We start from the raw sequence: 108,607 nt of genomic DNA, 5'->3' as shown, positions 1-108,607 counted from the left end.
GTTATCCATGCTCGCTGTTTTTCATTGATAAATGCTTCTACATAGGCATACTGGCTGTATGTCATAACACCAACGAAAATATATGCATTGATGATTTCTCCGGTATCAGGGTCGGTAATATGAGCGAGATCTCCTGCCCAGTCAACCTCAACCTGTTCTCCAGGTTTACGGTTGATATGCATAGTAGCACGTCGTTTCTGCTCATCCTGTTGGATGTAATAGCAGAATTGAGAATACATGAGCGGTTCTTCACCGTTTAATCGGCAACTCTCCATGTATTCAGTCCATAAGAGTTTTTTACTGACACCGTTTTTAAGCAGCTCTTTCCGGATATATGGAAAATCCGGCATTCGTTTTTGAGGGGTGTCTTTATTGCCTTTATTAAATAATAACTCGGCAAGTAAAACATCTGTCTGGCTGTCATCAAGAGGCCAGGATATGTTCAATTCTCTGGCTCTTTTAACTATACGGTTGACAGTTTTCTTGGATACATTGCAACTATAGGCAATGTTCTGTTGGCTGAACCTCAGACTGTGTAGTCTAAGGATTTCACGGTATTTGGTCATGTAATTGACCTCCTTTTAATGTATTTACACCCATGGTGCATTTATACATTATAAAGTTAAATACCGCACGGTTTCCAGTAGCGGAATCATGGTTTCCATTATGACGGAACTGCGGTTTCCTTACACCGGTCAGATAGTGTAACTTGCTCTGGAATATTCAGCTGAGAAAAAAGCTGTCGGAAATTCAGTCCGGGAGTATGATACGTACAATACGGGGGGCGGGTTATACACTGGTTACCGGGGAGGATGTGAAGTAAATGTTTAAGAAATTGCGCAATCGGTTTCTTTTTCTAAACATGGCGGTTACTTCCCTTGTTATGATTGTCGCGTTCGGTGCGGTATACCTGACCACATATAATAATATCCAAAACGAAAACCAAAGAAAGCTGAGCGGCATGGCAAAATCATTTACAATTTCTTCCGAAAGACCTCTTGAGCAGCCGTACACGCCGCAGGATGGATATTTATCAAATAAGCGGGAACAGGGCCAAATAGTCAGTATGGTTTCATCTGACTATACGCCTTCTTTCACCATATTTGTGGATAAGAACGGCGTCATCATCGATATTGACACCATAATTGACATGCCGGAAGAGAGTTATTCCGAAGCCGCTGGAGCCGCTTGGAAAAAAGGCGGGCAATCGGCAATCATCATGGGAGGGCACATCTGGCTGTATTCCGTTATCCCAGTGAGCGTAACGCAGATATATGAGGATGGGAGCTCTGTTACAAATACGTCCGGCGACAGCTATCAAATCTCATTTTTAGACATTACTGACACACAAAAGACCCTGCGTGATCTATTGATTACCTTTATAATTGTGGGCCTTGCCATGCTGGCAGTCATCTTTCTTATAAGCCTCTATTTTGCCAACCGTTCCATGCGACCAGTTATCTCAGCTTGGGAAAAGCAGCGGCAGTTTATTGCCGACGCTTCACACGAATTAAAAACTCCGCTTTCGATTATAATAGCAAATTATGATGCGCTCTTATCCAATCAGGACGAAACAATCCGGGTCAGCACCGATGGCTTGATTACATGAAAATCGGCACTGACAGAATGGCAAAGCTAATCAACGATCTTCTTTCACTGGCCAGAATGGAAAATGCGAATGTCCAGGTGATAAAGTCACCTTTTAATATAAGCGAGGTTATCGGCGAGGTTATATTATCAATGGAAGCATTGGCAAAGGAAAGGGGATTGTCATTTTCACAGTCCATAGAGCCTGGCATTATAATCAATAGCGAAATGGAAATTGTGAAAAAGATATTTATGATTTTATTTGATAACGCTATTAAATATTCGGATGCGAACGGCAAAATTAGCGTGTCATTAAGAAGAGATAAACACCGCGTTCTGTGCTCTGTCCAAAATAGAGGTAAGACTATCGCGGAAGAAGATTTGCCGAAAATATTTGACAGGTTTTACAGAGCTGATCCATCACGTACAGCAGAAAACGGCGGTTATGGTCTCGGTTTGGCAATTGCCAAAGCGTCGATAGAGCGGCTGGGTGGCAACATATATGTTGAGAATACACCAAGGGGCTTAACAACTTTTACATTTATACTTGGAGATTCCTAGCGGCGTAGCCGCTTTTTATTTTAACTTTAACTTTACTTGTTATTAACTCATTAAATTAATAATATGTGTAAAATTATTTATATAATCTATATTTCTACATAAAGTAGCAATTTCAGACAAATTGGTTTAATAGAATATTTCTTAAAAAAGCAGGAGGTTGCATAATGATTGTATGCGGCATTTACCGCGGAGGAAACGGCCACCTTTGGTACCGATGTACCGTTGGGAAGGCCGGGACAGCCATTTGAACTGGCCGACCTATGTCTTGTTGGCCTCTGACGATGCTTCTGCTATCTCAGGTCAAATTATGTTCGTCAATATGGGATCAGTTGTAACTTAGAATCTCACCCCTGATCAGAGCTCAGATTTACAGACAAGGGAGGCTGTGGTTGGTCTCCCTTATTTTATATGATAAAATATAGTCGGGCACAATTTATAGTTGTAGCGGTTGAACGGATAGGACTTCTGGGAACCTCTGACCTTGCTCGCGAATTGATTACTTTATCGATTATGAGCATAATATGTGATCAAGATTATTATATTAAGAGGTGGCACATGGTAAAAAAGATAAAACAATTTTTTGACAACCCAATATTTATTTTGACAGGTACTGCAATAGGGGCTGTAGCAGGTGGCATTCTTGGCATAATAGCTTATTACGAACAGTTGCTTGGGTAGTTATCCAGTCTGCCATAATGAAAATTTGATGGTAAATGGGTATAAAAATAATTCGTATAATACGAAGGATAAGCAATAAGCCTGAAAAGGAAGGTGATTTTTAATTAACCTTACTGTGATAAAACAAATACTTAAACAGATGTGTGGGATAATCGCACTGGAATATAAATACCAAGGAAAACTTCCAGACAAAGATAATTATTTATGCACCACTAAATATTCTTTGCCTTTCCATGGAGAGTGGACGGTAGTTAACGGCGGAGTAATACAAGAATATTCTCATTCGTGGGAAATTCCAACACAACGATATGCCTATGATTTTATCATCTTAAACAAAGCCGGAAAAAGCTTTGACGGCAAAGAAAGCAATCCCGGTTCCTTTTACTGCTATGGTCAAAATATATTAGCCCCGGCAGATGGAGTTGTCATTGAAGTTGGTGATGGAAATCCGGACAGCAAAATTACTGCGGATAGAAAAGCGATTTGCTCTGGCCGTGATATTCGTGGAAATTATATAGTTATCCAGCATAGTAAAAATGAATACTCTCTTTTGGCACATTTGAAACCAAATAGTATTATCGTTTCTGTCGGCCAGCATGTAATGCGTGGTGAAAGAATAGCGCAATGCGGAAATTCTGGAAACAGCTCTGAACCACATCTTCATTTTCATTTACAAGCAGGAACAAGCTTTTATTCCTCTCCCGGACTTCCTATTGAATTTAATAATATATCAGTAAATCCAACGCCAAATTATGAATTGTTTGATGATAGAAAGGTTATATCGGAAATTATCAATACATATCCGCCTTATATTACCAGAGGGCATAGCGTAAGTAATTTATAGAAATAAAGTCGGTTATAATATAAGCATAATGGATTTTATTGTAAACATAAGGAATGCAGGATACGGGAGATTCGAATATGTTTAAGGAATCAAACATCATGAATTTTTTCCTTCAAAAGAGATTCAGCACGAAACATAAAACTGAAAAGTTTATAGGCTGGGCCCGTGAGAATGCTGTCATGTTTGATTATCTGGACGGTATGAATGCAGATATAGAAAAGCTATCTGTCCTTGATAACTTATTGGCAGATAAGCGTGTAGTTTATTTAGGAGAAGAAGATCACTGGATTCATGAGAAAAATCAGTATCGTATTTTGATGCTGCGCTACCTTTTTTCCCGGGGGTGGCGGTATGTGGGAGAGGAACTCGGATGGTCTGACGGTATCCGCATATCCCGCTATCTTGAAACTGGAGATCTATCACATCTTGATCGTATTGCTACTTTCGGTTATCGCGGAGACGTAAGGGAAGATCGTGAAGATAAGCCCACGGGTATTCTTAAAGACAGCTCGGACAATTATCCGGTGGAAGAATTTAAAGCTGAACAGATTCGTTTTATAAAAGCTCTGAAAAATATTAATGGCAACTGTTTAGAAGGGTCCCGGCGGATTCATTTTTTCGGATTTGATGTTAACGCAGTTCCAGGGGGAGGATATAAAGATATTCAGGAGTTGCTGAGTTCTGTCCAAAATTTATCCGCTCTCTCAGAACTGCAAAAGCTCTAGTATCGTTTTTTCGATAGCAGTTTATTGTATTGCTCACATAGATATTAATAAATATGTAATATTTTCCTGTAAAGGATTTGCTGTTACAAGCTATAGATCGCGAGTGAAACAGTTGAAAAATAGAGGCAATATGCAGCGCAGAGTACAGAAACATTCAAACCGGAAGAATTGCAGGTAAGTGAAATGAATGAATTGAATTACATGGAGCTACAGAGCGAAGTAGTAAAAAAGCTTCAGGCGGAATAAATATTGTACTTGCTACTTGCGCCGATAACAAGGTAACAGCACGAATGATGTGCCATATTAACGACGGTTTAACAATCATGTTTTCAACGAATAAAAACAGCCAAAAAGTTAAGCAAATAGGGAAAAATCCCAATGTCGCTTTAGCTATTGGAAATTTGAAGATTGAAGCAGCTGCAGAACTTTCCGGCCACCCCAGCAGTCATCCTTTTTTCCTTGAAGAATACCCCGGGAAATTTCCTCATCTGGGCAAAATCTATTCAAGCACACCAGATGATCTGCTTATCATTGCCAAGCCGATAAAAATATCGTTTTATAAATTTACGGGTAGGCCTTGCGAGGATGTCCTGGAGATAGAAAATAAACGTGCATATCGTATAGAACTTAATTAACATAGTACGAAGGCCCTTGGATTCCAAGGGCCTCCATCATTTTGCGTGGAAAAACCGCTGGCGGTAGATTTTATTTACCTCAGCCAAGATAACATCTATAAAGTGTGCTTCTAAAAATCAAAGGACCCCTCGCTTTCTCTGTGCCAAATATGTCAATAAGCAAGCTAACACGCTTAATAGAATGCATGCCATAAATGCCGCTGTACCATATGAAATAGGAGTTCCAAAGAAATTGTATATTTTAGACCCGCCGAATATAGATGTTGCCATCGAAAGCGCTCCGAAATTGAAATCCATGATTGGCCAAACTATTTTGCGTATCCTGCCGAGATTGCCGGATGCCATTCCGGCAATAAGTATAGCAATTCCCAACCCGAACGCAGCGCTTTGATTTTTCATCTTTGATGATACAAATGCAAGTGCAGTACCGAATACTGCCGAAACAAGAATAAGCCATATGAAGCATAGGGCGGCTGCACCTCCTGCGGTTGTGTTCAGCAGGGTTGACTCAAAAGCTCCAACGCAGCGGACAGGAGCGTCATAACCGGAAAGATCGCCGCAACCAAAGTAAATTCCAATAAACCAGCCGCCAAGATATACGGCGGCGAGGATGGCTGAAGTCAATGCCGCGCTTAAGAGTTTCGCCGTTACAATCTCCCTGCGACCTTTTTCAGAACATAGTACAATGCTATCCATTTCAGTTTTGACTTCCTGCGTAAACAGCGGAGATATGAAAAATGTTAAAACTATCATGAACATCAGGATAATCAACATTCCGTCAAAGGCTATAAAAAAGAAATTCCACGCTCTCGTATATTCAAAGACAGGTTCGCCGTGAGCAAGCTCCGCTTGAAGCTGCTTCTTATAAAGTCTGTATTCATGGCTGTCTGTCTGCCCGGATGCTTCGAGCTCTGCAATTTTATCTTGAATGGTTTCGACGCGGGTCCGATAGTCAGCCACCTGCTGCCCAAAAGCTGTGTAGATGCGATGAAACCTCAGCTGGGGGTTTCGATTTATTTGATAATTAAGGGGCTCTCCCTCGCCATACTCCCCAATGGCGGCTTCAACTTTCGCTTTCGATTCTTCGAGCTGTACTGGATCAAGCTTTCCGCTGTTTTCTGAAACCAGTTCCATAAATTCGGTAAACGCTACTTTTTCCTGGGCTCTGTCCGCTATTTCAAATTCGCCGCCAGCAGATAATAAAAAACTTATCAAGCCATATAGTACAAACAAAACGCTAAGCAGTATCAGCCGGTTTTTATTTATCAGCAGCTTTCTCATTTCATATTTAAACAATCTCATTTGGAAATGCCTCCTTCAAACTGAAATTCATGCAAATACGCGTCCTCAAGGGTTGGCGGAACGGAAATTGCGTTAAGTGAAGGCTTTTCGTCTGAAACAACCCGAACTTCCATACGGTCGCCAATAGGAAGGACATTGCTGATTATGTGACTGTCCTGATAGGACACCAGCTCGTCTACCGTCATTTTTACGTTCCAGACCTTGCCGGCTATTGCGTCCACAAAGCTCTGCGTGCTTTCCATTCTGCCAACCTTACCGCCTTTTATCATAATGGTTTTCTTTGCAATGGAATCGATGTCGGAAACAATATGAGTGGAGAGCAGCACCGTCCTGTCCCGGGAAAAAATCGAAACAAGATTGCGGAATCTGATGCGTTCGTGGGGGTCAAGGCCTGCTGTGGGCTCATCCAGTATAAGTATTTCAGGGTCATTCAAGAGAGCCTGTGCGATGCCAAGCCGCCGTTTCATGCCTCCTGAATAATTGATACATTTTCTATGCAGGTCATTTGCCAGTCCCACCCGTTCTACCAGAGTTTTAATTTTCTTTTCAGCATCATCTTCTTTCAATCCTTTCAGTACTGCCACAAAGCGGAGATAATCAAGCCCTGAAAATTCTGGATAAAAGTCAAGGGACTGCGGCAGATAGCCCAGTGCCCGGCGATATTCGCGGTCACAGCTTTTTCTGTTTATCCCATTCATGAAAACCTCGCCGCCGCTTGCTCCCATAACTCCGACCAGTATTCGGATAAGAGTGCTTTTTCCAGCGCCATTGGGCCCCAAAAGGCCGTATACACCGTTTTCCATCTCAAAGCTCACACCCTTTAAGGCTTGCTTTTTTCCATAATTCTTACTGATATTCTTTATTGTTAGTTTCAATTCATAACCTCCTTCAACCTGATTTAGCTCTATTGTAAATCGGCACCCTAAACGGACAGATGAAAAGAGATAAACAATTTCTAAACAACAAAGAAATAATAAAAAACGCCATAGGGTTAAGTTTCCATATGGCGTCCATTAACTTTACTATTCAGTTGTTAAGCCGGTACCCCGCTCCCCAAACCGTTTCAATGATTTGGGGTTTTGACGGGTCATCCTCGATTTTTTCGCGGATGCGGTTTATGTGTACCGTAACCGTGGCGCTATCCCCAATATAATCAAAGCCCCATATCTTTTCAAATAGATGTTCCTTTGAAAAAACGATATTCGGGTTTTCGGCCAGAAAGAGCAAAAGCTCGAACTCCCGGTTTGGGAATTTTATTTCGGTATCACCTTTGTACACTTTCCGGCTTTGGGGTGAAATCCTTAAACCGGATATGATTATTGTATCGTCTTTATTGCCTCTCCTGCCGGAACCTGTCAATCTCTCATATCTTCTCAAATGGGCTTTTACCCTTGCAACAAGCTCAGCCGGGTCAAAGGGTTTTGCTATATAATCATCCGCCCCTAAACCAAGCCCGCGAATTTTATCCACCGACTCTGTACGGGCTGTTACCATGAGTATGGGAATGTCTATTTTGTCTCTGATTTCACGGCATATATCATAGCCGCTTTTGCCAGGCAGCATCAAATCAAGAAGCACCAAATCAAAATGACTGGCAAGCAGCACATTTAGTGCCGTTTTGCCATCGCTTACAATTTCGGTTTCAAAGCCATTTATCTCAAGATAATCTTTTTCCAGCATGGCGATTTCTGGGTCATCCTCAATTATTAGTATTTTACTCATTGTCTTCCTCCTTCCTGCAGGGCAATGTGATTTGTACGGCAAGACCGCCGCCGTTTTTCGCCGTCACATGCCCGCCGTGGGCCAGAGTAATGTATTTTACGATATACAGCCCCAGACCGCTACCCTCGTTGTTATGAGTGCCGCGGGATTCATCACCGCGCCAAAAGCGTTCAAACAAGTGTGAAAGCATATCCTCCGGCACACCTTGCCCGTTGTCGGTAAAAAGCAAGTGTTCCTTATCATATTCCTGCCACACGGAAATATGCAATTTTAGAGGGTGTGCATTTGCATAATGCAGCGCATTCTCTGTCAGGTTATAAAGCACCCTGCGCATTTGTTCAGGGTCTATTTTAACCGGGTGAGAAACCGGCGTCACGTCCACAGTCAGCTCAGCGCCTTTTTCCGCCAGTTCAAGCTGTAATTCTTCGGAGGACTGCCGGATGAAATCCCCTAAATCATGAAAGCCAAGCGACAGTGGAAGATTTCCCGTTTCCAGTTTTGAAAAAAAGAACAGTTTTTCTAAAAGTGTATCCATATCGCATGCCTTTTGGTATGCGATGGAAAGATATTGATCTTGTTTTTCCGGCGTATTCGCCACACCGTCGCACAATCCCTTAATGTAGCCTTTCACTGAGGTTAAGGGCGTCCGCAGGTCGTGAGAAATACCGGCTATCATATCAGTGCGGGCCTGCTCATAAGCAGCATTTTTTTCTTGTTCTTCGAGCAAAGATTTCTGCATATGGTTAAAAGCCGCGCATACATGGGCAAACTCATCATCTCCCTCATATTCTATAGGCTGTGAAAAGTCCCCGTTCTTAATCCTGTTGGCTCCGCCTTCCAAAGCGTTCAACGGCCGCAAAACCCGCCATGCCATTTTGCGGATAAACAGCTGGCTGAGTATCAAAATTATAGCGGTAACCATCAAATAAGCAACTATAAATGGCGACATGAAACCAGCCCAAAAATTGTCTTGGGAGGGCGAGCCCTTGATAGCATATATAGAAAAATTGCCGTCTGATTTCGCCGCGACTGCCATATCGCTGACCGAAGCAATCAGAACATTTTGTTTGAGCTTGAGTCTTTTCAGGTTTTCAGTTGTCGCTTCTTGACTGTTATCCAAAGAGGAAAAAACAACACCGTCGCTGTCTGTCACATACAGGTTATAGCCATGCTTTGCAAGATTGTTGCTCAGGTTTCTCCAATCCGAAGTATTTGATTCTTCCACAATAGAACCTGCATAAATAATTTCGCTTTCCATCAAATCAAAACCGCCGCCGCCGTTCCCGGTGGAGAGGATGTAAATGACGGCTATGGCAACAGAAAAAATAGCAAAAATCGAAAAAAGTGCTAGGAATGTACTTGAAAGCATAATTCTATTTATAGTTTTCACCACATCACCTCCATTTTCTGAAATCAAATTATAGCCTGAACACATAAATTTTCAGAGTAAAAAATATAAATTTTTTCTAAACAGATATGAATTTGCTCCCGTACAGCATGCGAAAACTACCAAGTGCATTATATCACACCGCTTAAATTTTGGAAGTCTACTTGCGCTTATCATTTTAAAAGCAAAAGGTCATTTATAGGAACATCAATCATATGTTACTCGGCTTTAACTTGTTAAGATTTGTGATACGATTCCTTTATCGTGCAACTATACGGTTGCTTATACTTGACATGCAACCGTACAGTTGCTTATAATAGATATATGGATAGAAACAAAGACGCTATATTTAAAGCCCTTGCCGACTCGACCCGGCGGCTTATATTAGACGAACTATCCGAACGCAACGAGCAGACGTTGTATGAACTTACGGCACGTCTAATTACTAAGCACAACCTTAACATTTCTCGGCAGGCGATATCTAAACATCTATCTGCATTGGATGATGCAGGGCTGGTAAAATCAAAACGAAAGGGGAAATATCGAGTACTTATGTTCGACAATGAACCGCTTAAAAACTTGCTGAAAGGATGGATAGAGTAATTTAATAAACCAAGTAACAGAATCGAAACAGAACCTTAACGAATGTGTGAGTTATTTTGCTTGCAGCCAGATTGTTACAGAGCACCATGCATCACCAATATCAAAGGAGGAAAAAAATATGAAAATCATTGTTGCCAGTATATTTGTACAAGATCAAGACAAGGCACTGGAGTTTTATTCAGAAAAGCTGGGGTTTGTGAAAAAAGAGGATGAACGCGCCGGAGAATTCAGGTGGATAACAGTTGCTTCTCCCGATGATAAAGATGGTACCGAGCTTTTACTTGAACCGAATGACCATCCTGCCGCAAAGGAGTATCAAAAGAAGATATTTGCCGATGGCATTCCGGCAACAATGTTTGGCGTTGAAGATATCCGCAAAGAATACACACGGTTAATGGAAAAGGGCGTGAAATTTACTATGAAACCCACAGAAATGGGCAAAGTCACAATAGCTGTCTTCGATGATACATGCGGTAACCTTATTCAGATAGTACAGAAGTAACTTCATGGCCGATTCTAAAGGAATTGCCCCGAAAGGCGCAATTTAATGAAAAGCAAAATGGACTTGAACTCACGCAGTCTGAGTTCTTTTTCTTAAGCACCTTTTATGATAAACTGAGCTTGTATAATATTTAATATTAGACGATGGGGGAAACAAAATGTTATTAGAAAAAACGCAACAGCGGTACCGTTGTTTTTGTCTCATCTTCCAGTGCTTCCCCCTACATGGCGCTTACGAGGTTTTTAAAACGTCACAGGTTGAACTCAGCAATACTTTATCCATAGAACTTGAGAATACAAATATACACGTTTATGCCATCGGCCCGGGGCTGGTAAAAACAGAAACAGCAATGAATGCAATCGAAATTGTTGACGGGAGTATGAAAATAAGTACAGATGAGTTTTATCAAATGAACAGCCGGCACATTATAGATGCAGAAAGCGCCGGTGTTGGTTTTGCTCTATCTGTCCTGAATGCCAAAAATTATCACAGACAGGAGATAGGCACTATTCAGGTGTGATGGATTATAATTTGATTCATGCTGATAATTCAGAAGATCAGAAGATACTTAATACGGTAACTGATTTGAAAAAGGATATTTTTGATAAGATCCTGAAAACCTTTGAGGAACAATATAACGGATGGAAAGTAATGAATATATTTGAGCGGCAATGGGTTTTCAGAGATTTTAAGAAAAATATGGGTCAATCCGCAGAACAGGTTTTAGAAAAATTAAGGGAGATTGATAACTATATTAAGATGAATGATTGTCCGCCAGCTATTGGATAGGGTATTCTTTGATAAGCTTAAAAATTCTTGGAAACACCAATTGAAATTACTGCATGGATATCAAAAAAATAAAAATAAGCTGGAAGAACACTCTAAAATAATAGCAGAATGGATTTCAGACATTGAGAAATTATTATCTTGACTAAGAGGATTTCATTCATGGGAAATTCCAACACACCGGTATGCCTATTGCACTGTCGGAAATTCCATATGCTTCTACATTGAATTACACAAATCAAGTTATCGAATATGAGGTTACCATATGAAATTATTGCTTATTACAGCTTCAGCCCATGAAATAAGACAAATCAGAAAAACGAGGGTTATAAATTTTCAACAGGTTACGATGCCTTACCTGGCAGCACTAACCCCTGCTAATTGGGAAGTTGAGCATATAGATGAAGGCCAGGAAAGGATCGATTTTAATATAGAAGTAGATTTAGTGGGTATAACCTTTCATACGCCAAGTGCCAACCATGTGTATGAAATAGCTGCAGAATTTAGAAAAAGAGGGATACCTGTAGCAATGGGTGGTCCTCATGTATCCCTGCTGCCGGATGAAGCTGAAAATCATGCCGATGCCGTATTTATAGGCGAAGCAGAAGATACGTGGAAAGAATTCCTGGCAGACTTTGAGAATAAGCAGTTTAAGAAGCGATATGAACAGAAGAATCCCTCTTCCCTTATTAACCTGCCTATGGCTCGCAAAGATTTGTTTCACAGAAGGGATCACTCCGGCGGCATTATGTTTGCAACCCGTGGATGTCCTAATAAATGCGAGTTCTGTGCTTTAGCAATAATGTATAGCAGCAACTTCAGAAAAAGGCCGGTTGCAGAAGTTGCAAGGGAATACGGTTCTTTCGAGGGGAAAGTTATTATATTCTGGGATGACAATATTGCAGCTGACCCTAATTATGCCAAAGACCTTTTCAAGGCCATAGCCCCTTATAAAAAATGGTGGAGCAGTCAGACCAGTATTCACGCAGGATGGAATGATGAACTATTGGAATTGGCTGCAAAAAGCGGCTGCAAGCAGCTATTTCTGGGATTGGAGTCAGTATCTCAGATAAGCCTGGATCACGCCAATAAATCCTTCAATAGAGTCGAAGATTATTATAAAATCATTAAAAAAATCCACTCCTATGGAATATCTGTGCAAGTAGGGATTATTTTCGGCTTTGATGAAGACGACAAAAGTATTTTTGGTAAAACCATGACTTTCCTTGAAGCTGCCGGAGTTCAAAATGCTACCTTCAACGTGCTTACTCCCTATCCGGGTACTCCTTTATTCAAGCGCCTTGAAAGTGAAGGAAGAATATTGACATATGACTGGAGTAAATACAACGGGAGAAGAGATGTTGTTTTTAAACCTAAAAATATGACTTGTGACGAATTGTTGGAAGGCTTTAAGCGGGTAAACAGTCAGTTCTATTCTCTAAAAAGCACTGGAAAAAGATTAAGCAAATCAACAGCAGGTTTATGGTGGACTCTGCCCTTAAATCTTTCCTACTATTTTTCATATAAACTTTATGGGCCAAAATAGAGAAACTTTTTATACTAACATGAGTAAGGAGGTTGAATAACAATGGCTATAGCAGAACAATATCAATCTGACATTGATGCCATACTGGCAAAACGCTATGATAATGGCGCTGATTATTGGACGACTCCCGACAAGCGCTTATGTAAGGGAAGCCCTTTTTCTGCCCTTAACTGTGGGTTTATGTTGTTGGAATTGGGCATGGAGCCTTCCGATCCTGTATTAATGAAGATTGCCGACTTGTTTTTAAGCTCATGGAGAGAGGACGGGAGGTTTAAGTTATCCCCGCAAGGTGCAATCTATCCCTGCAATACCATTAATGCCGCTAACCTTCTTTGCCATTTAGGCTATGCTTCAGACTCAAGGCTTCGAAAAACCTTTGATCACCTCTTGGAAATACAGCACAGTGACGGCGGCTGGCGGTGTAATAAATTCAGTTTCGGGAGAGGCGCGGAAACAGATTTTTCCAATCCCGGCCCGACGCTGACAGCGCTTAATGCTTTTCGATTTACAGGTTTACTCAATAAAGAACAAGCTCTTGACAGAGCCGTGGAATTCCTGCTTGAACATTGGACGACCCGCATGCCTCTCGACCCTTGTCATTATGGAATTGGCACGCTGTTTATGCAGGTCGAGTATCCTTTTGCTAATTACAACCTCTTTGTTTATGTCTATGTGCTCTCTTTCTATGACAGGGCAAAGCGTGATCAGCGGTTTTTAGATGCCCTTGGGATTTTGCAATCAAAATTGGTGGACGGCAACATTGCAGTGGAGCGGCTTAATCGGAATTTAGCCGGACTTTCCTTCTGCAAAAAGGGAGAACCAAGTGATATGGGAACCATGCGTTACCGTGAGATATTAAAAAACCTTGACTGAAGTCATGAAAATCTCCAGACATTCTTGATACTTTTACATGGGGAAAACCAATGGCATCTTTTTTTGTAGGCCATATTTGGCGGGAAAATACCATGAACATTTTAAGATGATATAGTAAAGGGTATAATTTAGGGGAGTGATAAAAATCACGAAAAATGAGATACTTACAATGCTTCGCGGCTTAGGTAACGAAAAACGAAAACAGATGTATATAAAGAACGGTGCAGGTGAAAATACATACGGCGTTTTACTGGGCGAACTGCGGAAACTGGCAGGCAAATTAGGGACAAATCATGAGCTGGCATTAGAACTTTGGCAGAGTGGAAACACAGAGGCGCAATGGCTTGCATGCATGATGTTTGATGTAAAGAAACTGACCTTAGATGAAATACGGAGTATGGTTTCTCAATTAACGTATTCTGATATTATTGATAAGTTTATCGGTGAAGTTGTCGGCGGCCACAAAGATGCAGATATTCTTGCAAAAGAATGGTCGGAATCTGGTAAGGACAACTTAGGGCGGGCAGGCTGGAATCTGATTGTGCATAAGGTATCCGGCGGCAAATTAACAAATGATGTGCTGGAGGAGCTTCTTACAACAATCAAAGCAGAACTGCAGACTGCGACTCCAGGGAAACAATGGGCAATGAATCACGCCTTGTGCGGAATAGGAATACGCTATCCGCAATTTACAGAGCGGTGTATAACTCTTGGCGAAGCTTTAGGAGTGTATAAGGATTTGAAAGTATCAAAGGGCTGTACTTCCGCCTATGCTCCGAATTGGATTACGGCTGTCGTAAAGAAAAGAAAAAAATAAAGAAAAGGATACATTATTTATATTATTTGATTGGGGGATAAAAATGTTTACAATAGAAAGCATGATGTCAATCGATAAAAGCGGTTTACAGGAAGCATCAAAAGTTATGGACAAAGATGATATTTCCAAGCTTATAGAATTGTTGCCTTTAAAAGACGATAATATAAGATATCAAGCATTCCTCCTGCTTCAAAATCGGTCATTATTTTTTGATGATGTCTATCCATACTGGGATAACTTCCGGAGTAAGCTGAAAAGCGATAATTCTTACCAGAGGAGTATCGGACTTATGCTTATTGCTGAAAACGTAAAATGGGATTCAGAAAACAAGATAGAAGACGCCATTGAGGAATATCTTGAGCTTTTGAATGACGAAAAGCCTATAACCATACGCCAGTGTATTCAGTCATTAGGTAAGATAGTGACATATAAGCCCAGTTTAAGTGATAAAATAGCCAAAAGACTTATTTTCTTTAATCTCATGGGTGTTAAAGAAACGATGCGTAAATCTATACTGCTTGATATATTGAATGCACTTCTCCTAATCAGAAAGGTATTAAAAACAGATGAAATAGAAAGCTTTATTCTGAAGGCGCTATCTGGTGAAATATTAGATAAAAAGTCAAAGAAGCAAATTGAAGCACTTTTATAATCAGATATATTCAATTGATATTTTAACATTTAAGGATGCGATATTGAATCATTATAGGAGGCTGCATAAAGAATGAATATAACTTTCAGACAATGTGTTTCAGATGATATTTATACACTTCAAAACTTTTCTTATAGAACATTTAATGAAACCTACATTAACATGAATACATCATCAAATATGAAGGCTTATTTAGAAGAGGCTTTTGATGTGAATAAACTTAGAGGAGAATTAGCGGACAGTAATTCATTATTTTATTTCCTCTATGCTGACGGGGAATTGGCAGGCTACTTGAAATTAAATGAGTCTGCGGCACAAACAGATATAAATGATTTACAATCAATAGAAATAGAAAGAATATATATAGCAAACGAATTTCAAGGCAAAGGTTTAGGAGGGGTTTTAATTAATAAGGCTATCGATATAGCAAAAATGCGAAAAAAATCATACCTATGGCTTGGCGTTTGGGAAAAAAACGATAAAGCTATTTTGTTTTATAAAAAGAATGGATTTGAGGAAATCGGTACGCACTCTTTTTTTATGGGAGATGAAGAACAAACAGACCTTATAATGCGTAAAATTCTATAAGTGAATAAATTCAATTATTGCCGGGTGCTATAAGTCTTCGATTTTTTTTATATACTTTGGTAATACTATTCTAAAGTGAGCTAAAAGGAGAAGAATATATTGTATCCGGACAAGATTTTTTACGAACCCGCAGTGATTGATTATGAGTTGGGCAGGCAAATGCAGAAAAAGTTTGAGCAGCTTCCATGGATTCCAATTGAAAGCCATAACAACATTGAACAATTGCGCAAAAATGAAAATCAGGAATTTCCCAGAATGAAAAGGCACCTGATTATAGGGGTCAGAAAATCACTCAAATACACGCCTAATCATAAGGTATCCGATTTTTTAGTACCGTATACCTCGTCTGGCTGCAGCGCCATGTGTCTTTATTGTTATTTGGTATGCAATTACAACAAATGCTCTTATCTCAGGTTGTTTGTGAACCGGGAGCAGATGATGAGAAAATTAATAAAAACGGCAAGCGATTCGGAAAAAGACCTTGTTTTTGAAATCGGCAGCAACAGCGACCTGGTATTGGAAAATACCATTACGCAAAATCTGGAATGGACCATCGAAGAATTTTCTAAAAGTAAAAGCGGCTTTCTCACATTTCCGACCAAATTTAATATGGTAGAGCCTTTACTTCCGCTGAACCACCGTGGACGGATCATAATGCGCATGAGCGTTAATCCACACGAAATAATCCAGAGGATTGAGTTTGGCACATCGCCTTTAACTTCGAGAATCGATGCGCTGAATCGAATGAGCGATGCGGGATACAGAACAGGGCTGCTAATTGCTCCGGTCATTCTTGTAGATAATTGGAAGGAACTGTATAAGCAGCTGATTGAACAGCTGTCGGACCGGCTATCACCAAGAACAAAGCAGCAGCTCTTTATTGAAATTATTTTTATGACATATAGTTATGTGCATCGTGCTATAAACAGGGAAGCTTTCCCCAAAGCGATAGAGCTCTTTGATCAAGAGCTGATGACAGGGCGTGGAAGGGGAAAATATTGTTACCGCGAAAATATTCGAGATGAAGGTGAACATTTTTTGAGAGAGCAGCTTTCGGAAAAACTAAACAATGTGCCAATTATTTATGTAGTTTAGTCAACGCCTTTGAGAAGGCACTATTTGAATCAGAAAAAAGGGAATCAATCTAATAGAAGCGGCAATCAAAAAAGGGTTTATATTGGAAAGGCCTTGCTTCGGTAACTTACGACACTAAGATCGAACAGAATACAAGAATATGCTAACCAGCTATAAAAATATCTCAGAAGGGGAGGAAAGACTGCATCAGGTCTTCCTTCTCTTTGATTAATTTTAAAAGCAATAGTTAGCTGAAATTTACGCACGTTTTGATAAATTTAATTTTATAGATCATTTTAATATTCTTTATTTTGATGAGCCAACAGGTTTCTGCCAATATTATACTTGAAATAATACTTCATATTTCTTAATTTGGAATTATTGGGGTGATCTGACACCGATAATAAAGTAAAGATCAGCTAGGATAATAAATTAATATAAAGGTGTTGACTAACTCGTTGCCGCTATTTTTATAGGTATGATATATATCTCCTTGAAACACGATAGCTTCCCCGCTACAAACCTTATAAACGGCATCTTCAATTTCCATCTCTAAACAACCTGTAGATACAAGCACATACTCCTTTACACCTTTTGTATGTGGATTTGACCTGTGAACACATCCTGGTTCAAGCTCCATTTTTAAGACTTCAAATTTAGTATCTGCATCAAAAGGCAGAAAAGAGCCGGATCTGTACCTGCCGCCATCTTCAATTAACAGCTCCGATTTATCGAGAGATATTATCTCAATATGCGATTGGTTATTTTTCATTAGCTCTGAAATTGATACTTTAAGACCGCTGGCAATCTTCCACAAAATAGTTACGCTAGGCGTTTTTTGCCCTTTTTCTATTTGAGATAACATGCCCTTACTCACCCTGGTCAAAGAGGATACCTGATCTAAACTGAGCCCTCTTTCCTTGCGTATTTTTGACAGGTTATTTCCAATCAAAATAATTAAATTATCCATTTTTCCTCCGCATATATTGTGTTCTACGTAAAACTATTGCATACTATAGTTAATAAACTGTATGCTAATGTAAACAATATATATCCTATAGTATACATTACCTTATTATGATTCTGCAATAAAATTACATAAGCTCGGATGATATGTAAAAATATTTAACGGAGGAATTGTCATGTCAGAAATTTTATTACATGGAACAAGGGGAAACAAAGTGGAGAACATTCATAGGGGCGATATTGTTATTGTTGACTATAAAAAAAATATAATTGCTTATTTGGGTGATCCAAACAAAAGAACATTTATGCGCTCATGCGCGAAACCAATCCAAGCACTGTCAGTTATTGAATCCGGAGCAGCAAGTTCATATGATATAAGCCAGAAGGAATTGGCTTTAATGTGTGCATCACATTATGCTGAACAATTTCATGTTGATACAATTGCATCAATACTAAAGAAACTGGGATTACAAGAAGAAAATCTGTTATGCGGACCGACCTACTCTATTAATGAAAAGGTTTCGGAAGCTTTAATCAAAACCGGTAATTCCAAACGCCGGATATATAATAATTGTTCCGGCAAGCATGCAGGGATGCTTGCTATATCTAAATTAAAGGGATATGAACTGTCGACCTATAATGAATTGGAGCATCCTTTGCAGCAGATGATGCTAAAGAGTATATCGGAAGTCTGCGAAGTTGATAAAGAAGATATCGGTATCGGCATTGACGGGTGCGGAGTACCTGTTGTTGAAATTCCCTTATATAATATGGCATTGTCTTTTGCTAAGCTTGCCCATTCATCCATATTTGATACTGTCAGGAGGAATGCTGTAGATTCCGTTGTAGGAGCCATGCTGGAATACCCTGAAATGATTGCAGGCACAGACGGTTTTTGTACGGAATTAATTAAGCATACACATGGGAAGATGATAGGAAAGTTAGGGGCAGATTCAGTTTATTGCATTGGCATTTTAGAGCACGGTATTGGCATTGCTGTAAAAATTGAAGACGGTAATATGAGGGTGCTTTCATGTGCCGTCATGGAAGTACTGAATCAATTAGGTTATATAAATGCTCAAGAAGAGATGGCTCTTAAATCTTTTCATATGATAGATATCATAAACTCCTTAAATCAAAAAGTAGGAGAAGTACAGCCTGTATTTAAATTAAAAACTCCGGTTTCACCAACAGCTGTGTCATAAATAATATGCCATCCAGATAGCTATTGAGTATATAAAAAAGATGTAGAATAAAAAAATAGGATAAATTCCGTACAAATTAAGTTTGTAAGGACGCTGACGGAGGTATGGGATGAATAAAATATTGGTCGTTGAAGACGAAGATATTTTACGTGAAGTGATTGCCGATTATCTAATCGAGGACGGATATCAGGTATTGGAGGCCTCAGACGGTGAAAGGGCATTAGAACTGTTTCTGTCGAATTCGGTTGACCTAGTTATATTGGATATTGTTCTGCCGAAGATTGACGGCTGGTCAGTATGCCGCAGAATACGTAAAAATTCAGGAATCCCTATAATAATTCTGACCGCGCGTTCAGATGAGGATGATTCTCTACTTGGATATGAGTTGGGAGCGGATGATTATCTGATTAAGCCATATAGTCCCCGTGTTCTTATGGCAAAAGTGAAGCGGTTTCTTGAAAAATCCCCGGTTACTATGGATGGAATGCTGACATCAACCGGCGGGATTGTTATAAATATGGGTGCAAGACTTGTTTCTGTAGATGGCGATATAATTAATTTGACTCACACGGAATTTGAAATTCTCGCTTACTTAATGCAAAATAAAGGGATTGTAATCACCAGGGAGCAGCTAATCACTAAGATATGGAGTTATGATTTTTATGGTGACGAAAAGACAATAAACAGCCATATCAGAAATCTGCGTGCTAAGCTGGGCGGTAAAGGCAGCTGCATTGTCACGGTTATCCGTATGGGGTATAGATTTGAAGAGGAACATCTATGAAAAAGAGCATTGTTTTTAAATGGTTTGTGCTGACAGTGCTGTTATTTTCTGCGATGTTTTTGTTCGTTGGAATCACACAAAATTACTTTTTCGAGAAATATTATATAAATAGGAAGACAGATGCTCTCAAAATTCATATGAACGAGTATTTAAGCCTGACAGCGAAAAAAGGAACTGAAACAGCATCCGGGGAACTATATAAAAACAACCGCATATGGATTATTAAACTGGATGAATATGGGCGTATCTGCGATGTGGAGAATTACTATATCGAAGTGAAATTGGAGAATGAATCCCAAAGTGATTTGAGAATACCAATGTATCCCTTCGAAGGAGAATTTTCTTCCGATACACTCTCCTCATTAAAGGTCGGGGACGATGTAATTATTGACACAGTAAATATTGCAGATGAAAGGATACCTTATCTGATACAGACTGATTTGTCGGGAGTCGTAAATTTAAGCATTGCAAACAAGCTGCATGGGCCTGACGCCGATAAAGCTTACAGCCACCTTGATACCGGTTTATACAAGGGAACGATAATGAAGACCGTATTTCCGGAAGAACGGACATATATTCCCTTTCCTTACAATGAACGATATTTTTTAGAAAAAGTAAAAGAATTTCAGGCTGCCCTATTGGCTAATGATGCAAAACTCCTTGAGCATACAGAAGAGCTTAGTGCAACAGAAAATTTTGCGGAATACAAGGTAATAATTGAACCGGTTATTGAAAATGGGGCAGCGGGATATATTTTTGCAATGACCTCCCTTCAGCCGGTAGATGAAGCAATATCGGTTATACGGCAATTTTATCCTTACTATTTTGGATTTACTTTTTTGTGTATTATATTTTTGGCATTTATTTTTATGAGGTGGCTGGCGAAACCTCTGTTATCCATCAATCATATAACAGGGAAAATAGCAAGCATGGATTTTTCAGAAAAGCTGCCGGTTCGTTCAGAGGATGAAATTGGCCAGTTATCCCAAAATATCAATTACCTGTCGAGTCAGATGGAAACATATATTGACCAGCTTAAACAGGATCTCGATAAAGAGAAGCAACTGGAAAATACCCGGAAGGAATTTATTTCAGGAGTATCTCATGAGCTGAAGACTCCTCTTGCAGTTATGAAAAGCTGTCTATCTATTTTAAAAGACGGAATTGCAGCCGAAAAAAAGGAACATTACTTTCAGGCGATGGAAGGCGAAATACAGCGGATGGATTTGCTGGTCGTAAATATGTTGGATCTGGCTAAGTTTGAATCCGGCACCTATAAGCCTGAAATGGCTCCTTTTGAAATAGATAAAGTGATTGCCGAAGTATGCAGTTCGCTGGATGAGCAGATACATGAGAAAAATCTTTCTCTAACATTAAGACTTTGTTCCCAAACGGTAATTGGGCATAAAGGGCTAATCAGCCGTGTTGTTACTAATTTTCTGAGTAATGCAATCAGGCATACAAAAAATGGACATGAAATCGTAGTTGCCGTAAGATGCAATGAACAGACAGCCGAAATCAGCGTAGAAAATCAAGGTAACCCTATATCAGAAGAGGATGCGAAAAAGATATGGAATCAATTCTACCGTGTCGAGGAGAGGACATCAAAAGCCGGTACAGGTCTTGGACTTTCCATTTCCAAGGAAATACTTGAGCTTCACCATTCAATTTATGGTGTGGAAAATACGAAAGATGGCGTCCGTTTTTTCTTTTCACTGCCGGTACAACAACCATAAAGCACTGTCTGTATTTTTGATATTTTATCATAAAAAGCTGTGAAGGATGCTTCACGGCTTTTGTTGTGCGGAAAATTAAAATAAAAATAGTATCTGATTTTTATCTTATCTGCACTTGTTCTGCATTTTGCTGCTGTAATATCTGTGTATTAAATAAAGAAAGAGGTATTTTATGAAAAAAATAATGATTAGTTTCATGATAGGTATTCTTGTGACTGGTATGACTGCCTGCGTGGATATAAATGACGAGAAAGATGTTACAGCTGATTTTAAAAACAGTGTCTTCGTCGGAGATTCCATTACCGAGGGCTTTGCTGTTAATGAAATCCTTCCTCAGGAATGGGTAATAGCAGGGGCGGGAGCTACTGCCGGCTTTACCTATGACGATGTTGATGCCTTGGTTGAAAAGAATCCGGACAACGTCTTTATCATGCTAGGATCGGACGACCTGCTCATGCCTGTGGATGACCCTAAAGAATTGTTCAGGAAGGATTTAACAAAACTGATTAACAAGATAAAAGGGGATTTGCCCAATTGCAAAATATATATCCAATCTATAACTCCCGTAACACAGGAGGCGATAAAACAAGAACCCCGCTATGAAAGAATAGAGGAATATAACGAGCTTTTGAAGGAACTGTCGGGTAATTTAACAGTTAATTATGCTGACATAGGGTCATTGGCAGAGAAAACCCCCGGTTTGTTTGCCGAAGATGGCATTCATTTTAAGAAAGAGTTTTATCAGCTGTGGCTGGATAAGCTTTCTGAAATGTTATAGCGGAGGGGCGTATGGTTTTCAGCAGTCTGTTTTTTACATTTGCTTTTTTGCCGGTCATAGCAATTTTATATTATTTGTCAGGAAAGAATTTGAAAAATATTGTCATGCTTGCTGCAAGCCTGTTTTTCTATGCATGGGGAGAACCGGTCTATGTGTTATTGATGTGCGGTTCCATAATGATTAATTACTGTATAGGAACTCTCTTTGGAAGAGATGACACCGGCAGGCGGAAAAAGAAGATTTTTCTATTAATAAGCCTGGTTTTCAATTTAGGCTTCCTTATCTTTTTTAAATACTTCGGCATGATCATAAGTACAATATCATCGATCGGAAGTTGGAATTTTAATGCGGGAACACCTGTGCTTCCCGTAGGAATTTCGTTTTACACCTTTCAGATACTGTCTTATGCGATTGATGTTTACAGGAAAAAAATAAAGCCGCAGAAGAGCCTGACTCTTTTTGCCCTTTACATTTCTATGTTCCCGCAGCTGGTGGCAGGACCTATTGTGAACTATGCCGACATTGAATCACAGATGGTTGACAGGAGACACTCAATCAAAAAATTTTGCTCCGGGGTACGGCGCTTCCTGTGCGGTCTGGCAAAAAAGGTGCTTCTTGCAAATAATATAGGTTCACTGTGGGTTGAAGTAAAAGCCATGCCATATACAGAAATTTCAGTGTTCATGGCATGGGCGGGGATTATTGCTTTCACATTGCAGATTTATTTCGATTTCAGTGGTTATTCGGATATGGCTATCGGATTGGGAAAAATGTTTGGATTCCGTTTCAGGGAAAACTTCCGGTATCCATATACTTCTCTAAGTGTCTCGGAATTTTGGCGGAGGTGGCACATCTCCCTCGGATCATGGTTTAAGGAATATGTATATATTCCTCTTGGCGGGAGCCGTTCCGGTAAGATGAAACTGGTACGGAATATGGTCATCATATGGTTTCTTACAGGGTTGTGGCATGGCGCAAGCTGGAATTTTGTTTTGTGGGGGCTTTATTTTGGAGCTTTAATATTAATTGAAAAAATGTTCTTGCAGAAAAGCATGGCAAGATGGCCAAAGGCTGTCCGCCACATATACTTATTGCTATCTGTTATTATAGGTTGGGTGATTTTTGAATTTACCAATCTGACGGATATGGCGAGTTTTCTGCGGATAATGTTTGGAGCCGGGGGCAATGTGGCTTTCGATAACCAAGTAATTGCAAAGCTAAATATTTATGCATACCTTTATATTGCTTGCATGATTGCCGCTTCACCTTGGCCGAAGAAACTGGCATTATTATTTAAACGGAGCTATTTCAATATTTACAGAGCAGCAGCAAATGTGTACTATTGTGTACTGATGTTTTTTTCAACAGCCTATATGGTTGGTTCAACCTACAACCCTTTTATATATTTCCGGTTCTAACATGGAGGATTGATATGCGGATAAATAACCAAAAAAGCTCTTCCATTATACAGAATATAGCATGTATGCTTCCGGCTGTATTTATACTTGCTATGCTTGTATTTCATCTGGCCCTGCCGGATAAGACATTTTCGAAAGAGGAGAAGCGTTACTTGACACAATGGCCTGCTTTTCATATTGAAAAAGTATTAGATGGCAGTTATGAGACTAAATTTGAAGCATATTTTTCTGATCAGTTCCCTTTCCGAAATTTTTGGGTTAATATTCAGGAAGGTTTAAATTAGATTTTATTTAAAAAATGATTTATATTACTTCACTGAGGGCAGTAACTCTGCCAACGGCTGACTCAACTTGGGCGATAAATGTTTGTCTCATGGAGCAGTAAGTTTTTAATCTGCAGTTTTAAAAGATATTCCACGCCAAGATCCCACCAGTTTCAGAGGCATCTTTTTTGTATCCTCAAGGCGCGTGGAGCGTGTAGTTCTGATTACGAATAGTGGTTTGAAGGGCAAATGAACAAGTTGACCATTATATGTAGTGATTTTGGAACGGTAAAATTGGGACAAGAAGCACATTTCTTGTCCCAATTCTTTGATTAGTTGCTTGGATTCCAATCCTGGCCATAGTGGTTCAGACACGCACCTGTTCGCCACATAATACGCGACGTTAATTCTCTGAACCTCCACCCGTCGGCAGTACGTACTGCTACCCCTCGAAAACACCTCCGCAACGAAATGCGTTTGTTTATAGATTGATATCGTCCGCATGCCATGCTATTTTGAGATCATTTTCTGTAAAGCATGTTTTTGTGTCCCATCAGCGAGCGGCTGCATCTTTTTCAGAGATAGCTTTTTTTCTTCCGTAAGGCTATTGAGGAAAGCTCTTAACTTTTCGACCAGCTCTGGTGTCAAATAATTACCTTCATTCATTCGAATCAACTCCATTATTTTTAATAATTGGTCTGCACTTATATTTTGGTTAAATGACAGTAGTGTCTGTAGTTGTTCAAGCTCATGGCGCAGTTTTTCCTTTAACTTTATCTGTTCATTTATGATTTCAAGTTGAGCTTGAATTACGAGCATAGGATTATAATTAGGATTTTTAATAAAATTATAGATTTCCTCTAATGAAAGTCCCAATTGTTTTAGAGATAATATCTGCTGAAGTTTTGATACATCAGCCTTTGTGTAAAGCCTATGACCAGCTTCGGTAAATTCAGAGGGCACTAACAGACCTATTTGGTGGTAATGGTGCAGTGTTCTTACTGTTATTCCACACTGGCTTGCAAGCTCACCAATTTTCCAAGAGGTTTTTGACATCTTTTCACCTCGTTTCATACGATTTATTTGTCGACAAGTAAATTATATAACCTGACGTTACGTCGGTTGCAATAGGTTTTTTAATTATTTTGCCTTACTGATAAACATTGATACATATGAAAGCCAAAGGTATTGACAATGTGACTGCGTGGTCGTACAATAAACTTATGATATGACCACGTGGTCGCATACCGAGAAGTAAATTTCTTTATAAATAATATAACTGCCTATTTACTAAAGGAGGACGAAATTTATGCCCAAAAGTACTTTTTATAATTTGAGTGATGAAAAAAAAGGCCGAATATTCGACGCTGCCTTGCAGGAGTTCTCAATCCGGACTTTCAGCCAAGCATCCCTTAATCAGATCATCAAGAATGCAGGTATACCTAAGGGTAGTTTCTATCAATATTTTGATAATAAAGAAGACCTCTATCTCTATATGATAGAAGAAGTTTCAAAAGAGAAGACAGAAATACTCAGCCATATAAAAGGAATGGATCCGGATGCAGACGTTTTTGAAGTTATTAAGCTTAGAACCAGAGAATTCCTTGAACGAGGAGAAGTAAAACCGGGATATGTCGAGGCAGCGATGCTGATGGAGATAGATAACAGTGAATTTATTAAGAAAATCCGTAAAACATCCACTGACAGATATGTAAAAATGCTTGAGAGTGATAAAGAGCGCGGCCTCATCAAACCTGAAGTTGATTCTGAACTTGTTATAAATATGATTTCCACATTCAATTTAAATGAGTATTTCAGGAACGGGTCAGATAAGGAAAGGTATTTAAAGAACCTAGATGATGCTATCAAAATTATCAAGGAAGGAATTGCAGTGTCTAAGGATTGACAGATATGATTACCTGGCCGGTTTGACATTAAAAATAAATAGAAAGGGGAATATGTATGAATCCATATGTACTCAGGTTTAGGGAAATCGATAAAACCAAGCTTGCGCTGGTCGGGGGCAAAGGCGCCAACCTGGGGGAATTATCCGTACTAAATGGAATACAAGTACCAGAGGGCTTTTGCGTTACTACGGTCGCGTATAAAGAAATTATTGGGAATAACGAGGAGCTTAATTCACTGCTGGATCGGTTGTCTCTTCTAAAAGTAGACAATAGGGAAGGTATTGGTGAAATCAGCGCAAAAATCCGGAAGGTCATCGAAGGAATCGCTATTCCGAAAGACATCGATAATGAGATTATCCGTCAGCTTGAACAGCTTGGTGAAAAAAATGCCTATGCGGTACGTTCCAGCGCTACAGCGGAGGACCTTCCGACAGCCTCCTTTGCAGGACAGCAGGATACATATCTGAACATCATCGGAAAGGAAGCTATCTTGAGACACATCAGCAAGTGCTGGGCATCGCTGTTTACCGACCGTGCTGTGACCTACCGCATTCAGAATGGCTTCGATCACCGTAAGGTTCAGCTGTCTGTGGTCATCCAGCGGATGGTATTCCCGGAGGCTTCGGGGATCATGTTCACTGCCGACCCCATCACGGGAAGCAGGAGGGTTACATCCATCGATGCAAGCTTTGGGCTGGGTGAAGCTCTGGTCTCCGGCCTGGTAAACGCAGATAACTATAAGGTACGTGCTGACAGAATCTTTGATAGGAAGATATCCACTAAGAAGCTGGCTATCTATGCCTTAAAAGAAGGAGGAACAGAGGAGAGGAAGATCGAAGCCGAACATCAGAATATGCAGACGCTGACAGACGAACAGATATTACAGCTTGAGTGCATGGGCAGGACGATTGAGGCCTATTTCGGTCGTCCCCAGGATATCGAATGGTGTCTTGCCAGTGGACATTCCTCTGACCCGGAAGCCGGCCAGTTAGATGAGGTGTGTCCCCTTAACTTTTATGTCGTCCAGAGTCGTCCCATCACCACCCTATACCCCATACCGGACGTGCAGGATGGGAAAAACCATGTGTATATGTCTTTCAATCATCAGCAAATGATGACTGACGCCATGAAACCATTGGGGTTATCTTATTTTCAGCTAGGGTTTGGAGAAACTTCATTTACTAATATCGGCGGAAGATTGTACTTCGATTTGGCACACGATTTGGCTTCCCCCATGGGACGAAAAATAATACTCGCTACATTGGGTAAAATCGATCCTCTAGTGCTTAACCCGGTCAAGGATTTGATAAAACGGAAAGACTTTATAGAATCATTGGCACGCGATGGCAAAGGATTCTCCAGTTTGAGTAAAGGGTATTTTTCATTAGGGCTGCTCGTTCAGATTATAAAGATGCTCCGTAACAACGACGCGTCCGTCGTTCAGACTCTGATGTCCCGGAACGAGGAGTCTAACAGAGATCTGCAGCAAAAGATAGCAAAATTGTCCGGCGACGAACTGTTTGACTTTATTATAGAAGAGCAAAAGCAATTGAAAAAAGCAATGTATGATCCGCAAAGCATGGGAGTGGTTTACGCCGGAACATTAGCGTCTAGCTGGATCAATAAGAACATGGAAAAGTGGCTGGGCGAAAAAAACGCTGCAGATTCGCTTTCCAAATCGGTAGTCAACAACGTCACCTCCGAAATGGGGCTGGAACTGTTGGATGTGGCGGATGTCGTCCGGAAATATCCGTCGGTGATGGAGTATTTTAAGAATGCCAATGACGAAACTTTTTTTGAGGACCTGGCCAAGTTGGAAGGCGGCAATGCCGTCGGAAAATCCATACGGGTGTATCTTGGAAAATACGGCATGCGCTGCCCCGGTGAGATCGATATCACCAGGCCCCGATTCAGCGAACAGCCGACCGCCCTCGTTCCCATGATTCTCAGCAACATCAAAAACTTTGAGCCTGGTGCTCATAACGCTAGAACCGAACAGGGCCGGCTGGAAGCAAAACAGAAGGAACGGGATATCTTAAAGCGTTTAGAACAGTTGCCCGGCGGAAAACAAAAAGCCAAAAAGGCCAGAGAGAAGATCAGCGTTTTGCGCAATTTTGCCGGCTATCGAGAATACCCGAAATATATCATGGTCGGATATTACTGGATTATCAAGCAGGCCCTGCTGAAGGAGGCCGTTAAACTCGTGCAAAAGGGAGTTATCCGGGAGAAGGAGGATATCTATTATCTGTCTTTTGAGGAACTCCGGGAAGCCGTTCGTACAAACCGGCTGGATTACAGCATCATAAGGTCGCGAAAAGAGGAATACGAAACCTATGCGAAATTGACACCTCCTCGTATCATGACCTCTGAAGGCGAGGTTATGTCCGGCGAATACGACACCGGCAACATCCCAAAAGGCGCTTTGGCGGGTGTACCTGCTTCATCGGGAACCTATGAAGGCCGGGCACGGATCGTTTTGAGAATAGAGGATGCCGCCTTAGAGGAAGGCGATATCTTGGTCACAACATTTACCGACCCCAGTTGGACACCGGTTTTTGTATCCATTAAGGGCTTAGTGACGGAAGTGGGCGGAATGATGACCCACGGTTCCGTAGTTGCCAGAGAATACGGCCTGCCTGCGGTCGTGGGCGTGGAAAACGCTACCAAGCTGATTAAAGACGGCCAAAGAATTCGTTTAAATGGTTCTGAAGGGTATGTAGAAATACTATAGGCGCCGAGACGATATCTTAAAATCTCGGAAGAAAGGATGGAACAAATGATTGAACAAATGAAAGCTGACATCGCTGCTTTCAAGAAACAACTGAAGGACAAAGGAATGAAAGGATTGGTAATAGACCTTGATGAGACACTTTCATGGACAATCTATTATATGGCCGGCGAACTTGCAAAACTCTATGGAAATCCCCAGAATCTATCAGTAGAAGAATTATGTGAAAGAATGATTGCTCATGATGTTCCTTTTTGGAATATTGAAGAAATTCGAAAGTGGGGGCTACAAGCCCTGGAATCGGAAGCAATGGCGGAAGCATATCCGATTATTGAAGGCGCCGATAAAGCGGTTGAGAAAATAAATCATGTTATCCCTGTTGTAGGTTACCTTACTTTAAGGCAGACGTCAATCAGAAATGCTACAAAGAGATGGCTGAAGAAACATGCTTTTCCTGATGAACCGGTGATAACAAGGCCTAACAATTTAAAGCTTGAAGAAGGAATGAAATGGAAGGCAGATACATTAGCTTATCTCTATCCCCAAGTAATCGGTTTGATTGATGATACCCTTGATATTTTCAACTATTTACCAAGCAGTTATAAGGGAACCATTTTTCTGTATGGTCAGACAGATTACCCCAAAAGCGAGTTGAACATTATTCCCTGTAAAACTTGGGATGACGTTTACAAGAAAGTGGTAGGACACAAGGCCTCGCTTCAGCGAGCAGCAGGAAACCCTACTTAGAACTGGCATGGGAGGCATAATATTTTAGAGCGCAAGAAAGGACTGAGCTAATTTGGAGAAAAACCAGTTTACCATGAATATACCCAATGCGGAGAGCGTGAACCTGGAAAGTTTGGTGGAGTATCAAAGCGGACAGCTGGTTAGCCTAATCATTGCCCAATTACCCAACATCAACGTTATATTGTTTGCTATAGCCCAAGGGGCCCAGGGGGAAGCGGGTAACGCTCACAGCGCGACCGGAGACGCCCTGTTACAGATCTTGGACGGGACCGCAGAGATCACTATCGGTGAGAAAACCTTCTCTGTCAAAAAAGGGGAATCTGTGGTCATGCCAGCCAATGTACCGCATGCTTTGGAAGCAAAAGAACAGTTTAAGATGCTGCTGACCTACCTTTATTAAGTAATGAGAAACCCGGATAAATGGTTCATACCAATCCGGGTTTTCGTCACTCTGGATCTGGACAAAAAATATAACCTAAGTTTCTCACTGTTTTAATATATCGGGGCTTACTGCTATCTAGTTCTAACTTCTTTCGCAAATTGCTTATATGCACGGTAATCGTGCGAGTATCGCCATAGCTTGGTCTATGCCAGATATATTGATAGATTTCCTCCATGTCCAAAATTGTATTTGGATTATTCATCATGTAGTATAGTATTTCATACTCCGTAGGTGACAGGTAATGGCGCTGTCCATTGGCATCAATTGTATGTTCGTGTGTATCCAATATAAAATCTTCAACGCAGAGCAATCGTTCCCCCCGCGGCCTGCTCTGGTCAGTCCGGCGCAGATTAGCCTCTATATGGGCGATTAACAACTTATAGCTAAAAGGCTTAACAATATAGTCATCGCCACCCATTTTAAGTGCATGTATGATATTATCTTCGTCCGCAAGGCAGCTAATAAAAATGATAGGACAATAGATAGCTCTTCGCAATTGAGCACAAAGATTGATCCCATCCATACCTGGGAGCATGATATCGCAAAGAATAATATTGAAGATTTCCGTATCCACAAGCTGAAGTGCATCTTCGGCTGAGTGGGCGACAGTGACTTTATATTTATTTTCTTGTTCTAAGTAAAATTTGATAATTTCTTGCAAATCTAAATCATCTTCAATTAAAAGAATATTAATCATTGGATAACTCCTCGCAATACAGCCTTTATCACATCACCGGAATTTAGTGTATAATATTTCTATGGAAAAGTAAAGGGGAGTCTCTTATGAAGAAAAAGTATTGGGGTGGCATTCTGGTATTAATACTGCTCTGCCCGTTATCCATCTGGATTTTAGCGCAAATAAACAGCAATATGCCTGCTGTAATCGCCCATCAAGGCGTGGCCTATGTAGACGATTCAGTTATGTCTCAAGGCCTATCCATGCTAGGCGGACAGTGGGAACAATTTAATGGAGTACAGGATCCACAGGAGTTGGAAAGCTTTCAGCCTTTCTATGGTAAGCCGCTGCAGTACGCCGGAAGGCTAGCAGATACAACATTAAGGATAAGTATTACTATAGATACTAAAGAGCCACTTTATCTTTTATTTCCCCTGCCAGATGGCATGGATTTATATCTGAATGGTGTGGAAATGTATCCGGAAGGTATAACAACTCAGGATATGATACCGCTCCCCAATGGGCAGACCGAGCTTATTTTAAGCTACGAAGAAGGCAATAATTATCCCAGGTGGGATTTTCATGGCCCGCTCATTGGCACAGGTGCGCAGCTGGAACGGTTAATCCGTATTTGGATGGCCATGGATCTTTTTGCTATCGGCTTTTATTTGTGCCTGCTGATACACGTTATTGTTCTTTATCTCCAAAAACGAAGCGAAAAATACTTGCTTTCCATATCGGCCATGACAATCTGTCTATTAATCCACAACTTTTTCTCCAGTCGATTTTCCTCACTTAGTTATATATTTAACTTAGATATAAGCCGTCCTATCATTAGTTATTTGTTCTTGCCTCTCGAGCGACTGTTATATTTTGAGACATGCTGTCAACTGATTCCGAACATTCTTTCTAGAAAAGCACATAAGTCCATACGCTTTTTGTTGACTGGATATATATTTTTTTACGTTGCAGCTCAGATTTTTGTTTCATTTAAATTCCTTGGCGTTGTCACAGAGGCTCTGTCTATGATGATTTTCGGGGCACAAGGATGGCTGCTGTTCCAGGGATTTGGGAATAAGGTACGGGGGGCAGGTACGATTTTAACAGGCTATATACTGTACTTCTCAATAAGCATTATCTTCTTTCAAGGTATACGATATGGCATATTACCATTCGGCTCTGCAGACATTTTTGCCCACCCTCGTCAATATAGCGTTATGATATACTTATTAACCATATCAATCGTTATTCATGATCTTTTTGCATTAAAATTTAAAGAAGCAGAAGAGCTAACCGTCACGCTTAAACAATTTAATAACAACCTGGAAACTATGGTAGACGAAAAAACCCAGGAAATCCAAACATCCAATGAGAAACTAACGATAGCTTATCAAAAGCTAACCGATATGGATAAGAAAAAAGTCATTCTACTGGCAAATGTGTTCCATAACCTCAGGAGTCCTATTTCTGTATTAATAGGATTTTTAGACATGATGGAAGCCGCTTTGAAAAAAGATGCGGATAAAGCAGCAGAATTTATACCACGGATGCGGCAAAAATGCGAATACCTCGGCCGCCTCTCCGAGGAATTATTCTTGATTTCCAGATTGGAAGATGATAAGGTCGATTTTAATAAAAAATCTGAAGATCTCTCCATCGTTGTAGGCCAAACCATTAATAGCTTCCGAAATGCAATCGACAATATGAAAATCAATTTGACTTATACAAGCAAACCAGCCTTCTGCCATATAGATGTTTTCCGAATGCAGCAAGTGGTGGAAAATCTATTGGATAACGCGGTGAGGTATTGTAATCATGGAGGAGATATAACAATTTCAGTATCTCAGCCGGGGCAGCATGTTATTTTTTCTATTGCCAACACAGGCAAAGGAATAAACGAAGAAGAACAGAAACACATTTTTGAGAGGTATTATATGAATCGAATCGCCAATCAAAATCAGGGTTCGACTGGCCTTGGTTTATATTTATCGAACGAAATAGTATTGCGTCATCAAGGTGCTCTAACTGTAAAAAGTGTCCCAAACGAGCTTACAACCTTCACTGTTACTTTACCGGCAATCAACAGCCAGGCTTATTTGTCCGAAAAGCATATCATACCTCCTTCGTCCTGCATGCATTAAAAATGATTTAGTACTTGATAACTATACAAAGTATCCAATTAAGGGAGAGCAGCCGTGCTGCCGGCAAAGTCACATGCCGGCAGTTTTTTATACTTTAAAAGTTAAGGCCAAAGATAAGCAGAGATAAAAAGTAACCTTTGGGCTATCTTTGAAAACAAATTGAAATTTATGAATTATAATAATATTGTAAAATATTTAACAAACAATAATTGAGGAGGTTGTATTAATGAAGAAAATGAGGTTGTTTATTTTGGCAATCGTACTGATGGCAATATGCCTTGGAATTGCCGGTTGCTCGCAAGGAACAGCGCCTGCACCATCAGACAAGCCTACATCAACAGAGGCAAAAACGGTAGACAAGTATGCATACCACACTCACAACAACGGCTATTATACAGTTGAAGGGAAAGTAACTCTCCAAGGCGATAAAATTGTTGCTGCCCAGATTGATGAACTCAATTCCCCGATTTCCTGGGGGCAATTCAGTCAGAATAAAATCACCGATCAAGAGAAGGCTGCCCTGGGTGATGAGAACATTTTGACAGGATTGGCTCAACTCCATGGTGATCCTGCGGAAAACCAATTTGCTAAATACATCCAGGTGGGTGATGTGGTATTCACGGCAGTGTTAAAACCGGACGGTTTTGTCACTTATTCCGCAGAAGGAATAGACGATATAGTCAAATATTTTGATACCGATGAAGCGAATATAGGCTGGTATTTTGAGCAGATGCGGGCCGGAAACTATTGGATTCTGAAAAAATCCGGCGATAGCTTTGAGAAGGTTGACATAAGCAGATTTACGACCAAGGCGAATGGCAAGGATCCTCTGGCTAAGGGAGAAAGTCAGTCCAAGCGGTTATGTCAACACTGGGATAACTGGATGCCCAACATTAAAAAGACCGAAGATTTCTTCCTCAAGCACGGTGTCATAGAGGGCGAGATCAAACAGACAAGTGATGGCGCCTGGGCCGTTGCCGACACGGTATCGGGCGCAACGGCTACTGAGTTCCCGAATTACCTCGGCATATTGTATGATGCATACAAGAAATAGCTAAATTATAAGTCAATTGCAAATTAGGAATGCCCCCGGGGCATTCCTAATTTAGGTTTTACGCGTAGAGAGTTAAATAAAATATGAAAGATAAGAAAGCGGCCCAATCAAGGATGCTTGCTTAGACAGAAAATGTAATTAAATCCAGCGCTTGCTTTAGGTCTGCGATAATATCTTCGGCATTTTCGAGGCCTACAGCAAGCCTTATTAGGCCGTCGGTTATTCCGCTTGCCAGCCTCTCTTCCTTTGTATAAGGCGAATGGGTCATTGATGCCGGATGCTGGATGAGGGTTTCCGCATCTCCAAGGCTGACTGCCAGCGTGCATAATTTAACGCTGTTCATTATCTTTTTACCTTCTTCTACCCCGCCTCTTACTTCAAATGCAATAACGGCTCCCGGCAAGCTCATTTGTTTTTTTGCCAATTCATATTGCGGGAAGCTTTCAAGGCCGGGATAATATACTCTCTCGACTGCCGGATGGGATTCCAGGAATTTGGCGACTTCCATGGCATTTTTACAGTGTTTTTCCATCCTTATATCCAGTGTTTTAAGGCCTCTTATCATCAAATACGCGTCAAAGGGGCTAAGGCAGGAACCTGTCATGTCCTTTATTCCAAAGAGCCTTACCAGTTTTATATATTCCGCCGAGCCCACTACAAATCCGGATATAACGTCACCATGTCCGTTTAAAAATTTGGTGCCTGAATGTACCACCACATCGGCACCGAGCTCCAGCGGCCTTTGGGTATATGGAGTGCAGAAAGTATTGTCTACTAAAACCATGCAGCCTTCTTTTTCATGGGCAATTTTCGATACTGCTTCTATATCGGTAATTTGAAGAGTGGGATTGTCCGGTGTCTCTAAGTATACTATTTTTGTGTTGCTCTTCATGGCCTTTCGTACATTTTCAGGGTCCGTAATGTCTACGAATGTCACTTCTACACCGTATCTGGTCAATCCATGGTTCAAATATGCAAATGTACAGCCATAAAGCGTCTTTGCAGCCACCACATGATCTCCCGTCTTCAAAATCGTCCAGAATGCCGACGATATTGCACCCATCCCCGATGCGGTTGCTACTGCCGATTCTGCGCCCTCGAGTATAGCTATCTTTTCTTCAAGTACGGCATTTGTGGGATTTCCCACCCTTGTGTATATATATCCATCCTCTTCAAGGGCAAATCTTCTGGCTCCCTGAGCAGCAGAATCAAATATAAAAGTTGATGTCTGATGAATAGGCGTTGAAAGCGCCCCATATTGATCTTTCTTTTTTCCGCCATGTATGGCCTTTGTTGCAAAACCCATGTTTTTTAGTTGCTCCTTATTCATCCCATTTCCTCCTCAAATTATTAATACTATATAATTTAAAAGTAATTCGAAACGTAATCTTATTAATAATATTTGCAATAAATATGCCAAAAATGTTAAAGACAGCCGATAATTTTAAAAACAGCAAAGGTTAAAATATCCGTATGTATATAAAAAAGACAAGCTTTCCTTGTCTTTTCAATACATATAAATATTTTCTTTATTTTATAAAAATAAGAATTTAAGATACAAGTCGATGCTAACCATATCAATTTTATCTTTTGAGTATGATCTTTCTATAGCATACTTTGAATGGATGTAAAAATTCTGAACCATTATTCGTAAAATGGTGTAACGAATCCTTACCGATGGAAATTATTCTTTCCAGTTTATATCGTACTTTTTAATCTTATTTACTATTGTGGTATGAGAAACCCCCAGAAGCTTTGCCGCCTTTCTGATACTTGTGGTCTCATTCAGCGCTCTTATTATGGCTTCCTTTTCACTCTTTTCAACTATCTCAGAAAGCTTCAAGCTGTTTTCAGGTTTTATATCATTTAATATTTCCTTATGCATGTCTTCAAAATTTAAAATCAGGCAGCCGGTATTCAAAGTATTTCCCTGGCATAGATTCATGGACCTCTCAATTACATTTTGAAGCTCCCTGACGTTCCCCGGCCAATCATATTCCATGAGCTTGTTTGTAAAGTCAAGGTCAGCTCCCTTTATTTTTTTGTTGGTCCTTTTATTCAGCCTATCTATGAAAAATCTTACAAGAAGAGGAATATCTTCAACTCTTTCCCTGAGGGGGGGGATATAAATGGGTATTACGTTTAACCTGTAATATAAATCCTCACGGAATGCCTGGTCCTTTATCATCTTCTCCAGATTTCTGTTTGTTGCGGCAATAATCCTTACATCCACTTTTTCTTCTTTGTTGCTACCTATTTTCCTTATGACGCCTTCCTGGAGGACCCTCAAGAGTTTGGCTTGCAGTGCCAGTGAAAGCTCGCCTATTTCATCCAGAAACAAAGTACCATTGTTTGCTTCCTTAAATAATCCTTCCCTGCCATTGCTCGAAGCCCCCGTAAAGCTTCCTTTTTCATATCCGAAGAGCTCGCTTTCCAGAAGATTTTCAGGGAGTGCTGCGCAGTTTATAGTGATAAATCTGTTGTTTTTTCTATTGCTGAGATTTTGCAAAGCTTTCGCAAACAATTCTTTGCCGGTGCCGCTTTCTCCGCGGAAGAGCACTGTAGAATCACTTTTAGCAACGGCATTTACAACCTTTTTTACTCTGTCAATCAAATCACTGTTTCCGATAATATCCTTAAATGCAGTTTCCTCAACGGAGGAAACTGCCGCTACAAGCTCTATGGCTTTGCCGATGTCCTTTATAGATGCAACTGCACCTAAAATCCTGTTCTTATCATCTTTCACCGCTCTTCCTGTGGTCAGGTAATGGCTTTCTCCTCTTTCGTTTTTAACTCTGTATTCAATATTGTCATATTCTCTGCCATTTTTTATAAGGCCTGCCACAGGGGCATTTTCACCTGTGAGCTTCCTTATATCGGTTCCTATCACCTCATCCTTTTTATAGTGGAATACATTTTCGCAATAGCTGTTGAATATTTCTATACTAAAATTTTTATCGACTGCAATTATGCCCTCATCAACAGAATCCATTATTGCATGAAGCCTTCTTTCGCTTTGTTCATGAGGCAAAAGCTCCATATCATTAATTCTTTCTATATCCTCAATCTCATAGAGCTTTGTTTTTAATGATTCTTTTTTTTCTTCTTCTATAGACTCCATTTTAATACATGCCCTTTTGGGGAACACTTCCACGGAAATAAGGTTTATATTGAACTTGTAAATGGTGCTCAATATCTCTGCAGTTATCCCCACTCTATCCTTGGCGATGACTTCTACCCTAACATAATCTTCCATTCAAATCACCTGCAAATTCATACTGTGACATAAGCCAGCAATTTATGTAAAAAACTGCCTACAATAATTTTAGCGTTAATATCTGACGTAGTCAAAAGAAGAAATAAGAAGTCCCAAGAGCAATGAAGAAATAAATACCCGGCTGCATAATTACATCGCCGCAAGATGAAGAGTAGATTTTCAGAATTTGAAGATCATATAAAAAGCACCTGGCTTTATACAATAAAAAAAGATGTAAATACTATTGTAGAAGGGGCTTATAATAATTTGATTAGGTGCAGTGATTGATGTTTAACATGATTAATAGCCGCTAAGCCTAAGAAAAGGGTGATAACTTGAAGAGAAATAGAAAAATAGCTTTAATTCCAATTATAATCACAGCAATTGCCGGGGTAATATTATATTATCTTGCCTTGCCTGCCTTAAGTTTTAAATCAGCCGGGTTTTGGTGGTATGTAATTATACTGCTTTCGTTATTTGAAGCATTGTTAATCATAGCCGGTATTTCAGGCTTCGATAATAATAAAACTATTGTGACTGCAGGAGGCTTTGCTTTAGGTCTATCCTTATTGATTTTTGTCATCATGAGCTTTGCAAGCAGCAGGTTATTTAATTCATCGGATTATGCCAATTTGATGAGGGATAATATAAGAGAGGTTGATTTTTCAACCTATCAGGCAACCTTAGGCAACGTTCCTTTGCTTGACAGGGATTCTGCTATCCAAATTAGCAACAGGGAGCTTGGCAGTCTTATTGATGTAGTATCCCAGTTTGAGCTTGGACAAAATGTGCAGATAACCTTAAAGGGGAAATCAGTGCGCGTATCGCCTTTATACTATGGAAGTTTTTTTAAGTGGAATAATAATAAAAATGCCGGAACGCCGGGATATATAAAAGTAGATATGATGACCCAGGAAGCAGAACTGGTCAGGCTGGAGGAGGGGATAAAATATAGTCCAAGTGAGTTTTTCGGCAGAGACTTGAAAAGATATTTAAGGATAAGGTATCCTTCAGCTGTTTTTAATTGCTATAATTTTGAAATTGATGAGTCAGGAAACCCTTTCTGGATAGTTGCTGTTGAAAAGCATACAATAGGCCTGTTTGGAGGTGTAGATATAGATTATGTTCTCCTGGTTAATGCCGTAACGGGAGAAATCAGTAAATATTCGATTAAAGAGATACCCGATTGGGTAGATAATGTCTACAGTTCAGATTTGATCATTTCGCAATACGATGATTATGGAAGCCTGCAAAACGGATACTGGAACTCAGTATTAGGACAAAAGGGAGTTAAAGTAACAACAGACGGTTACAACTATATTCCACAGAGCAATGACAGCTGGATATATACCGGGGTGACTTCTGCCGGGAGGGATGAAAGCAATATCGGTTTTATACTCTCCAATAAGAGAACGAAGGAAACCATTTATTATCCCATCTCCGGAGCAGAAGAATACTCTGCTATGAGCAGTGCAGAGGGTATGGTTCAACATTTGGGCTATAAGGCAACATTTCCGTTGCTATTGAAGATCGAAGGCCAGCCTACTTATATGATGGCCTTAAAGGATGATGGAGGTTTGGTTAAAATGTATGGGATGGTGAATGTTCAAAAGTATCAAATTGTCGCCACCGGCGACACAATACAAAGCACCCAGCAAAAATACAGGGAGCTTTTAAAAAATAACAGCATGGATGTATCAGAAACCGAAACCGAGCGCATAACCGGAATAATAGAAGCCATCAAGACAGCTGCAATAGATGGGACGACTTACTACTATATCAAGCTGAGATCATATGATGATTATTTCATGTTAAATATAAAAGATAATCAGCTTGCAGTTTTAAAAGAGGTTGGAGATACTATAGCTTTGGATGTTGATAAGGTAAATACTGGAAAAATTAAAAATGCGCTGATGATAGAGTAAGAAGATGGTTTAAACCCCTTGAATTTCATATTATATTACTTCTGAATAGGTATCATCAGTTCGAAAAAACGGTGATATTTTCCGCTTTCATGGGTACGTACCAACAATTCCCCAAGAATGTCGCCGGAGATTTTGTAACCTTTACTCTCCGTATATGATATGGCCGGCTCCAATAGCTGCACAGATAATTCACCCTTTTCTCCGGCATTAACAATCGTAGTAATATATACCTGTTCCGGTAGAATTTTTACATATTCATTTATTGCTAATTTAAATATTTCTGCATATTTTTTTTCTATTGTGAGTGACCATTTCTCACGATTCAAATAATTATAAAAGTCATGGATTGAGGTATGTTTACAAGCAGTAACAAATGGATAGTATTGAAGCCATTGCGAGAATAGGGGGTTGGACAAATCAAAGTCATTATAACTATCGCCATCGCTTTCCACGCAATAAAGATAGTATCTCTCCGGCAATTTTTGTATCCAATAATTGCCTTGATTAAGCGTGATTGTCTCAAGTTTTTTTATTAACTCTTCTAATTTTTCAGCTAAAAGTGTATCATGGCTAATCTTTTCACGAATCTCAAGATCCTTTTCGTTTATCTTATCAAGGATATACTGCAAGGAACCATTATTAATTACCTGGGCAATTTCTTCTAATGACAGGTTGAAACTCTTATACTTCATGCATTGCATCAGATAAAATATATCCCATGTTTCATAAACTCGATATTTACTATTTTCCAGGCGATATGGGCGTATGATATTTTTTGTCTCATAATAACGGATGGTCTCCACTGGCATATTTAACAATTTTGATACATCACCTATTTTATAACCCATGATTGGACCTCCTTTTAAAGTCTATAGTATATACAGAGTATGCCTTTAAAATCCGGTCATTCGAATATTTGTTGAGATTATTATATATTATGAGATTATGGATGTCCATAAAATACAACGGATAACTATAAAATACAATAAAGCCATCCGAATATGCTTATCAGAGTAATTCTTTAATAATTGCCCTTTCCTGGTGAAAAAGTTTTCGAAGCAAATACTTAGATTTATAAATGCAATTTTCTTAAAAAAGTTTTTTGTTGACCCTGAAGTAATTACAGCATTTACAATATTAGATGTAAATAATTGCTGGATAAATAATTACAGGAAGGGTGAAGAAATATGGTTGTGAAAATCAAAAATTATTACCAATTTGAAGAAACATAATTTGCTCATAATTTAAAAGTTAAAAATAAGATGAATGGAGGTAATAATTTATGTCCGAAAATAGTAGGACAAGCAAATTTCATAAGGCATGGCTGATGATGGCTGTAGGTTGTTTGTGTATGGCTTTGCTGACTATGATGGGCGGAATGGCATCTTTTTTAATACAGCCTATAACTTCGGAGTTAGGATTTCAACGCGGAGCATTTACGCTATATATAGGAATACAGGGTATAATCAGCGGATTTACCATGCCAATATGGGGGAAATATCTTCCTAAGATAGGAATTAAGCCTATGGTAAGTATCAGCAGCGTTGTTTGCGGAATTGCAATGGCTCTCTACAGTCAGTGCACAACGCTTACCGGTTTCTACATAATTGCTGTATTCGTTGGCGGATTTTTGCCTGGTTGCACAATATTACCTGCTTCAGTTGTCGTCAATAATTGGTTTGTAAAAAGGAAAGGATTTGCCTTGGGAATAACAATGGGGTTTGGAAGTATAGCCGCTGCAATTATGAATCCAATCATTGCATCTATTACTCCTACATTAGGGTGGCAAAAGATATATCTGATCCTGGGAACCACCATATTAATTGTAGGAATTTTAATTACCCTATTTATACAGGACCATCCATCCAAAGCCGGCTTAAGTCCATATGGAGCTGAAGAAATCGGCAGTACACAAACTAAGCCACAAGAGGTATTAACAGGAGTTACATATAAAAATGCTATAAAATCAATTCCATTCTGGCTGGTCACTATTGGAATAGTATTAGGCATGATAGGTATAACGGGAGTAAATGCACATATACCTGCATTTTTATCGGGGATAGGCCTAGCAGCTTCTGCAGGATTTCTTATGTCAGTATTTTCATTGTCAGGTTTCGGTGCCAGAATCCTGGTCGGCTCACTAAATGATTATTTTGGAATTCGTGTAGCGACTATTGCAACCCTAACTATAGCTTCTATAGGTTTGGTTATGTTTACGTTTATTAAAGGCTTTCCATTTGCCGCCGCAGCATTGATTGTATTTTCCGTAGGAGTACCTATTAATACGCTCATACCGCCATTAATGGTAACGGAAATATTCGGTAAAAAATACTTCAGTGAAATCTACTCTTTGATTGGCGGTATAAGTAATCTTGCCTTTGGGTTTGCTGCGCCTTTTTATGGTTTCGGATTCGATTTAACCGGAGCATATACCATACCTATGTATTTAGGTGCAGCGATGTGTATCGCAACAATGTTTCTAATGTTAACGGCTGTTAAACTTGGGAGTAAATTGCGCAAATCAGACGAATCACCGGAGCCGTCTGCAAATAGTATTGGCTAAGATATAAATTTCAGAAAGCGTACAAAAGAAACTTGTAATTGTACGGGGTTGGTTGTAACCATCGTTTATGAAAATCATAAAAAGGAGTTGTTTATATGGATATTACAACAAACAGGAGGGTTCGGGAGCAAAGCATCCCAAAATCAGAACTTTTAAAAGAGCGGGAAGAAAATTTACTTAAAACAGTAAGAAGGGAAAAGCATGACTATATTCCCACTTTGGCTCATTCAGGCGCAGCTCTTGTACATTACGCAGGAAAAACACTAAGAGAAGTTCAGGAAGACATAGATAAATGCACGGATGCTTTTTTAAAAGCATTTGACGATCTTTATTGTGATTGTTCCATAGCTCTTAGAGTTAACTACTCGATACACAGCAGAGCTTCTCTTGGAGAAAATACCCAGAATTATCTCGGCCCTGACGGTGTTACCATTGAACATGTACAGAAATCTTTTATGAAGGAAGATGAATATCCTCTGCTTATTAAAGATGCAAACAAATTCGTGAAAGATGTTATGGTAAAGCGCAAGTATCCTTTTCTTTATGTAGGGGATTCAAAAAAAGCAGTGAAAGCAATCCAAACTTTAGTTGATGATAGTATCTACAGCAATATTATTTTAGGTCCTCATATGGCAGCTGCACTTAGAGAAAAATATGCTGTTACAACTATGAATCTGGGCTATCTTTTTCAAAATCCCCTTGATTCGATTTTTGACCATTTTAGAGGTTTTCAGGGCTGCCTTATAGATTTAAGGCGCCGTAAGGGTGAGGTCAAAGAGGCCTGCGATCATCTCTGGCAGACAAATAGCAACCGTTTAGAGAAAATAGATCGCACCTATCCATTTGTAACAAATTGGCCCCACATTCCTACCTATTTAAGCCCAAAGCAATTTGAAGAGCTCTACTGGCCATATACCAAGATGGCTATTGAGAATTGTAAAAAGAGCGGTCAAATTTTCTATTTCAGCGCTGAAGGAAGCTGGCTTAAGTTTATGGATTATTTCAGGGATATTCCAAAAGATAGTGTTATTATACACTGCGATAATGACGATACAATTGAAATGTCCAAAAAAATAGGTGACTGGCAGATAATTGCCGGCGGCTGTAATTTAGCAAGGCTGAGAACGTGTTCAAAGCAGGTAAATATTGATTATGCCAAACGTGTTATTGACGAGTGTGCTCATACAAATGCGTTTATATTTACGGCAGACAGGACATGGGTATGCCCGGGAGATATAAATCAAAATCTCCTTGATGTGTATGAGTATGTATACGAAAACGGAAAATATTAAGAACTATCAACCATGAATTATCAAAAGGAAAACCTATCTGTAACAAAATTTTAGAAAGGGGTGTATGATTGCATGGAAGAAAGAACATTTGATGAACTCATTGAGCTGGTTCGCAGCGATGAATCATGGAAACTTCCTGAAGGATTGGAAGGTTTAAAAGATTCTATGCTAAGCTCCATCCACTGGCAATTATTAACTCAATAAATACAGTGTTTGATTAATGGACAAGGTGTTTATTATACGTGCCATAAAAATAATATATTAGGAGGAAATTGTTTTGGTAGATTTAAAAGTATTAACGGCGTCAGTTGGAGAACTGGACGAAGATAAAGTACTTGAAATATTAAATGGTTTCGTGGCATCAAACCTATCGGAAGAAGAAGCACAAAAGGTTGTGGCAGCCTGCCAGAGCGGTATGTCAGTTGTAGGTGACCTTTATGAAAAAGGCGAATACTTTGTAGGCGATTTGATTTTTGCAGGAGAGCTTTTAACAAGCGCAATCAATGTTTTGAAACCTGTTTTAGGCAGTGACAGCAGTACAAGCATAGGTTCCATAGTACTTGGAACAGTCGCCGGCGATTTGCACGATATAGGAAAAAACATATTCAAGAGCATGGCTGAAGCAGCAGGTTTTGCAGTATATGACCTCGGTATCGATCAGCCGGCAAGTGCATTTGTAGAAAAAATTAAGGAAGTAAAACCTATAGTGGTTGGAATGAGCGGTGTATTGACACTGGCGCTGGAAGCTATGAAAGAAACCGTAGATGCACTGAAAGAAGCAGGTTTAAGAGACAGCGTGAAAGTAATTATAGGAGGAAACCCTGTGACAAAAGAAGCCTGCGAGCAGATAGGCGCAGATGCCTTCACAACTAACGCTGCAGAAGGCGTAAAGATATGCCAGGGCTGGGTTAAATAGCTTGTTAATGTAAAAAAGTCACCATAATAATCATTATATAGATTCCGAATAAAGCTGCTGGTATGTATCGGCAGCTTTATTAATTCACAAGCATATATAGTATAATTTATGATATATATCTAAATATCGTACAATAATACATGTTAATGCTACTTTTCCTTCCTCCCGCCTTTTTTTCCTTTGATTTCCTTTACATTCATATATTCCATGGGACCCTTTCTCAAGACGTATTTAAATGATTGTATTCTGTGCTTTGCTCATCTATTTTATGGTATCAAACTAAGAATATGTAGAATGTTTTGTAAAAAGTAACGAAAATTTTGTATAAATTTTTGTTTTTCTGACGATGAAACATTTTGTAAATGTATATATAATTTTACATGAAATATAAGTTATGGGTTAAATGTAAAAATAAATCTAAGGAGGAGAAACATGGAAAAGAAAAACGTCATGACTAAAGTCGCACTGCTATTTAGCGGAAGTACTTACAACATCAACGTTGTTGTATTTGGAGTTGCGATTGGTGCAATTTCAACAAATTTTAGTGCAACATCAACACAGCTTTCACAGATTACAAACCTTCCGGCCCTCTTCATGATTCCTGCAGTTTTAATCAGTGCTAAACTCGCCGAGAAATTCAGTAAGAAAGACATTCTTGTTGTAGCATGGATCCTGTTTATGGCAAGCGGTTTTGTAGCTTCAGCATCAACCTCAATTGAGATGTTGTTAGTTTCAAGAGCTTTTACAGGTTTTGCAATTGGTTTAATATCATCAATCCCCAGAGCAATGATTGCTCAGCTTTATCCTCAGGAAATCGGACAGCTCAATGGTTTTCAGACTTCATGCACAGCAGCAGTCAGCTTTATAAGTTCCCTGGTTGCAGGTGGGCTTGCTGCAATAAGTTGGAAATATCCAATTTACCTCTTCTTCTTGGGTATAGTCTTCCTCGTACTAATTCTAATATTTATTCCGAGAGTACCTGCTGAAAAGAAGGAATATGCTGAAGAAAAGAAAGAAAAGAAGCCATTCGGTGCTATGGTATGGTTAACAGTTCTTTCCGGTACATTTATGTTTATGCTCTTCGTCCCTATTCAAACAAAACTTACCTTGGTTATCCTAAAAGGTGGATTTGGTGATAGTGTTGTAGCAGGATATGCAAGAGCATTCTTAACTATTGGCTCAGTTGTTGGTGGTATTTTCTTTGCTGCACTTGCAAAGAAAAACAAAAAAGCAGTGCTTATCCTTGCGCTGACCCTTGCGACAGTCAGCTACTACTTTTTATCAACAACAGCAAATTTATATGTTCTCTTTGGTTCAATTCTCATATCCGGTATGTCGACGCTCGGTATGACTCTTCCCTGGTTTGGGTCAACAATTGCCCAGTCTGTTGATAGGTCAAGAGTTACAATGTTACTTTCAACATACACCATTTTAAATTATCTTAGCCAGTTCTTAACAACATATATTGTAGCCGGTATGGAAAAAATTGCTGGTAACAGCAATCCGACAACAGCTCTTTTTGGAGTAACCATTTGTTTGCTTATTAGCCTGATTGTAGTTATAGCTATATTTTATATCGTGCCTAAAAAAAGCACAGCAACTACAGGAGTTTCAAATTAAATTTTAATTATTTAGGAGGAATAACTTATGACAAGTATAGCTGAAGAAAGAAAGCAGATATTTACCGATTTGTACAATGGGATTATTCCTAAGAGAGTGCCCATAAGCATCGGTATGGGCACTGAAGTATATGTAGAAAAGGCAGGCCTTCCTGTCGGTAAAACAGCTTGGACACATGAAGGATTGGAACAAGCTGCCGATGATTTCGTTAAGGACTTAAGAGTCGATACATTTCCAGGAGACTCAGTAAGACCTATATCATACTCGGAAATATCAGGCAGCCGGATGTGGAAAATGGGCTCTAACGGATTCATGCAGCATCCTGAATCAGTATTTATTGAACCGGATGATTATGATAAAATTAAAGCAGCCCCATGGGATTATGTCCTTGAGACTTTAATACCTACCATATGTGAAAAGATGGGGGATGACCCTGTTACACGTGCACTTACATTGCATACAGCATTAGCTGCCCGAGGAAATGATGTGGGCGCATTCGGAATGGTAGCTGGAAAGCTTTCAGCAAAGTATGGATTCTTTGCTGTGCCTCCTAATCAGCAGGCTTTCTGTCTTCACCCATTGGATTTTATCGCCAGCAGAGGGAGAGGCTTTACCGGTATTAGTAAAGATATGCGCAGATATCCGGAAAAGGTTTTTGAAGCAGCCGAGTCATTTCTTCCATTGTTTGTGATTAATGCACTTCCGGATGTAATAACACCAATGGGTGCCACAACAATGACATGCCACATGCCGACATTCATGCGTACAAAGGATTTTGAAAAGTATTATTATCCAACAATGTCTAAACTCATTCATGCAACGGCAGAAGCTGGCCAGGCATTCAGTGTGTTCTGTGAAGATAACTGGGACAGGTACATGGATCACCTTCAGGACTTGCCTCAAGGAACAAGATTGCAGTTTGAATATGGCGATCCACAGCTTATAAAGGATAAATTGGGTAAAAAATTCATAATTAATGGACTTTATCCGTCGGTGCTTCTTAAGACAGGTACAAAACAACAGTGCATTGATAAGGCAAAAGAACTTCTTGATGTTATGGCCCCCGGCGGAAATTATATATTTAACTTCGATAAATCACCTACCACTCTAAGCAGCACAAATCCCGAGAATCTTAAGGCGGTCATTGACTATGTTGCCGATAATGGGGCTTATAGCAATGCAGGAGAAAAAACGTGGACTGAAAACCGAGAGGATACAATTCACAAAGTAAAGCACACAATACCAAAGTTTGAATCAAAATACTTTACTGATGCTGAAAAATATCTTAGAAGTTGTTCTTATCCCATTAAGGAACTGGAACCAACAATTGCTAAAATCATTGAGAAGCAAAACATAAAAACCATAAAAGAAATTCTTAGAATGATGTAATAATTTATTACCGATAACATTTCTTAAATATAAAAGTGAATTAAGCCCTTAGGCTTCAAAAATACATTGAAGCCTAAGGCTTACTATAAGAATATAAAAACAAAGTGGGTTATTAAAATGTATGTAGTTAAAATTGATGATGAGCTTACCAAAGAAGAGCATTATGAACTTTCTGAAAAGCTGAATGAGCTTTTGGAGGCTACGTATTCTCAAAGAGGACTGAAACAAATTGTTGCAACAGGGTTTGAAATACTTAAAAATCCATTTTTTATATGCGACCTCTATTTTAATATACTTGATTACACCGACTGTGAAATTGATGAAGAAAGATTAAAATGGAAAGGTATCACTCAAAATGTAATGGATTATAATAGCTTAATGCGTTTGAAAGAAGAGGGTGCTTTCATTCAGGTTTACAGTCAAAATGAACCTGTTGTACACAATTATGCTTTTAATAAGATGCGTTCGATAGCTATGCGGTTGGAGATTAAAGGAAAAGTTGCAGGCCATATCGTCATATATGAATATTTTAAATCTTTTACAAAAGTTGATTATCAGTTTATAAAATATATGGCAGGTGCTATTTCCAATGAGTTGATGAAGGACAGCTCTTACAGTCATGCGGTGACCGACGTTTTTGATTCTTATTTAATGTCATTGCTTAATGAGAGCCTTCCAGCGGATTCATCATATAAAGACGGTAAAATGCTGTATTATGATTTGAAATTTAAGAGGAACCTTTGTGTTTTAGTCATGCAAACAGACACATCAACCTCAAAAAGCTTTTCACTATATTATCTGAAGGAAAGACTTTCTGAGCTTATTTATAATTCAAAGATGGTAGTATATAATAACCGCATTATTGTTTTCATCGAAAATGATAATCAAGAAATGTTAACTAAAAATACTTACATAAAACTAAGGAAATTCATTGAAAGCAATTACATCTATTCCGGAATGAGTAACGTTTTTCATGATATAACAATCATGAAAAAACATTATTATCAATCTTTAGCTGCTATCAGATTCGGACAAAAGTATGAGCATAAGTACAAAATTTACGAATATAAAGAATACTATCTGTACGATATGTTCTATGTAATTGAAGAACATGATGAGCTTTTACATTACTGTGACCCTAAACTTCTTGAATTGATTGAATATGATGAAAAAAATGGAACAAATTATGCTGAAAGTCTTTATACTTATATAAGTTCAGGAATGGACATAGCACAATCTGCAGTTATTTTGAATATTCATAGGAACTCTTTAAGCTATAGAATAAAAAGGATTGAAGAAATTATGTCATTGGATCTAAAAGAAGCTAAATTAGGGTTTAATTTATATTTGTCTTTTCAAATGCTTGCATATTGTGAAAAATATCCTTTTAAAGTGAAGGAATATGTTAACTTCGATCTTAAAAGAAAGGAACAACTGGGCAGATAAAGACAAATAATGTTATTTTCGCTTTATGCTTCAAAAAATTAATAAATTTCAACTATAACATTGCTATGTAGTAATAAAATTCAAATAAAAAATAATAGGAGGAATTAAATTATGGTAGATTTAAAAGTATTAACAGCGGCAGTAGGAGAACTGGATGAAGAAAAGGTTCTTGAAATGCTCAATGATTTTGTAGCCACAAAACCTACGGAAGAAGAAGCGCAAAAGGTTGTTGCCGCCTGCCAGAGCGGTATGGCAATAGTAGGAGACCTCTATGAAAAAGGTGAGTACTTTGTCGGAGACCTGATTTTTGCAGGAGAATTATTAACCAATGCAATTAATACCTTAAAGCCTGTTTTAGGAAATTCAGGCAGCGCGGGAGTAGGCACAATAGTACTTGGAACTGTCGCCGGCGACCTGCATGATATAGGGAAGAATATATTTAAGAGTATGTCAGAAGCTGCAGGTTTCAATGTAATAGATTTAGGAATAGACCAGCCAGCCAGCGCATTTGTTGAAAAAGTAAAGGAAGTAAAACCTGTTGTTGTAGGGATGAGCGGTGTATTGACTTTAGCTCTTGAAGCTATGAAGGATACAGTTGATGCACTAAAAGAAGCAGGTTTAAGGGACAGTGTAAAAGTAATTATAGGAGGAAACCCTGTTACAAAAGAAGCCTGTGACCAGATAGGCGCGGATGCCTTTACAACTAACGCTGCAGAAGGCGTAAAGATATGCCAGGGTTGGGTTAAATAGCATATTAGTTAAATAAAAAAGTTACCATAATAATCATTATATAAATAGACCCCGGATAAAGCTGCTGGTATGTATCGGCAGCTTTGTTCTATAGCGTTTTTAATATAAAAAATAATGAAGCAATGTCTCAGAAAATAAACACTACCTTCTTTATGTTGTTTAGATCAGGCTGTTGATGAAATGCCCTTTTCATAATAAATGAATTATGAACAAAATCGGGGCAAAAGCACTTTTACCCCGATTTTTTCCTATATTTACAGAAGATATTAAAACCTAAAAGAATATTTTACCGATTTCTTTCTGAAACAAGATTATATTCCGGCTTGGGCTAGAATATCCGGCACCTTTGACTCCCAGCCTAAGGCCATGATATGTACGCCCTGACAGTACTGCTTGCATTCTTTAATTAAACGCGCAGAAATTTCAACACCAGTAATGCCGGCCTTGGTTTTTTCCTTATCTTTCTTCAATTCTTCAATCATTTCTTGCGGAACATTGATACCAGCGACATTATCGTTCATGTACTTCGCCATTCCTGCATTTTTCGGAATTACAATTCCAAGCATGACCGGCACGCCGAATTGTTTGGCTTTTTCCATAAACTTAATGAATTTTTCAGGTTCATAAACTGCCTGAGTCTGAAAATATTCCGCTCCGGCTTTAACTTTCCGTTCCATTTTTGCCAGCTGAACGTCAACAGAATCACTGCAGGCTGAGACAACAGCTCCTTTGGCAAATTTGGGAGGTTCTCCTTCAAGGGCGTTTCCGGCGAGGTCTTCGCCCTGTTCCAGTTTTTTAACCATGTGAATTAACGACACAGAATCCAAATCAAAAACAGGTTTTGCCTGCGGATTGTCACCCATCCTGGTATGGTCGCCGGTCAGCAGCAATAAATTCTCAATACCAAGCATTGCTGCGCTTAAAATATCTGACTGCAGCGCAATACGGTTTCGGTCCCGGCAGGTTAATTGAAATATCGGGGTTAAACCTTTATCTTTTAAAGCCTTGCATGTTGCCAAAGAACCAAGGCGCATAACAGATGACTGGTTGTCAGTCACGTTAACCGCCGTCACCCTATCTTTTAAATAGGTCTCCACCTCGTGCAGCAAATGTTCAATATGAAACCCTTTTGGGGGACCCACTTCGCAAGTAACTACAAACTCCCCACGTTGAAATAGCTCAGTAAGTTTCATTTCTTATCGCTCCTTATCATAATTTCTTTATCTAAAAATACAGCAAATATGAGCCCAATACTAAATTTTATCAGTCTACTTTCGGTGGATCTGCGTCAGGATTCCAAAATTTACGTACTTTCGCCGGATAGTTTAACGTATCCAACCGATCCATCTTTTCAAGCTTCCTGTAAATTCGTTCCCACCCGCAATCCATATCTTTGTCGACTTCGCATTTGCCGTTTTTCGAGCCGCCGCACTGCCCGTTGATTAAACTTTTCGAGCATGCGGTAATTGGGCAGATTCCGCCTGTGTAATTCAGGTAACATTCCCCGCACTGTCCGCAGGCGAATTCCAATGGAGTAACTCCCTGGAAGCCGGGTAACGGATAGGTATCGCAACCTGAATACACTTTTTTATCCTCTAAATATTCTGCGACAGTTTGTACTCCGACACCGCAGGAAAATACCATCACTATGTCGGAGGCGTTGATTTTAGCCATGTACTTTTGAAGCTGTAAACGTAAATTGTCGGGATTGCATATATAATCTCTTGTTATAACTTCCATTATGTTCCCAGTAGCTGACAGCTCCTTTTGCAATTCTGCGGCTTCATGTTCAGGGAAACAGACTTCTTTGCATCCATGACAATTTATGATAACGGTTTTCCCTTTTATAAGCGTGTCAATGGTATCTTTTGATTTAAGTTGGGTAATTAACATCTCATTTACCCTCCCTTACAGCTTTTTTCCCGGTTTTTATCATGTCTGTGATTGGAAGTTTTGACGAGCAAATACTTTCGCAACACCTGCATTCGATACAATCCATAACATTTTGTTCTTTCATGCCTTCCCAGTTCTCTGCACCTGCATATTTTGTAAAATACAACGGGCGAAGCTCCATGGGACAGACATCAGCACAACGGCCGCATTTGATGCATGATGCCGGTTCTGTGACAATGGTCTCAACGGCAATGATGCCGTTAGTGCCCTTTATTACCGGCACTTCTATATTATTAAGTTCGAAGCCCATCATCGGCCCCCCCATTTTAATTGTGACATCATCACCTGTCACACCGCCGCAGTAGTCGATAATTTCTTTTACAGAAGTGCCGATTTTTACAATGTAATTTCCCGGCTTGTTCATTCTTTCGCCGGTTACCGTCACAACACGCTCAATTAACGGCATACCCTTTTGGATTGCATCGGAGATGGCTTTGACAGTGCTGATATTACTGACAATTGCACCAACATCAAGGGGCAAACCTCCTCGTGGTACTGTACGTCCTAAAACCCGTTTTATCAGCATCTTTTCCGCGCCTTGCGGGTACTTTGTTTTTGCAACGACCACCTCGATATTTGAAATATCTGCAGTTTTTGACTGGAGCACTTCAATGGCATCAGGTTTATTGTCTTCAACTGCTATAATGCCCTTTGCTGCACCTGATGCTTTGAGCAATGCCTTCAAACCAAAAATCACGTCATCTGCAAATTCCACCATCACCCGGTGGTCTGCAGTCAGCAGCGGCTCACATTCACAGCCGTTTAAAAGGACAGTATCAACCGGCTTCGGTGCTTTAATCTTAACAGCTGTTGGGAAGCCTGCGCCGCCCATCCCGACAATTCCTTTCTCACGGACAATGTCGATAATCTCCTCAGGTGAAAGGCTCTCCAGAGTTCCAGCCGGTTTGACGGATTGGTGTAATGTGTTTTTTCCATCAGATTGAATGACGATAGATAAGATATTAATGCCGGAAACAGGATGTAACCGGGGCTCAACTGCTGTCACTGTACCGCTGACGCTGGCATGTATAGTACTACTGACAACGCCTTTAGCTTCACCAATTTTTTGACCGACCTTAACATGCTGCCCAACTTCCACAACCGGATCTGCCGGCGCGCCCGCGTGCTGTGATAACGGAATGACGACAGTAGTGGGAACCGGGAAATTCACCAAAGAAAGGTGTTCACTGAACTCTTTGCGCTCAGAGGGGTGAATCCCGCCGTAATAGCCCTCAAAGCGCTTCTCTCGGATGGATTTGACGTATTCGTTGATAAACTTGAAACTTACTTTTGAATAGTCACGGATTTGTACCGGCTGGCCTAATAAATCTGCAACCCGCCCTTGTTTTTCCATTTTGTGATATATTTTTTCCCAGGCGCAATCTTTATTTTTATCCACTTCGCATTTGCCATTCTTCGCTCCGCCGCATTGCCCGTTGACCAAGCTCTTTGAGCAGTCAACAATGGGACAAACACCGCCGGTAATGTTTAAATAACACTGACCGCATGCATCGCAGCGAATTGTTGTCAGCGCCATTCCGTGGTGTCCCGTATAGGAAATCGAATCGCTTGCGGCGTAAACCGGCAGCTCAGCTAAGTCAGCAACCGTCTGTATGCCTAAACCGCAGGAAATAACAAACACATTTTCCGTATCCGCCGGCAATATAGATTGAAGCTGCTTCGCTGTCGTCATTTTGTTGCACAAAAAATCAATCTTCGTGCGACCAACGAGAGTTTTTCCCTGTTCACCAGTGATCTCCTCAAATTTTCTGCATTCAGGTTCATCAGCAATTTCGAATTCCTTGAAGCATTTGTTGCAGGCAATGACAAACAGGTTATCCTTATTATCCAGAAACGGGACTAACTCTTCCTTTCTTTTTAACTTAAACTTGGTATAATCCTCCAATTCATTCTCCCCCCTAACTTGTACATTAGATTAACAAGATATTTATTTTCGAAATTTTTGAGAACTACACAGATGAAAACAGAAAAACCAAAGGTTATAGAAAAGATTATGAGAAAATATGTTAAAATTATAACATAAAATGCTGTTGTTTTATAGTCAGATTTAATGAAAAACGGGAAAATCTTGAGTACTATAGATACCTATCCGATTGTTGTAGCATTAAATTTTATAAAAGTTTAGAGAGATAAAAGAGGCCATTTGGTAACGAGACAAAACTCATTATTTTTTGTGAGATAACCTTTAAAATTGTTAAATAATAAGCAATAGTAACTGGTATGGAGTTTAAGATAATTTAATATGAATTTGATACTAAATAGGGGACATCTGAGTCTTTTTAGATTCGCAGATGCCCTTTATTTATTTAATTTTAAATGTCACAGTTTTAATACTTTTGTTATAATAGCTTTTCTGATACTCTAATTGTAGGTAAATACTTTAAGCATTAATGGGAAGCTGCCGATTGAAAACTTTGAACCCTCTTTTTCATTACTATTTGTGCCGCCGCTATTAAATAAGGTGCTGTATTAAGGCAAAATATTAGAATTCGATGTGATAGGAGTGTAAAATGGAAGAAAATAAATCGTATAATCCGGTAAAATACATTATAATAATTTATATTATCTGCTTTGTGTTCAGGACAATTGAATACTTTTCCCTTCGTACGGATCAATCTATTTTCGGCGAGGCGTTTATACATAAATTAGCTGGCATCCTTATCCTTGCATTGGCATTACGGTATTTTTCCTTCAAGTGGTCAGAAATAGGTTTTACAGCCAGAGCGGCAGGGTGGTATGTAATATATGGCCTGCTGCTTGGTGCGGCCGTGTTCGTTATCGCCTATGGAGTTGAGTTTTTGATACAGCTTTCAGCAGGTAACAGCCCTTCATTGCAGTTCTATGTTACCAGCTATGCCATTGAGGGGAATCAGGGAAGGCAATTAAGCCCGTTGTTTTTTACTTTTTGCGTTATTGGAAACATCATCAATGTGATGATGGAAGAAGGTGTCTTCCGAGGCTTATTCATCCGGCTTGCAGAAACAAGATATTCATTTTTAAAAGCAGTTATTTTATCCTCGATACTTTTTGGAATCTGGCATATTGCCGCTCCAGTGCGCAGTCTGATGGACGGAGAAATGAGCGCAGCCGGAGCGGTCATATATTCGTTTATATATATTCTCACAGCCGGCCTGGCTGGTGCAAAGTTCTGTTTGCTGACGAAAATCACCGGTTCGCTTTGGATGCCTATGGCAGACCACTTTCTAAACAACACGATCATCAATATTTTGCATGTTGTTACGGTTTCCGGTGCAGATGAATTGCAATTTATCCGTATTTCGATAGCCCAGACCATATCTTTTCTGACCGTCCTTTTTATTTATTGGAAAAGCGGGGCAGGCAAAAAGATTACATTTCGTAAGGGTTATGCTTCCCATTAAACATGCCGGTCTAAATACTTTGAACACCAGGTTATCGTATTTTAGGTTGGAAATTGTGGATAACCATCTTAATATAAAATAAATTAGATAGGAGAAATAGCTTATGACAAAGAAATTTTTTAATCCAGGCTGTGCTTTAAGTATTTATAAGCCTGAAATGGAAAATAAAATTTTAAAGTTTTTAAATGAAAATTACGGAGAGGTACAGTTGCACAAAATATGCTGCCACCATGATCCACAGCTTGAGGAAGGCTCATTGATTATCAATGTATGCGCCGGCTGTGACAGGCGTTTTCGAAGCTTATATGAGGGAATATCAACAGTTTCTATATGGGAAGTACTTGATGGTTTGGATACATTTGCATATCCTGACTATAAAGGCTTGAAGATGTCGGTACATGATGCCTGTCCTGTGCGTGAAAAACCCCAGGTGCATCAAGCTGTACGCAATCTTTTAGGCAAGATGAACATTAATGTTGTGGAAACTGAATTCTACGGTACACGTTCCATATGCTGCGGAGATGATTTTTATCCGAAGCTTCCCATTGAACAGGTTCACCAGCAAATGAAAAAACGAGCGGATTCCATGCCTTGCGATGAGGTTTGCGTATACTGCGTTTCTTGTATCAAATCAATGTACATTGGCGGCAAAACACCAAGGCATTTGATGGACCTTTTAATGGGTGAAATAACCGAGCCGCAGATATACGATACCGTGCAATGGCATAATCAATTGAAAGAGTATATTGATGAGCATTAAGAATAAAGTTCATGTACCATGCAGGTAAGTATAAGACCGTTTCAAATATATATTTGCGAGGCGAAAATATTGAAGGAGTATTTTATGGAAACGGAACGTATAAGGTTCTCTAAATGGACAGATGATGATTTTTCATTGGCTGTACAGCTATGGGGAAAAGAAGATGTCACACGATATATTTGTGCAAGCGGTAAATTTACAGAACAGGATATACAAAAGCGTTTAAATTTTGAAATCAGCAATCAAAAACAATTTAATGTACAGTATTGGCCTATATTTGGGACCCCGGTAGATGAGTTAATAGGTTGTTGCGGCTTACGACCCTTCAAATCAGAAGAAAATTCATATGAAATAGGTTTTCATCTTCGTAAAAAATTTTGGGGACAAGGGTATGCTTTTGAAGCTGCTGCTTCAGTCATAAAATATGGCTTTACAATAATAAAAGCAGATAAGCTTTTTGCAGGACATCATCCTCAAAATATGAGCTCTAAAAAGCTGTTGCTTCGCTTAGGCTTCAAGTATATTGGAGATAATTTTTATGAACCGACAGGTTTATATCATCCCTCGTATGAAATGTGCAACTGCAGCGGTAATGCTAGATGGGTTACAGATGGTAAATTTTATACTTCATCTGGTGTATCGGCAGGTATGGATATGGCACTGGAGTTTATTGCAGAAAGATTCGGAATAGACAGAACCAATGAAATCGCAGATGGTATTGAATATAATTGGAATAAGGATAAAAATAATGATCCATTTGCACGGTAATAATCACCTGGCTGAGATACTCTGTTTTTTATCCACTCTTAATGAGAATTTATCATTTTTCTCGTTAAGAGTGGATTGTATTTTGTGGGAGAAGATCTCAGGTAGATTGTACAGTTTTTTACTCATCAGCCATCTCAAAAAATATTTACAAATCTCGATTAGATTTATATGATATTGAATATATATTCAATGAATGGAGATTCAATAATGGGTATTCGTGAAGAACAAAAGGAAAAACGACGGGATGAAATACTGAATGCCGGTCTGGATTTGTTTATACGAAAAGGCTATTCCGCCACAAAAATAAGCGATATTGCACGGCAGGTGGGAATGAGCGTCGGATTGCTGTTTCATTATTTCGATTCCAAGGAAAAGCTGTATGAAGAACTGATAACCTTGGGTATTTCAGGACCTATGAGTGTTATGGCCCCTACGGAGAAAGAGCCCCTTGCTTTCTTTGAAGATGCTTCAAGGCAGATTTTTAATTATATTCAGGCCGAACCCTTTACAGCAAAAATGTTTGTGCTGATGAGCCAGGCCTTTTATAACGAAGCAGCTCCCGACTGCGTCAAAGAGATGCTCGCTGGTTTTGACATTTATAAACCGACAGCTGCTCTGATTGCTAAAGGCCAGAAATGCGGTACCATACGAAGCGGCGATCCTTACGCCCTTTCAATCGCTTTTTGGTGTGCGGTTCAAGGCATTGCTGAAGGCATTGCCCTTAACCCAAGTTTACCGCGTCCTGACAGTGACTGGATTGTTGATATAATAAGGAGGAAAGATTGATGAAAAAGGTTATTATTATCGGTGCCGGTATTGCCGGACTGACAGCTGGTGTATATGCCCGCCAAAGCGGTTTTGATGTGACGATTTATGAAGCCCATTCCATTCCGGGCGGTGCGTCCACAAGCTGGAAAAGGAAAGGGTATCTATTTGAAGGCGGCATGCACTGGCTGACAGGTTCTTCTCCGAAAACCGCTCTCCATAAGCTTTGGCGTGAAATCGGCGCATTGGATGACAGCACCGCCGTTTACAACCGCGACCCGTTTTTTGTTTTCGAGCATGAAGGAAAGGCAGCTTTTTTGTACCGGGATATTGATAAGCTGCAAGCTCATCTTACCGAGCTGTCACCGGAGGATAAGAAGGAAATTATCCGCCTTTGCAGGGATTTGAAAAAGTTTATGAAAATAGATATGCCCATTACCGATATTAAAGGCGTAAAGGTTAAAGAAAAGTCTGCCATACCAGTATCAGTACTGATTTCTATGCTTCCCGCATTTTTCAGGATGTCTTTTTATAGCAATCAAACGGCAAAGGAATATGCAATGCGGTATAAAAGTCCTTTGCTGCAGGGGTTGTTCAGAAGTGTCGTCGGCGATGATAATACTGCCATAGCCATGGTGTTTACAATGTCGACGCTTGCAAATGGCGACGGTGGGTACCCCGCAGGCGGTTCTCTTGCCATGGCGGGCCGGATAGCAAAAAGGTTTGAAACTTTAGGCGGTGTGATAAAATACAATAGTAAAGTTGAAAAGGTTATAATTAAAAAAGGCGTTGCTACAGGTATTGTTTTTAACGGTGAGGAATTTTCCGCAGATGCGGTTGTCATCACACAAGATACGCTGGCTGCCATTGATACTCTGTTTGACAAGCCCCTTAAAGAAACCTGGGCGGATAAAATGCGTACTGAAACAAAGCCCATGTTGAATACCTTTATTTGCTTAGGCATCAAAGAGGACCTAGCCGGTATTCATGAGAGTATTGCCTTCACAAGTGATACGCCCTTTACCTGTGCCGGAGAAGAAATCAAGGAAGTCGGGATCAATAATTATGCGGGTTACGAAGGCTATGCTCCAAATGGATGCACTGCCGTCACTTCTGCTGTTGTTGGCGACAGCTATGAATGGTGGAAAGAGCGGAAAATAAATGGCACCTATGAAGCCGAAAAGCAAAGGCTTTCAGAAAGCTTCATTGATGTTTTGGCTAAAAAATATCCTCAGACTGCCGGAAAGGTAGAAGTGTGGGACGTCGCCACTCCCTTGACTTATGAACGCTACCTGCACTCTTACAAAGGTTCATGGATGTCAATTATGAGTAAAGGTGAAAAAATGCAATCCTATCCCTCAAAGCCTGAAAGTATATCCAATCTTTATTTTGCGGGGCACCGGCTTATGATTCCCGGCGGCCTGCCCATCGCCGCTGAAACAGGACGAAAAGCGGTGCAGTATCTGTGCAAGGATACCGATATGATGTTCCGTGGAAATGCTTAGAATAACAAAAGGGACTAATAACTTTCCAATAACTGAAGCCGTCAAATGTGGCGGCTTTTTCATTTGACTTCTGATACTGTTTTTCTCACAGCTTTCTCACACGGCCTGATGAATTCTCACACCGTGCTCACATTGTTTTTATTACAATAATGGGGTGTTGGCTCAAAGGCTTTAAGAGAGGTGAAAATTTGATATAGGCCTATATGAAGCGACACTATTGGCGCAGAATAAGCAAAAGTTTTCGGCACTGCCGGAAGGAGGAACTAATTCTATGTTTTATATTTCTTTAATGGTAGGATTATTTGCGATAGCAGTTGCTTTTGGAATACTGTTTTTAATTAAAAAAGAGCCTAAAGTCTCTTCAAAAATTGCTGAGATTGCAGGCTATATTGCAACCGGTGCCAGAGCATATCTAAAAAGGCAGATAAAAACTATCTCTTTAGTTACACCCTTGCTCTTTTTTATTCTTTTATTTTTGTTTAACTGGAAAGTAGCCGCAGTTTCAGTTTTAGGTGTATTTACTTCACTTTTAGGGTCAATTATCGGAATGGCTTCTTCGACTCTTGCTAACTCAAAGGTAACAAGTGCTTGTGCGAAATCCTCAGATAAGGCCTTTCGTTTAGCAGTATTCGGAGGATCTATTACCGGATTTAGCGTTACCGGATTATCTGTTTTGGTTTTAAGTATTCTATATCTGATTTTTAAAGATTATCAAATAGTGATTGGATTCGGTTTTGGAGCCAGTTTGGCTGCGCTTTTCGCTCAGATCGGCGGAGGAATATATACTAAATCAGCCGATATCGGTGCAGATTTAGTCGGGAAAGTAGAAAATAATCTCCCGGAAGACGATCCGAGAAACCCGGCAGTTATTGCAGATTTAGTAGGTGATAATGTAGGGGACTGTGCAGGCCGCGGTGCTGATTTATTTGAAAGTTTCAGTAATGATATAATTACGGGAACCCTGGTTGCTTCTACTTTACTAAGCCAATACGGTCCGAAAGCAATATTCTTGCCTTTGATTTTACAAGCAACGGGCATATTAGCTTCCATGATTGGAATTTTAATCACGAAAAAATGGGGAAAGAACATGGCCCCTTCTACATCCTTTAATTTAGGACTTATTGTCACTGCGGTTATTGCTTCTTTAGGAGGTTTAATCGTTGTAAAAGCGCTTCTTCCGGATTTGAGCGTTTGGATGGGTATACTTTTGGGAGTGACAATTTCTTTGATTGCAACGGTAAGTACAAGATATTACGCCGGAATGGAAGGAAAACCGGTTAAAGAAATGGCGGAAGCGTCCAAGGCAGGTCCGGCCATCAATATCATTGTCGGATTAAGCAATGGCCTGCAAAGTCCGATTGCTTCAATCATTATGATCGTTATTGCCATCATCGCAGCCTACACTCTATCCGGCGGATCACTTTTTGTAATTGTCGCAGTAAATTTAGGGACAGACTTGATGATTGCATATATTATGGCTGCGGACACATTTGGCCCAATTACTGACAATGCATCAGGCATTGCTGAAATGTCACATGCGCCTGAAGAATTAGTTGAAAAACTTTCTTCCCTTGATTCTGTCGGTAATACTATGAAAGCAATCACAAAAGCTTATTCCATGTCCTCAGGAACCATAACCGCATTTGTAATTTTTACTACCTTCTTTGCTTTAACTAAAAACATAATTACGGATATTTCAAATCCATATACAACTGGATTTATGCTGATAGGTATTTCACTTCCGTTTCTGATTTCTTCATTGGCTATTAAAGCCACTGCCAAGGGCGCCTTTTTAATGGTTGATGAAGTAAGAAGGCAGTTTAGGGAAATCAAAGGTCTTTTAACCGGTGAAGCTAGCCCGGATTACGGTTTATGTATTGACATTACTACAAAAAACGCATTGAAACAGATGATTCTTCCTGGAATTGTAAGCGTTTTTATTCCGGTGGTTGTAGGTTTCACTTTTGGTCCTAAAGCTCTCGGTCCCTTGCTGATAGGATCTGTTTTGTGCTCGGCAGTTCTGGGACCCTTTTTCAATAATACAGGTACTGCATACGATAATGCTAAAAAGACCATTGAATTAAATAGAGAGTTGAAGGGTACCCTTCAGCATCAGGCGGCAGTGATTGGAGATACAGTTGGTGATCCGATGAAGGATGTCGCCGGACCATCAATCCTTATTTTTATGAAACTTGTCGGGATGTCTGCCCTTCTTATAGCTCCTCTTATTATATAAAATATGAATTATCCTGGTTTTAATATTATTGGCATGATAAGATTGTAACCTGTTAAATTTCAAAGATAGCAAGCGGGTTTAAGGGAGATGGTAGTTTTGCGAAACTCCCTCCCGGCTTTGCTATCTGTATCTTTAAAACCGAAGCAAATGATAATATATCCTACAGTTTTTTATCATAATGCCGATACAGTATCTGTCCACCGGCGATTTCAAGTATTAAAATGGACGCAATCAACAACAACATCCATTTGTCAACACCGATTAAAGAAAGTACAAAGACTAATAATGCCAAAATAATTATCGTAAGCGTATACATAATGTGTCCTGATATTCTCTGAATCATAACTTTTCTTTCATCTTTTGCGTTGATTTTTTCATATTTTAATAGTTCCTCATAAGCAGTTTTGTTTTCCGGCTTTGACCAATGAAAATATTTATAAATCATAACTATACCCGGCCCAGTAAAGCCGCCTGCAAATCCAGCAAAATTCGATGTTACACCTTCACCGTCCATTATGATATAAATAATTAGAAAAACCATACCAAGTACAATAAAACCTAAACCGCTATATAACATATCTTTTTTCATTTTTCTTCCTCCTCATAAATAAAAATTTCTTCAATGGTCATATCGAAAAATCCAGCAATTTTGAAGTCTAATAATATCGATGAATGTACCTTCTGCTTTCCAATGAACCTATCATTTGTCTTGATACTTTTAATGCTCATGATAAATCTTCTTGTCTAATAGAGTTTGCTTTCATAATCCTTCTAATCTGTTTTTCATTCACTCATCCATGAAACGGAAAGCTTGCTTTACATTTTTAGTGTAGCACTAACAACTTATAATGTCAAGTTTGCTTTCCATAAAATTCTCAAAAAAAGCAGGTCATAAATCTAACCTGCTTAAACCTAGTATAAATAATGTCTGCGTACCTTAATAACTTAAAGGAGCTGCCTGGCTTCGGGACAAGTTGTCCTCCTCTCGATTTTAAAAAAACCAAGTCAGATGTCGGCGACCAACAATAGCCCTTTCCTTTTACTTGAAAAATATATTATGTCCTAATATACTATTAAGTATGTTAAGAGTTTTTCAGCTTTAATTCTGACTTGCTTACCAGACATGGGATATTTAAATTATATAAAATAGAAAAGCAAGAAAGAGGTGAGCCGCAGATGAATTATATTAGTAAATTCATTGTGAAATACAGAATTTTTAAAAATCAGAGCATCAGTATAAAAATTATCTTTGCTCGCACAGGCATCATGCTCGCCTTTTTATTTGGTGCTTCTGCTATAGGATATATTTTTCATGTAATGAGTTTGCCGGAGGCCGATATTGCAATAGTCTATTTATTAGCGGTTTTATTGACAGCTCGTTTTATAGATGGGTATTTTTTTGGATTTTGGTCATCACTTCTTGCAGCATTTTTCTTTAATTTTCTTTTTATGGAGCCCTACTATGCGTTTTCTGTAAATACTCACAGTTATATTATTACCTTTATAGTTATGCTAATTACTGCGCTGATTACAAGCACATTAACAACCCATGCCAGGCAAAATGCCATAAAAGCTCAAGAACATGAAGCGGAAATGAAAGCCCTGTATACTCTGACAAACCGCCTTACAGACGCAGCTGATATTCATGATATTGCAAGTACCGCAATAAGAACTATCAGTGATATGCTAGGCAGCAACGTAGGTTGCCTATGTTTTGATGAAAATGGAAAGCCGGAAAATACTTTCATTCAGCAGTGTTCACCTGCGAAGCAGATTTGGCGTGAAATTTCCGACCCCGAAGAATTCAGGCTCCGTATTGAAGGATTGCGGACAGGCTGCCATAAAGGGGGAGAGTTTTACGACTGGCCTGTTTATGGAAAAGAAACAACATTAGGCGTTATTCGCATTTCTAAGGAAGCAGCAAAAATGATGAACAGAACCCAGGTCCGTATGCTCCATGCAATGATTGAAAGTACGGCATTGGCTATGGATCGTTTCCGGGCTGCGCAGCAGCGCCAGAAAATAAATGAAGCAATCGTACAAGAGCGTTATAGGGGGAATTTGCTTAGGGCAATCTCCCATGACTTACGTACCCCACTTGCCGGGATCATGGGAACAGCTGAAATGTTATTGAATATGACAGTACAGGATGAGCGGCAATATAATCTTATAAAAGGAATTTATCGGGACGCAGATTGGCTGCATTCTCTTGTTGAGAATATTTTAAGCCTTACCCGTGTACAGGATGGAAAGCTGGTTTTGCATAAACAGCAAGAGGCTGCCGAAGAAGTGGTAGGTGCGGCTATTCTCCATATTTCACGTCTTCATCCAGAGCATGAGATATCCGTTACAGTTCCGGATGAATTGTTGCTGGTGCCTATGGATGCAAAGCTAATAAGACAGGTACTTATTAATCTTCTGGACAATGCGGTTAAGCATACAGCTCCTCAGGATGAGATCAGTGTTTCCGTAAAAAAAGACAATAAGGAGAACTATGCTGTATTTTCGGTTTGTGATAACGGCGAGGGAATAGAAACCGCTGATATTCCAAATATCTTTGAAATGTTCTATACATCCAAGACAAGGCGCTCAGATGCACAGCGTGGTGTAGGGCTGGGTTTAACCATATGTGATGCAATAGTGAAGGCTCATGGAGGAGGTATAAAAGCAAATAACCGGCCGGGTAGCCCAGGGGCAGAGTTTATTTTTACACTTCCATTGGAGGGGAATGATCATGAATTACAGTAATGTCTGTGTTCTCGTTGTGGAAGACGACAAAAAGATACGAAGTTTTATCGGCTATTCTTTAGATAGAGAAGGTTTTAAATACCTTACCACAAGCACCGGGCAGGGTGCATTGAGTACCCTTGTTTCCAAGCAAATTGACGTTATGCTGTTGGACTTAGGCCTTCCGGATTTCGATGGTATGGAAGTAATTAAAAAAATCCGTGAATGGTCAGAAATTCCGATAATCGTTGTTTCAGCACGTGACCAGGATAAAGAAAAAGTTGCGGCACTGGATATGGGTGCAGACGACTATTTAACAAAGCCTTTTTCTGCTACGGAGCTTTTAGCGAGAATACGCGTTGCATTAAGGCATTTATATAAACAAAGCACCGGAGACAGAACGCTGAATATCCTGCAAGTAGGCGAGCTCCAAATTGACCTGGATAAACGCTTGGTCTACTTGTACGGACAGGAAGTTCATGTAACACCTATGGAATATAGCCTGTTGACGCTTTTTTTTAAGAACATCGGTAAGGTGCTGACCACAAAGCAGATACTGAAAGAAGTTTGGGGAATTGGTCATGGAAATGATACGCAGGCTCTCAGAGCCCTCATGGCGGGGCTGAGACGAAAGATCGAAGAGAATCCGGCAAAACCACGCTATATTATAACGGAAATAGGCGTTGGATACCGGCTTGTAGATGAATGAAGAGAGGTGAACAAGTATGATATTTATATGTTACTCTAAATGCACAACATGCCAAAAAGTTAAGAAGTGGCTTGATGAGCGTGATGTCAAGTATGTAGTCCGAGATATTAAGACAGAGAATCCCACCTATGATGAGCTTAAAACATGGTTTGCTGCAAGCGGGCTGCCTTTACGGAGGTTTTTCAATACCAGCGGTTTGCAGTACAAGTCACTGAATTTAAAAGAAAAACTGCCAACTATGAGTGAGGAGGAACAGTTAAAACTTCTCTCGACAGACGGAATGCTTGTAAAACGCCCGATACTTGTAGGTAATGGATTTGTATTAGTTGGCTATAAAGAGAACGAATGGATGGAAAAGATAAGGGTTTAGATAGGCATGATTTTTGTCTGGCGGATGTGGCGGCCATTGTAATTAAATGAAAGGAAACAAAAACATGAAGATTGGACTCATTGTATGTTCTTATTCTGGAAACACGCTATCAGTAGCGCAAAACTTGAGCAAACCATTAGGTCTAAAGGACATGAAATAATACTTGAAAGAGTAGAACCCGTCAATAATAATCCCCGTTCGGGTGATCCTGTAAGGGTTAAGACAGCCCCGGATATAAGCACTTATGATGCCGTTATTTTCGCCTCTCCTGTACAGGCTTTTTCACTTGCTCCGTTGATGAGGCTGTATCTGTCTAAGGTATCCGGCTTAACCGGAAAAAAAGTATATTGCTTTGTCACTCAGCGTTTAAAAAAGCCATGGTTAGGCGGTAACCGTGCTGTACGGCAAATTAAAAAAATATGCAAAGCAAAAGGAGCTGACATTATATTGAGCGGTGTTGTCAATTGGTCGGGCAGCACCAGGGATAATCAGATAGAAGATATAGTCAGCAGGCTTAGTATAATTTAATAAGTAAGGAGCTGAAAAGAATAGGAGAGTGATTATTTTGAAAGAAAAAATCAGAGAATTTATATTATCCTACGGAGCGGACTTATGCGGTTTTGCAAATATTGACCGTTTTAATGAAGCACCAGCTGGATTTAAACCCACCGATATATTGCCTGATTGCAAGACGGTTATTTCATTCGCACTGGCTTTGCCAAAGGGGCTTTCAAAAGTCAGCCCACGCTTTATATATGGATATTATAATAATTTTAGCTGCTCGAAAGTTGATGAAATAGCTTTTAAGGCTGCTGTACAAATAGAGAAGAATTTCAAGCGCAGTTCTGTTCCTATGCCCTGCGACAGCCCTTATGAATATTGGGACAAGGATAATATGGAAGGGCGTGGTTTGCTATCCATGAAGCATACAGCGGTCCAAGCAGGGTTAGGAACTCTCGGGAAGAATACATTATTTATGAATAAGCATTTTGGCAATATGATTACTCTTGGTGCAATACTTACAACATTGGAGTTGGAATCCGATCAGTTTGATGCAACTGTATGTATCAGCAATTGCCGCAAATGCATAGATGCCTGTCCTGTAAGTGCAATAAATAACGGAACAGTTAGTCAAAAACTCTGCCGTACTAATACATATGGAAAAACAGAGCGCGGCTTTGATACTGTTGACTGCAATATATGCAGAACCGTATGTCCGATGAATCACGCAACCCCATAAAGTAAAAGCCTTTATATTTTTGACTAAATTGTTGAAAAGAAACAAAAGCTGATTTCTGAATAAAGAAGCCATATATTGATAAGTCAAATTAATTTATCAATATATGGCTTTTTACTTACAAACTTGACTTATTACCAAAATAATGGTATATTGTTCAGAAAAACATTAGACATTATTTTCGTGAACAAAAGGCGGTGTATTCTTATGAACAAACGTGATTGGATTGTTTTTGCTGTGATTTCAAGAAATGGTTATGGGAATCATCGTGAGATTGCCAAACGCACAGGCTATTCTCTCGGACTGGTGAATTCGTCGCTTAAGAAGCTGATGGAAGAAGGGTATATCGATAACTATTTTTACATTACAGACAAAGGGCGGGAATATATTGAGGCCTCGAAACCCCGCCGTGCAGTTATACTGGCAGCGGGCATGGGGCTTAGGATGGTACCCATTAATAAAACCCCAAAAGGTTTGCTCACAATCAGTGGTCAACCTTTAATTGAGCGTATCATTGAGCAGATGCATGAGGCGGGGATTTTTGAGATATATGTTGTTGTTGGCTACATGATGGAGCGGTTTGAGTACCTGAGGGATAAATATGGTGTTGAGCTTGTTATATCTAAAGAATTTCCTTACCGTGACAGCCTGCATTCTCTTAACTTGGTAGCTGACAAACTGGATAACTGCTATATTGCCCCGAGTAATGTGTGGTTTTCGCGAAACCCCTTCAGCCGCACTGAATTTTTTTCCTGGTATGCAGTTTCCGAATATGTTGATGACGATAGTTTTGTACGAATGAACCGAAGTCTTGAACTTATATACACTGGAGATGAAAAGGGCGGCAATTCAATGCTTGGGTTATGCTATTTATTGAAGGAAGATGCTGAAATAGTCCGGGGGCAGCTTGTAAAGCTGGACAAACAGCGTAAATTTAATCGTGAAATCTGGGAACAGGCGCTGTTTGAAGGAAATAAAATGATACCTTATGCCCGTGTTATGCTGGGGCAGTCAAATTATGCAATAAGGACATATGAGGAGCTTAGAGATCTTGACAGTGAATCCCAGCATTTGGACTCAAAGCGCATTAATCTAATCCGTGAGGTATTTAACGTAGAGATGGATGATATTACTGACATTTCCGCCTTATCAAAAGGTATGACCAACAGGCTGATGCGTTTCTCTGTTAAAGGTAAGCCATATCTGTTCCGTGTCCCGGGTGAAGGCAGCAATGAGCTGACCAGCCGTGCACAGGAAGTGGATGTATACAATTCACTGAAAGAAACAGGGTTGACGGATATTGTCATTTATATGTCTGCTGAAACCGGATACAAAATCTCAGAATTTTGGGAGAATGCCAGAACCTGCGATATCCATAATGATGAAGATGTAAGGGCATGTATTATGCACCTTAGAAAACTTCACAGCATGAAGCTTGAAGTGGGGCATACTTTTGATTTGACTGAAAAACTGGACTTATATGAAAGGCTTCGCGATGGAGAGCCATCTTTCTCAGATTATGATGAGACGAGGGAAAAAGTCGTTGGCTTAATCGCTTTGCTCAATGTACTGCAGAAAGAAAGCTGTCTATGCCACGTTGACCCGGTATCTGATAACTTCCTGTTTGTGAACGGGAAGATTCATCTCATAGACTGGGAATATGCAGGAATGTCGGAGAAGCATATAGATATTGCAATGTTTTGTCTTTATGCCGACTATGACGTAAAATACGTCAATCACCTTATTGATGTTTATTTCGATGGCAAAGCAACTAACCTGGACCGATTCAAAGTTTTCGCTTATGCATCGGTAGGAGGTTTTCTATGGTCGGTGTGGTGTGAGTACAAGGAGAAAAAAGGTGTCAGTTTCAGTGAATATGCCATGCAGCAATATAGATATTCAAAAAAATCATACAGAGAAGCGATGCGGTATTTTAACGCACATGGAAAGGAGTAACTTATGAAAAATAAGAATAGTATTTTATCACAACTTGACTGGCCTCTTATCATCCTCCCCCTTATTGTTGTTGTCGCGTTGTGTGCAGTTTTTATGGTGTCACCGGAAGGCTCAACACAGGTTATGGATTCAATAAGAGGCTTTCTTAGTAACGAGCTTGGATTTTTCTATATACTGTCGGGACTTGGAATCCTGCTTATTACGCTGTACGTTGCATTTTCCAGTTACGGGAAAATTAGGCTGGGAAATTTGGATAAACCGCAATACACGGATTTTCAGTGGGCAACCATGATATTCACCGGTGTTTTTGCAGCGGATATTGTCTTTTACTCCTTTATAGAATGGGCATTGTATGCCGCTGAACCACGCATTGAACAGCTGGGCGGGATTCAGGATTGGGCTGCGACCTATCCGTTGTTTCATTGGGGGCCTATACCCTGGGCATTTTATGTGGTACTGGCAGTTGCCTTCGGCTTTTCTATCCACGTTCGTGGCCGCAGTAAACAAAAATTTTCTGAGGCTTGCCGTCCTCTTCTAGGAAACAGTGTTGACAAAGCACCGGGGAAAATTATAGACTTAATAGCTATTATTGCGCTGATTGCGGGGACAGCAACTACATTCTCCCTTGCAACACCACTTTTGGCATCTGCTCTAAGTCGTGTTTTCGGCTTTGAAGCCAGTACGGCATTGACGGTAGTGGTTCTTGGTATTATTGCCGCAGTATATACCATATCTGTTTTGAGCGGCATGGAAGGCATAATTAAATCTGCGTCCATATGCACGGTATTGTTTTTAGGGATGCTAGCCTATTTCCTATTTGTTGGAGGGCAGACACGATACATTATTGAGACGGGCATTACATCCATCGGAAATCTGATGCAAAACTTCATCGGTCTTTCCACATGGATGGATCCATTGAGGGAATCTGGTGATGGCACTTTCGGATTTGTTCAGAATTGGACTATTTTTTATTGGGCATACTGGATGGCCTGGTGTGTGGCAACGCCCTTTTTCATTGGAATGATAAGTAAAGGAAGAACCATAAAAAATGTTATTCTAGGCACATATGGCTACGGGATTATGGGAACTTTTCTATCGTTTATAATCTTCGGAAATTATGGACTATCGCAGCAACTGGCAGGAAAGGTGGATATAATAGGAATGGTTCAGGACGGTATGGATATCAACCAGGGCATTATTCAGATTTTTGAAACTCTTCCTATGACAGAGATTTTGCTTATAATTCTCTTTGTCATGATGGTGCTGTTCTATTCAACAACCTTTGATTCGCTGACCCTTGTTATATCCGCATATTCCTATAAGAATCTTCCTCCGGGGGAGGAAGCTGCACGTCCTGTGAGAGCATTCTGGGCAATTATGTTCATCATTTTTCCTATTGGCTTGATTTTTGCAGAGAACTCCATTAACAGCCTGCAATCTGTTTCAATTATTGCGGCCTTTCCCATAGGAATAGTTTTCTACCTGATCATTGCAAGCTTTTTTAAAGATGCAAAAAAATATTTGGAGGAGCAAAAGAATATTTAATCAGGTTATAGTACATGCCATACATCAAAATCGTATGGCATGTACTATAACTTAGAATATATTTATATGAAAGAAATACCTTATAGTCGGGGTTAGTCCAATTATAGGTATTTTTTTATTGACTTAATTAAGTTTTATAACATGACATGCTATAGTCAAGTTATATGAGTATAATAAATACGGGGTGATTATATGCAGATAAATAGACTGTTTGAAATCATATATATACTGATGAATAAAAAATCCGTCACCGCTAAGGAATTAGCAGAACGGTTTGAAGTTTCAGTAAGAACAATTTATCGGGATATAGACTCGTTATCATTAGCAGGAATACCGGTCTATGCCAGCCAGGGAAAAGGCGGCGGAATTTCTCTTCTGGATAATTATGTGCTTGATAAGTCTGTTCTTTCTGAAAAGGAGCAAAATGAAATATTGTACGCATTGCAGAGCCTGGCAATAACGCAAGTTCCGGAAGCGGATAAAGTACTTACTAGGCTTGGAAGCCTGTTCAACAAAAATAGCACGGACTGGATAGAGGTGGATTTCAGTCCCTGGGGCAGTGATAAAAATAGCTCGCGTCAATTTACCGAAATAAAAAATGCAATTCTTAATCGCAAAATAGTGGAATTTGATTATTGCAATTCATTGGGAGAAAAAGTCAGAAGAAAGGTGGAACCGGTTAAATTTGTTTTCAAAATAAACGCATGGTATCTACAGGGATTCTGCCTGGCAAAAAGAGCATATAGAATCTTCAAAATCACGCGTATGTCAAATCTACTGGTGCCTAATGAGTTTTTCTCTGAAAGAACCACGGAAGAATTTACAAAAGAGAAGCAGGAACAAAATACTCAGAAATGGATTGATGTACACCTGAAGATATCTGCTAATGGTGCATACCGTGTATACGATGAGTTTAAAGAAAAAGATGTGGTAAAAAATGAGGACGGTTCTTTTAATATCTCTGCCTATTTGCCGGAAAATAAATGGCTCTTGAGATACATCCTATCTTTTGGAGCCGATATTGAAGTATTGGCGCCGCAAAATATACGGGATATGATTCGCAAAGAATTGCATGAAATAATTGTTAAATATTAATTATATAATCTGACACGGTGCCGTCAAGTTATACCTGTTAAAATTGGAGTATAAAAATCATCATACGCTATTAAACAGGAGTATGAGCACAGAGGAGGATTATAATGAACAGGAATTGTCAATTGCCAGAATCAGTAGAAATGCATTTTGATGCGGCCAATACGGGTGATTCGGCTGCGTTTCTTTCGGCATTTCATGATGACGCTACCGTAATAGATGCGGGAAAGGAATATCACGGAAGGAATGAGATAGAAGCGTGGAGCGATGAGATTTATTTTAAGGATAATTTGAGGCTTAAAATAACTAATGCTGTGCAGAACACCAAAGAAATAGTCGTTACAGCTATTGCAGACGGAGATTACGATAAATCCGGTCTGCCTGATCCCCTATATCTTGACTTTCACTTCGTAATAAAGGAAGCCAAGGTATGTCTTTTGCGTATCGTACTTTCATCGAACAGCAGAGCCGTGCCGCTGCCTCAGCCTATTGCTGCATATTACCATGCTTCAGATGTTTATGACAGCGAATTGCTTGCAGCATGTTTCGCACAGGATGCCATTCTATATGATGAAGATATGGAATTTCGAGGGCCTGCTGAAATCAGCCGTCATATTTTAAAAGCAAATAAAGAAGCAAATGTCAGAATGGATATAATGAACCTTGTTGAACAAAGCCGTGAAACTATTGTTACTGCTATGCTGACTGGCAATTTTGAAGGAAGTCCGCTGCCCTTGGATTTTCATTTTACTTTTGATAATGGAAAGATAAAGTCGCTTAATATCATGCTTTCGGAGGAATAACAAATGATCGAGAGCAGATTTATACAGGTTAATCAAGGAAAATGTATACGGTGCCGCCTTTGTATGAAGGCCTGCCGGAGAACTCTTGAAATGTCCACCTCTTCAGCTAATAAGGCTTGCTGATAGAGAACCGCTGCAGATTTCATAGTTATAAGTATTTAATCTAGATTATGACAGATGCCGTACAGTTTTTGTGCGGTATTTTTTTTATCATGCAAATTATTATAAGACTTGTGGCTATTGTATTCAGGAATATATAATTAGAATAAGCTCACAAAATGTAGTAGAAACAAAGGGAGAAAATATGGATAAATTAAAGGTAAAACAGAATAGGTTACTAATGCTGTCTATTGTGCTTGTAATAGCCCTGTCTTTACTTGCGTTGCTTGTAGGAAATATTATGAGCAAGGCGGCTGCATATATTTTTATTTCCATCGTATACTGGGGTGTATTTTGTATTCCCCTGTCATTATATTATCTCGGAGGGGCAAACGGAATAGAAAAGCTACATGAAAAACAGCCGGTTTCAATACCTTCAGGAAAAAAGATGCTCATACATGTATTAGTATTTATGCCTTGTATAGCTACATTGTTTGTTGTATTTATCCCAACAATATCAGTTGCGCCTATACAAGTTTTTGCAATATCCATGTTATATGCAATTATGAATGGAACCATAGAAGAATTATATTGGCGGGGTGTATTTACAAATATATTTCCGGATGATATTTTAAAGAGTTATATTTTACCAACCTTAATGTTTGGACTCTGGCATATTGCTTTGTATTTTATAAAAGGCATGGAATACCATGGAGGGTTGATTGCTCTGGTCGGGGGCGCAACCTTTATGGGGTTTTTATGGGGATATGCGGCATATAAAACAAAGTCCATCAGAGCAGTTACTGCAGCTCACATAATTACTAATTTCTTTGCATTCAGCGGAATGATTTATATGAATTGGTTTGTTTAAAAAATGTCAGGTGAAAGCCGTTTATGCGAACAGAACAGGAAATGTTTAAGTTAATACTTAATATGAAAGATAGTTGGTTATGAAAATAATATTAACCATACAAGACAGTTGAAGGGGCGGGTGCTTGTTGACTCTGACATCGTGTCGTGGTTTATACTCCAATTGTGGATGGAGGTAAGGGAATATGGAAGCGATGACAATTAGCCAGGTTTCAAAAAGCTTTAATGTATCTACAAGGATGCTGCGCTATTATGAACAGGCAGGGCTTATGGAGAGCTGCCGAAAGGAAGATTATGCTTATCGCATGTACGATGAAACTGCTCTTACTAGATTGAGGCAGATTTTGATATTGCGTAAGCTGCGGATTCCCATAAAGCAAATTAAGGATATACTTCAGAAGCCCGATGCCGTTACAGCTATAGAGGTCTTCCAGCAAAATATCAGCGAATTGGATGATGAAATAACCGCGCTGTCCACTATTAAAAGCATTCTAAGCGGATTCGTTGATGAATTGCAGAAAGCAGCCCACATACAAATAAATCGCTTGATTGTGCAAGATGAAATTATATTGGCCGCCATAGAATCCTTGCCGCTGACCAGTATTAATTTTAAGGAGGATAAAACTATGGATAAACTAAAAAATGCAGAGGAGCACTTGTCTAAACTGAAGGATGTCCGGATTGTTTATTTACCGCCCGCAACTGTTGCAGCTGCCCACCACATCGGCAATGATCCTGAGCATCATGCCTATAAGATGATTGACAGGTTCGTACAGGATACCGGACTGTGTAAAATCAAACCGGATCTGAGGCATTTTGGTTTTAATCATCCAAACCCGGTAGACGAGACCGGCTACCACGGTTATGAAATATGGGTGACCATTCCGGATGATATGGAAGTTCCATTACCGCTTATCAAAAAGCATTTTACCGGAGGATTATATGCTGCTCACATGATCCAAATGGGAAATTTCAATGAATGGGAATGGCTTTTAGACTGGGTAAATAAAAATGAAAAATATCAGTTTGCAGGAGATATGCAGGATCAGGAGCATATGTGCGGACTCCTTGAGGAGCACCTTAACTATTTGAGCCATGCATATATGAATAATACCGAACCCGAGGATTTGCAGCTTGATTTGCTTATGCCCGTCAAAGAACGTCTGAAATAATTTTATAAATTTCAAATAGACATTATGATAAGTTACTAAATCCAATAATTGGTGATATAATAATTAAAAGAATATTCAAAGGAGGATTAATTATTATGTGGAACAAATTAAGAACAGATGCGTATGAAGGCATGCTGGCTGAAACAATTAAAATGACCGGATATAATGGAGACAGCATCCATGCATACATTTCACGCCCCCTTGGCGAAGGGCCATTTCCTTCAATAGTACTGGTTCCTCATATGCCCGGCTGGGATGAGTATTGCCGTGAGACTGCACGCCGCTTTACACAGCATGGATACATAACTGTTTGCCCCGACATATATTGCCGTTTCGGACATGGAACTCCTGATGAAATATCATTGAAAGCAAGGGAATCCGGCGGAGTAGCTGATGACAGCGTAATGGGAGACTGTGAGGGAGCCCTTAAATACCTTCGTGATATGCCTGCTTCCAACGGAAAAGTAGGAGTTATAGGTATGTGTTCAGGCGGACGCCATGCCTTTATGGCCGCCTGTAAAGTTAACGGATTTGATGCAGCAGTTGACTGCTGGGGCGGAAGAGTCGTGGTTTCAAAAGAAAATCTGACACCTGCGAATCCTGTGGCACCTATAGACTATACCAAAGATTTAAGCTGCCCTCTTTTGGGAATATTCGGAAATGATGACCAGTTCCCTACGCCCGAAGAGGTAAATATCCATGAGGAAGAGCTTAAAAAGTATGGAAAGGATTATACATTCTACCGATATGACAATGCAGGCCATGGATTCTGGTATTATCATACCGACAGGTATCGCCCGGTGCAGGCCATGGATTCCTGGGAGAAGACCTTCGATTTCTTTGAGAAACATTTAAGGTAGCTTATATGGAACCCTTTGTAGTCATGGCAAAACCGGTAGGCCCCCGATGCAACCTTAAATGCAGCTATTGTTATTATTTAGAGACTGAAAAATTTCATAAAGATTCACAACAGTTAAAAATGTCAGACAGCATGTTGGAAACTTATATACGCCAATACATAGAAGCAAGCCCGGGGCCGGTTATTCAGTTCACATGGCATGGAGGGGAGCCAACTCTTGCAGGACTTGATTTTTACAAGCGAGTGGTAGAATTGCAAAAGCAATACCTTCCGGAAGGCTGGAATTTATGGAATAACCTCCAGACCAACGGAATACTTCTTGATGATGAATGGTGTTCATTTTTGGCAGAAAATCACTTTGATATTGGATTGAGTATAGACGGCACACAATGGCTCCATGATGAATTTAGAAAGGATTATAGCGGAAAAGGTACTTATGATAAAGTGGCAGCGGCGGTTAACAGGTTAAAAGTCCATGGCATCAAGCCGGACTTGCTGTGCACTGTGACATCCAAAACTGCAAAGGAACCGGAAGCTGTTTACAGGGCATTAAGAAACCTTGACACAGGATGGATTCAGTTCATACCTATCGTGCGCCGCGGAGAAGACGGAAAGGTTACAGAAGACTCCGTATCCGGCGAAGAATATGGAAATTTTCTGTGTTCAATTTTTGATGAATGGATCCGTTATGATATCGGACGGTTGGATGTACAGCTATTTGCTGAAATGATGATGGTATGGTCCGGGGGAAATGCCAGTTTATGCTGGATGGCTCCTACCTGCGGAAGGGTGCTTATTTTGGAGCAGGACGGAGGAGTCTACTCCTGCGATCATTTCGTAACACCGGATTATAAAATAGGTGATATTGAAAGCTCTGACTTAGGAACATTAGTAAACTTGCAGATACAGCGCAATTTTGGAAATAATAAAAGGGAAGGCCTGACTATGCAATGCCGTTCATGCAATTGGCTGAATATTTGTAACGGCGGATGCCTTAAAGACAGGTTCGCCCATGATGAAAATGATGAGCTTGGATTATATTACCTTTGCGGCGGGTTAAAAAGGTTCTTTGACCACGCAGAACAGCCATTGAAACAAGTTATGGAGTTCAAAAAACGTGGCTTAAATTCCAACGATATAATGCATAAATTGCGCACTCAGCTAAAAGATAAGCAAAAAAGCCTGGGACGAAACGACCCTTGCCCCTGCGGCAGCGGACGCAAAGCTAAGAATTGCTGTTTTTCAAAGAGAGCATAAAAAAGTAAAAGGACTTAATCTTCCATACTGGTATGGAACATCAGGGACAATTTTAGCAAACTGGTTCTGGACGAAATAAATAAAAAATATTGCCCTGAATATAAGGGTTTTTCCGGGGGAATGAATAGTGAAGACAAGAAAATGTTTTGTGGCTTTTTTAAAGAGGGTATATATGAATACAAGGTCTTTAGCAACGATTTAATTTTTGATGAAGATGGCTTTATTGGAAGAAATATTTCAGCATCATATTCACCTGATCATGGTACAGAAAATTATGAGCCATATACTTTGGATCTTAAAAAGCTTTTTAAAAAGTATAGTAATTCTAGCTATTTACATATGCCCAATTTAACTCGTACATATATTGGTGAAGTATAAAATACTATGACTATAAATAGCTTGCTTGTTTCAGAAGAATATCTGAAGTTATCAAAAGTCAAATATATTTAAAGAAATGCCATATAAAGTTGGCATTATGACGATGCTATGATACTCTTTCATAGGAGTTGATGCACATGGCAAAAAATTTAAAGATAAAAGCAGCATGGGCAGCAAAAGACATGGCACAAAAAGATCTTGCAGATGCAATGGGAGTCGCCCGCCAAATGATGAATGCCATAGAAAAAGGAGATTATAACCCTTCGATAAATCTGTGTATAGCCAATTGCAATAATAAAGAAATTTAATGGCAAGAAGGCAGGAGATGATTAAATGATAGAAACTCAAAGGCTGATTATCAGAACATTTTTACCTGAGGATGCGGACGATTTATATGAATACCTTTCAGAGCCACAAGTTGTTTTTTATGAGCCCTATGAAGTATTCACCAGGGAAGAATGTGAAAAAGAGGCTTTAAGACGTTCAACAGACAGCGCCTTTTGGGCAGTGTGCTTAAAGAAAGATAAAAAGCTCATAGGAAACATTTATTTTTCAAAGCAGGAATTTGATACATGGGAACTCGGCTATGTTTTTAATATTGCCTATCAGGGCAATGGATATGCTGGTGAAAGCGCTATAGCTGTAATAGATAATGCAGTTAAACAATTGAATGCCCGCCGTATTGTTGCCATGTGTAATCCGCAGAATGAAAAGTCATGGAAATTGCTTGAACGCTTGAGAATGAGAAGAGAAGGGTACTTAAAACAGAATATATATTTTAAAACAGATATAAATAATAATCCTATCTGGCTTGATACCTATGAATATGGCATTCTTGCCTGCGAATGGACTGCAGAAAAAGAATAAGCACCAAGCACCAGCAAAAGGAGGCGATGCCTCCTTTTAAGTTTTTTGAAAGAGTTATAAAGAGGCTTTCAGAGGCATCATTCTGTATAAAAAAGGTAAAACAGTATTGACCTTAATGTTACATTAAACTTTATACTTAAATTATATATTGATATTTGAATAATCTAGTATCCCTTATTCACAAACCTGTAACTGAGCTTGAAAAACCGTTCTAAGCTGCTTAGTTAAAAGAAGTCTCCCCCTTTTGGCTTCCCTACTCTCAAAACATAGCCGGTGGGAGCATATCAACATGTCGAATTTATTAACATATCAATAGATCATTCTAAATTGGAATAGCTGCTATGAATAATAGTTGTTTTACACTTTGAAAACTTGCATTTAATCTGTAATTAGAGGGATAAGTTTGTATTGGTCTGGAAGGTGATTAATATGAAAAAATACCGTATAGGGGAAATGTCGAGTTTAGTTGGTTTGGCTCCGCATGTGATTCGCTTCTATGAGACCCAGGGAATAATAAATTCAAGCCAGCGCAGTGAGAATAACTACAGGTACTATGACTACCATGACTCATGCAGGCTTATGTATGCTAAGCTTTATCGAAGCCTGGGCTTTTCACTATCCGAATCTGCCGAGTTAATCGGTAAATGCAGCCGTGAACAGCTACTTGAGCGCTTTGACAGGCGGAGCGATGAAATTGATAACGAAATATTAAGACTCCAGCATCAGAAAAACAGGCTTAGGGTAATTCAAGATAATTGCAGAATTATGGAAGATTGTATGACAGAGTATAGGATTATCCAAAGGCCAGGTTTTTATTGGGTAGGTGGGGGAGACAAGGAAGAAATTTTTATAGGGAGTGACATTGAAGAAATATACAGGTGCTGGATGGAAAAGTTGCCTTCTGTGTATTTTTTTGGGGTGATTCCCATGGAAGCCCTTCTAAAGGAAACTGAGCTTAGGTATAGCTACGGCATCGCATTAAATGAAGAAAATATCAAGTATCCGGAACCTGATAATAGGCTTCAGATAAAGTACTTTCCAAGCTGCAGCGCCTTATATGGAGTTATAGAGAAAAATGAGACCGGCCCGTTTCGAATTGAACATTTTAAAAAACTGCTTAACTACATTTCCATAAATAACTTGATAATTGAGGGGCCAGCACTGATAGAACTTATAGGAATCATTTATGAAGGCGGAATGAAGTGTAACAGATTTGGTATAAGTGTTCCGATCCATAACATTGCATAAAAGAGTGCTGGTAATAAAGAACCTCTGCATATATCTGCAGGGGCTCTTGTCAATGAGCCTATCATGGTCGACAGCAAGTTGCTAAATAAAATAATTATTAAGTTCCTGGCTGATTATTAAAAAAGGTTATTGACTTTAATGCTACATTAAACTTTATACTTAATTATACATTGATATTTAAATTTATCGACATAATAACCTATTACCATTTTAATTGTTAAATATAGCATATAATGAAGTCATAATATCTTGAAAATAAAGAATTAATGAAGCAGTAAACAATTTTACCTATATTTGGTATGATTATATGAGAATGCATATATTTAATTAGTGGGAAAACTTATTTAAAGACTTCAGTTTTATTGGCTATGATTTAACTCATGCTTCCAATATGTCAGTCAACAAGGCAGAATAATTGCAAGATAGGCTGTTGAAGAATGACAAATACGAGGAATCAAATTAATAAAGGAGAGAAACCGAAATGTCAGAAATACTGGATGTTGTTATTATAGGAGGCGGTCCGGCAGGGTTATCGGCGGGTTTGTATGGTTCAAGGGCTAAACTTGACACTCTGGTAATTGAAAAATCCAAATATGGAGGCCAAGCAGCAACAACTGCAGAGCTTGAAAATTACCCAGGCTCGGAGCATGAAGCAACAGGACCGTCCATCAGTGAAAGGATGAGAGAACAAGCCGAAGGATTCGGCACAAAATTTGTTAAGGATGAAGCAGTCGGCCTGGATGTAACAGGTAATATTAAAATAGTCAAATGTAAAAATGGAGAATATAAGGCTAAGACAATAATAATAGCCACAGGTGCAGAACCAAAGATAGCCGGGTTTAAAGGCGAAATGGAATTCAGGGGCCGCGGTATATCCTATTGTGCAACCTGTGATGCCGACTTTTTTACCGATCTTGACATAGCACTTGTAGGAGGAGGAGATTCCGCCCTCACTGAAGCATTGTACTTAACAAAGTTTGTAAATAAACTCACTATTATACACAGGAGAGATGAGTTCAGAGGGGCGAAATCCATACAGGAGAAAGTATTTGCTAATCCTAAAATAGAAGTTATATGGAACAGCGTGCCTGTTGAAGTAATAGGGGATGAAATAGTAGAAGGATTAAGAATAGAGAATAGGAATACTAAAGAGATTACAGAATTGGAAGTAAACGGAGTATTTGTATTTGTAGGACTGGATCCTATTTCTTCAGTATTTAATGGAATAGTAGATATGGATGAAAGAGGATACATTATTACAGATGCGGATATGAAGACAAATATCCCCGGAGTATTTGCCGCAGGTGATATAAGGCAAAAAACATTAAGACAGGTTGTAACTGCGGCAGCTGACGGTGCTATCGCTGCCACTTCCGCAGAAAAATATATATACGACAAATTTGAATAAAAAATATAACGGGGACATTTCACCGCCTATCACGAATTTTCCTAAAAGAGGAGAAGTATCCCCTCAACGTCAATTAAGGAGGTAATACAATGATAGAGCTTAATAAGGAGAATTTTGAAACTGAAGTTGTCAATTATGGAGAAAAGCCGGTATTCGTAGACTTTTGGGGAGACAAATGCGAAACCTGTATTGCAATGATGCCGGATGTCCATAAACTGGAGGAAAAGTATGGAGACAAAATCAAATTCTGCAGCTTAAATACCAGTCAAAACAGAAGGCTTGCAATAGGGCAGAAGGTTTTAGGGCTTCCGACCATGGCAATATATAAAAACGGTGAAAAGGCAGAGGCACTGACGCCGGACAAGGTTTCGGTAGGATCTATCGAGGAAATGCTGAAAAAGTATTATTAATGCAATAAGCGGTTTAATTATGTGTTCATAATTTAATTAGAAAGAGTTAATTTATAGAAAGGATGTTTAATATGTTAAAGGATAAAAAGGTTATTTGTATAGGGGACAGGGACGGAATACCCGGACCGGCTATAGAAGCAGTTGTAAAGAGTGCAGGAGGAGACGTAGTATTCTCATCTACCGAATGTTTCGTTTGAACAGCCGCCGGTGCAATGGATCTGGAGATCCAGCAGAGAGTTAAAGATATTACTGAAAAATATGGCGCTGAGAATGTAGTTGTCGTCCTCGGCGGTGCCGAAGCGGAGGCTTCAGGGCTTTCAGCAGAGACGGTTACAGCCGGTGACCCAACATATGCAGGCCCTCTTGCAGGTGTCAGCTTAGGCCTTATGGTTTACCATGTCGTGGAACCTGAAATTAAAGAAGAATTTGATGCAGCAATATATGATGAGCAGTGCGGTATGATGGAAATGGTACTGGATATAGATGCAATCTGTGCAGAAGTCAAATCCATGAGGGACCAGTACAGCAATTTCAAATAAAACTAAAGGGCAGTAAAGCGCTGCCCTTTTAATATATGGAGGTGGAAAAAATGGTTTATCCCGTTATCAAGGGAGCAAGTTACATACTTGTAAATACTCCCGACCTGATTGTCAATAACGGTACAACCCAAACGCTGGAGAAAGAAACAAATCCTGATTCAGAATATCTGAAAAAGCTGAGAGATCATTTAAGACCCTTTGACGAAGTGGTGGCATACCCTGTAAATCAGGTATACATAGGAAACATGACTCCTGAGGAGCTTACAGATATTTCAAAGCCCTGGTACACTAAAAAGTATGAAGGCTCATCAAGATGGGGTAAATTCGGTGAAATCATGCCTCAGGATGAATTCTACGGCCTTTTAAAAATATGCGATTCTTTCGATTTAGTCCTCCTTGAAGAAGAGTTTATAAGGAGTGTAAAAGAAAGACTTCAAAATCATCCCTTGTTTAAAGAAAGCATAGATAAACTGGGAGAGGGCTTTAAAGTAGAAGAGATTGAAAAGTACATCAATCAATCGGGAGCGGAACATCTGGAGATGGACGGGAAGCTTGTGGGCTGCGTTAAAAGAGCCCATGAATTTGACAAAAACCTTTCCTCCCATGTAATGCTTGAGAACCTTTCCGTTAAGGCATCAGGGGTACTTGCCCTCATGCATCTTATAGAAAAGTCAGGTATTCCGGCTGGTGAAATCGATTATATCATAGAGTGCTCCGAGGAAGCAATCGGAGACATGAATCAGAGGGGCGGCGGAAACATAGCAAAGGGTATAGGTGAAATAGCAGGCTTAAAAAATGCGACAGGCGTAGATATGAGGGCCTTTTGCGCGGGACCGGCTCATTCCATAATCAATGCCGCATCGTTGGTTCAGTCGGGGATATTTAAAAATGTGGTGGTTGTAGGCGGAGGAGCAACTGCCAAGCTTGGTATGAACGGTAAAGACCATGTTAAAAAGAACATGCCGGTTATGGAGGATATACTTGGCGGCTTTGCCATATTGGTATCGGAAGATGACGGTATTAACCCCATAATAAGGACAGATGCAATAGGTAAGCATAACATAGGCTCAGGCGCATCTCCACAGGCTGTTATTGAAGCGCTGGTTACAACTCCTTTAGATAAGATAGGATATAAAATAACCGATATTGATAAATATTCTCCTGAAATGCAGAACCCTGAATGTACGGAACCTGCCGGCGCCGGAGATGTACCCACATCCAATTTCAAGATGATAGGGGCCCTGGCAGTTAAAAAAGGACAGCTTGATAAAGCACAGCTTTTAGAATTTGTGAAAAAGCACGGGTACCCAGGCTTTGCACCAACTCAGGGTCATATTCCTTCAGGAGTTCCCGTCATGGGATTTGGAAGGCAGTTTATCCTTGAAGGAAAGCTTAAAAATTTCATGGTTGTAGGCAAAGGCAGCTTATTTTTAGGGCGTATGACCAATCTTTTTGACGGAATTTCTTTCGTGATAGAAAAGAATGCAGGAAAGAAAGAGGAAAAAGGCACAATATCCAAGGATGAAATAAAGAGCATGGTGGCTGAAACCCTCAGGGATTTTGCATCCCATCTTCTTTCGGATTAGAGGTGGAGTATATGTCACAGGAAAAAGTGAAAAGATTAATCGGTGAAGTTTTTAATGATATTGCCGATGCAATAGAGAGCGGCAGCTTCGGGAAAAAAGTAAAGGTAGCATTGACTTTGCCTGAAAGCGAGCATGGAGCGGGGGAGCTTGTCAAAGCCGCTAAAATGGCTATGGAAAAATATCATGATTTCGAAGTTGTTTTAATAGGGCCAAAGATTGATGGGGATTTTAAAATATATGAGGCAGAAACCCTTGAAGAGAGCCACAAAGTCATGGAAAAGCTCCTTGATGAAGGGGAAATAGACAGCGCGGTAACCCTTCACTATAATTTCCCGATAGGTGTATCCACTGTGGGTAGAGCTGTAACACCAGGAAGCGGAAAAGAGATGATGCTTGCCACAACAACAGGCACATCATCTTCTGACAGGGTGGAAGCTATATTTAAAAATGCATTATACGGCATAATTGCTGCTAAAGCAATGGGAATCACTGAACCAAGTGTTGGAATCCTTAATGTGGATGGTGCAAAACAGGTGGAGCGGGCGCTAAAAGAGCTTTCAAAGGGTGGATATGAAATAAATTTTGCAGGTTCTGTAAGGAAAGACGGCGGCTGTGTAATGAGGGGCAACGACCTTTTAGCCGGGGTTCCCGATGTAATGGTTACCGATACGCTGACAGGAAACCTGCTGGTAAAGATACTAAGCTCCTATACCACAGGGGGCAGCTATGAATCCTTAGGTTACGGTTACGGCCCGGGAATAGGCGAGGGGTACAACCGTATAATTTGCATAATATCAAGGGCATCGGGGGCTCCTCTTATCCGCGAGGCATTAAGATATGCCGCCACTCTTGCGCAAAATAAATTGCCTGATGCAGCTGACAGGGAATTCAAAGCGGCAGCCAGGGCTGGTTATAATGATATACTAAAAAGGTTGGCTGCCACTGCCCAAGGAAAAGATACTGCAGAGGAGGTTAAAGCTCCTCATAAAAGGGTTGTTACCTACTCCATCGCGGGAATTGATATTTTAGAGCTGGAAGATGCCGTTAAAGAATTATGGAAAAATGGTATATACTCTGAAAGCGGCATGGGCTGTACCGGCCCTATAGTCCTTGTTCCCGAAGATGAAGGAGCTAAAGCAGAGGATATACTCATTAAAAGCGGCTATCTTTTAAGATAAGGCAGCGCGTATACAACTATAATAACGAACTTAAAAGTCTATGAACAGAGATAGAAGACCTGTGTGGAATCAATTATTCCATGCGGGTTTTCTTTTTATGCATATTATGAATTTTACCGTGTAAAATTGATGAGAAATGATTTCATGTGAAATCATTATATCATAATATAAGAAAATGACTGCTCATATACATGAAGGGGAACCACTTTTTTTTAAAATAATTTGGATGTTTTATAAAATAATTATTTAAAAAATTTTTGAACAAGTTATTGACCTTAATGTTACATTAAACTTTATACTTAAAATGCAGGTATAAACAAAACCTATTGATATATGTTTTTGTATTTATAAAATCTATTACGATGTAAAAACAAGGAAATCATCGCGGCAGCTTGAAAGCAATGAGTCTAATTTAAGGAAAATTCAATAAATGATACTGCAAGTTCTTAATGGTTTTGCTGCAACTAATCCTTATATTGTAAGAATGTATATAATGAAGAATTATATAAAACCCAAATTACAAAATCAGGAGGCGTTCTTATGAAAAAACCTTTAAGCAAGTCTTTGAAAACCTTTTATGGTATAGGAGACTTGGGATTTTCTCTCATGACCAGCGTGGGTATGTATCTTCAAACCTACTTCTTAACCGACGTTGCAGGATTCAACCTTGCCCTTGTTGCACTCATTATTACTCTTCCTAATACCATCGATGCCATATTCTCTGCTGTATACGGTGCCATCATCGATACCATAAAACCTATGAAATGGGGCAAATTGCGTTCATGGCTAATTGTCACGCCGCCCCTTGTCGTATTATTCATGACACTGCAGTATACAAAAATAGGTTCTGACTATGTGGCAGCCATAATCATCATTGCCAGTGCCATTATATCAAAGCCGCTGCTTAATACTCCCTGGGTGGCAAACCTTGCTCTCATTCCGGTATTAGCCAGCAATACACAAGAAAAAGTACTGCTTTCTTCAAGAAGAATGTTCTGGTCCAGTATATCAAGATTATTTTTCTCCTACATAAGCACACCCCTAGCCATATTTTTTGGCGCAATATCTGGAAGTCTGATCTTTGGATATACTGTACTTCAATTCTTAATGGCAGCAAGCATGTGGATAGGTTATTTTATCATCTTTAAACTGACAGACGGATATGAAGATCTTCCGGCTGAAGGTGCGGCTGTAAATCAAAGCAAAACTGCAGTCAAAAAGAAAGAAAAAGCCTCACTGGGTGATATTTTAAGAAACCTATTTCAAAATCCACCTCTTTTATTTCTCTTGCTTGCCGATTACGGAAGAAATATTGCAGTTTTCATAATGTCAGGAGCCGTTGCATACTATTATACTTACGTGGCTGAAAATATGGCTCTTATGCCTTTGCATATGCTTGTTACATCCATAGGAACATTATTAGGAACACTTGCCTCACCGGCAGTAAGCAAAAAACTAAATACGCGCTCCATGACAATTATCGGAACCCTTACATCTGGGGCGATATATCTTGTTGCAACCTTCATAGGTCTGAACACTTATTTGTTTATTGCAGCCTTCACGGCAGCAGCCTTTGTAAGCGGAATATCCGGTTCGTCAAACGTTGCCCTCTATAGTGATACAATTGTTTACGGAGAATGGAAGACAGGGCAAAACACTGCAGGATTCATTATGGGTCTTATGAACCTTCCTTTAAAGGTTGGCAAGATGACCAACGGTGTTATAATGACTTCCGCCCTTGCATCCATTGGATTTGTCGCAAAAATGGCACCTACACCGGCGTTGAAATCCGGTATTATAAACATAATCGCTATGGTTCCTGCTTTGGGGCTTATTTTCACTGGTCTGGTACTGTTATTCGGATTCAGGCTTAACGAAGCAAGAGTAAAACAAATGCAGGAAGAAATAAATATGAGGAAGCAGGAGACAGCAACCGTTTAAGATGGTTGGGTCATTGATACTGGGACATTTTTAATAAATAATCTTAATATAAGTTAAAGACGGGGAAATATCCTTACCCGTGTATTTGATAAAATAGCAAGGAGGTATATATATGCATCTTGAGAAAAGGTATGTAGACGTGCATAAAATAGTTTTTGATGAAAAGACCTATATCGAAAAGGGCGAGCTGCATGTCTGCAAAAAAGAACTTGTAGATCTTGCAATGGATTTTCACTTTGAAAGTATTGATTTCGAACTGGCACATCCCGGCGATAGCTGCCGCCTGTCCAATGTATGCGACTGCATACAGCCTATGTACAAACTTGGAGAAGGCTCATCGACTTTCCCGGGTATAGTTGATGAGGTAAAGCGTGTAGGCACCGGTTCAAGCGTCGTTCTTCGCGGCGTCAGCATCACCGAAATCCTTCTGTTACCTACGGGAAGCCAGACCCTGGATATGTCGGGTCCGGGAGCCGAAAAATCTTTGTTATTGACCGGACAGGCCCATATATGCATACTGGCCAAAATAGCTGCGGGAGTTCAGAACAATGCATATTTTAATGCATTAAACATAGCATCAAAGAAGGTGGCAAAGTATATTGCCCAATGTGCAAAAGACTGCATCCCCGATGAAGTGGAAACCTTTGAATTAAAGAAGGAGGGTTTGGAGAACCTGCCAAGGATAGCTTATATATATCAGGTATTCTCCCACGCCCCTTTAAACGATACCGCTTATTACGGCGATGGCTGTGCAACCATGCTGCCTACTATAGTACATCCCAATGAAATACTTGACGGAGCCCTGGTATTCCGCGATTACCATTCTACTTCCAATTCGGCGCCTACCTATGCTATTCAGAATCATCCCGTTATATTGGAATTAATGGACCGCCACGGGAAAGATATAAACTTTATTGGAGTTATTCTGTCCAATACTCCGGCGGAGGTCATTAATAAAAATAGAAATGCCATGATGTGTGCCGGCCTTGCAAAATATCATCTTAATGCAGATGGGGTCATTATCACAAAGCAGGGCGGTGGTCATCCCCAGATAGATACAGGTCTAAACTGCGATTACAATGAAGAGCTGGGCATAAAGACTGTATTACTGCTTACGGAATTCCTATCTGCTAACAGCCCCATTGAGGAACTGGTGTTATTTTCTACTCCAAACGCAAATGCTATGGTCACCAACGGTTGTCTTAATTTTGTGGACCTGCCGAAGGTAGACCGTGTAATTGGCCCAACTGTAATGCCGGGACGGGTCCAGGGGGATGTATACGGCCCCTTAACCCTTAGTATAAACTCAATAAGAGAATCTATCAGCCAGATTGGGAATACCAATTTAACCACTGTAGTCTATTAAGAAAGGAGAATAGCAGTAATGGAAAAGACTAAGGTTGTATATTATATTAACCAGTTTTTTGGCCAGGAAGGCGGCGAAGAAGCCGCCAGCACAGGTATAAAGGTCCATGAAGGCTCATTTGGTGTGGTACAGAGCTTTAAAGAAGCTTTCGGTGAAGACTGTGAAGTGCTGGCAACTATCGTTTGCGGAGATAACTATATAGCTGAAAAGCTAGAGGAAGTAACTGCAGAAATTGTTAAGATAATAGAAGGCTACAAGCCTGACTTGTTTGTTGCAGGCCCTGCTTTTGGTGCAGGCCGTTACGGAGTAGCCTGCGGTTCTCTTTGCTCTGCCGTTACCAAAAAGATGAAAATTCCGGTAGTTACTGCCATGAATGAAGTAAACCCTGGCGTAGAATTATACAGGAAAGATATTTATATTTTAAAGACCGGCACCAATGCAAGGACTATGAAGAATGATACCGCTAACATGGCCCAATTTGCCAAAAAGCTTTTAAATAAGGTTGAGCTTAAATCACCGGATGAAGAAGGCTATTTTATGCGGGGCTTTAAAAGGAATGTGGTTGCAGAGAAAAAGCCTGCAAAGCGTGCAGTTGACATGCTTCTCGATAAGGTTCACGGCCGTGAGTTTAAGTCCGAAATTCCCCTTCCGGTGACGGAAGACATCAAGAAACCTGAGCCGATTAAAGACCTTAAAAAGGCTACCATAGCACTGGCGACCGACGGCGGCTTATATCCGGCTGACAACCCGGATAAGATGCCCAGTGCAGCCGCAGACCGTTTTTGTGCATATGACATTTCAAGTGTAGACTCTCTGAAGCAAGGCGATTATATTATACGTCATGGCGGCTATGATCAGACCTTCAGCAATGCGGATCCCAACCGCCTTGTGCCGGTAGACTCCATGCGTGTACTTGAAAGGGAAGGATTTATTGGAAAGCTGCATGATAAGTTTTTAGCCACTACCGGTTTGGTCGCACCAGTTGAATATGCCACTAAGACCGGCAGGCAAATGGTTGAATACGTAAAGGACCACAACATCGATGCTGTTGTCTTAACTTCCACCTGAGGCACCTCAACTCGCTGCGGTGCAGTGATTTGCAGAGAGCTTGAGCGTGCGGGTATACCTGTAGTACAGGTGTGTAATATGACTCCGGTAGCCAATGCAGTTGGAGTCAACCGCATGTGGACTTCTTCAAGCATTAAATATCCCCTTGGGTTCCCGGAGATGACGCCTGATATTGAATTAGAAGAGCGTATCAGAAAAACCAGAGAAGTCTTAGAATATCTGACAAAATAATATTAAGAACCGTTAAAAAGGGCCGGCTCAATTTTGAACAACCTTGGATGTTCAAAATTGAGCCGCCTTTTTAATTTTTTTAAAAGCTATTGACCTTAAGGTTACATTAAACTCTATACTTAATATTGTTATTTAAATAACCAATTACAATATATATTATTATTTAAAAAAGCTATTACAATGTAAAAATGAGGAAAACACTATGGCAGCTTGAAAACATTGACAGTAATGTCGGATAAACATTATAAAAAAGCACTGGAGGTTATTAATGCTTGTATCACAACTAATCCTTAATTGTAAGTATATAATGTAATGTTATATAAAATCAAAATATTACAAAAGTAGGAGGCATTCTTATGAAAAAACCTTTAAGCAAGTCTTTAAAAACATTTTATGGTGTGGGAGATTTGGGATTCTCTCTTATGACCAGTGTCGGCATGTACCTTCAAGCCTACTTTCTAACCGATGTTGCAGGCTTCAACCTTGCACTGGTTGCACTTATTATTACTCTTCCCAATACCATTGATGCCATATTCTCTGCCGTATACGGCGCGATTATTGACGGCGTTAAACCAATGAAGTGGGGAAAATTACGTTCATGGCTTCTCGTTGCACCTCCATTTGTTGTGATATTTATGGCCTTGCAATATACAAAGATAGGGCCTGATAATATCGCAGCGGCAATTATCATAGTAAGTGCTCTTATATCAAAACCATTGATGAATACTCCCTGGGTAGCCAATGTAGCTCTTATTCCATTGCTGGCCAATAATCCTCAGGAAAAGGTCCTGCTTTCTTCCAGAAGAGGATTTTGGTCAAGCCTTTCCAGGTTATTCTTCTCCTATATAAGCACACCGCTGGCTTTATTCTTTGGTGCCGTAACCGGCAGCCCGATACTTGGTTATACAATTCTTCAGGGGCTCATGGCATGCTGTATGTGGTGGGGCTACTTAGCTATTTTTAAAATGACGGATGGATATGAAGAGCTTCCTGTTAATGGTGCAGAAGTTCAACAGACAAAGGCTGCAGCTAAAAAGAAAGAAAAAGCCTCAGCCGGTGATATTTTGAGAAATTTATTCCAGAATCCACCGCTGATAGCCCTTTTGCTTGCTGATTATGGCCGGAATATTTCAACCTTTATAATATCCGGAGCTGTTGCTTATTATTACACTTATGTAGCTCAAAATATGGCCCTCATGCCCCTCCATTTGCTTATTACATCTTTTGCGGCAATTTTAGGCACACTTTCTACGCCTGTATTAAACAAGAAATTAAATACGCGTACAACAACTATTATCACAGCTTTAGCAGCCGGCGGTTTTTTATTAATTGCGAAGTTTATGGGATTGCAAACTTACCTGTTTATAGCAGCTTGTTCATGCTATTCCTTTGTTAACGGGATAGTAACCTCGACATTTGTTGCCTTATACAGCGATACAATTGTTTATGGCGAATGGAAAACTGGGCAAAATACCGCAGGATTTATTATGGGTCTTATGAACCTGCCTTTAAAAGTAGGTAAAATGACAAATGGAGTTATAATGACTACTGCCCTTGCAGCCATCGGATTTGTTGCAAAAATGACACCTACGCCGGCGTTAAAATCAGGCATTATCAATATTATTGCGTTGGTACCGGCTATAGCATTAATATTTACCGGTATGGTAGTACTTTTTGGGTTCAGGCTGACTGAAGCCAATTTAAAACAAATGCAGGAAGAAATAAATGCAAGAAAGCAAGAAGTAATGGCCGGCTAAGACAAATTATTGTTTTATAAATATTCCTACATTCATGTATCTTTAATAAAAAAAATTGACGAAACATTCTTAACCATTTCGTCAATGAAACTGCGAGGAGGCATAATATGCATTTAGAGAAAAGGTATGTAGATGTGCATAAAGTGGTTTTTGATGAAAAAACTTTCGTGGAAAGGGGTGTACTGCATGTCTGCAAAAACGAACTAATTGATATAGCAATGGATTTTCACTTTGAAAGTATAGATTTCGAATTGGCACATCCCGGAGAGAGCTGCCGCTTGTCTTATGTATGCGATTGTATCCAGCCCATGTATAAGCTGGATGGTGCATCAACTTTCCCCGGCATAGTTGATGAAATAAAGCGTGTGGGTACCGGTGCCAGCGTTATATTGCGCGGCGTCAGCGTTACTGAAGTCATGACTCAGCCGACAGTGAGCGTATCAACCCTTGATATGTCAGGGCCCGGAGCCGAGGAATCCTTTGTACTGCCAAAGCTGGTTCACATTTGCATGCTGGCTAAGATTGCTCCCGATTCACAAAAAGATGCTTATTTAAATGCAATAAACATAGCATCAAAGAAGGTGGCAAAATATATTGCCCAGTGTGCAAAAGACTGCATCCCCGATGAAGTGGAAGCTTTTGAATTAAAGAAGGAGGGTTTGGAGAACCTGCCTAGGGTAGCTTATATATTTCAGGTATTCTCCCATGCTCCTGTGACCGATACCGTTTATTACGGAGACGGGTGCGCAACCATGCTTCCCACTGTCGTGCATCCAAATGAAATACTGGATGGTGCACTGGTATTCCGCGATTACTATTCGACTTCTAATGTATCGCCTACCTATTTCTTTCAGAATCATCCTGTTATCCGGGAATTAATGGGACGCCACGGCAAGGATCTGAATTTTGCCGGAGTTATTATATCCAATACACCTGCCGAGGTTGTCAATAAAAACAGAAATGCCATGATGTGTGCCGGCCTTGCTAAGAATGTCATTAATGCGGACTGTGCCATTATCACAAAAATGGGCGGCGGACATCCCCAGATAGATACGGGCTTAAACTGCGATTACTGTGAGGAATTGGGAGTAAAGACGGTGCTCCTATTAACGGAATTTTTGTCTGCACAAAGCCCCATTGATGAGCTGGTGCTATTCTCCACTGAAAATGCAAATGCTATGGTTACCAATGGCTGTCTGGTACATGTAGACTTGCCAAAAGTAGACCGTGTTATCGGCCAAACCACCATACCCAACCGCGCCACTAACAGCGCCATTGATGTGCATGGCCCGCTGACACTCTTGACAAGCGCAATCAGAGAGTCTATGAGCCAGATTGGATATACCAATCGTTCTTCAGTAGTCTACTAAGAAAGGAGAGAAACAGGTATGGAAAAGACTAAGGTTGTATATTACATTAACCAGTTCTTTGGCCAGGAAGGCGGCGAAGAAGCTGCCAGTACGGGGATAAAAATACACAGCGGAGCCTTTGGTGTGGCTAAAAGTTTTGAAGAGGCTTTCGGTGAAGAATGTGAAGTACTGGCAACTATAGTTTGCGGAGACAACTATATTGCAGAAAGGTTGGAAGAAGTAACATCAGAAATTGTTAATATAATAGAAGGCTACAAACCTGACCTTTTCGCTGCAGGACCTGCTTTTGGAGCAGGCCGCTACGGAGTGGCCTGCGGTTCTCTTTGCTCTGCCGTTACCAAGAAAATGAAAATTCCGGTAGTTACTGCTATGAATGAAGTAAACCCGGGCGTGCAGATGTACAGGAAGAATATATACATTTTAAAAACCGGTACCAATGCAAGGACAATGAAGAATGATACCTCCAATATGGCACAGTTTGCCAAGAAGCTTTTAAAAAAGGAGGAGCTTAAATCTCCTGAAGAAGAAGGCTATTTTATGCGGGGTTTTAAAAGAAACATATTCGTGGATAAATATCCTCCCAGGCGTGCAGTTGATATGCTCCTTGATAAGTACTACGGCCGGGAATTCAAGTCTGAAATTCCTCTGCCTACATCGGAGAAAATAGAAAGGCCTGAACCTATTAAGGATCTTAAAAAAGCCACAATAGTATTGGCAACAGACGGAGGATTATATCCTGCTGATAATCCTGATAAGATGCCTACCGCAAGCGCAGACCGTTTCTGTGCATATGATATATCGGGAGTTGATTCCTTAAAGCAGGGGGATTATATTATACGCCACGGCGGATATGACAATACCTACAGTAATGCAGACCCCAACCGTCTGGTACCTGTGGACGCTTTTCGCGCCCTTGAAAAGGAAGGATTTATAGGAAAGCTTCACGATAAATTTTTATCCACTACCGGTTTGGTGGCGCCGGTTGAATTTGCGACAAAGACAGGAAAGCAGATGGTTAAATACGTTAAAGACCACAACATAGACGCTGTTGTTTTAACTTCCACCTGAGGCACCTCCACTCGCTGCGGTGCAGTGATTTGCAAAGAGTTAGAGCGTGCAGGCATACCTGTGGTACAGGTGTGCAATATGACCCCGGTAGCAAATGCTGTGGGAGTAAACCGTATGTGGACTTCCTCCAGTATTAAATATCCTTTAGGATTTCCAGAAATGACACCGGATGTTGAATTGGAGGAGCGTGTAAGAAAAGCAAAAGAAGTGCTGGAATATCTGACAAAGTAATGAAAAAGGGGTTAAGCTTAACCCCTTTTATTTTTTCTCTTATTTTTTTTCTTGAGTTCCTGGGACAGCAGTGACAGAAAAACGGGAAGAGCCGGATTTTTGTTTGTATTAAGCCAAACTGCATCTGTTCCTACTGTAGCCATATCTATATCAGGCGGCAGTTGGATGGAATCAATGGTTTCCTTTCCTAGGAAAATCTGGCTTTCTCCTAAAAGTGACACTCCGGAATTGGCTTCTAAATACAAAAGTATTGCGCTTAATGAGTTTGTTTCAATAATTTTCTTCACGGGAAAAGGGAGGTGTTCTAAATAATTATAAGTTCTCAATACCGGGTCAATATGAAATTGAATAAACGTATCTTCAGAAAAATCATATACAGATAAATTTTCTTTCTTGTATAAAGGGTGTCTCTTGGAAAAATAAATGCGGGGGAGTGTACGTGTAACAGCCATTCTCCTCTTGGCAGGATGCTTAATGTCATACATGGAAAACATAAAGCATAAATCAATTTCACCTAAGCTTAACTTTTCAAATAATTCTCTCGGGGAATGAACTACCAGCTGAATGTTTAAGCTTGGCTCTTCAATTTTAAATTTTTTTATGAACTCGGGTAAAATCCGATTTATATCCATAGTTTCGCAAAAACCTGCTTTGATTGTACTGCGTATTTTAGTACCGGAATTTTGAACATTTACTATGAGATTTTCCATTTTGGGCAATATATCGGATAAACCTCTGGATAAGATTATGCCGCTGTCAGTAGGAGCAACACCTAAAGCAGACCTTTCAAATAGCTTTACTCCCAACTCGCTTTCAAGCTGGGATATTTTTTTGCTTATATTTGATTGAGAGGTGAACATAGCTTTAGCAGCCTTTGTGATATTCATATGCTCCATTACGGCCATGAAATATCGCAGTTGTAATAATTCCATTTTATCCCATCCTCAAATCTTATTAGGAAACAAATTCAGCATAATGCAGGTAAGTAAATTTAATTGAAAAATAATAATATTATATATTCGAAAACTTTATGTTAAGAAGTGCTCATTTTCAGGGTGCTATAAGGATATATTACAATAAAAATTGAATTATTCAGATAGAAATCAATGTTATGAATATTAAATATACTTTCATATTATTATGTTCTGTAAAATTAAGACCGAGTCTATTATAAAGGATTATTGCTCTAAATTCAAGGATGGCTATTTCTTTACTAAAAAAGGTCGCTCTAAACCAATTTAGCATATGGTTATAGGGCGGCTATTTTTATGATTTTATATCTATTCTAAAGCAGCCGGAAAAACAATAATTATTAATATAGCCGGATATTACTGCCATATAATTCCTGCTATATACTTAAATTGAGATAAGCTTAAAAATTTAATAAGGGGGTTTGTATGTTATGCATCTTGAGAAAAGATATGTAGATGTGCAAAAGGTGGTTTTTGATGAAAAAACCTTCATTGAAAAAGGCATACTGCATGTATGCAAAAAAGAACTTATAGCTGAAGCCATGGATTTCCACTTTGAAAGCGTGGATTTTGAACTGGCGCATCCCGGTGAGAGCTGCCGCTTAACTTATGTATGTGATTGCGTGCAGCCCATGTACAAAACAGGTGAAGGTGCGGCAACTTTTCCCGGAATTGCTGACGAGGTTAAGAGAGTAGGAAATGGGGTCAGCATAGTATTAAGAGGCGTGTGCATTACTGAAATAATGGCTGTTTCAGCCGGAGGAGTACAAACTCTTGATATGTCAGGGCCTGCTGCCGAACAATCCTATGCTTTGCCCAAATTGATTCACGTATGCCTGTTAGCCAAACCGGCGCCCGGCGTGCAAAATGATGCCTATTTCGATGCTGTTAACATTGCATCCAAGAAAGTGGCAAAATATGTTGCAAAGTGTGCAAAAGATTATACTCCCGATGAAGTTGAAACCTTCGAGCTCAAGAAGGAGGGCTTGGAGGATCTTCCGAGAGTGGCTTATATATTTCAGATATTCTCCCATGCTCCGTTGAATGACACAGCTTATTACGGTGATGGATGCGCTTCAATGATGCCCATTGTGGTACATCCCAATGAAATATTGGACGGAGCATTAGTTTACCGTGATTACTATACAGCAGGCAATTCATCGCCCACTTACTCCCTTCAGAACCATCCCGTCATATTGGAACTTATTAAGCGTCATGGCAAAGATATAAATTTTGCGGGAGTAATCATGTCCAATACCCCTGCAGAGATTGTAAATAAAAACAGGAATGCTATGATGTGTGCCGGCCTTGCAAAATATCACTTAAATGCAGATGGTGTAATAATAACAAAACAGGGAGGCGGACACCCGCAGATAGACACAGGTTTAAATTGTGACTATTGCGAGGAATTGGGAATAAAGACAGTGCTTTTATTAACGGAATTCCTATCTGTAGGAAATCCAATTACTGAGCTGGTGCTCTTTTCCACTAAAAATGCAGATGCCATGGTAACCAACGGCTGCATATCAATGGTGGATTTTCCTAAAGTTGACCGCGTAGTGGGCATCCCCACGATGATAAACAGAAATACTCTAAGCTCCATGGATTTGTATGGGCCTTATACCATGGCAGCCTATTCCGCCATAAGGGATTTTATAAGTCAGATTGGAAATACCCATTTTACTTCTGTAGCTTATTAAGAAAGGAGAGTATCAGATGGAAAAAACCAAGGTTGTATATTATATAAATCAGTTCTTCGGTAAAGAAGGCGGTGAAGAAGCTGCCAGTATGGGGATAAAGATTCATGAGGGAGCCTTTGGTGTATCACAGAGCTTTCAGGAAGCCTTTGGTGAAGTATGTGAAGTACTGGCAACCATCGTTTGCGGAGACAACTATATAGCAGAAAATTTACAGGAAGTAACGGCAGAAATTCTTAAAATAGTAGAAGGCTACAGCCCTCAATTGTTTGCCGCAGGGCCAGCCTATGGCGCTGGACGCTATGGAGTTGCCTGCGGTTCACTTTGTTCTGCAGTCACAAAGAAGCTTAAGATCCCCGTAGTGACTGCCATGAATGAAGTGAACCCTGGCGTTGAGATATACAGAAAGGATATTTATATTTTAAAGACGGGGACCAATGCCAGGACCATGAGAAATGATACGGCCAATATGGCACAGTTTGCAAAGAAGCTATTAAATATGGAGGAGCTTAAATCCCCCGATGAAGAAGGATATTTTATGAGGGGCTATAAGAAAAATGTTGTTTCTGCAAAGCTTCCTCCCGAACGTGCCGTTGATATGCTTTTAGATAATATTTACGGCCGCCAATTCAAATCCGAAATACCTCTTCCGGCAAAAGAGGATATCCAAAAACCACAGCCGGTTTTAGATTTGTCAAAAACCACCATAGTGCTGGCAACAGACGGAGGCCTGTATCCTGCCGACAATCCCGATAAAATGCCCAGCGCGGCAGCAGACCGTTTCTGCGCTTATGATATTGACGGAAAGGACAGCCTTAAAGCCGGTGACTATATCATACGCCATGGAGGCTATGACAACTCATTCAGCAATGCGGACCCCAACCGCTTAGTACCGGTAGATTCCATGCGTGAACTGGAAAGACAGGGAGTTATAGGAAAGCTTCATGATAAGTTCTTAGCTACTACCGGCCTTGTTGCACCCGTTGAATATGCGGAAAAAACAGGAAGGCAGATGGTTCAGTATGTGAAGGACCACAATATTGACGCCGTTGTCCTAACCTCCACTTGAGGCACCTCTACTCGCTGCGGTGCAGTGATTTGCAGAGAGCTTGAGCGTGCAGGCATCCCTGTAGTCCAGGTGTGCAATATGACTCCGGTGGCTAATGCTGTGGGAGTTAACCGTATGTGGACTTCCTCCAGTATAAAATATCCCCTTGGCTTTCCGGACATGACCCCGGACGTTGAAAAGGAAGAGCGCATAAGAAAAACAAAAGAGGTATTGGAATATCTGATGAATTAAAAAGAAAAGAGCTTCAAGCTTGTGTTATTAGCTTGAAGCTCTTTTCTTTTTAATTTAATTCTTCCTATTAAAACTTTTGCCGCCCTTATGATGTCTAATAAGTGAGAGGAGGAGATTTAGTGCAAAAAAACAAACAGCTGTTTGAAAAATTTATTAATCAAAATATCGATAATGCATATCGTTTTGCATATTCTTATGTAAAAAATCAGCAATATGCGGAGGATGTTGTCAGCCAAAGCGTAATTAAGGCATTGTCTGCCTTGGATAAGCTGAAAGAACCTGAATTCATGAAGAGCTGGTTTTACAGGATTATTATAAACACATCAATAACATATTTAAATAAAAACAAGAAAAGCATTTACATAGGCCTTGATGACGTGGAGGATATTGATAATGCGGTTGACACATACGAGAATATCGATTTAAAAGAGGCCATAGAAAAGCTTCCTGAAAAGTACAGAAGCATTATAATACTTCGCTATTTTGAGGATTTTTCTCTGAATGAGATTGCAGATATAACGGGTGAAAATCTAAATACTGTCAAGACCAGGTTATATAAGGCTCTTAAAATTCTTAAATTGGAAATGGAGGATACGGAACTATGATGACTCGCCGGTTGGAAGAACTAAAAACAGAATATAAGAATATAAAAGCGCCGGAACGATTAAAAGTGAGGATCAGCAGGATTATAAAAATAAGGTTTATTATGAAAAAAGTTATAAAATCAGCTGCGTGTGCAGCAGTTTTTCTGGGAGTATTTATAGGAGCGCTTAACGGAATTCCGGCTTTTGCAAAAAGCATGGCAAGTATCAGCGGGATGGAGCCTGTAGTTAAGATATTAACCTTTGGAAGATATCAGATAAATGACGGCAATTTTTCAGCGGATGTTGTTACACCTAAAATAGAAGGTCTGCTGGATAAAGAGCTGCAGGACAGGATTAATAACGACTTTAAGGAAAATGCAAATCTTATTATTTCAGAGTTTGAAAAGGATTATAAAGAAATAAAAAAGGCAGATCCAGAAGCTCATATGGGTATAGAATATAATTATCAAATTTTAACGGATAACGATAATATTTTAGCAATTGATGTGTATTTGCTGAATACTGTGGGCTCATCGTCGACAATTCATAAATTTTATACCATAAACAAAAAAAACGGAGAGCTTTTAACATTGCCTTCATTATTTAAAGAAAACGCCGATTATGTAAACGTATTAAGCCAATATATCCTTTCCGAAATGAAAAGGCAAAATGAGGCAGGAGAAAATATGTTCTGGCTGGAAGAAGATAGCTTCGCCGAACCCTTTACCCAAATTAAGCCGGACCAGAATTTCTACATTGATAATAGAGGAGATTTGGTAATATGTTTCGATAAATATGAGGTGGCACCGGGTGCCTCAGGTTCTCCCGAATTTATTATTCCAAAGGATATTATAAGCAATATTCTGGAATAAATCTTAATTATTATAAAACCTTCATTCTTATTTTTATGCGTTATTTTTCAGCGTCATCTATGATATCCGGGTATAAAATAAAAACAAATATGCAAAAAATAGGTTTGGAGGTGTGATATTATGGATTTTACTTTATCAACAAAAGAAAGAATGCTCTTAGAAGATGAAAAAAGCCATGAGCAGATGTGCATTGAAAAGTATACTAACTATGCAAATCTTGCAAAAGACGTTCAATTGCAGCAATTATTCAATACCAATGCCCAGGCTGAACGAACACATTTAGATACCATAAATCAATTGCTAAGCGGAACAATTCCTCAAATGAACCAGCAGCAAAACCAAGGCTCACAGCAGCAGCCGGCAAACCAGAACATGAACAATAATGCCCAGGCAGGCGGAATTAACTTTTCTGATGCCAGCATGTGCAAGGATTTACTGATGGCAGAAAAATATGTTTCGGGTACTTACGATACTGCAATTTTCGAGTTCAGGGATCCAAGAGTCCGCGATGTACTGAACCATATACAAAAAGAAGAGCAAAAACATGGTGAGTCCATATTTAAATATATGGAAAGCAAGGGAATGTACAACGTCCAATAATCATAAGGGAGCCTAGGCTCCCTTATATTAATGTTTAATTTTATTTCATAATGATGGTATAATAGTTTAAACGAAATGATTGGAGTTGAGAATCATGGGAAAACCTTCTATCATAGCTATTGTAGGTTCATTGAGAAAAGACTCATTCAATAGACAGTTAGCAAAAAAAGCCAAGGAAATTATAGGTGGCAGAGCAGAATTCGAGATCCTTGAATACTCAGATGTACCCCTTTTCAATCAGGATACGGAGTTTCCTGCACCGGAAGCCGTGAAGCGCGTTCGAGATATTGTCAAGGCGGCAGACGGTATATGGTTTTTTACACCCGAATACAACCACTATTTTCCGGGAGTATTGAAAAATTTAATTGACTGGCTTTCACGGTCTGTAAGCCGTGACATACCGCCTCTTTTATCGGGAAAGCCGGCGGCAATAAGCGGTGTCACACCCAGTATGTCAGGTACGGGAATTGCCCAGGATCATCTGGTTACTCTGATAAGCTTTTTAAATATGCACATAATGAATGTCCCTCGCTTGACTATACCCAATGTTATGCAGCAGTTGGATGAAGGTGGGAATCTATTATTGACTGCCAGTGCTCCTTATCTTGAAAAGCAGGCCGATGCATTTATTCGTTTCATAGAAGAGAAAAAGAAATAATTTATAAATATCATAAAAAACTGCCCTGAAGGGCAGTTTTTTAATGTCTGCACCAATTTGTACTGAATAGATGGGTAATTTCAGCACAAAATAAAGGTAATATAAATTGAGGGAGGTTATTTAATGAAAAAACCTGTACTATTAATTACATTTCTATATTTATTTACTTTAACAGGCTGTAGTGAACGAGTGGGGACCGGCAATAACAATGCGGCTAATACCGAAGTAAAATGGACAGAAGTTACACGCTTTGAGGGAAATAGCATAAAAGATACCGGAACCTTTGAAATAACCTCATCCGAATGGAGAATATCCTGGGATACAAAGCCCGGAGACTATGGAGCAATGAACTTTCAGATATATATCTACAAACCGGATAAAAGTTTGGTTGACGTGGCGGCAAATGTCATCGGGGAATCCAAAGACAGCAGTGTTCAAAGAGGCAGCGGCGAATATTATCTGACCATTAATTCTGCTCAGCCCTATACCGTTATTATTGAGGAAAAAAAGTAAATATGATTTTATAAAGGATTTCTACCTTTGGGTGCAAGTCCTCTTATTTTGTTATACTTAATATATAAATTACTTTATATTAATGTTGGGAGATGTTATTTTGAAAAAATTGATTTTAATAAGCGGTACAATGGGTGCCGGCAAAAGTACAGTAAGCAGCGAGCTTAAAAACATTTTGCCCTGCAATGTGTTTCTAGACGGTGACTGGTGCTGGGACATGCAGCCCTTTACGGTAACAGAGGAAACTAAGGAAATGGTCCATGATAATATCGCCCATATTTTGAACAATTTTATAAAATGCTCTGAGTATGAAAATATAATATTTTGCTGGGTCATGCATGAGCAAAGCATTATCGATGAGGTTTTATCAAGGCTTGATACATCTGGTACATCAGTAAAAGTATTTTCATTGATTGTAAATGAGAAAGCTTTAACAGACAGGCTTTTTGAAGATGTGAAAAAGGGAATCAGGACAGAGGATATAATTAAAAGAAGTATAGAGAGAATCCCTTTATATCAAAATCTTGATACTATAAAAATAGATGCCAGCAATATTTCAGCTAAAGAAGCAGCACAGCTTATAAAGGATAAACTAAAATAATAGAAGTTCATGAAGGAATACGAAAGTATTCTTTTTTTATTCAGCCAAAATTCACATTACCGACAATTAAAATACATATTGAACACTTATACTTATCCCATACAAGCTAAGGAGGTTGTTTGATTTGAAAAATAAAAGCCTATTGATGCTGTCCTCTTTTATAATTAGCGTTGCAGTAATTACATCCTGTACTGCTGCTAATACCGGAGGAGAAGGCAGTAAAAATTCAAATACCAATAATATTGAAGCAGAAAGCACTGTAAATGCTATACAGGCCGTGACAGTTGAATATGAAAAGGATGATTATTATTTTGATTGGAAGAGCGGAAGCTATGAGACAATCGATTTAAGCAAGGGCTCGGCTTCAATTGATAAAAGCGGCATATACGAAATAACCGGCACCTTGAAGGAAGGAAGCCTGACAGTTGAAGTCGATAAAACCAAGGATGAAGGAACTGTATTTTTGATATTAAATAATATCAATATTTCAAATTCGGCTTCAGCCCCTATATATATAAAAGAAGCCAAAAAGGCTGTGCTTATTCTGGAAAATGAAACCTCAAATAATGTTTACCAGGGGAGCGAAAGTACAGCTGATGAGAACGGTGAGCCCAGTGCCGCCATTTTTTCAAAGGCGAACCTTACAATAACAGGCAGCGGTACCATAAGTGTCACCTCTGATTACAATGACGGTATAACCAGCAAGGATGACCTTAAAATAACAGACGGTACTATTAAAATCAATTCAAAAGCCGATGGTATCGTAGGCAAGGATATTCTAGCTATAGAAAAGGCCGATGTGACAATTATTGCTGGCAAAGACGGTATGCGTTCCACAAATGACACCGATGAAAATAAGGGAAACGTGATAATAAAGGAAGGGGTATATACCATAACCGCAAACAACGATGGTATACAGGCCTATAGTACATTACAAATAGACGGAGGTATATTCAATATAACCACAGGGGGAGGATATACCGGCAAAGTCATTAACGAGAATACAGAATGGTCGGGAAGAATTGGAAGGGAACTCCAGCAGACTCAAGATACAACCCCTAATGAAGACTCAGACAGTATGAAAGGCTTAAAAGCCACTGGCGGAATGATTATAAACAACGGCACCTTTACTTTATCAAACAGCGATGATTCTATCCACAGCGGCGGTAATATCATAATAAACGGAGGAACCATTGCCGCAAGTACAGATGATGACGGAATACATTCAGATGCCGGTATTACCATTAATGGAGGCATCATCGATATTAAAAACAGTTATGAAAGCATCGAGGGTGTAGATATAACTGTAAATAGCGGCAAAATCAATATGAATGCAAGGGATGACGGGTTTAATGTAAACGATTCTTCGGGGCTTTTGACATTAAACGGCGGGGAAATATATTTAAATTCCGGGGGAGACGGACTTGATTCCAATGGTTCCGTCAATATGACAGGAGGGGCAGTTTATGTAGAAGGTCCTGTAAACAGCGGTAATGGTGCCATTGATTATGACAGGCAATTTACCATAAGCGGAGGAATACTCATAGCGTCCGGCAGCAGCGGTATGGCCCAAACTCCTGATACAAGCTCAACTCAGCCTTCAATAATGATGTATTTTTCAACAGTACAGCAAGCAGGTACAAAAATCACATTAAAAGATGATAACGGTAAAGAGATTATATCTTTTGCTCCGGCAAAGCAATTCGGGACTATTGTAATATCCGCACCGGATTTAAAAACCGGCTCAAACTATACCCTGTACAGCAACGAAAGTCAGATTGTTTCATTCAGCTTATCGGATACGGTTACTTACGTAAATGAATCCGGAGTGACAACCAATCAAAGCAGGGGTCCGCAGGGAGGAAACCCTCAAGGCGGAGGCTTTAATACAGGAGCACCCGGCAGTGAAAGGCCTCAAAGGCCGGAGGGTGCAAGACAGCCGGGAGCTTGAGCAGTCTAGGATATAAGGATGTAAAGGGTGATTTAATATGTCAATCAAAACTTTTAAAAGAAAAGAAATAAAATACCGGATTAATTTTGAGCAGTTTGAAGCCTTATGCAAGGTACTTGAAGAGTATATGGTTCCGGATAAATATTGCCGGGATAATAAAAGCTATACCATATATAACCTGTATTTTGACACAGAGGATGATGAAATTATAAAGCATTCCATAAGCAAGCCGTATTTCAAGGAAAAATTGAGGCTCAGGACATATGAAATGCCGACAGAAGGCAGTGATAAGGTATTCTTCGAATTAAAAAAGAAAATAGGCGGCACCGTGGCAAAGAGGCGTGCTACTATTCCCTATGATGCTGCTATGAAATTTATAAATACAGGCATATACTCTGAAACGGATAATTACCTTGACAGACAGGTGCTGGAAGAAATAAAGGAATTTCTAAGGATAAATGATGCAAAGCCTAAGGTATTCATAAGCTATGAAAGAATTGCCTTTTTTGATAAGCAAAATAAAGACTTCAGGGTGTCCTTTGACAGAAATATTTTGACCAGAAGAGATAATTTAAATTTCACCGGCGGTAATTTCGGAAGTAAACTAATCGATGATGATGAATATATCATGGAGATAAAATTGGGTTCGAGTATACCTCTCTGGCTGTGCAGATGCCTCTCGGAAATGAAAGTTTTCAGCACTAGTTTTTCCAAATACGGGAATGAATACAAGCGATATATAAAAAAGATTGATTTTCAAGGAGTGATTTAAATGTTGGATATGTTATTTTCAAATTCAGTCAGCGAATCCCTTACATTCAATGGAACAATAGCCATTATAATAAGCGCACTTTTGCTGGGAGTATTTATAAGCCTGGTGTATATGTATACACATAAAAAAGAAGAATACAACAAGAATTTTACAGTCACCCTTATAATGCTCCCTGCCATTATAGCTATGATTATACTATTGATAGGCAACAATGTGGCGAGAGCTTTCAGCCTTGCAGGCGCTTTCAGCCTGATACGTTTCAGAAGTGCTCCCGGAGATTCCAAGGATATAGCATATGTATTTTTTACTCTGGGCACAGGCTTGGCCTGCGGGATGGGGTATATAGGCTATGCAGCCCTTTTTGCCTTCGTACTGTGCCTTGTGATGATAATTCTTAATAAAACCAATTTTGGCGGAAGAAATAATAAGTACATGAGGCTGAAAATCCTTGTTCCCGAGGATATGGAGTATGAGGGTGCCTTTGAAGAAATATTGAATGAGTACACAAGCACCTTTGAATTATATAAAATAAAAACAGCAGAGTATGGCACTCTCTTTGAATTATCCTATAATGTAGTTTTAAAGGATATGAAGAATTCCAAGCGCTTCATGGACAAATTAAGATGCAAAAACGGCAATTTAAACATTGCTCTGCAGGTGATTAATTATGATAATGCTTCATCTTTCTGATGAAGCATGTTTAATAAATGGATTTTGTGTGATATTATAACATCGAGGTGGGTTATGATGGCTAAAGTTTTAATATGTGATGATGAAAGCGCCTTAAGATCCGTTTTAAAAAGGTATGCCATATTTGAAGGCCATGAAGTTTTCGAAGCCGGCGACGGTATGGAAGCCGTTGAAATGTGCCAAAAAATTCAGTTTGATTTAATCATTATGGACATAATGATGCCTGACCTGGACGGTTTTTCCGCAGTGAGACGGATAAAAGAGTTTGGGGATGTGCCTGTACTCATGCTTTCTGCAAAAGGAGAGGAATATGACAAGCTTCGGGGATTTGAACTTGGAATAGATGATTATGTGGTAAAACCATTTTCTTCAAAAGAGGTCATGATGCGTGTAAATGCCATATTAAGGAGAGCTGCTAAATCAGCTGTACAGGAAGAAAAGGACGATCATGAAATTTTTATAAAAGACGGCTTTGAAGCTGATATGACTGCTTACAGGGTATTTATAGATGGCAGGCAGGTTAATCTGGCACCAAAGGAATATGACCTTCTTTTTTTCTTAATACGCAATAAAAATATCGCTGTAGCAAGAGAGAAACTTCTAGATGAGGTATGGGGTTACGATTACTATGGAGATGCCAGAACCCTCGATACCCATATAAAGCTTTTAAGGCATTCATTGGGTTCATATGCCGGACTAATCACTACGATACGCGGTGTGGGATACAGATTTGAGGGATAAATTATGAATATAAACAAACTGCACTTAAAGTGGAAAGTATTTTTATTTTTGTCCGGTTTTTGTGTCCTTCTTCTAACGATTTTATGGATGTTTCAAACGGTTTTTTTAGATTCCTTTTACAGGAATATTAAAATAATGCAGATAAAAAGCGGTGCCAATTCCATAGTTGATAATATAGACAATAAAAATCTTTCAGAGCTTATCACCGGCATATCCAAGGACTTTAACGTAAATATAGAAGTCATTGATGAAAAGGGCCATATTTTGTATCTGTCCGATGTACTAAATGACAGTGTGATTTTCAAGATGTCGGATTTGGATAGGCTGGCTTTGATTTTAGGCGCTCAGAATCAAAAGGGTGAATTTTATGAATATGTGACTGTACAGCCGCCCCGCCGCCCCGGGAGGAACGAGGGCTTTACAGGAAGGCTGCCTTTTCATGAAGAGCGAGCCATGCAATCCCTTATATATGTAAAACTGGCAGTTGATTCCTCAGGGCAAAATATAGCTGTTTTTATGGAATCTGTTATCACCCCTTTAAATGCTACAGTCCAGACCTTAAGGTATCAGCTTTATTTTATCACCGTCATTATGATAATACTTGCAACCATACTGGCTTTGATTATAGCAAAACAGGTATCAAAGCCCATAGAGGAAATAAATAAAAGTGCTAAAGAGCTTGCAAAGGGAAATTACGGTATACATTTTGACGGCAAAGGATTCCTTGAGGTAAGCGAACTTTCAAATACCTTAAATACCGCAGCCCACGAACTAAAAAAGGTGGAAGACTTGCGTCAGGAACTGCTGGCAAATATTTCTCATGACCTTAGAACCCCCTTAAGCCTTATATACGGCTATGCCGAAGTTATGCATGATTTTCCAGATGAAATAACAAAAGAGCAGACGCAGATTATAATGGATGAAACTCAAAGGCTTAGTTCACTGGTTAACGATGTGCTGGACATTTCAAAAATGGAATCGGGGATGCAAAAGATAGACAAGGTTCCGTTCAATCTAACAAAAAGGGTAAAAGAGACAATAGAGAGAATTGCCGAGCTTACAAGAAAAGACGGCTATCAGTTTAATTTTAAATATGAAGAAGAGGTCATGGTATTTGCCGATGAAATCAGCATAATTCAGGCCTTTTACAACCTCCTTGTCAATGCTATTAACTACACCGGTGAAGATAAGGTTATTGAAGTTGACCAGGTTATATCAAATGAAACCGTGAGAATTGGAGTTTCCGATACGGGTAATGGAATTGCATCTGAGGATTTGCCTTATATCTGGGACAGGTATTATAAAGTTGATAAAAAACATAAGAGAGCAGTGACGGGAACGGGACTGGGGTTATCTATTGTTAAAAAGATAATGGGCTTACATGACGGAAGCTATGGCGTAGAGTCTCAAAATGGACAGGGCAGCACTTTCTGGTTCAGTCTGAAATATGAAAAGATAATGTAGAAAGAAGGTTATACAATGGACGAAAATATTTTAATAAGAATGGCATCTTCAAAGGATGCAAAGGAAATTTTGGATATTTATGCTCCTTATATAAGGGATACTGCCATCACCTTTGAATATGATGTGCCCACAGTTGATGAATTTGCACAAAGGATTAAAGACACTTTGAAAATGTATCCTTATATAGTTGCAATAAAAGATGGCAATATAGCAGGTTATGCCTATGCCTCTGAATTTAAAAAGAGAGCTGCCTATGACTGGGCAGTTGAAACCTCCATATATTTAAAGCAGGGTTACAGCGGCAAAGGTCTGGGCAAAAAACTGTATCTTGCCTTGGAGGAAATTCTAAAAAAGCAGAATATAATAAACTTAAATGCCTGTATAGCTTATGCATCGGCTGAGGATGCCCATCTTGGCAATACCAGCATGAAGTTTCATGAGCATTTGGGATATAAATTGACAGGTCATTTTAATAAATGCGGCTATAAATTTGGTACCTGGTACGATATTATCTGGATGGAGAAAATTATCGGAGAGCACTTTGAAAATCCTGCGCCTGTAATACCCATAACTCAGCTGAAGGTATTTTAATTAACTAAATGGAGGATACAATCTTTATGAAATTGCAGTTGATAAGAAATGCCACCATGGGTATTGAATATAATAAACACTTATTTTTAACAGATCCTTATTTTGCTGAAAAACTGAGCATGCCGACTTATGCAGGAAAATCAAAAAATCCTTTGGTGGATTTGCCTTTTTCCACGGAAAAAATAATGGAAGGGGTGGAAATAATTTTACTATCACATGTTCATTCCGACCATTTTGATCAAACAGCACAAGCTGTAATTCCAAAAGAATTCCCTCTGCTATGTCAGCCCGATGATGAAACACGCCTTAATGGAAAAGGCTTTTTAAACGTAAATCCCATATATGACAAGTGTGATTGGAAGGGAATTTCAATTAATAGGGTATATGGTAGGCATGGGACAGGCGAGGTTTTAGAGGAAATGGGACCTTCGTCGGGATATCTTTTAAAAGCAAAAGGAGAACCAACAGTATTTTGGGCAGGAGATACTGTTTTGTGTGACGAGGTAAAGTCATTTTTAATTGAAAATAAACCGGATATTATAATTGTACATGCTTGTGGTGCTGAATGGGGAAATCATGTAAAAATAGTGATGGACGAATATCAGACTGAAGAGCTTTTAAATTTGCTTCCTCAAAGCATTGTTATTGCAGTACATATGGAAAGCGTTGACCATGCAACAGTATCAAGAAACCGCCTTTGTAAATACGCAAAGGAGAAGGGAATGGATAAAAATAAGCTTCTCATACCTCAAGACGGAGAAGTAATTGACATTACTATTTAGAGATTATTTATATAAATTAGAATAAATATGTTACTCATGACTAATTTTATATAATAATCATATTTAATGCAGCTCTCTGAAATGTATTTAAATTTAAAAATAATATATTATGTTGCTTTATATTCGCAATGTATGGAATATGACGGGTTTTCATTTTGTATAATAATTCATGCTAATAATTGTTGAAATTACTTGGAAAAAATTATACAATTAGTATAAATTATGTATAACTAAACTTACAAAGCATAATTTAAGCCTGCCGTTTTCCATATTCAATTATGATTAAGAAAATAGATTCCGGACTATTATAGAAATCATGATTACAATTATAAAAATCTGTTTAAGAAGGAGGGATAAAATAGCTGAATCCGGATATCCGAATGGACGGCAGGAGGATGGAACTTATGATGAATTAGAAACGGTTGAAAGTAGTTTTATCATAGGAAACATCGCAACAGCTGAAGAAGGCATATTCCGCTTTATAATGGACCTGGTACTTTAGTAACGTAATAATGTACGAATTTCATATGTTCTTTTGCACCTATTCTAATGAAAAATATAAGAATATTATTTTATTAGGAGGTCAATATGGATAATTTAGTAAAAGAAACTAATACCAATGACCGGCAAGAGAAAAGGGATAAGCTGACCAGAAACTTATACAGCCTGCCTGCTTTCGGCTCGGCAGCCAGCATGGCATTTTTTTCTTCATATCTTGGAATGCTTTTCACGGACATTTATATGATCCCAGTAGTTTTATCGGGGGTGCTGGAAATGATGAGGTCATTGATCGGATGGTTATTCGGCCCCACTTTCGGAATTTTCTTAGACAGGGTAACTTTAAAGATAGGAAAATATTGGCCCTGGGTTTTAGCAGGTACCATAGGCACAAATGTACTGACAGTTATAACCTTTGTATTGCCTTCAATGACGGACACACCTCAAAAATTTGCTTTTCTGGTATTTGTACTTGGCATATTGATAGCATTATTCACTCCACTGCTCTCTATTTCCTTAGTATCCTTTTACCCCAGATTGTCTTCCGACCCTAAAGTAAGATCCTATCTTGCAATAGGTCAAAAAGTAGGTCGTGACGGCGGAAAAACCATATGGGGCTTGATCGTCCCGGTGCTTTTGGTACATTACACCAAGGCAGGCGGTTCAGATGCTGCTGGATGGGCATCAACGGCATATGTAATCGGCGCCTTTACAATTATTCTTAACGCCGGGTATGCATTTATATTAAAGGGCTCATCCATTGAAAAAGAAGCAATTGCAGCAAAATATGATGCAAATACAAAGAAAAAACCTCAGATCCCCTTGTCAGCCATGTTAAAAGGTATAGTAACAAATAAAGCACTCCTTTCGATGTTCTTATTTCTTTCTATTCACAAGATTTATTACTTCTTTCAGATTCTCACAGCTTCTTATTTCTTTAAGTATGTGACGCAAGACTTTTCTTCCATGGGAACATTCATGCTGTCCTTCAACCTCTGTGCAGTGGTAGGAGCGGTATTCGGAGTAGTGTGGGTAAAGATATTCAAGGATTCCAAAAAGGCATTTGTGGCAGGAGGCGTAGTCCACATAATCATTTTAGGTTATATGACATTATTTTATAAAGGCATGTCAACAGGTGTCTTTATTATAGTTGCAGGAGCTGCTAGCTTCTTTGCCGGAGTAATAGAAGCTTATCTTATGCCAATGTTTGCCGCAGCCTCTGACTGGGGAATGTGGAAGACCGGTGTCAGGTCTGACGGTATCAGCATGGCTGTATTTTCATTGTGCATAACCGTTGCCACCTTTTTCTCAACCCTTATAAGAACAGCTCTTCTTGCGGCAGCAGGATATGACGGCGCAGCCTATGCACAGGGAGCAATGCCAAATGAAGCAGTTTTGAATGTCATTGGAAACTTTCAGACCTTATATCCCTTCATACTGGGCATAGTGGCCTTTGGCATAGTATTGTTCTTCTATCCAATGGATGATAAAAAGCTTGCAAAAATAAAGGAAGAGATAGATGCAGGCAGAGTAGGAGAACTTGCCAATAAGGATGCCATTAATATTGCATAAATTATTTTAAAACAAAAAGGAGGAATTGATTTGAATTGTGATGTATTAGATGTATTAACAGAAACCTCACAGGATAAGAATCAGAATTTTATCGATGTCTATGAAGGAAGAATTCCTAAAAGGATACCAATGTCCG

105 protein-coding genes and 2 pseudogenes (1 of these 107 only partly in view) are annotated in these 108,607 nt (G+C 39.6%); 90 read left to right on the top strand and 17 right to left on the bottom strand.

The genetic code is table 11. From position 1 onward, the window contains the following. Nucleotides 1–566: pseudogene (locus OXPF_RS12600) on the bottom strand (IS21 family transposase); the annotation flags it as partial. Between the two features lie 257 nt (nucleotides 567–823). Between OXPF_RS12600 and OXPF_RS23130 the strand changes: the two are divergent. The 6 genes from OXPF_RS23130 to OXPF_RS12575 all read left to right on the top strand — a co-directional run bounded on the left by OXPF_RS23130 (nucleotide 824) and on the right by OXPF_RS12575 (nucleotide 5,030). Further along, a complete protein-coding gene (locus tag OXPF_RS23130) occupies nucleotides 824–1,609 on the top strand; it encodes a histidine kinase dimerization/phospho-acceptor domain-containing protein (protein ID WP_242854403.1) in 786 nt (261 codons plus the stop codon). Further along, on the top strand, nucleotides 1,606–2,148 hold the full coding sequence (locus tag OXPF_RS23125; protein WP_242854402.1) for a sensor histidine kinase: 543 nt from the start codon (nucleotides 1,606–1,608) through the stop codon (nucleotides 2,146–2,148). Before OXPF_RS23130 ends, OXPF_RS23125 begins: the two co-directional genes overlap by 4 nt. Before the next feature lie 408 nt (nucleotides 2,149–2,556). Then, entirely contained in the window at nucleotides 2,557–2,826 is a 270-nt protein-coding gene (locus tag OXPF_RS22505) for a hypothetical protein (RefSeq protein ID WP_054875555.1), read from the top strand. A gap of 115 nt (nucleotides 2,827–2,941) precedes the next feature. Next, the gene (locus OXPF_RS12585; protein ID WP_242854401.1) at nucleotides 2,942–3,670 is read left to right on the top strand and encodes a M23 family metallopeptidase; all 729 of its coding nucleotides are present in this window, start codon (nucleotides 2,942–2,944) and stop codon (nucleotides 3,668–3,670) included. Nucleotides 3,671–3,747: 77 nt separating this feature from the next. Then, a complete protein-coding gene (locus OXPF_RS12580) occupies nucleotides 3,748–4,395 on the top strand; it encodes a TraB/GumN family protein (protein ID WP_054875553.1) in 648 nt (215 codons plus the stop codon). 191 nt (nucleotides 4,396–4,586) lie between these two features. Next, a complete protein-coding gene (locus OXPF_RS12575; RefSeq protein WP_341442462.1) occupies nucleotides 4,587–5,030 on the top strand; it encodes a pyridoxamine 5'-phosphate oxidase family protein in 444 nt (147 codons plus the stop codon). A gap of 117 nt (nucleotides 5,031–5,147) precedes the next feature. On the opposite strand, the gene OXPF_RS12570 is transcribed toward OXPF_RS12575, so the two are convergent. From OXPF_RS12570 to OXPF_RS12555, 4 genes are all read right to left on the bottom strand, one after another. After that, nucleotides 5,148–6,332: an ABC transporter permease family protein gene (locus tag OXPF_RS12570; RefSeq protein ID WP_054875551.1), complete on the bottom strand. Its 1,185-nt coding sequence runs from the start codon at nucleotides 6,330–6,332 to the stop codon at nucleotides 5,148–5,150. After that, the gene (locus tag OXPF_RS12565) at nucleotides 6,329–7,207 is read right to left on the bottom strand and encodes an ATP-binding cassette domain-containing protein (RefSeq protein WP_054875550.1); all 879 of its coding nucleotides are present in this window, start codon (nucleotides 7,205–7,207) and stop codon (nucleotides 6,329–6,331) included. Before OXPF_RS12565 ends, OXPF_RS12570 begins: the two co-directional genes overlap by 4 nt. 151 nt (nucleotides 7,208–7,358) lie before the next feature. Beyond that, nucleotides 7,359–8,054, bottom strand: coding sequence for a response regulator transcription factor (locus tag OXPF_RS12560; protein WP_054875549.1), 696 nt, complete (start codon nucleotides 8,052–8,054; stop codon nucleotides 7,359–7,361). Continuing rightward, nucleotides 8,047–9,444, bottom strand: a complete 1,398-nt coding sequence (locus OXPF_RS12555; protein ID WP_054875548.1) for a sensor histidine kinase — start codon at nucleotides 9,442–9,444, stop codon at nucleotides 8,047–8,049. Before OXPF_RS12555 ends, OXPF_RS12560 begins: the two co-directional genes overlap by 8 nt. A gap of 321 nt (nucleotides 9,445–9,765) precedes the next feature. Here OXPF_RS12555 and OXPF_RS12550 point away from each other — a divergent pair, with 321 nt between their 5' ends. From OXPF_RS12550 to OXPF_RS12505, 10 genes are all read left to right on the top strand, one after another. Beyond that, nucleotides 9,766–10,044 (top strand): ArsR/SmtB family transcription factor, encoded by a 279-nt coding sequence (locus tag OXPF_RS12550; protein ID WP_054875581.1) that lies wholly within the window; start codon nucleotides 9,766–9,768, stop codon nucleotides 10,042–10,044. A 118-nt stretch (nucleotides 10,045–10,162) separates the two neighbouring features. Then, complete coding sequence (locus OXPF_RS12545) at nucleotides 10,163–10,546, top strand: VOC family protein (protein WP_054875547.1); 384 nt, start codon at nucleotides 10,163–10,165, stop codon at nucleotides 10,544–10,546. 157 nt (nucleotides 10,547–10,703) lie between these two features. Continuing rightward, nucleotides 10,704–11,066, top strand: coding sequence for a hypothetical protein (locus tag OXPF_RS12540; protein WP_054875546.1), 363 nt, complete (start codon nucleotides 10,704–10,706; stop codon nucleotides 11,064–11,066). Beyond that, a complete protein-coding gene (locus OXPF_RS12535; RefSeq protein WP_054875545.1) occupies nucleotides 11,066–11,335 on the top strand; it encodes a hypothetical protein in 270 nt (89 codons plus the stop codon). Before OXPF_RS12540 ends, OXPF_RS12535 begins: the two co-directional genes overlap by 1 nt. 262 nt (nucleotides 11,336–11,597) lie before the next feature. Then, entirely contained in the window at nucleotides 11,598–12,878 is a 1,281-nt protein-coding gene (locus OXPF_RS12530) for a B12-binding domain-containing radical SAM protein (protein ID WP_054875544.1), read from the top strand. A 42-nt stretch (nucleotides 12,879–12,920) separates the two neighbouring features. Beyond that, nucleotides 12,921–13,751, top strand: a complete 831-nt coding sequence (locus OXPF_RS12525; protein ID WP_054875543.1) for a prenyltransferase — start codon at nucleotides 12,921–12,923, stop codon at nucleotides 13,749–13,751. A 136-nt stretch (nucleotides 13,752–13,887) separates the two neighbouring features. Beyond that, nucleotides 13,888–14,568, top strand: coding sequence for a DNA alkylation repair protein (locus tag OXPF_RS12520; protein ID WP_242854400.1), 681 nt, complete (start codon nucleotides 13,888–13,890; stop codon nucleotides 14,566–14,568). Between the two features lie 43 nt (nucleotides 14,569–14,611). Beyond that, the gene (locus OXPF_RS12515) at nucleotides 14,612–15,220 is read left to right on the top strand and encodes a hypothetical protein (protein WP_054875542.1); all 609 of its coding nucleotides are present in this window, start codon (nucleotides 14,612–14,614) and stop codon (nucleotides 15,218–15,220) included. Nucleotides 15,221–15,292: 72 nt separating this feature from the next. After that, entirely contained in the window at nucleotides 15,293–15,808 is a 516-nt protein-coding gene (locus tag OXPF_RS12510) for a GNAT family N-acetyltransferase (RefSeq protein WP_054875541.1), read from the top strand. A gap of 99 nt (nucleotides 15,809–15,907) precedes the next feature. Beyond that, entirely contained in the window at nucleotides 15,908–16,903 is a 996-nt protein-coding gene (locus OXPF_RS12505) for an SPL family radical SAM protein (RefSeq protein ID WP_201779716.1), read from the top strand. 394 nt (nucleotides 16,904–17,297) lie between these two features. Here OXPF_RS12505 and OXPF_RS12500 read toward each other — a convergent pair whose 3' ends face one another. Next, nucleotides 17,298–17,852 (bottom strand): helix-turn-helix transcriptional regulator, encoded by a 555-nt coding sequence (locus OXPF_RS12500; RefSeq protein WP_054875539.1) that lies wholly within the window; start codon nucleotides 17,850–17,852, stop codon nucleotides 17,298–17,300. A 172-nt stretch (nucleotides 17,853–18,024) separates the two neighbouring features. On the opposite strand from OXPF_RS12500, the gene OXPF_RS12495 reads away from it, so the two are divergent. The 6 genes from OXPF_RS12495 to OXPF_RS12470 all read left to right on the top strand — a co-directional run bounded on the left by OXPF_RS12495 (nucleotide 18,025) and on the right by OXPF_RS12470 (nucleotide 24,053). Then, nucleotides 18,025–19,053 carry an asparaginase gene (locus OXPF_RS12495; RefSeq protein ID WP_054875538.1) on the top strand — a complete coding sequence of 343 codons (1,029 nt, stop codon included), beginning with the start codon at nucleotides 18,025–18,027 and terminating at the stop codon, nucleotides 19,051–19,053. A 109-nt stretch (nucleotides 19,054–19,162) separates the two neighbouring features. Further along, nucleotides 19,163–19,837, top strand: coding sequence for a response regulator transcription factor (locus OXPF_RS12490; RefSeq protein ID WP_054875537.1), 675 nt, complete (start codon nucleotides 19,163–19,165; stop codon nucleotides 19,835–19,837). Next, nucleotides 19,834–21,573: a sensor histidine kinase gene (locus OXPF_RS12485; RefSeq protein WP_054875536.1), complete on the top strand. Its 1,740-nt coding sequence runs from the start codon at nucleotides 19,834–19,836 to the stop codon at nucleotides 21,571–21,573. Before OXPF_RS12490 ends, OXPF_RS12485 begins: the two co-directional genes overlap by 4 nt. 172 nt (nucleotides 21,574–21,745) lie before the next feature. Further along, on the top strand, nucleotides 21,746–22,351 hold the full coding sequence (locus tag OXPF_RS12480; protein WP_054875535.1) for a GDSL-type esterase/lipase family protein: 606 nt from the start codon (nucleotides 21,746–21,748) through the stop codon (nucleotides 22,349–22,351). Nucleotides 22,352–22,362: 11 nt separating this feature from the next. Then, complete coding sequence (locus OXPF_RS12475) at nucleotides 22,363–23,769, top strand: MBOAT family O-acyltransferase (RefSeq protein ID WP_054875534.1); 1,407 nt, start codon at nucleotides 22,363–22,365, stop codon at nucleotides 23,767–23,769. A gap of 14 nt (nucleotides 23,770–23,783) precedes the next feature. Further along, entirely contained in the window at nucleotides 23,784–24,053 is a 270-nt protein-coding gene (locus OXPF_RS12470) for a DHHW family protein (protein WP_054875533.1), read from the top strand. A gap of 489 nt (nucleotides 24,054–24,542) precedes the next feature. Here the strand turns inward: OXPF_RS12470 and OXPF_RS12465 are convergent, their stop codons facing one another. After that, on the bottom strand, nucleotides 24,543–25,088 hold the full coding sequence (locus OXPF_RS12465; protein WP_054875532.1) for a MerR family transcriptional regulator: 546 nt from the start codon (nucleotides 25,086–25,088) through the stop codon (nucleotides 24,543–24,545). 253 nt (nucleotides 25,089–25,341) lie between these two features. On the opposite strand from OXPF_RS12465, the gene OXPF_RS12460 reads away from it, so the two are divergent. The 4 genes from OXPF_RS12460 to OXPF_RS12445 are packed head-to-tail and all read left to right on the top strand — an operon-like array spanning nucleotide 25,342 to nucleotide 29,814. Then, complete coding sequence (locus tag OXPF_RS12460; RefSeq protein WP_054875531.1) at nucleotides 25,342–25,938, top strand: TetR/AcrR family transcriptional regulator; 597 nt, start codon at nucleotides 25,342–25,344, stop codon at nucleotides 25,936–25,938. A 56-nt stretch (nucleotides 25,939–25,994) separates the two neighbouring features. After that, nucleotides 25,995–28,670: a phosphoenolpyruvate synthase gene (gene ppsA / locus OXPF_RS12455; RefSeq protein WP_054875530.1), complete on the top strand. Its 2,676-nt coding sequence runs from the start codon at nucleotides 25,995–25,997 to the stop codon at nucleotides 28,668–28,670. A gap of 45 nt (nucleotides 28,671–28,715) precedes the next feature. Further along, complete coding sequence (locus OXPF_RS12450) at nucleotides 28,716–29,414, top strand: S41 family peptidase (protein WP_242854399.1); 699 nt, start codon at nucleotides 28,716–28,718, stop codon at nucleotides 29,412–29,414. Between the two features lie 52 nt (nucleotides 29,415–29,466). Continuing rightward, complete coding sequence (locus OXPF_RS12445) at nucleotides 29,467–29,814, top strand: cupin domain-containing protein (RefSeq protein WP_083479904.1); 348 nt, start codon at nucleotides 29,467–29,469, stop codon at nucleotides 29,812–29,814. 46 nt (nucleotides 29,815–29,860) lie between these two features. Here OXPF_RS12445 and OXPF_RS12440 read toward each other — a convergent pair whose 3' ends face one another. Further along, nucleotides 29,861–30,553: a response regulator transcription factor gene (locus OXPF_RS12440; RefSeq protein WP_054875528.1), complete on the bottom strand. Its 693-nt coding sequence runs from the start codon at nucleotides 30,551–30,553 to the stop codon at nucleotides 29,861–29,863. Between the two features lie 86 nt (nucleotides 30,554–30,639). Between OXPF_RS12440 and OXPF_RS12435 the strand changes: the two genes are divergently transcribed. Together OXPF_RS12435 and OXPF_RS12430 are read left to right on the top strand one after the other, a co-directional pair. Beyond that, nucleotides 30,640–32,673, top strand: coding sequence for a sensor histidine kinase (locus tag OXPF_RS12435; protein WP_054875527.1), 2,034 nt, complete (start codon nucleotides 30,640–30,642; stop codon nucleotides 32,671–32,673). 226 nt (nucleotides 32,674–32,899) lie between these two features. Beyond that, on the top strand, nucleotides 32,900–33,727 hold the full coding sequence (locus OXPF_RS12430; protein WP_054875526.1) for a hypothetical protein: 828 nt from the start codon (nucleotides 32,900–32,902) through the stop codon (nucleotides 33,725–33,727). A 121-nt stretch (nucleotides 33,728–33,848) separates the two neighbouring features. Here the strand turns inward: OXPF_RS12430 and megL are convergent, their stop codons facing one another. After that, entirely contained in the window at nucleotides 33,849–35,057 is a 1,209-nt protein-coding gene (gene megL, locus OXPF_RS12425; RefSeq protein WP_054875525.1) for a methionine gamma-lyase, read from the bottom strand. Between the two features lie 354 nt (nucleotides 35,058–35,411). Continuing rightward, a complete protein-coding gene (locus OXPF_RS12420) occupies nucleotides 35,412–36,983 on the bottom strand; it encodes a sigma 54-interacting transcriptional regulator (protein ID WP_054875524.1) in 1,572 nt (523 codons plus the stop codon). 335 nt (nucleotides 36,984–37,318) lie between these two features. Here OXPF_RS12420 and OXPF_RS12415 point away from each other — a divergent pair, with 335 nt between their 5' ends. Beyond that, a complete protein-coding gene (locus OXPF_RS12415; protein WP_054875523.1) occupies nucleotides 37,319–38,908 on the top strand; it encodes a hypothetical protein in 1,590 nt (529 codons plus the stop codon). 35 nt (nucleotides 38,909–38,943) lie between these two features. On the opposite strand, the gene OXPF_RS12410 is transcribed toward OXPF_RS12415, so the two are convergent. Continuing rightward, nucleotides 38,944–39,756, bottom strand: a complete 813-nt coding sequence (locus OXPF_RS12410; protein ID WP_054875522.1) for a MerR family transcriptional regulator — start codon at nucleotides 39,754–39,756, stop codon at nucleotides 38,944–38,946. A 434-nt stretch (nucleotides 39,757–40,190) separates the two neighbouring features. Between OXPF_RS12410 and OXPF_RS12405 the strand changes: the two genes are divergently transcribed. The 8 genes from OXPF_RS12405 (at nucleotide 40,191) to OXPF_RS12375 (ending at nucleotide 48,884) form a co-directional block, all read left to right on the top strand. Next, entirely contained in the window at nucleotides 40,191–41,471 is a 1,281-nt protein-coding gene (locus tag OXPF_RS12405) for an MFS transporter (protein ID WP_054875521.1), read from the top strand. A 95-nt stretch (nucleotides 41,472–41,566) separates the two neighbouring features. Continuing rightward, on the top strand, nucleotides 41,567–42,763 hold the full coding sequence (locus OXPF_RS12400) for a uroporphyrinogen decarboxylase/cobalamine-independent methonine synthase family protein (RefSeq protein ID WP_054875520.1): 1,197 nt from the start codon (nucleotides 41,567–41,569) through the stop codon (nucleotides 42,761–42,763). Between the two features lie 72 nt (nucleotides 42,764–42,835). Then, complete coding sequence (locus OXPF_RS23395) at nucleotides 42,836–42,967, top strand: hypothetical protein (RefSeq protein ID WP_278308396.1); 132 nt, start codon at nucleotides 42,836–42,838, stop codon at nucleotides 42,965–42,967. 73 nt (nucleotides 42,968–43,040) lie between these two features. Next, complete coding sequence (locus tag OXPF_RS12395) at nucleotides 43,041–43,679, top strand: cobalamin B12-binding domain-containing protein (protein WP_054875519.1); 639 nt, start codon at nucleotides 43,041–43,043, stop codon at nucleotides 43,677–43,679. Between the two features lie 432 nt (nucleotides 43,680–44,111). After that, nucleotides 44,112–45,299, top strand: coding sequence for an MFS transporter (locus OXPF_RS12390; protein ID WP_054875518.1), 1,188 nt, complete (start codon nucleotides 44,112–44,114; stop codon nucleotides 45,297–45,299). Nucleotides 45,300–45,326: 27 nt separating this feature from the next. Then, nucleotides 45,327–46,688 (top strand): uroporphyrinogen decarboxylase family protein, encoded by a 1,362-nt coding sequence (locus OXPF_RS12385; protein WP_054875517.1) that lies wholly within the window; start codon nucleotides 45,327–45,329, stop codon nucleotides 46,686–46,688. A 117-nt stretch (nucleotides 46,689–46,805) separates the two neighbouring features. After that, entirely contained in the window at nucleotides 46,806–48,134 is a 1,329-nt protein-coding gene (locus OXPF_RS12380; protein WP_054875516.1) for a PucR family transcriptional regulator, read from the top strand. Nucleotides 48,135–48,245: 111 nt separating this feature from the next. After that, on the top strand, nucleotides 48,246–48,884 hold the full coding sequence (locus OXPF_RS12375; protein ID WP_054875515.1) for a cobalamin B12-binding domain-containing protein: 639 nt from the start codon (nucleotides 48,246–48,248) through the stop codon (nucleotides 48,882–48,884). 311 nt (nucleotides 48,885–49,195) lie between these two features. On the opposite strand, the gene OXPF_RS12370 is transcribed toward OXPF_RS12375, so the two are convergent. From OXPF_RS12370 to rsxC, 3 genes are all read right to left on the bottom strand, one after another. Next, nucleotides 49,196–50,077, bottom strand: coding sequence for a methylenetetrahydrofolate reductase (locus OXPF_RS12370; protein WP_054875514.1), 882 nt, complete (start codon nucleotides 50,075–50,077; stop codon nucleotides 49,196–49,198). 70 nt (nucleotides 50,078–50,147) lie between these two features. After that, complete coding sequence (locus OXPF_RS12365) at nucleotides 50,148–50,777, bottom strand: methylenetetrahydrofolate reductase C-terminal domain-containing protein (protein ID WP_054875513.1); 630 nt, start codon at nucleotides 50,775–50,777, stop codon at nucleotides 50,148–50,150. Nucleotide 50,778: 1 nt separating this feature from the next. Further along, nucleotides 50,779–52,743: an electron transport complex subunit RsxC gene (rsxC, locus tag OXPF_RS12360; protein ID WP_083479902.1), complete on the bottom strand. Its 1,965-nt coding sequence runs from the start codon at nucleotides 52,741–52,743 to the stop codon at nucleotides 50,779–50,781. Between the two features lie 625 nt (nucleotides 52,744–53,368). Here rsxC and OXPF_RS12355 point away from each other — a divergent pair. From OXPF_RS12355 to OXPF_RS12330, 6 genes are all read left to right on the top strand, one after another. Then, nucleotides 53,369–54,238: a CPBP family intramembrane glutamic endopeptidase gene (locus OXPF_RS12355; protein WP_054875512.1), complete on the top strand. Its 870-nt coding sequence runs from the start codon at nucleotides 53,369–53,371 to the stop codon at nucleotides 54,236–54,238. A gap of 103 nt (nucleotides 54,239–54,341) precedes the next feature. Next, nucleotides 54,342–54,998 carry a hypothetical protein gene (locus tag OXPF_RS12350; protein ID WP_054875511.1) on the top strand — a complete coding sequence of 219 codons (657 nt, stop codon included), beginning with the start codon at nucleotides 54,342–54,344 and terminating at the stop codon, nucleotides 54,996–54,998. Nucleotides 54,999–55,082: 84 nt separating this feature from the next. After that, on the top strand, nucleotides 55,083–55,766 hold the full coding sequence (locus tag OXPF_RS12345) for a GNAT family N-acetyltransferase (RefSeq protein ID WP_083479900.1): 684 nt from the start codon (nucleotides 55,083–55,085) through the stop codon (nucleotides 55,764–55,766). 207 nt (nucleotides 55,767–55,973) lie between these two features. Beyond that, on the top strand, nucleotides 55,974–56,552 hold the full coding sequence (locus OXPF_RS12340; protein ID WP_054875510.1) for a TetR/AcrR family transcriptional regulator: 579 nt from the start codon (nucleotides 55,974–55,976) through the stop codon (nucleotides 56,550–56,552). Beyond that, nucleotides 56,552–58,036, top strand: coding sequence for a phytoene desaturase family protein (locus OXPF_RS12335; protein ID WP_054875509.1), 1,485 nt, complete (start codon nucleotides 56,552–56,554; stop codon nucleotides 58,034–58,036). Before OXPF_RS12340 ends, OXPF_RS12335 begins: the two co-directional genes overlap by 1 nt. Nucleotides 58,037–58,307: 271 nt before the next feature. Next, nucleotides 58,308–60,272 carry a sodium-translocating pyrophosphatase gene (locus OXPF_RS12330; RefSeq protein WP_054875508.1) on the top strand — a complete coding sequence of 655 codons (1,965 nt, stop codon included), beginning with the start codon at nucleotides 58,308–58,310 and terminating at the stop codon, nucleotides 60,270–60,272. A 160-nt stretch (nucleotides 60,273–60,432) separates the two neighbouring features. On the opposite strand, the gene OXPF_RS12325 is transcribed toward OXPF_RS12330, so the two are convergent. Both OXPF_RS12325 and OXPF_RS12320 read right to left on the bottom strand, forming a co-directional pair. Continuing rightward, nucleotides 60,433–60,861 carry a hypothetical protein gene (locus OXPF_RS12325; RefSeq protein ID WP_054875507.1) on the bottom strand — a complete coding sequence of 143 codons (429 nt, stop codon included), beginning with the start codon at nucleotides 60,859–60,861 and terminating at the stop codon, nucleotides 60,433–60,435. Next, a pseudogene (locus OXPF_RS12320) lies at nucleotides 60,858–61,059 on the bottom strand (helix-turn-helix transcriptional regulator). Before OXPF_RS12320 ends, OXPF_RS12325 begins: the two are co-directional and overlap by 4 nt. Nucleotides 61,060–61,448: 389 nt before the next feature. Here OXPF_RS12320 and OXPF_RS21860 point away from each other — a divergent pair. From OXPF_RS21860 to OXPF_RS12175, 29 genes are all read left to right on the top strand, one after another. Beyond that, on the top strand, nucleotides 61,449–63,020 hold the full coding sequence (locus tag OXPF_RS21860) for a sensor histidine kinase (protein WP_242854398.1): 1,572 nt from the start codon (nucleotides 61,449–61,451) through the stop codon (nucleotides 63,018–63,020). Next, nucleotides 63,007–63,708, top strand: coding sequence for a response regulator (locus OXPF_RS12310; protein ID WP_054875506.1), 702 nt, complete (start codon nucleotides 63,007–63,009; stop codon nucleotides 63,706–63,708). The genes OXPF_RS21860 and OXPF_RS12310 overlap by 14 nt, the downstream gene beginning before the upstream one ends. A 16-nt stretch (nucleotides 63,709–63,724) precedes the next feature. Next, nucleotides 63,725–64,078, top strand: a complete 354-nt coding sequence (locus OXPF_RS12305; protein WP_054875505.1) for an arsenate reductase family protein — start codon at nucleotides 63,725–63,727, stop codon at nucleotides 64,076–64,078. An 84-nt stretch (nucleotides 64,079–64,162) separates the two neighbouring features. Then, on the top strand, nucleotides 64,163–64,606 hold the full coding sequence (locus tag OXPF_RS12300; RefSeq protein ID WP_054875504.1) for a flavodoxin family protein: 444 nt from the start codon (nucleotides 64,163–64,165) through the stop codon (nucleotides 64,604–64,606). A 37-nt stretch (nucleotides 64,607–64,643) separates the two neighbouring features. After that, entirely contained in the window at nucleotides 64,644–65,318 is a 675-nt protein-coding gene (locus tag OXPF_RS12295) for an epoxyqueuosine reductase (RefSeq protein ID WP_054875503.1), read from the top strand. A 204-nt stretch (nucleotides 65,319–65,522) separates the two neighbouring features. After that, nucleotides 65,523–67,271, top strand: a complete 1,749-nt coding sequence (locus tag OXPF_RS12290) for a phosphotransferase (RefSeq protein ID WP_054875502.1) — start codon at nucleotides 65,523–65,525, stop codon at nucleotides 67,269–67,271. Nucleotides 67,272–67,274: 3 nt separating this feature from the next. Beyond that, entirely contained in the window at nucleotides 67,275–68,816 is a 1,542-nt protein-coding gene (locus tag OXPF_RS12285) for a BCCT family transporter (RefSeq protein ID WP_054875501.1), read from the top strand. Nucleotides 68,817–69,008: 192 nt separating this feature from the next. Continuing rightward, on the top strand, nucleotides 69,009–69,911 hold the full coding sequence (locus OXPF_RS12280; RefSeq protein WP_054875500.1) for a helix-turn-helix transcriptional regulator: 903 nt from the start codon (nucleotides 69,009–69,011) through the stop codon (nucleotides 69,909–69,911). 104 nt (nucleotides 69,912–70,015) lie between these two features. Then, entirely contained in the window at nucleotides 70,016–70,711 is a 696-nt protein-coding gene (locus OXPF_RS21855; protein WP_152967750.1) for a nuclear transport factor 2 family protein, read from the top strand. A gap of 3 nt (nucleotides 70,712–70,714) precedes the next feature. Next, nucleotides 70,715–70,834 (top strand): 4Fe-4S binding protein, encoded by a 120-nt coding sequence (locus OXPF_RS23655; protein ID WP_083479898.1) that lies wholly within the window; start codon nucleotides 70,715–70,717, stop codon nucleotides 70,832–70,834. Nucleotides 70,835–71,015: 181 nt separating this feature from the next. Then, nucleotides 71,016–71,681, top strand: coding sequence for a CPBP family intramembrane glutamic endopeptidase (locus OXPF_RS12270; RefSeq protein WP_054875499.1), 666 nt, complete (start codon nucleotides 71,016–71,018; stop codon nucleotides 71,679–71,681). 184 nt (nucleotides 71,682–71,865) lie between these two features. Beyond that, on the top strand, nucleotides 71,866–72,852 hold the full coding sequence (locus tag OXPF_RS12265) for a MerR family transcriptional regulator (RefSeq protein WP_054875498.1): 987 nt from the start codon (nucleotides 71,866–71,868) through the stop codon (nucleotides 72,850–72,852). Between the two features lie 95 nt (nucleotides 72,853–72,947). After that, nucleotides 72,948–73,712: a dienelactone hydrolase family protein gene (locus OXPF_RS12260; RefSeq protein WP_054875497.1), complete on the top strand. Its 765-nt coding sequence runs from the start codon at nucleotides 72,948–72,950 to the stop codon at nucleotides 73,710–73,712. Nucleotides 73,713–73,717: 5 nt separating this feature from the next. Beyond that, on the top strand, nucleotides 73,718–74,968 hold the full coding sequence (locus tag OXPF_RS12255; RefSeq protein ID WP_054875496.1) for an anaerobic sulfatase maturase: 1,251 nt from the start codon (nucleotides 73,718–73,720) through the stop codon (nucleotides 74,966–74,968). Between the two features lie 120 nt (nucleotides 74,969–75,088). Then, nucleotides 75,089–75,346 (top strand): hypothetical protein, encoded by a 258-nt coding sequence (locus tag OXPF_RS12250; protein WP_054875495.1) that lies wholly within the window; start codon nucleotides 75,089–75,091, stop codon nucleotides 75,344–75,346. A gap of 137 nt (nucleotides 75,347–75,483) precedes the next feature. Continuing rightward, a complete protein-coding gene (locus OXPF_RS12245; RefSeq protein ID WP_054875494.1) occupies nucleotides 75,484–75,654 on the top strand; it encodes a helix-turn-helix transcriptional regulator in 171 nt (56 codons plus the stop codon). Nucleotides 75,655–75,679: 25 nt separating this feature from the next. Continuing rightward, a complete protein-coding gene (locus tag OXPF_RS12240) occupies nucleotides 75,680–76,213 on the top strand; it encodes a GNAT family N-acetyltransferase (RefSeq protein ID WP_054875493.1) in 534 nt (177 codons plus the stop codon). Between the two features lie 429 nt (nucleotides 76,214–76,642). Continuing rightward, the gene (locus OXPF_RS12235; RefSeq protein WP_054875492.1) at nucleotides 76,643–77,461 is read left to right on the top strand and encodes a helix-turn-helix domain-containing protein; all 819 of its coding nucleotides are present in this window, start codon (nucleotides 76,643–76,645) and stop codon (nucleotides 77,459–77,461) included. Nucleotides 77,462–77,942: 481 nt separating this feature from the next. Next, nucleotides 77,943–78,869 (top strand): thioredoxin-disulfide reductase, encoded by a 927-nt coding sequence (gene trxB / locus OXPF_RS12230; RefSeq protein WP_054875491.1) that lies wholly within the window; start codon nucleotides 77,943–77,945, stop codon nucleotides 78,867–78,869. An 89-nt stretch (nucleotides 78,870–78,958) separates the two neighbouring features. Next, a complete protein-coding gene (gene trxA, locus OXPF_RS12225; protein WP_054875490.1) occupies nucleotides 78,959–79,279 on the top strand; it encodes a thioredoxin TrxA in 321 nt (106 codons plus the stop codon). 71 nt (nucleotides 79,280–79,350) lie between these two features. Next, on the top strand, nucleotides 79,351–79,818 hold the full coding sequence (gene grdA / locus OXPF_RS12215) for a glycine/sarcosine/betaine reductase complex selenoprotein A (protein ID WP_083479896.1): 468 nt from the start codon (nucleotides 79,351–79,353) through the stop codon (nucleotides 79,816–79,818). A 50-nt stretch (nucleotides 79,819–79,868) separates the two neighbouring features. Further along, the gene (gene grdC / locus OXPF_RS12210; RefSeq protein WP_054875487.1) at nucleotides 79,869–81,404 is read left to right on the top strand and encodes a glycine/sarcosine/betaine reductase complex component C subunit beta; all 1,536 of its coding nucleotides are present in this window, start codon (nucleotides 79,869–79,871) and stop codon (nucleotides 81,402–81,404) included. 11 nt (nucleotides 81,405–81,415) lie between these two features. Beyond that, nucleotides 81,416–82,582: a glycine/sarcosine/betaine reductase complex component C subunit alpha gene (gene grdD / locus OXPF_RS12205; RefSeq protein ID WP_054875486.1), complete on the top strand. Its 1,167-nt coding sequence runs from the start codon at nucleotides 81,416–81,418 to the stop codon at nucleotides 82,580–82,582. Nucleotides 82,583–83,122: 540 nt separating this feature from the next. Then, a complete protein-coding gene (locus OXPF_RS12200) occupies nucleotides 83,123–84,523 on the top strand; it encodes an MFS transporter (RefSeq protein WP_054875485.1) in 1,401 nt (466 codons plus the stop codon). 112 nt (nucleotides 84,524–84,635) lie between these two features. Further along, nucleotides 84,636–85,889 carry a glycine/sarcosine/betaine reductase component B subunit gene (locus OXPF_RS12195; RefSeq protein ID WP_054875484.1) on the top strand — a complete coding sequence of 418 codons (1,254 nt, stop codon included), beginning with the start codon at nucleotides 84,636–84,638 and terminating at the stop codon, nucleotides 85,887–85,889. 18 nt (nucleotides 85,890–85,907) lie between these two features. Beyond that, nucleotides 85,908–87,188, top strand: a complete 1,281-nt coding sequence (locus tag OXPF_RS12190) for a glycine/betaine/sarcosine/D-proline family reductase selenoprotein B (protein ID WP_242854397.1) — start codon at nucleotides 85,908–85,910, stop codon at nucleotides 87,186–87,188. 356 nt (nucleotides 87,189–87,544) lie between these two features. Beyond that, nucleotides 87,545–88,945: an MFS transporter gene (locus OXPF_RS12185; protein ID WP_054875482.1), complete on the top strand. Its 1,401-nt coding sequence runs from the start codon at nucleotides 87,545–87,547 to the stop codon at nucleotides 88,943–88,945. Between the two features lie 107 nt (nucleotides 88,946–89,052). Beyond that, nucleotides 89,053–90,315, top strand: a complete 1,263-nt coding sequence (locus OXPF_RS12180) for a glycine/sarcosine/betaine reductase component B subunit (protein WP_054875481.1) — start codon at nucleotides 89,053–89,055, stop codon at nucleotides 90,313–90,315. 18 nt (nucleotides 90,316–90,333) lie between these two features. Continuing rightward, nucleotides 90,334–91,614: a glycine/betaine/sarcosine/D-proline family reductase selenoprotein B gene (locus OXPF_RS12175; protein ID WP_242854396.1), complete on the top strand. Its 1,281-nt coding sequence runs from the start codon at nucleotides 90,334–90,336 to the stop codon at nucleotides 91,612–91,614. A 17-nt stretch (nucleotides 91,615–91,631) separates the two neighbouring features. Here OXPF_RS12175 and OXPF_RS12170 read toward each other — a convergent pair whose 3' ends face one another. Next, nucleotides 91,632–92,546 carry a LysR family transcriptional regulator gene (locus OXPF_RS12170; RefSeq protein WP_054875479.1) on the bottom strand — a complete coding sequence of 305 codons (915 nt, stop codon included), beginning with the start codon at nucleotides 92,544–92,546 and terminating at the stop codon, nucleotides 91,632–91,634. A gap of 470 nt (nucleotides 92,547–93,016) precedes the next feature. Between OXPF_RS12170 and OXPF_RS12165 the strand changes: the two genes are divergently transcribed. The 18 genes from OXPF_RS12165 to OXPF_RS12075 form a co-directional block, all read left to right on the top strand. Further along, nucleotides 93,017–94,285, top strand: a complete 1,269-nt coding sequence (locus tag OXPF_RS12165; protein WP_054875478.1) for a glycine/sarcosine/betaine reductase component B subunit — start codon at nucleotides 93,017–93,019, stop codon at nucleotides 94,283–94,285. 16 nt (nucleotides 94,286–94,301) lie between these two features. Then, nucleotides 94,302–95,582: a glycine/betaine/sarcosine/D-proline family reductase selenoprotein B gene (locus OXPF_RS12160; RefSeq protein ID WP_242854395.1), complete on the top strand. Its 1,281-nt coding sequence runs from the start codon at nucleotides 94,302–94,304 to the stop codon at nucleotides 95,580–95,582. Between the two features lie 119 nt (nucleotides 95,583–95,701). Then, a complete protein-coding gene (locus tag OXPF_RS12150; protein WP_054875475.1) occupies nucleotides 95,702–96,187 on the top strand; it encodes an RNA polymerase sigma factor in 486 nt (161 codons plus the stop codon). Continuing rightward, nucleotides 96,184–97,038 carry an anti-sigma-V factor RsiV gene (gene rsiV, locus OXPF_RS12145; protein WP_054875474.1) on the top strand — a complete coding sequence of 285 codons (855 nt, stop codon included), beginning with the start codon at nucleotides 96,184–96,186 and terminating at the stop codon, nucleotides 97,036–97,038. Before OXPF_RS12150 ends, rsiV begins: the two co-directional genes overlap by 4 nt. Nucleotides 97,039–97,158: 120 nt before the next feature. Next, nucleotides 97,159–97,638, top strand: coding sequence for a spore coat protein (locus OXPF_RS12140; RefSeq protein ID WP_054875473.1), 480 nt, complete (start codon nucleotides 97,159–97,161; stop codon nucleotides 97,636–97,638). A 94-nt stretch (nucleotides 97,639–97,732) separates the two neighbouring features. Next, entirely contained in the window at nucleotides 97,733–98,296 is a 564-nt protein-coding gene (locus OXPF_RS12135; RefSeq protein WP_054875472.1) for an NADPH-dependent FMN reductase, read from the top strand. Between the two features lie 123 nt (nucleotides 98,297–98,419). Next, nucleotides 98,420–98,809: a hypothetical protein gene (locus tag OXPF_RS12130; protein ID WP_054875471.1), complete on the top strand. Its 390-nt coding sequence runs from the start codon at nucleotides 98,420–98,422 to the stop codon at nucleotides 98,807–98,809. 100 nt (nucleotides 98,810–98,909) lie between these two features. Beyond that, nucleotides 98,910–99,410 (top strand): AAA family ATPase, encoded by a 501-nt coding sequence (locus OXPF_RS12125; RefSeq protein ID WP_054875470.1) that lies wholly within the window; start codon nucleotides 98,910–98,912, stop codon nucleotides 99,408–99,410. 124 nt (nucleotides 99,411–99,534) lie between these two features. Further along, nucleotides 99,535–101,361, top strand: coding sequence for a carbohydrate-binding domain-containing protein (locus OXPF_RS12120; protein ID WP_054875469.1), 1,827 nt, complete (start codon nucleotides 99,535–99,537; stop codon nucleotides 101,359–101,361). Between the two features lie 37 nt (nucleotides 101,362–101,398). Then, nucleotides 101,399–102,133: a polyphosphate polymerase domain-containing protein gene (locus OXPF_RS12115; protein ID WP_054875468.1), complete on the top strand. Its 735-nt coding sequence runs from the start codon at nucleotides 101,399–101,401 to the stop codon at nucleotides 102,131–102,133. Further along, a complete protein-coding gene (locus OXPF_RS12110) occupies nucleotides 102,134–102,823 on the top strand; it encodes a DUF4956 domain-containing protein (RefSeq protein ID WP_054875467.1) in 690 nt (229 codons plus the stop codon). It begins immediately after the preceding gene. A gap of 57 nt (nucleotides 102,824–102,880) precedes the next feature. Then, nucleotides 102,881–103,564, top strand: a complete 684-nt coding sequence (locus OXPF_RS12105) for a response regulator transcription factor (protein WP_054875466.1) — start codon at nucleotides 102,881–102,883, stop codon at nucleotides 103,562–103,564. 3 nt (nucleotides 103,565–103,567) lie between these two features. Then, nucleotides 103,568–105,028, top strand: coding sequence for a sensor histidine kinase (locus OXPF_RS12100; protein WP_054875465.1), 1,461 nt, complete (start codon nucleotides 103,568–103,570; stop codon nucleotides 105,026–105,028). A gap of 15 nt (nucleotides 105,029–105,043) precedes the next feature. Next, on the top strand, nucleotides 105,044–105,619 hold the full coding sequence (locus OXPF_RS12095; protein ID WP_054875464.1) for a GNAT family N-acetyltransferase: 576 nt from the start codon (nucleotides 105,044–105,046) through the stop codon (nucleotides 105,617–105,619). Between the two features lie 26 nt (nucleotides 105,620–105,645). Further along, nucleotides 105,646–106,401 carry an MBL fold metallo-hydrolase gene (locus OXPF_RS12090; RefSeq protein ID WP_054875463.1) on the top strand — a complete coding sequence of 252 codons (756 nt, stop codon included), beginning with the start codon at nucleotides 105,646–105,648 and terminating at the stop codon, nucleotides 106,399–106,401. Nucleotides 106,402–106,717: 316 nt separating this feature from the next. Continuing rightward, nucleotides 106,718–106,903 (top strand): hypothetical protein, encoded by a 186-nt coding sequence (locus OXPF_RS12085; RefSeq protein ID WP_054875462.1) that lies wholly within the window; start codon nucleotides 106,718–106,720, stop codon nucleotides 106,901–106,903. A gap of 86 nt (nucleotides 106,904–106,989) precedes the next feature. Then, nucleotides 106,990–108,471: an MFS transporter gene (locus OXPF_RS12080; protein ID WP_054875461.1), complete on the top strand. Its 1,482-nt coding sequence runs from the start codon at nucleotides 106,990–106,992 to the stop codon at nucleotides 108,469–108,471. Between the two features lie 30 nt (nucleotides 108,472–108,501). Then, on the top strand, nucleotides 108,502–108,607 hold the 5' end (the start) of the coding sequence (locus tag OXPF_RS12075) for a uroporphyrinogen decarboxylase family protein (protein WP_054875460.1). Its footprint extends 1,067 nt past the window's final position; 106 of the gene's 1,173 nt are visible here — the first part of the coding sequence; the start codon lies at nucleotides 108,502–108,504; its stop codon lies beyond the right edge, outside the window.

The organism is Oxobacter pfennigii (assembly GCF_001317355.1).
Classification (GTDB): Bacteria; Bacillota; Clostridia; order Clostridiales; family Oxobacteraceae; genus Oxobacter; species Oxobacter pfennigii.
Note: the sequence above shows the minus strand (reverse complement) of the source record. Positions and strands in the feature narration are given on the sequence as shown.

Excerpts from the sequence above, each read along its gene's own strand:
- OXPF_RS12110 (WP_054875467.1), top strand. The coding sequence starts at position 102,134 with ATGTTGGATATGTTATTTTCAAATTCAGTCAGCGAATCCCTTACATTC.
- OXPF_RS12485 (WP_054875536.1), top strand. The coding sequence starts at position 19,834 with ATGAAAAAGAGCATTGTTTTTAAATGGTTTGTGCTGACAGTGCTGTTA.
- OXPF_RS12235 (WP_054875492.1), top strand. The coding sequence starts at position 76,643 with ATGAAAAAATACCGTATAGGGGAAATGTCGAGTTTAGTTGGTTTGGCT.
- OXPF_RS12430 (WP_054875526.1), top strand. The coding sequence starts at position 32,900 with ATGAAGAAAATGAGGTTGTTTATTTTGGCAATCGTACTGATGGCAATA.
- OXPF_RS12545 (WP_054875547.1), top strand. The coding sequence starts at position 10,163 with ATGAAAATCATTGTTGCCAGTATATTTGTACAAGATCAAGACAAGGCA.
- OXPF_RS12100 (WP_054875465.1), top strand. The coding sequence starts at position 103,568 with ATGAATATAAACAAACTGCACTTAAAGTGGAAAGTATTTTTATTTTTG.
- OXPF_RS12460 (WP_054875531.1), top strand. The coding sequence starts at position 25,342 with ATGCCCAAAAGTACTTTTTATAATTTGAGTGATGAAAAAAAAGGCCGA.
- OXPF_RS12370 (WP_054875514.1), bottom strand. The coding sequence starts at position 50,077 with ATGAAACTTACTGAGCTATTTCAACGTGGGGAGTTTGTAGTTACTTGC.
- OXPF_RS12405 (WP_054875521.1), top strand. The coding sequence starts at position 40,191 with ATGTCCGAAAATAGTAGGACAAGCAAATTTCATAAGGCATGGCTGATG.
- OXPF_RS23130 (WP_242854403.1), top strand. The coding sequence starts at position 824 with ATGTTTAAGAAATTGCGCAATCGGTTTCTTTTTCTAAACATGGCGGTT.
- OXPF_RS22505 (WP_054875555.1), top strand. The coding sequence starts at position 2,557 with ATGATAAAATATAGTCGGGCACAATTTATAGTTGTAGCGGTTGAACGG.
- trxA (WP_054875490.1), top strand. The coding sequence starts at position 78,959 with ATGATAGAGCTTAATAAGGAGAATTTTGAAACTGAAGTTGTCAATTAT.
- grdD (WP_054875486.1), top strand. The coding sequence starts at position 81,416 with ATGTCACAGGAAAAAGTGAAAAGATTAATCGGTGAAGTTTTTAATGAT.
- OXPF_RS12580 (WP_054875553.1), top strand. The coding sequence starts at position 3,748 with ATGTTTAAGGAATCAAACATCATGAATTTTTTCCTTCAAAAGAGATTC.
- OXPF_RS23125 (WP_242854402.1), top strand. The coding sequence starts at position 1,606 with ATGAAAATCGGCACTGACAGAATGGCAAAGCTAATCAACGATCTTCTT.
- OXPF_RS12560 (WP_054875549.1), bottom strand. The coding sequence starts at position 8,054 with ATGAGTAAAATACTAATAATTGAGGATGACCCAGAAATCGCCATGCTG.
- OXPF_RS12365 (WP_054875513.1), bottom strand. The coding sequence starts at position 50,777 with ATGTTAATTACCCAACTTAAATCAAAAGATACCATTGACACGCTTATA.
- OXPF_RS12420 (WP_054875524.1), bottom strand. The coding sequence starts at position 36,983 with ATGGAAGATTATGTTAGGGTAGAAGTCATCGCCAAGGATAGAGTGGGG.
- OXPF_RS12285 (WP_054875501.1), top strand. The coding sequence starts at position 67,275 with ATGAAAAATAAGAATAGTATTTTATCACAACTTGACTGGCCTCTTATC.
- OXPF_RS12440 (WP_054875528.1), bottom strand. The coding sequence starts at position 30,553 with ATGATTAATATTCTTTTAATTGAAGATGATTTAGATTTGCAAGAAATT.
- OXPF_RS12510 (WP_054875541.1), top strand. The coding sequence starts at position 15,293 with ATGAATATAACTTTCAGACAATGTGTTTCAGATGATATTTATACACTT.
- OXPF_RS12335 (WP_054875509.1), top strand. The coding sequence starts at position 56,552 with ATGAAAAAGGTTATTATTATCGGTGCCGGTATTGCCGGACTGACAGCT.
- OXPF_RS12345 (WP_083479900.1), top strand. The coding sequence starts at position 55,083 with ATGGAAACGGAACGTATAAGGTTCTCTAAATGGACAGATGATGATTTT.
- OXPF_RS12185 (WP_054875482.1), top strand. The coding sequence starts at position 87,545 with ATGAAAAAACCTTTAAGCAAGTCTTTAAAAACATTTTATGGTGTGGGA.
- OXPF_RS12490 (WP_054875537.1), top strand. The coding sequence starts at position 19,163 with ATGAATAAAATATTGGTCGTTGAAGACGAAGATATTTTACGTGAAGTG.
- OXPF_RS12130 (WP_054875471.1), top strand. The coding sequence starts at position 98,420 with ATGAAAAAACCTGTACTATTAATTACATTTCTATATTTATTTACTTTA.
- OXPF_RS12330 (WP_054875508.1), top strand. The coding sequence starts at position 58,308 with ATGTTTTATATTTCTTTAATGGTAGGATTATTTGCGATAGCAGTTGCT.
- ppsA (WP_054875530.1), top strand. The coding sequence starts at position 25,995 with ATGAATCCATATGTACTCAGGTTTAGGGAAATCGATAAAACCAAGCTT.
- OXPF_RS12450 (WP_242854399.1), top strand. The coding sequence starts at position 28,716 with ATGATTGAACAAATGAAAGCTGACATCGCTGCTTTCAAGAAACAACTG.
- OXPF_RS12530 (WP_054875544.1), top strand. The coding sequence starts at position 11,598 with ATGAAATTATTGCTTATTACAGCTTCAGCCCATGAAATAAGACAAATC.
- OXPF_RS12540 (WP_054875546.1), top strand. The coding sequence starts at position 10,704 with ATGTTATTAGAAAAAACGCAACAGCGGTACCGTTGTTTTTGTCTCATC.
- OXPF_RS12570 (WP_054875551.1), bottom strand. The coding sequence starts at position 6,332 with ATGAGATTGTTTAAATATGAAATGAGAAAGCTGCTGATAAATAAAAAC.
- OXPF_RS12140 (WP_054875473.1), top strand. The coding sequence starts at position 97,159 with ATGGATTTTACTTTATCAACAAAAGAAAGAATGCTCTTAGAAGATGAA.
- megL (WP_054875525.1), bottom strand. The coding sequence starts at position 35,057 with ATGAATAAGGAGCAACTAAAAAACATGGGTTTTGCAACAAAGGCCATA.
- OXPF_RS12465 (WP_054875532.1), bottom strand. The coding sequence starts at position 25,088 with ATGTCAAAAACCTCTTGGAAAATTGGTGAGCTTGCAAGCCAGTGTGGA.
- OXPF_RS12385 (WP_054875517.1), top strand. The coding sequence starts at position 45,327 with ATGACAAGTATAGCTGAAGAAAGAAAGCAGATATTTACCGATTTGTAC.
- OXPF_RS12115 (WP_054875468.1), top strand. The coding sequence starts at position 101,399 with ATGTCAATCAAAACTTTTAAAAGAAAAGAAATAAAATACCGGATTAAT.
- OXPF_RS12515 (WP_054875542.1), top strand. The coding sequence starts at position 14,612 with ATGTTTACAATAGAAAGCATGATGTCAATCGATAAAAGCGGTTTACAG.
- OXPF_RS12390 (WP_054875518.1), top strand. The coding sequence starts at position 44,112 with ATGGAAAAGAAAAACGTCATGACTAAAGTCGCACTGCTATTTAGCGGA.
- OXPF_RS12500 (WP_054875539.1), bottom strand. The coding sequence starts at position 17,852 with ATGGATAATTTAATTATTTTGATTGGAAATAACCTGTCAAAAATACGC.
- OXPF_RS12095 (WP_054875464.1), top strand. The coding sequence starts at position 105,044 with ATGGACGAAAATATTTTAATAAGAATGGCATCTTCAAAGGATGCAAAG.
- OXPF_RS21855 (WP_152967750.1), top strand. The coding sequence starts at position 70,016 with ATGAACAGGAATTGTCAATTGCCAGAATCAGTAGAAATGCATTTTGAT.
- OXPF_RS12180 (WP_054875481.1), top strand. The coding sequence starts at position 89,053 with ATGCATTTAGAGAAAAGGTATGTAGATGTGCATAAAGTGGTTTTTGAT.
- OXPF_RS12250 (WP_054875495.1), top strand. The coding sequence starts at position 75,089 with ATGAATAGTGAAGACAAGAAAATGTTTTGTGGCTTTTTTAAAGAGGGT.
- OXPF_RS12090 (WP_054875463.1), top strand. The coding sequence starts at position 105,646 with ATGAAATTGCAGTTGATAAGAAATGCCACCATGGGTATTGAATATAAT.
- OXPF_RS12435 (WP_054875527.1), top strand. The coding sequence starts at position 30,640 with ATGAAGAAAAAGTATTGGGGTGGCATTCTGGTATTAATACTGCTCTGC.
- OXPF_RS12375 (WP_054875515.1), top strand. The coding sequence starts at position 48,246 with ATGGTAGATTTAAAAGTATTAACAGCGGCAGTAGGAGAACTGGATGAA.
- OXPF_RS12200 (WP_054875485.1), top strand. The coding sequence starts at position 83,123 with ATGAAAAAACCTTTAAGCAAGTCTTTGAAAACCTTTTATGGTATAGGA.
- OXPF_RS12475 (WP_054875534.1), top strand. The coding sequence starts at position 22,363 with ATGGTTTTCAGCAGTCTGTTTTTTACATTTGCTTTTTTGCCGGTCATA.
- OXPF_RS12255 (WP_054875496.1), top strand. The coding sequence starts at position 73,718 with ATGGAACCCTTTGTAGTCATGGCAAAACCGGTAGGCCCCCGATGCAAC.
- OXPF_RS12480 (WP_054875535.1), top strand. The coding sequence starts at position 21,746 with ATGAAAAAAATAATGATTAGTTTCATGATAGGTATTCTTGTGACTGGT.
- OXPF_RS12310 (WP_054875506.1), top strand. The coding sequence starts at position 63,007 with ATGAATTACAGTAATGTCTGTGTTCTCGTTGTGGAAGACGACAAAAAG.
- OXPF_RS12270 (WP_054875499.1), top strand. The coding sequence starts at position 71,016 with ATGGATAAATTAAAGGTAAAACAGAATAGGTTACTAATGCTGTCTATT.
- rsiV (WP_054875474.1), top strand. The coding sequence starts at position 96,184 with ATGATGACTCGCCGGTTGGAAGAACTAAAAACAGAATATAAGAATATA.
- OXPF_RS12325 (WP_054875507.1), bottom strand. The coding sequence starts at position 60,861 with ATGAAAAAAGATATGTTATATAGCGGTTTAGGTTTTATTGTACTTGGT.
- OXPF_RS12240 (WP_054875493.1), top strand. The coding sequence starts at position 75,680 with ATGATAGAAACTCAAAGGCTGATTATCAGAACATTTTTACCTGAGGAT.
- OXPF_RS12495 (WP_054875538.1), top strand. The coding sequence starts at position 18,025 with ATGTCAGAAATTTTATTACATGGAACAAGGGGAAACAAAGTGGAGAAC.
- OXPF_RS12550 (WP_054875581.1), top strand. The coding sequence starts at position 9,766 with ATGGATAGAAACAAAGACGCTATATTTAAAGCCCTTGCCGACTCGACC.
- OXPF_RS12535 (WP_054875545.1), top strand. The coding sequence starts at position 11,066 with ATGGATTATAATTTGATTCATGCTGATAATTCAGAAGATCAGAAGATA.
- OXPF_RS12350 (WP_054875511.1), top strand. The coding sequence starts at position 54,342 with ATGACAAAGAAATTTTTTAATCCAGGCTGTGCTTTAAGTATTTATAAG.
- OXPF_RS12265 (WP_054875498.1), top strand. The coding sequence starts at position 71,866 with ATGGAAGCGATGACAATTAGCCAGGTTTCAAAAAGCTTTAATGTATCT.
- OXPF_RS12410 (WP_054875522.1), bottom strand. The coding sequence starts at position 39,756 with ATGGGTTATAAAATAGGTGATGTATCAAAATTGTTAAATATGCCAGTG.
- OXPF_RS12470 (WP_054875533.1), top strand. The coding sequence starts at position 23,784 with ATGCGGATAAATAACCAAAAAAGCTCTTCCATTATACAGAATATAGCA.
- OXPF_RS12355 (WP_054875512.1), top strand. The coding sequence starts at position 53,369 with ATGGAAGAAAATAAATCGTATAATCCGGTAAAATACATTATAATAATT.
- OXPF_RS12305 (WP_054875505.1), top strand. The coding sequence starts at position 63,725 with ATGATATTTATATGTTACTCTAAATGCACAACATGCCAAAAAGTTAAG.
- OXPF_RS12260 (WP_054875497.1), top strand. The coding sequence starts at position 72,948 with ATGTGGAACAAATTAAGAACAGATGCGTATGAAGGCATGCTGGCTGAA.
- OXPF_RS23655 (WP_083479898.1), top strand. The coding sequence starts at position 70,715 with ATGATCGAGAGCAGATTTATACAGGTTAATCAAGGAAAATGTATACGG.
- OXPF_RS12290 (WP_054875502.1), top strand. The coding sequence starts at position 65,523 with ATGAACAAACGTGATTGGATTGTTTTTGCTGTGATTTCAAGAAATGGT.
- OXPF_RS23395 (WP_278308396.1), top strand. The coding sequence starts at position 42,836 with ATGGAAGAAAGAACATTTGATGAACTCATTGAGCTGGTTCGCAGCGAT.
- OXPF_RS12080 (WP_054875461.1), top strand. The coding sequence starts at position 106,990 with ATGGATAATTTAGTAAAAGAAACTAATACCAATGACCGGCAAGAGAAA.
- OXPF_RS12170 (WP_054875479.1), bottom strand. The coding sequence starts at position 92,546 with ATGGAATTATTACAACTGCGATATTTCATGGCCGTAATGGAGCATATG.
- OXPF_RS12195 (WP_054875484.1), top strand. The coding sequence starts at position 84,636 with ATGCATCTTGAGAAAAGGTATGTAGACGTGCATAAAATAGTTTTTGAT.
- OXPF_RS12300 (WP_054875504.1), top strand. The coding sequence starts at position 64,163 with ATGTTCTTATTCTGGAAACACGCTATCAGTAGCGCAAAACTTGAGCAA.
- OXPF_RS12400 (WP_054875520.1), top strand. The coding sequence starts at position 41,567 with ATGGATATTACAACAAACAGGAGGGTTCGGGAGCAAAGCATCCCAAAA.
- OXPF_RS12135 (WP_054875472.1), top strand. The coding sequence starts at position 97,733 with ATGGGAAAACCTTCTATCATAGCTATTGTAGGTTCATTGAGAAAAGAC.
- OXPF_RS12165 (WP_054875478.1), top strand. The coding sequence starts at position 93,017 with ATGCATCTTGAGAAAAGATATGTAGATGTGCAAAAGGTGGTTTTTGAT.
- OXPF_RS12245 (WP_054875494.1), top strand. The coding sequence starts at position 75,484 with ATGGCAAAAAATTTAAAGATAAAAGCAGCATGGGCAGCAAAAGACATG.
- OXPF_RS12340 (WP_054875510.1), top strand. The coding sequence starts at position 55,974 with ATGGGTATTCGTGAAGAACAAAAGGAAAAACGACGGGATGAAATACTG.
- OXPF_RS12280 (WP_054875500.1), top strand. The coding sequence starts at position 69,009 with ATGCAGATAAATAGACTGTTTGAAATCATATATATACTGATGAATAAA.
- grdC (WP_054875487.1), top strand. The coding sequence starts at position 79,869 with ATGGTTTATCCCGTTATCAAGGGAGCAAGTTACATACTTGTAAATACT.
- OXPF_RS21860 (WP_242854398.1), top strand. The coding sequence starts at position 61,449 with ATGAATTATATTAGTAAATTCATTGTGAAATACAGAATTTTTAAAAAT.
- OXPF_RS12085 (WP_054875462.1), top strand. The coding sequence starts at position 106,718 with ATGATTACAATTATAAAAATCTGTTTAAGAAGGAGGGATAAAATAGCT.
- trxB (WP_054875491.1), top strand. The coding sequence starts at position 77,943 with ATGTCAGAAATACTGGATGTTGTTATTATAGGAGGCGGTCCGGCAGGG.
- OXPF_RS12380 (WP_054875516.1), top strand. The coding sequence starts at position 46,806 with ATGTATGTAGTTAAAATTGATGATGAGCTTACCAAAGAAGAGCATTAT.
- OXPF_RS12105 (WP_054875466.1), top strand. The coding sequence starts at position 102,881 with ATGGCTAAAGTTTTAATATGTGATGATGAAAGCGCCTTAAGATCCGTT.
- OXPF_RS12525 (WP_054875543.1), top strand. The coding sequence starts at position 12,921 with ATGGCTATAGCAGAACAATATCAATCTGACATTGATGCCATACTGGCA.